At 71.3% G+C, this 110313-nt stretch carries 106 protein-coding genes (2 of these 106 only partly in view); 40 read left to right on the top strand and 66 right to left on the bottom strand.

The window, feature by feature from the left end; translation table 11 throughout:
• The 6 genes in view from ACVHNB_RS29845 to ACVHNB_RS29870 are tightly spaced (at most 57 nt apart) and all read right to left on the bottom strand, a layout consistent with a single transcriptional unit that may run on beyond the window.
• Positions 1-1090: the 5' portion of a cysteine desulfurase gene (locus ACVHNB_RS29845; RefSeq protein WP_456226289.1), read on the bottom strand. 167 nt of this gene lie to the left of the window's left edge; the window shows 1090 of its 1257 coding nt (coding positions 1-1090); the start codon lies at positions 1088-1090; its stop codon lies beyond the left edge, outside the window.
• Positions 1087-1851, bottom strand: coding sequence for a Fe-S cluster assembly ATPase SufC (gene sufC, locus ACVHNB_RS29850; protein WP_428955431.1), 765 nt, complete (start codon positions 1849-1851; stop codon positions 1087-1089). The genes ACVHNB_RS29845 and sufC overlap by 4 nt, the downstream gene beginning before the upstream one ends.
• Positions 1852-1858: 7 nt before the next feature.
• A complete protein-coding gene (locus tag ACVHNB_RS29855; protein WP_428955430.1) occupies positions 1859-2176 on the bottom strand; it encodes a non-heme iron oxygenase ferredoxin subunit in 318 nt (105 codons plus the stop codon).
• On the bottom strand, positions 2176-3357 hold the full coding sequence (gene sufD, locus ACVHNB_RS29860) for a Fe-S cluster assembly protein SufD (RefSeq protein ID WP_428955429.1): 1182 nt from the start codon (positions 3355-3357) through the stop codon (positions 2176-2178). The genes ACVHNB_RS29855 and sufD overlap by 1 nt, the downstream gene beginning before the upstream one ends.
• Positions 3358-3414: 57 nt before the next feature.
• Positions 3415-4839: a Fe-S cluster assembly protein SufB gene (gene sufB / locus ACVHNB_RS29865; RefSeq protein WP_428955428.1), complete on the bottom strand. Its 1425-nt coding sequence runs from the start codon at positions 4837-4839 to the stop codon at positions 3415-3417.
• Positions 4836-5600, bottom strand: a complete 765-nt coding sequence (locus tag ACVHNB_RS29870) for a helix-turn-helix transcriptional regulator (RefSeq protein WP_428955427.1) — start codon at positions 5598-5600, stop codon at positions 4836-4838. Before ACVHNB_RS29870 ends, sufB begins: the two co-directional genes overlap by 4 nt.
• 195 nt (positions 5601-5795) lie before the next feature.
• Between ACVHNB_RS29870 and ACVHNB_RS29875 the strand changes: the two genes are divergently transcribed.
• Positions 5796-6587, top strand: coding sequence for an aminoglycoside N(3)-acetyltransferase (locus ACVHNB_RS29875; RefSeq protein WP_456226290.1), 792 nt, complete (start codon positions 5796-5798; stop codon positions 6585-6587).
• Positions 6588-6638: 51 nt separating this feature from the next.
• Here ACVHNB_RS29875 and ACVHNB_RS29880 read toward each other — a convergent pair whose 3' ends face one another.
• Positions 6639-7418, bottom strand: a complete 780-nt coding sequence (locus tag ACVHNB_RS29880; protein ID WP_428955425.1) for a formate/nitrite transporter family protein — start codon at positions 7416-7418, stop codon at positions 6639-6641.
• A 112-nt stretch (positions 7419-7530) separates the two neighbouring features.
• Between ACVHNB_RS29880 and ACVHNB_RS29885 the strand changes: the two genes are divergently transcribed.
• From ACVHNB_RS29885 to ACVHNB_RS29895, 3 genes are all read left to right on the top strand, one after another.
• Positions 7531-8454: an ABC transporter ATP-binding protein gene (locus tag ACVHNB_RS29885; RefSeq protein WP_456226291.1), complete on the top strand. Its 924-nt coding sequence runs from the start codon at positions 7531-7533 to the stop codon at positions 8452-8454.
• Positions 8451-9218: an ABC transporter permease gene (locus tag ACVHNB_RS29890; RefSeq protein ID WP_456226292.1), complete on the top strand. Its 768-nt coding sequence runs from the start codon at positions 8451-8453 to the stop codon at positions 9216-9218. The genes ACVHNB_RS29885 and ACVHNB_RS29890 overlap by 4 nt, the downstream gene beginning before the upstream one ends.
• Positions 9219-9295: 77 nt before the next feature.
• Positions 9296-10300 (top strand): COX15/CtaA family protein, encoded by a 1005-nt coding sequence (locus ACVHNB_RS29895; protein WP_428955422.1) that lies wholly within the window; start codon positions 9296-9298, stop codon positions 10298-10300.
• A gap of 29 nt (positions 10301-10329) precedes the next feature.
• Here ACVHNB_RS29895 and ACVHNB_RS29900 read toward each other — a convergent pair whose 3' ends face one another.
• From ACVHNB_RS29900 to ACVHNB_RS29910, 3 genes are all read right to left on the bottom strand, one after another.
• Positions 10330-11469: an amidohydrolase family protein gene (locus ACVHNB_RS29900; protein ID WP_456226293.1), complete on the bottom strand. Its 1140-nt coding sequence runs from the start codon at positions 11467-11469 to the stop codon at positions 10330-10332.
• A gap of 112 nt (positions 11470-11581) precedes the next feature.
• A complete protein-coding gene (locus ACVHNB_RS29905; protein ID WP_428955420.1) occupies positions 11582-11917 on the bottom strand; it encodes a hypothetical protein in 336 nt (111 codons plus the stop codon).
• A 104-nt stretch (positions 11918-12021) separates the two neighbouring features.
• The gene (locus ACVHNB_RS29910; RefSeq protein ID WP_428955419.1) at positions 12022-12984 is read right to left on the bottom strand and encodes a heme o synthase; all 963 of its coding nucleotides are present in this window, start codon (positions 12982-12984) and stop codon (positions 12022-12024) included.
• 415 nt (positions 12985-13399) lie between these two features.
• Between ACVHNB_RS29910 and tkt the strand changes: the two genes are divergently transcribed.
• The 5 genes from tkt to pgl are packed head-to-tail and all read left to right on the top strand — an operon-like array spanning position 13400 to position 20011.
• Positions 13400-15487: a transketolase gene (gene tkt / locus ACVHNB_RS29915; protein ID WP_456226294.1), complete on the top strand. Its 2088-nt coding sequence runs from the start codon at positions 13400-13402 to the stop codon at positions 15485-15487.
• A 34-nt stretch (positions 15488-15521) separates the two neighbouring features.
• Positions 15522-16640, top strand: a complete 1119-nt coding sequence (gene tal / locus ACVHNB_RS29920) for a transaldolase (protein ID WP_428955417.1) — start codon at positions 15522-15524, stop codon at positions 16638-16640.
• A gap of 4 nt (positions 16641-16644) precedes the next feature.
• Positions 16645-18174 carry a glucose-6-phosphate dehydrogenase gene (gene zwf / locus ACVHNB_RS29925; RefSeq protein WP_456226295.1) on the top strand — a complete coding sequence of 510 codons (1530 nt, stop codon included), beginning with the start codon at positions 16645-16647 and terminating at the stop codon, positions 18172-18174.
• On the top strand, positions 18171-19235 hold the full coding sequence (gene opcA, locus ACVHNB_RS29930; RefSeq protein ID WP_456226296.1) for a glucose-6-phosphate dehydrogenase assembly protein OpcA: 1065 nt from the start codon (positions 18171-18173) through the stop codon (positions 19233-19235). Before zwf ends, opcA begins: the two co-directional genes overlap by 4 nt.
• A gap of 41 nt (positions 19236-19276) precedes the next feature.
• Positions 19277-20011 carry a 6-phosphogluconolactonase gene (gene pgl, locus ACVHNB_RS29935; protein ID WP_456228965.1) on the top strand — a complete coding sequence of 245 codons (735 nt, stop codon included), beginning with the start codon at positions 19277-19279 and terminating at the stop codon, positions 20009-20011.
• A gap of 44 nt (positions 20012-20055) precedes the next feature.
• Here pgl and ACVHNB_RS29940 read toward each other — a convergent pair whose 3' ends face one another.
• The 4 genes from ACVHNB_RS29940 to ACVHNB_RS29955 all read right to left on the bottom strand — a co-directional run bounded on the left by ACVHNB_RS29940 (position 20056) and on the right by ACVHNB_RS29955 (position 24239).
• Positions 20056-20538: a DUF2087 domain-containing protein gene (locus ACVHNB_RS29940; protein ID WP_428955413.1), complete on the bottom strand. Its 483-nt coding sequence runs from the start codon at positions 20536-20538 to the stop codon at positions 20056-20058.
• Positions 20539-20608: 70 nt separating this feature from the next.
• The gene (gene pgi, locus ACVHNB_RS29945) at positions 20609-22276 is read right to left on the bottom strand and encodes a glucose-6-phosphate isomerase (protein ID WP_428955412.1); all 1668 of its coding nucleotides are present in this window, start codon (positions 22274-22276) and stop codon (positions 20609-20611) included.
• 117 nt (positions 22277-22393) lie between these two features.
• Positions 22394-23158, bottom strand: coding sequence for a sugar isomerase domain-containing protein (locus ACVHNB_RS29950; RefSeq protein WP_456226297.1), 765 nt, complete (start codon positions 23156-23158; stop codon positions 22394-22396).
• 79 nt (positions 23159-23237) lie between these two features.
• Positions 23238-24239, bottom strand: a complete 1002-nt coding sequence (locus tag ACVHNB_RS29955) for an N-acetylglucosamine kinase (protein ID WP_428955409.1) — start codon at positions 24237-24239, stop codon at positions 23238-23240.
• An 88-nt stretch (positions 24240-24327) separates the two neighbouring features.
• Between ACVHNB_RS29955 and ACVHNB_RS29960 the strand changes: the two genes are divergently transcribed.
• On the top strand, positions 24328-25206 hold the full coding sequence (locus ACVHNB_RS29960; protein WP_428955408.1) for a MurR/RpiR family transcriptional regulator: 879 nt from the start codon (positions 24328-24330) through the stop codon (positions 25204-25206).
• A 58-nt stretch (positions 25207-25264) separates the two neighbouring features.
• On the opposite strand, the gene ACVHNB_RS29965 is transcribed toward ACVHNB_RS29960, so the two are convergent.
• From ACVHNB_RS29965 to ACVHNB_RS30020, 12 genes are all read right to left on the bottom strand, one after another.
• On the bottom strand, positions 25265-25552 hold the full coding sequence (locus ACVHNB_RS29965) for an RNA polymerase-binding protein RbpA (RefSeq protein WP_007448238.1): 288 nt from the start codon (positions 25550-25552) through the stop codon (positions 25265-25267).
• 279 nt (positions 25553-25831) lie between these two features.
• Complete coding sequence (gene secG / locus ACVHNB_RS29970) at positions 25832-26062, bottom strand: preprotein translocase subunit SecG (protein ID WP_018533286.1); 231 nt, start codon at positions 26060-26062, stop codon at positions 25832-25834.
• 130 nt (positions 26063-26192) lie between these two features.
• On the bottom strand, positions 26193-26969 hold the full coding sequence (gene tpiA, locus ACVHNB_RS29975; protein ID WP_428955407.1) for a triose-phosphate isomerase: 777 nt from the start codon (positions 26967-26969) through the stop codon (positions 26193-26195).
• 6 nt (positions 26970-26975) lie between these two features.
• Positions 26976-28187, bottom strand: a complete 1212-nt coding sequence (locus tag ACVHNB_RS29980; protein ID WP_428955406.1) for a phosphoglycerate kinase — start codon at positions 28185-28187, stop codon at positions 26976-26978.
• 115 nt (positions 28188-28302) lie between these two features.
• A complete protein-coding gene (gene gap / locus ACVHNB_RS29985; RefSeq protein ID WP_456226298.1) occupies positions 28303-29313 on the bottom strand; it encodes a type I glyceraldehyde-3-phosphate dehydrogenase in 1011 nt (336 codons plus the stop codon).
• A 189-nt stretch (positions 29314-29502) separates the two neighbouring features.
• Positions 29503-32421 carry a M14 family zinc carboxypeptidase gene (locus ACVHNB_RS29990; protein WP_456226299.1) on the bottom strand — a complete coding sequence of 973 codons (2919 nt, stop codon included), beginning with the start codon at positions 32419-32421 and terminating at the stop codon, positions 29503-29505.
• Positions 32422-32631: 210 nt separating this feature from the next.
• On the bottom strand, positions 32632-33645 hold the full coding sequence (gene whiA, locus ACVHNB_RS29995) for a DNA-binding protein WhiA (protein ID WP_428955403.1): 1014 nt from the start codon (positions 33643-33645) through the stop codon (positions 32632-32634).
• Complete coding sequence (locus ACVHNB_RS30000) at positions 33636-34673, bottom strand: gluconeogenesis factor YvcK family protein (protein WP_428955402.1); 1038 nt, start codon at positions 34671-34673, stop codon at positions 33636-33638. Before ACVHNB_RS30000 ends, whiA begins: the two co-directional genes overlap by 10 nt.
• Positions 34670-35659, bottom strand: coding sequence for an RNase adapter RapZ (gene rapZ, locus ACVHNB_RS30005; protein ID WP_428955401.1), 990 nt, complete (start codon positions 35657-35659; stop codon positions 34670-34672). The genes ACVHNB_RS30000 and rapZ overlap by 4 nt, the downstream gene beginning before the upstream one ends.
• A complete protein-coding gene (uvrC, locus tag ACVHNB_RS30010) occupies positions 35656-37731 on the bottom strand; it encodes an excinuclease ABC subunit UvrC (RefSeq protein WP_428955400.1) in 2076 nt (691 codons plus the stop codon). Before uvrC ends, rapZ begins: the two co-directional genes overlap by 4 nt.
• 81 nt (positions 37732-37812) lie before the next feature.
• Positions 37813-38601, bottom strand: coding sequence for a hypothetical protein (locus ACVHNB_RS30015; protein ID WP_456226300.1), 789 nt, complete (start codon positions 38599-38601; stop codon positions 37813-37815).
• Positions 38598-39212, bottom strand: a complete 615-nt coding sequence (locus ACVHNB_RS30020) for a papain-like cysteine protease family protein (protein ID WP_456226301.1) — start codon at positions 39210-39212, stop codon at positions 38598-38600. Before ACVHNB_RS30020 ends, ACVHNB_RS30015 begins: the two co-directional genes overlap by 4 nt.
• Positions 39213-39467: 255 nt before the next feature.
• On the opposite strand from ACVHNB_RS30020, the gene ACVHNB_RS30025 reads away from it, so the two are divergent.
• Positions 39468-40418: a hypothetical protein gene (locus ACVHNB_RS30025; RefSeq protein ID WP_428957702.1), complete on the top strand. Its 951-nt coding sequence runs from the start codon at positions 39468-39470 to the stop codon at positions 40416-40418.
• An 18-nt stretch (positions 40419-40436) separates the two neighbouring features.
• Here the strand turns inward: ACVHNB_RS30025 and ACVHNB_RS30030 are convergent, their stop codons facing one another.
• The gene (locus tag ACVHNB_RS30030; RefSeq protein WP_456226302.1) at positions 40437-40868 is read right to left on the bottom strand and encodes a Rieske (2Fe-2S) protein; all 432 of its coding nucleotides are present in this window, start codon (positions 40866-40868) and stop codon (positions 40437-40439) included.
• 295 nt (positions 40869-41163) lie between these two features.
• Between ACVHNB_RS30030 and ACVHNB_RS30035 the strand changes: the two genes are divergently transcribed.
• The gene (locus ACVHNB_RS30035) at positions 41164-42105 is read left to right on the top strand and encodes a carbohydrate kinase family protein (RefSeq protein WP_428955397.1); all 942 of its coding nucleotides are present in this window, start codon (positions 41164-41166) and stop codon (positions 42103-42105) included.
• A gap of 65 nt (positions 42106-42170) precedes the next feature.
• Here the strand turns inward: ACVHNB_RS30035 and ACVHNB_RS30040 are convergent, their stop codons facing one another.
• Positions 42171-43028 carry a helix-turn-helix domain-containing protein gene (locus tag ACVHNB_RS30040; protein WP_428955396.1) on the bottom strand — a complete coding sequence of 286 codons (858 nt, stop codon included), beginning with the start codon at positions 43026-43028 and terminating at the stop codon, positions 42171-42173.
• Between the two features lie 101 nt (positions 43029-43129).
• On the opposite strand from ACVHNB_RS30040, the gene ACVHNB_RS30045 reads away from it, so the two are divergent.
• Positions 43130-43714: a YceI family protein gene (locus ACVHNB_RS30045; protein ID WP_428955395.1), complete on the top strand. Its 585-nt coding sequence runs from the start codon at positions 43130-43132 to the stop codon at positions 43712-43714.
• A gap of 115 nt (positions 43715-43829) precedes the next feature.
• On the opposite strand, the gene uvrA is transcribed toward ACVHNB_RS30045, so the two are convergent.
• On the bottom strand, positions 43830-46925 hold the full coding sequence (gene uvrA, locus ACVHNB_RS30050) for an excinuclease ABC subunit UvrA (protein WP_456226303.1): 3096 nt from the start codon (positions 46923-46925) through the stop codon (positions 43830-43832).
• A gap of 277 nt (positions 46926-47202) precedes the next feature.
• Between uvrA and ACVHNB_RS30055 the strand changes: the two genes are divergently transcribed.
• The 5 genes from ACVHNB_RS30055 (at position 47203) to ACVHNB_RS30075 (ending at position 51223) form a co-directional block, all read left to right on the top strand.
• Positions 47203-47928 carry a maleylpyruvate isomerase family mycothiol-dependent enzyme gene (locus ACVHNB_RS30055; RefSeq protein ID WP_456226304.1) on the top strand — a complete coding sequence of 242 codons (726 nt, stop codon included), beginning with the start codon at positions 47203-47205 and terminating at the stop codon, positions 47926-47928.
• Positions 47929-47937: 9 nt separating this feature from the next.
• Positions 47938-48594: an MBL fold metallo-hydrolase gene (locus ACVHNB_RS30060; protein WP_428955392.1), complete on the top strand. Its 657-nt coding sequence runs from the start codon at positions 47938-47940 to the stop codon at positions 48592-48594.
• 132 nt (positions 48595-48726) lie between these two features.
• The gene (locus ACVHNB_RS30065; RefSeq protein ID WP_456226305.1) at positions 48727-49599 is read left to right on the top strand and encodes an ABC transporter substrate-binding protein; all 873 of its coding nucleotides are present in this window, start codon (positions 48727-48729) and stop codon (positions 49597-49599) included.
• Positions 49596-50477: an amino acid ABC transporter permease gene (locus ACVHNB_RS30070; RefSeq protein ID WP_428955390.1), complete on the top strand. Its 882-nt coding sequence runs from the start codon at positions 49596-49598 to the stop codon at positions 50475-50477. Before ACVHNB_RS30065 ends, ACVHNB_RS30070 begins: the two co-directional genes overlap by 4 nt.
• Positions 50474-51223, top strand: a complete 750-nt coding sequence (locus ACVHNB_RS30075; protein ID WP_428955389.1) for an amino acid ABC transporter ATP-binding protein — start codon at positions 50474-50476, stop codon at positions 51221-51223. The genes ACVHNB_RS30070 and ACVHNB_RS30075 overlap by 4 nt, the downstream gene beginning before the upstream one ends.
• Before the next feature lie 8 nt (positions 51224-51231).
• On the opposite strand, the gene aroQ is transcribed toward ACVHNB_RS30075, so the two are convergent.
• From aroQ to ACVHNB_RS30115, 8 genes are all read right to left on the bottom strand, one after another.
• Positions 51232-51705, bottom strand: a complete 474-nt coding sequence (aroQ, locus tag ACVHNB_RS30080; protein ID WP_456226306.1) for a type II 3-dehydroquinate dehydratase — start codon at positions 51703-51705, stop codon at positions 51232-51234.
• 128 nt (positions 51706-51833) lie between these two features.
• Positions 51834-52934, bottom strand: a complete 1101-nt coding sequence (locus ACVHNB_RS30085) for a calcium:proton antiporter (RefSeq protein ID WP_428955387.1) — start codon at positions 52932-52934, stop codon at positions 51834-51836.
• Positions 52935-53004: 70 nt separating this feature from the next.
• Positions 53005-53313, bottom strand: a complete 309-nt coding sequence (locus ACVHNB_RS30090) for a hypothetical protein (RefSeq protein WP_428955386.1) — start codon at positions 53311-53313, stop codon at positions 53005-53007.
• 131 nt (positions 53314-53444) lie between these two features.
• On the bottom strand, positions 53445-54434 hold the full coding sequence (locus ACVHNB_RS30095) for a TerC family protein (RefSeq protein ID WP_428955385.1): 990 nt from the start codon (positions 54432-54434) through the stop codon (positions 53445-53447).
• A gap of 231 nt (positions 54435-54665) precedes the next feature.
• On the bottom strand, positions 54666-56558 hold the full coding sequence (locus ACVHNB_RS30100; protein WP_456226307.1) for a TerD family protein: 1893 nt from the start codon (positions 56556-56558) through the stop codon (positions 54666-54668).
• 10 nt (positions 56559-56568) lie between these two features.
• Positions 56569-57138 (bottom strand): TerD family protein, encoded by a 570-nt coding sequence (locus tag ACVHNB_RS30105; RefSeq protein ID WP_428957701.1) that lies wholly within the window; start codon positions 57136-57138, stop codon positions 56569-56571.
• A 193-nt stretch (positions 57139-57331) separates the two neighbouring features.
• Positions 57332-59467 carry an excinuclease ABC subunit UvrB gene (uvrB, locus tag ACVHNB_RS30110; protein ID WP_456226308.1) on the bottom strand — a complete coding sequence of 712 codons (2136 nt, stop codon included), beginning with the start codon at positions 59465-59467 and terminating at the stop codon, positions 57332-57334.
• A gap of 60 nt (positions 59468-59527) precedes the next feature.
• The gene (locus tag ACVHNB_RS30115) at positions 59528-60382 is read right to left on the bottom strand and encodes an MHYT domain-containing protein (RefSeq protein WP_428955382.1); all 855 of its coding nucleotides are present in this window, start codon (positions 60380-60382) and stop codon (positions 59528-59530) included.
• A gap of 308 nt (positions 60383-60690) precedes the next feature.
• Between ACVHNB_RS30115 and ACVHNB_RS30120 the strand changes: the two genes are divergently transcribed.
• The 3 genes from ACVHNB_RS30120 to ACVHNB_RS30130 all read left to right on the top strand — a co-directional run bounded on the left by ACVHNB_RS30120 (position 60691) and on the right by ACVHNB_RS30130 (position 63516).
• A complete protein-coding gene (locus ACVHNB_RS30120; protein ID WP_456228966.1) occupies positions 60691-61530 on the top strand; it encodes a glycerophosphodiester phosphodiesterase in 840 nt (279 codons plus the stop codon).
• Positions 61531-61575: 45 nt separating this feature from the next.
• Positions 61576-62151 (top strand): methylated-DNA--[protein]-cysteine S-methyltransferase, encoded by a 576-nt coding sequence (locus ACVHNB_RS30125; protein ID WP_428955381.1) that lies wholly within the window; start codon positions 61576-61578, stop codon positions 62149-62151.
• A 126-nt stretch (positions 62152-62277) separates the two neighbouring features.
• Entirely contained in the window at positions 62278-63516 is a 1239-nt protein-coding gene (locus ACVHNB_RS30130) for an MFS transporter (protein WP_428957699.1), read from the top strand.
• Between the two features lie 13 nt (positions 63517-63529).
• Here ACVHNB_RS30130 and ACVHNB_RS30135 read toward each other — a convergent pair whose 3' ends face one another.
• Positions 63530-63931: a cupin domain-containing protein gene (locus ACVHNB_RS30135; protein WP_428955380.1), complete on the bottom strand. Its 402-nt coding sequence runs from the start codon at positions 63929-63931 to the stop codon at positions 63530-63532.
• Between the two features lie 146 nt (positions 63932-64077).
• On the opposite strand from ACVHNB_RS30135, the gene ACVHNB_RS30140 reads away from it, so the two are divergent.
• The 4 genes from ACVHNB_RS30140 (at position 64078) to ACVHNB_RS30155 (ending at position 67815) form a co-directional block, all read left to right on the top strand.
• Positions 64078-64341: a GlsB/YeaQ/YmgE family stress response membrane protein gene (locus ACVHNB_RS30140; protein ID WP_428955379.1), complete on the top strand. Its 264-nt coding sequence runs from the start codon at positions 64078-64080 to the stop codon at positions 64339-64341.
• A gap of 150 nt (positions 64342-64491) precedes the next feature.
• The gene (fdhA, locus tag ACVHNB_RS30145; RefSeq protein ID WP_428955378.1) at positions 64492-65718 is read left to right on the top strand and encodes a formaldehyde dehydrogenase, glutathione-independent; all 1227 of its coding nucleotides are present in this window, start codon (positions 64492-64494) and stop codon (positions 65716-65718) included.
• Positions 65719-65929: 211 nt separating this feature from the next.
• Positions 65930-66835 carry a pseudouridine-5'-phosphate glycosidase gene (locus tag ACVHNB_RS30150; RefSeq protein WP_456226309.1) on the top strand — a complete coding sequence of 302 codons (906 nt, stop codon included), beginning with the start codon at positions 65930-65932 and terminating at the stop codon, positions 66833-66835.
• A complete protein-coding gene (locus ACVHNB_RS30155) occupies positions 66832-67815 on the top strand; it encodes a carbohydrate kinase family protein (protein WP_456226310.1) in 984 nt (327 codons plus the stop codon). The genes ACVHNB_RS30150 and ACVHNB_RS30155 overlap by 4 nt, the downstream gene beginning before the upstream one ends.
• A 72-nt stretch (positions 67816-67887) precedes the next feature.
• Here the strand turns inward: ACVHNB_RS30155 and ACVHNB_RS30160 are convergent, their stop codons facing one another.
• Positions 67888-68688 carry a methyltransferase domain-containing protein gene (locus ACVHNB_RS30160; protein ID WP_428955375.1) on the bottom strand — a complete coding sequence of 267 codons (801 nt, stop codon included), beginning with the start codon at positions 68686-68688 and terminating at the stop codon, positions 67888-67890.
• A gap of 173 nt (positions 68689-68861) precedes the next feature.
• On the opposite strand from ACVHNB_RS30160, the gene ACVHNB_RS30165 reads away from it, so the two are divergent.
• The gene (locus ACVHNB_RS30165) at positions 68862-69989 is read left to right on the top strand and encodes a magnesium and cobalt transport protein CorA (RefSeq protein WP_428955374.1); all 1128 of its coding nucleotides are present in this window, start codon (positions 68862-68864) and stop codon (positions 69987-69989) included.
• Positions 69990-70008: 19 nt separating this feature from the next.
• On the opposite strand, the gene ACVHNB_RS30170 is transcribed toward ACVHNB_RS30165, so the two are convergent.
• Positions 70009-70428 (bottom strand): CBS domain-containing protein, encoded by a 420-nt coding sequence (locus ACVHNB_RS30170; protein WP_456226311.1) that lies wholly within the window; start codon positions 70426-70428, stop codon positions 70009-70011.
• Between the two features lie 75 nt (positions 70429-70503).
• On the bottom strand, positions 70504-71148 hold the full coding sequence (locus ACVHNB_RS30175) for a nucleoside/nucleotide kinase family protein (protein WP_428955372.1): 645 nt from the start codon (positions 71146-71148) through the stop codon (positions 70504-70506).
• Between the two features lie 45 nt (positions 71149-71193).
• Between ACVHNB_RS30175 and ACVHNB_RS30180 the strand changes: the two genes are divergently transcribed.
• The 3 genes from ACVHNB_RS30180 (at position 71194) to ACVHNB_RS30190 (ending at position 74068) form a co-directional block, all read left to right on the top strand.
• Positions 71194-71901, top strand: coding sequence for a DUF2293 domain-containing protein (locus ACVHNB_RS30180; RefSeq protein WP_428955371.1), 708 nt, complete (start codon positions 71194-71196; stop codon positions 71899-71901).
• A gap of 69 nt (positions 71902-71970) precedes the next feature.
• A complete protein-coding gene (locus ACVHNB_RS30185; protein ID WP_428955370.1) occupies positions 71971-72456 on the top strand; it encodes an anthrone oxygenase family protein in 486 nt (161 codons plus the stop codon).
• A gap of 121 nt (positions 72457-72577) precedes the next feature.
• Positions 72578-74068, top strand: a complete 1491-nt coding sequence (locus tag ACVHNB_RS30190) for a glutamate synthase subunit beta (RefSeq protein ID WP_456226312.1) — start codon at positions 72578-72580, stop codon at positions 74066-74068.
• Between the two features lie 33 nt (positions 74069-74101).
• Here ACVHNB_RS30190 and ACVHNB_RS30195 read toward each other — a convergent pair whose 3' ends face one another.
• Positions 74102-74599 (bottom strand): carboxymuconolactone decarboxylase family protein, encoded by a 498-nt coding sequence (locus ACVHNB_RS30195; protein WP_456226313.1) that lies wholly within the window; start codon positions 74597-74599, stop codon positions 74102-74104.
• Between the two features lie 47 nt (positions 74600-74646).
• Here ACVHNB_RS30195 and pdxR point away from each other — a divergent pair, with 47 nt between their 5' ends.
• Entirely contained in the window at positions 74647-76059 is a 1413-nt protein-coding gene (pdxR, locus tag ACVHNB_RS30200) for a MocR-like pyridoxine biosynthesis transcription factor PdxR (protein WP_428955367.1), read from the top strand.
• A gap of 117 nt (positions 76060-76176) precedes the next feature.
• Here the strand turns inward: pdxR and ACVHNB_RS30205 are convergent, their stop codons facing one another.
• Together ACVHNB_RS30205 and ACVHNB_RS30210 are read right to left on the bottom strand one after the other, a co-directional pair.
• Positions 76177-76449 (bottom strand): DUF397 domain-containing protein, encoded by a 273-nt coding sequence (locus ACVHNB_RS30205; RefSeq protein ID WP_428955366.1) that lies wholly within the window; start codon positions 76447-76449, stop codon positions 76177-76179.
• Positions 76450-77319: a helix-turn-helix domain-containing protein gene (locus ACVHNB_RS30210; protein ID WP_456226314.1), complete on the bottom strand. Its 870-nt coding sequence runs from the start codon at positions 77317-77319 to the stop codon at positions 76450-76452.
• Positions 77320-77620: 301 nt separating this feature from the next.
• Here ACVHNB_RS30210 and ACVHNB_RS30215 point away from each other — a divergent pair, with 301 nt between their 5' ends.
• The 3 genes from ACVHNB_RS30215 to ACVHNB_RS30225 all read left to right on the top strand — a co-directional run bounded on the left by ACVHNB_RS30215 (position 77621) and on the right by ACVHNB_RS30225 (position 80779).
• On the top strand, positions 77621-78079 hold the full coding sequence (locus tag ACVHNB_RS30215; RefSeq protein WP_428955364.1) for an ATP-binding protein: 459 nt from the start codon (positions 77621-77623) through the stop codon (positions 78077-78079).
• A 57-nt stretch (positions 78080-78136) separates the two neighbouring features.
• Positions 78137-78577, top strand: coding sequence for a hypothetical protein (locus ACVHNB_RS30220; RefSeq protein WP_428955363.1), 441 nt, complete (start codon positions 78137-78139; stop codon positions 78575-78577).
• A gap of 201 nt (positions 78578-78778) precedes the next feature.
• Positions 78779-80779: an ABC transporter ATP-binding protein gene (locus tag ACVHNB_RS30225; protein WP_428955362.1), complete on the top strand. Its 2001-nt coding sequence runs from the start codon at positions 78779-78781 to the stop codon at positions 80777-80779.
• Here ACVHNB_RS30225 and ACVHNB_RS30230 read toward each other — a convergent pair.
• The 3 genes from ACVHNB_RS30230 to ACVHNB_RS30240 all read right to left on the bottom strand — a co-directional run bounded on the left by ACVHNB_RS30230 (position 80712) and on the right by ACVHNB_RS30240 (position 83250).
• Entirely contained in the window at positions 80712-80894 is a 183-nt protein-coding gene (locus ACVHNB_RS30230; protein ID WP_456226315.1) for a hypothetical protein, read from the bottom strand. The genes ACVHNB_RS30225 and ACVHNB_RS30230 overlap by 68 nt on opposite strands.
• Positions 80895-81084: 190 nt before the next feature.
• Positions 81085-81774: a DUF899 domain-containing protein gene (locus ACVHNB_RS30235; protein WP_456226316.1), complete on the bottom strand. Its 690-nt coding sequence runs from the start codon at positions 81772-81774 to the stop codon at positions 81085-81087.
• Between the two features lie 90 nt (positions 81775-81864).
• Positions 81865-83250, bottom strand: coding sequence for an amidohydrolase (locus ACVHNB_RS30240; protein ID WP_456226317.1), 1386 nt, complete (start codon positions 83248-83250; stop codon positions 81865-81867).
• Positions 83251-83437: 187 nt separating this feature from the next.
• On the opposite strand from ACVHNB_RS30240, the gene ACVHNB_RS30245 reads away from it, so the two are divergent.
• Positions 83438-84280, top strand: coding sequence for a S1 family peptidase (locus ACVHNB_RS30245; RefSeq protein ID WP_456226318.1), 843 nt, complete (start codon positions 83438-83440; stop codon positions 84278-84280).
• Between the two features lie 93 nt (positions 84281-84373).
• Here ACVHNB_RS30245 and ACVHNB_RS30250 read toward each other — a convergent pair whose 3' ends face one another.
• A complete protein-coding gene (locus ACVHNB_RS30250) occupies positions 84374-86155 on the bottom strand; it encodes an FUSC family protein (protein ID WP_456228967.1) in 1782 nt (593 codons plus the stop codon).
• Between the two features lie 139 nt (positions 86156-86294).
• Between ACVHNB_RS30250 and ACVHNB_RS30255 the strand changes: the two genes are divergently transcribed.
• The gene (locus tag ACVHNB_RS30255) at positions 86295-86852 is read left to right on the top strand and encodes a 2'-5' RNA ligase family protein (RefSeq protein WP_428955357.1); all 558 of its coding nucleotides are present in this window, start codon (positions 86295-86297) and stop codon (positions 86850-86852) included.
• On the opposite strand, the gene ACVHNB_RS30260 is transcribed toward ACVHNB_RS30255, so the two are convergent.
• The 3 genes from ACVHNB_RS30260 to ACVHNB_RS30270 all read right to left on the bottom strand — a co-directional run bounded on the left by ACVHNB_RS30260 (position 86816) and on the right by ACVHNB_RS30270 (position 90178).
• Complete coding sequence (locus tag ACVHNB_RS30260; protein WP_456226319.1) at positions 86816-87622, bottom strand: nucleotidyltransferase domain-containing protein; 807 nt, start codon at positions 87620-87622, stop codon at positions 86816-86818. The two genes, ACVHNB_RS30255 and ACVHNB_RS30260, sit on opposite strands and share 37 nt — an antisense overlap.
• Positions 87623-87700: 78 nt before the next feature.
• The gene (locus ACVHNB_RS30265) at positions 87701-88651 is read right to left on the bottom strand and encodes a glycoside hydrolase family 6 protein (RefSeq protein WP_456226320.1); all 951 of its coding nucleotides are present in this window, start codon (positions 88649-88651) and stop codon (positions 87701-87703) included.
• Between the two features lie 51 nt (positions 88652-88702).
• On the bottom strand, positions 88703-90178 hold the full coding sequence (locus ACVHNB_RS30270) for an NCS1 family nucleobase:cation symporter-1 (RefSeq protein ID WP_456226321.1): 1476 nt from the start codon (positions 90176-90178) through the stop codon (positions 88703-88705).
• Positions 90179-90323: 145 nt separating this feature from the next.
• Here ACVHNB_RS30270 and ACVHNB_RS30275 point away from each other — a divergent pair, with 145 nt between their 5' ends.
• Positions 90324-90989 (top strand): GntR family transcriptional regulator, encoded by a 666-nt coding sequence (locus ACVHNB_RS30275; RefSeq protein WP_456226322.1) that lies wholly within the window; start codon positions 90324-90326, stop codon positions 90987-90989.
• Here ACVHNB_RS30275 and ACVHNB_RS30280 read toward each other — a convergent pair.
• The 3 genes from ACVHNB_RS30280 to ACVHNB_RS30290 form a co-directional block, all read right to left on the bottom strand.
• Entirely contained in the window at positions 90976-92175 is a 1200-nt protein-coding gene (locus ACVHNB_RS30280) for a nitrate/nitrite transporter (protein WP_428955352.1), read from the bottom strand. The genes ACVHNB_RS30275 and ACVHNB_RS30280 overlap by 14 nt on opposite strands.
• Before the next feature lie 146 nt (positions 92176-92321).
• Complete coding sequence (locus ACVHNB_RS30285; protein ID WP_428955351.1) at positions 92322-93854, bottom strand: YfcC family protein; 1533 nt, start codon at positions 93852-93854, stop codon at positions 92322-92324.
• The gene (locus tag ACVHNB_RS30290) at positions 93851-95257 is read right to left on the bottom strand and encodes a M20/M25/M40 family metallo-hydrolase (protein ID WP_456226323.1); all 1407 of its coding nucleotides are present in this window, start codon (positions 95255-95257) and stop codon (positions 93851-93853) included. Before ACVHNB_RS30290 ends, ACVHNB_RS30285 begins: the two co-directional genes overlap by 4 nt.
• A gap of 115 nt (positions 95258-95372) precedes the next feature.
• Between ACVHNB_RS30290 and ACVHNB_RS30295 the strand changes: the two genes are divergently transcribed.
• Positions 95373-95867 carry an RNA-binding S4 domain-containing protein gene (locus ACVHNB_RS30295; protein WP_456226324.1) on the top strand — a complete coding sequence of 165 codons (495 nt, stop codon included), beginning with the start codon at positions 95373-95375 and terminating at the stop codon, positions 95865-95867.
• A gap of 56 nt (positions 95868-95923) precedes the next feature.
• Here the strand turns inward: ACVHNB_RS30295 and ACVHNB_RS30300 are convergent, their stop codons facing one another.
• From ACVHNB_RS30300 to ACVHNB_RS30310, 3 genes are all read right to left on the bottom strand, one after another.
• Complete coding sequence (locus tag ACVHNB_RS30300) at positions 95924-96346, bottom strand: DoxX family protein (protein WP_456226325.1); 423 nt, start codon at positions 96344-96346, stop codon at positions 95924-95926.
• A gap of 149 nt (positions 96347-96495) precedes the next feature.
• The gene (locus ACVHNB_RS30305; RefSeq protein ID WP_456226326.1) at positions 96496-97185 is read right to left on the bottom strand and encodes a class I SAM-dependent methyltransferase; all 690 of its coding nucleotides are present in this window, start codon (positions 97183-97185) and stop codon (positions 96496-96498) included.
• Positions 97182-98252, bottom strand: a complete 1071-nt coding sequence (locus ACVHNB_RS30310) for an acyltransferase domain-containing protein (protein ID WP_456226327.1) — start codon at positions 98250-98252, stop codon at positions 97182-97184. Before ACVHNB_RS30310 ends, ACVHNB_RS30305 begins: the two co-directional genes overlap by 4 nt.
• Before the next feature lie 15 nt (positions 98253-98267).
• Between ACVHNB_RS30310 and ACVHNB_RS30315 the strand changes: the two genes are divergently transcribed.
• On the top strand, positions 98268-98540 hold the full coding sequence (locus ACVHNB_RS30315) for a DUF6343 family protein (RefSeq protein WP_456226328.1): 273 nt from the start codon (positions 98268-98270) through the stop codon (positions 98538-98540).
• Positions 98541-98571: 31 nt separating this feature from the next.
• Here ACVHNB_RS30315 and ACVHNB_RS30320 read toward each other — a convergent pair whose 3' ends face one another.
• The 6 genes from ACVHNB_RS30320 to rpsA all read right to left on the bottom strand — a co-directional run bounded on the left by ACVHNB_RS30320 (position 98572) and on the right by rpsA (position 104499).
• The gene (locus ACVHNB_RS30320; protein ID WP_428955344.1) at positions 98572-98934 is read right to left on the bottom strand and encodes a tetratricopeptide repeat protein; all 363 of its coding nucleotides are present in this window, start codon (positions 98932-98934) and stop codon (positions 98572-98574) included.
• A gap of 104 nt (positions 98935-99038) precedes the next feature.
• Positions 99039-99422 carry a hypothetical protein gene (locus tag ACVHNB_RS30325; RefSeq protein ID WP_456226329.1) on the bottom strand — a complete coding sequence of 128 codons (384 nt, stop codon included), beginning with the start codon at positions 99420-99422 and terminating at the stop codon, positions 99039-99041.
• Entirely contained in the window at positions 99419-100024 is a 606-nt protein-coding gene (gene coaE / locus ACVHNB_RS30330) for a dephospho-CoA kinase (RefSeq protein ID WP_428955341.1), read from the bottom strand. Before coaE ends, ACVHNB_RS30325 begins: the two co-directional genes overlap by 4 nt.
• 51 nt (positions 100025-100075) lie before the next feature.
• The gene (locus ACVHNB_RS30335) at positions 100076-101014 is read right to left on the bottom strand and encodes a PAC2 family protein (protein ID WP_428955340.1); all 939 of its coding nucleotides are present in this window, start codon (positions 101012-101014) and stop codon (positions 100076-100078) included.
• A 102-nt stretch (positions 101015-101116) separates the two neighbouring features.
• Complete coding sequence (locus tag ACVHNB_RS30340) at positions 101117-102643, bottom strand: flavin monoamine oxidase family protein (protein WP_456228968.1); 1527 nt, start codon at positions 102641-102643, stop codon at positions 101117-101119.
• A 353-nt stretch (positions 102644-102996) separates the two neighbouring features.
• On the bottom strand, positions 102997-104499 hold the full coding sequence (rpsA, locus tag ACVHNB_RS30345) for a 30S ribosomal protein S1 (RefSeq protein WP_428955339.1): 1503 nt from the start codon (positions 104497-104499) through the stop codon (positions 102997-102999).
• 378 nt (positions 104500-104877) lie between these two features.
• Here rpsA and ACVHNB_RS30350 point away from each other — a divergent pair, with 378 nt between their 5' ends.
• Positions 104878-105726 (top strand): class I SAM-dependent methyltransferase, encoded by an 849-nt coding sequence (locus ACVHNB_RS30350; protein ID WP_428957696.1) that lies wholly within the window; start codon positions 104878-104880, stop codon positions 105724-105726.
• Between the two features lie 4 nt (positions 105727-105730).
• The gene (hrpB, locus tag ACVHNB_RS30355) at positions 105731-108304 is read left to right on the top strand and encodes an ATP-dependent helicase HrpB (protein WP_456226330.1); all 2574 of its coding nucleotides are present in this window, start codon (positions 105731-105733) and stop codon (positions 108302-108304) included.
• Positions 108305-108322: 18 nt separating this feature from the next.
• Here hrpB and ACVHNB_RS30360 read toward each other — a convergent pair whose 3' ends face one another.
• The 3 genes from ACVHNB_RS30360 to ACVHNB_RS30370 all read right to left on the bottom strand — a co-directional run.
• Positions 108323-109315, bottom strand: coding sequence for a DUF3068 domain-containing protein (locus tag ACVHNB_RS30360; protein WP_428955337.1), 993 nt, complete (start codon positions 109313-109315; stop codon positions 108323-108325).
• 29 nt (positions 109316-109344) lie between these two features.
• Positions 109345-109479, bottom strand: coding sequence for an SPW_0924 family protein (locus ACVHNB_RS30365; RefSeq protein ID WP_428955336.1), 135 nt, complete (start codon positions 109477-109479; stop codon positions 109345-109347).
• Positions 109480-109636: 157 nt separating this feature from the next.
• A protein-coding gene (locus ACVHNB_RS30370) for a lytic transglycosylase domain-containing protein (RefSeq protein ID WP_456226331.1) crosses the window boundary here: on the bottom strand, positions 109637-110313 show its end. 1060 nt of this gene lie beyond the right edge of the window; the window shows 677 of its 1737 coding nt (coding positions 1061-1737); the start codon falls outside the window, past its right edge; its stop codon occupies positions 109637-109639.

Here is a 110313-nt window from a genome sequence, read left to right on the forward strand (position 1 = left end):
CGAGGACCTGGCCCACGTCGTGCGGGTGGATGTCGCCGAGCGTGAAGGAGATCGCGGCGCCCCGGTCCTCGGCCGTGGCCGGGCCGATGATCTTCAGGTCCGGGACTTCCTGGAGCCGCTTCACCGCGTACTCGGTGAGCACCTGCTCGTGCCGGTGGACGTTCTCCATGCCGATCGCGTTCAGGTAGTCGATCGCCGCCCCGAGGCCGATGGCCTGCGAGATCGGCGGCGTACCCGCCTCGAACTTGTGCGGCGCGGGAGCGTAGGTGGAGGAGTGCATCGAGACGGTCTCGATCATCTCGCCACCGCCGAGGAACGGCGGGAGGTCCTCCAGGAGCTCCTGCCGGCCCCACAGGACGCCGATGCCGGTCGGGCCGCACATCTTGTGGCCGGTGAAGGCCACGAAGTCGGCCTGCAGCGCCTGCACGTCGAGCGGCATGTGCGGGGCGGCCTGGGAGGCGTCGATCAGGACCAGGGCGCCGACCTCCTGGGCGCGGCGCACGATGGCCTCGACCGGGTTGTGGGTGCCCAGGATGTTCGACACCAGCACGAAGGAGACGATCTTCGTCTTCTCGGTGATGATCTCGTCGATGTTGCTCAGGTCGAGGCGGCCGTCGTCGGTCAGGCCGAACCACTTCAGCTTCGCGCCGGTGCGCTGCGACAGCAGCTGCCACGGAACGATGTTGGAGTGGTGCTCCATCTCCGTGATGACGATCTCGGTCTCGTGATCGACCTTGTACGGCTCGTCGGCCCAGCCCAGCATGTTGGCGACGAGGTTGAGCGACTCCGAGGCGTTCTTCGTGAAGATGACCTCGTCGCGGCTCGGCGCGTTGATGAACGCGGCGACCTTGTCGCGCGCGCCCTCGTACAGCGCCGTGGCCTCCTCGGCCAGCACGTGCACGCCGCGGTGGACGTTGGCGTTGTGCTGCTCGTAGTACTCACTGAGCACGTCGAGGACCTGGCGCGGCGTCTGCGAGGTCGCCGCGTTGTCCAGGTACACGAGCTTCTTGCCGTCGTGGAGCACCCGGTCGAGGATCGGGAAGTCCTTGCGGATCGCCTCGGTGTCGAGGAGGCCCGGCAGCTGTGTCACGCGGATGCGCCACCCTTCACGTACTTGTCGTAGCCCTCGGCCTCGAGCTGGTCGGCGAGCTCGGCGCCGCCGGACTCGACGATGCGGCCGCCCGCGAAGACGTGCACGTGGTCGGGCTTGATGTAGCGCAGGATGCGCGTGTAGTGGGTCACCAGGAGGGTGCCGACCTCGCCGTTCTCACGGACGCGGTTGATGCCCTCGGAGACAATGCGCAGCGCGTCGACGTCCAGGCCGGAGTCGGTCTCGTCGAGGATCGCGATCTTCGGCTTGAGGAGCTCCAGCTGGAGGATCTCGTGGCGCTTCTTCTCACCGCCGGAGAAGCCCTCGTTCACGTTGCGCTCGGCGAAGGACGGGTCCATGGAGAGCTTCTCCATGGCCTCCTTGACCTCCTTCACCCAGGTGCGCAGCTTGGGGGCCTCGCCGCGCACGGCCGTGGCCGAGGTGCGCAGGAAGTTCGACACGGAGACGCCGGGGACCTCGACCGGGTACTGCATGGCGAGGAAGAGGCCGGCGCGGGCGCGCTCGTCGACGGACATCTCCAGGACGTCCTCGCCGTCGAGCGTGACGGTGCCGGAGGTGATCGTGTACTTCGGGTGACCCGCGAGGGAGTAGGCGAGGGTCGACTTGCCGGAGCCGTTCGGGCCCATGATGGCGTGCGTCTCGCCCTGCTTCACGGTGAGGTCGACGCCCTTGAGGATCTCCTTCGTGGCGTTGTCGGCCTCGACGGTGACGTGCAGGTCTCGGATTTCAAGCGTTGCCATGGGTGCCTCAGGACTCCTGGGTGAGGGAGACGAGCACGTCGTCCCCTTCGATCTTTACGGGGTATACGGGGACGGGGCGCGTCGCGGGAAGGCCGGACGGCTTGCCGGTGCGGAGGTCGAACGCGGAGCCGTGCAGCCAGCACTCGATCTGGCAGTCCTCCACCTCGCCCTCGGAGAGCGAGACGTTCGCGTGCGAGCAGATGTCGTTGATCGCGAACACCTCCCCCTCGGTGCGGACGACCGAGACCGGCGTGCCGTCGAGTTCCACCCGCTTCGGGGTGTCCTCCTCCAGCTCGCCAAGGCCGCAGGCGCGTACGAAGGCCATCAGACCGTGGCCTCCAGCTCGGTCTCGATCCGGCCGATCAGGCGCTCCTCGATGTCCGGGACACCGATCTGCTGGACGAGCTCGGCGAAGAAGCCGCGCACGACGAGGCGGCGGGCCTCGTCCGCGGGGATGCCGCGGGCCATCAGGTAGAAGAGCTGCTCGTCGTCGAAGCGGCCGGTCGCGGAGGCGTGACCGGCGCCGACGATCTCGCCGGTCTCGATCTCCAGGTTCGGCACGGAGTCGACGCGCGCACCGTCGGTGAGCACGAGATTCCGGTTCATCTCGTAGGTGTCGGTGCCTTCGGCGGCGGCCTCGATGAGGACGTCGCCGATCCACACGGCGTGCGCGTCGTCGCCCTGGAGCGCGCCCTTGTAGACGACGTTCGACTTGCAGTGCGGGGCGGTGTGGTCGACCAGGAGGCGGTGCTCCTGGTGCTGGCCCGCGTCGGTGAAGTAGAGGCCGAACAGCTCGGCCTCGCCGCCGGTGGCCGCGTACTGCACGCGCGGGTGCAGGCGGACGACGTCACCGCCGAAGGTGACGACGACGGACTTGAAGGAGGCGTCGCGGCCGACGAGCGCGTTGTGCTGCGCCACGTGGACGGCCTTGTCGTCCCAGTCCTGCACCGACACGACGGTCAGCTTCGCGCCGTCGCCGAGCAGGTAGTCGACGTTGGCGGCGAGCACCGCGTCACCGGTGTGGTCGATGACGACGACGGCCTCGGCGAAGGCGCCCAGCTCGATGACCTGGTGGCCGTAGGCGACGCCGCCCTCGCCGTGCACGGCGATCCGGATCGGCTCGGTCAGCTGCGTCTCCTTGGGCACGGAGACGACGGACGCCTTCTCGAACGCCGAGTACGCCTGGGCGGCGACGCGGTCGACGGGCTTGCCCGCCTTGCCGATGCGGGCGTCGTCCCGGCCGACGGTCTCGACGGTGACGCCGGCCGGCGCCTCCACGTCGACCTTGACGCCGGTGCCGGTGGCGACGGCGGTGCCGTCGTGCAGGCCGCGCAGCCGCTCCAGCGGCGTGAACCGCCACTCCTCCTCGCGGCCGTGCGGGACCGGGAAGTCCTGCACGTCGAAGGACGGGGGCGCGCTCATGCGCGTGGCGACGGTCGACTCTGCGGCCACCGCGATGGTTCCGGCAGTGGTCGAACCGGCCGGGATGTTCTGAGCCTCAGCCATGGCTGTCGTAGCGCTCGCTTTCTTACGTAAGTGGCTTGATGGAGAAGGCGGTAGGGGTTAACCCACCGAGCCTTCCATCTGCAGCTCGATCAGCCGGTTGAGCTCGAGCGCGTACTCCATGGGCAGCTCCTTGGCGATCGGCTCGACGAAGCCGCGCACGATCATCGCCATGGCCTCGAACTCGGAGAGTCCGCGGCTCATCAGGTAGAAGAGCTGGTCCTCGGAGACCTTGGAGACGGTCGCCTCGTGGCCCATGGACACGTCGTCCTCGCGGACGTCGACGTACGGGTACGTGTCGGAGCGCGAGATGGTGTCGACGAGCAGCGCGTCGCACAGCACGTTCGACTTCGATCCGGCGGCGCCCTCGCCGATCTCGACGAGACCGCGGTAGGAGGTGCGGCCACCGCCGCGCGCCACGGACTTCGAGACGATGTTGGAGGACGTGTTCGGCGCCATGTGGACCATCTTGGAACCGGCGTCCTGGTGCTGGCCCTCGCCCGCGAAGGCGATGGACAGCGTCTCGCCCTTGGCGTGCTCGCCCATCAGGTAGACGGCCGGGTACTTCATGGTGACCTTGGAGCCGATGTTGCCGTCGATCCACTCCATGGTCGCGCCCTCGTACGCCACGGCGCGCTTGGTGACCAGGTTGTAGACGTTGTTCGACCAGTTCTGGATGGTCGTGTAGCGGCAGCGGGCGCCCTTCTTCACGATGATCTCGACCACCGCGGAGTGCAGGGAGTCCGACTTGTAGATCGGCGCGGTGCAGCCCTCGACGTAGTGGACGTAGGCGTCCTCGTCGACGATGATCAGCGTCCGCTCGAACTGGCCCATGTTCTCCGTGTTGATACGGAAGTAGGCCTGGAGCGGGATCTCGACGTGCACGCCCTTCGGCACGTAGATGAAGGAGCCGCCCGACCACACGGCGGTGTTCAGCGCGGCGAACTTGTTGTCGCCGGCCGGGATGACGGTCCCGAAGTACTCCTTGAAGAGCTCCGGGTGCTCCTTCAGGGCGGTGTCGGTGTCGAGGAAGATGACGCCCTGCTCCTCCAGGTCCTCGCGGATCTGGTGGTAGACGACCTCGGACTCGTACTGGGCCGCGACACCGGCGACGAGGCGCTGCTTCTCCGCCTCGGGGATGCCGAGCTTGTCGTACGTGTTCTTGATGTCCTCGGGCAGGTCCTCCCAGGACTCCGCCTGCTTCTCCGTGGAGCGCACGAAGTACTTGATGTTGTCGAAGTCGATGCCCGACAGGTCCGAGCCCCAGTTCGGCATGGGCTTCTTGCCGAAGAGCTTCAGGCCCTTGAGGCGGAGCTTGGTCATCCACTCCGGCTCGGACTTCTTGTCCGAGATGTCCTTGACGACGTCCTCGTTGATGCCGCGCTTGGCAGAGGCACCGGCCGCGTCGGAGTCTGCCCAGCCGTATTCGTACTTGCCCAGGCCCTCGAGCTCAGGGTGGGCAGTCTCCTCGATGGGGAGAGTCATGCGGGGTTCCTCCCGGCGGTGCTTGCAGATGCGTTGGTGATGGTCTTGGGGGTGTTCTTGGCGCCCTTGGGGATGAACGTCGTACAGACGCCGTCACCGTGGGCGATGGTGGCCAGCCGCTGCACGTGCGTGCCGAGGAGCTGCGAGAACATCTCCGTCTCGGCCTCGCACAGCTGCGGGAACTGCTCGGCGACGTGCGCGACCGGGCAGTGGTGCTGGCAGAGCTGCTCGCCCTGTTGCGGGAGGGGCGCGCTGCGCGCCGTAGCAGCGTACCCGTCCGCGCTCAGGGCCTTGGCCAGCGCTGCGGTCCGTCCGCCGGGCGGTGCCCCTTCCACCGCCTCGCGGTACGCCACGGCCTGCGCGGCGATCCGGGCCCGGGCGAAGGCGACGACTGCCTCGTCCCCGCCGGCCTGCTCCTGGATCCAGCGGAGCGCGTCCGCGGCGAGCTTGTCGTAGGACTGGTCGAAGGCGTCGCGGCCGCAGTCGGTGAGCGCGAACACCTTGGCGGGCCGGCCGCGCGTACGCGCCCCGTAGACCCGCTGTTCCCGTGCCTCCACGACGTCATCGGCTACGAGGGCGTCGAGGTGGCGGCGGACGGCGGCCTGGGTGAGGCCGAGGCGTCCGGCGAGATCGGCGACGGTGGACGGGCCGTGGTCCAGGATGGAGCGCGCGACCCGGTTGCGCGTCGATCGCTCCCCGGTCGCGAGCTCCTCGTGAGGGGCCCCCGTGGGTGCCTCCTGAGCCTCGCCGACGTTTTTCACAACGCCATTGTTGCGTAATTCCTCAGAGCCTGACAAGCGGGCTGGTGATCGCGCGGCGGTGCCGTGCATCACTTAGGTAGACCTAAGTAGATACGTGGCGTGACCTGCGGAAACGATCTTTGATCGATCAGAGTCGGGCGGCTCCGGCGCGTAAATGCGTGGCGCCGCAGCGGCCCCGCCGGGACACTGCCGACCATGCCCGCACCCCTCCCCACCGGCCCGCTCGTCACCCGGGCCTCGCTCGCGTGCGACCTTCGCGCGCTCGGTGTCGAGGCCGGCGAGATCCTGCTCGTGCACTCCTCCCTCAGCAGCCTCGGCTGGGTCAACGGCGGGCAGGCAGCCGTCGTCCAGGCCCTCCTCGACGCACTCGGCGACGACGGCACGCTGGTCGTGCCCGCGCACTCCGGCGACCTCACCGATCCGGCGCTCTGGAGCGACCCGCCGGTGCCGGCGGACTGGTGGGAGACGGTCCGGGCGACCATGCCCGGTTACGACCCGCGGACCACGCCCAGCCGCTCCGTCGGCGTGATCCCCGAGGCCGTACGCAGCTGGCCGGGCGCCCTGCGCAGCGCGCACCCCCAGACGTCGTTCGCCGCGCTCGGCCCGCGCGCCGCGGAGATCGTCGAGGGGCACGCGCCGGACTGCCGGCTCGGCGAGCGCAGTCCGCTGGCCCGTCTGGAGGAACGGGGCGCACGCGTGCTGATGCTCGGCGCGGGATACGGGGCGTGCACGGGCTTCCATCTGGCCGAGTACCGCGTCCCGCACCGCACGGAGGACGCCGGCCGACCGGGTCCCGCCGGCTGGGAGCACGTCGGCGAGGTGGCGATCAGCGCGGACCGCTTCGACGAGCTCGGCGCGGCCTTCGAACGGGACGTGCCGGTCGTGACCGGCCGGGTCGGTGCGGCGCAGACGCGTCTGTTCCCGCTGGCGGACGCGGTGGCCTACGCACAGAAGTGGCTCCCCGCGCACCGCCCGCCGCGGCCCTAGAGGCGACGGCCCCGGGGCCCAGGGCCTGTCCGGCGGATCGTGTCGCGGGCCCTAGAGATCCTCCTCGCGCTCGGGCCGCCCCATGAACCAGTACGAGCCCGCGACCAGCAGCCCGCCGCCCACGATGTTGCCCGGCACGGTGAACGCCAGGTTCCGCAGCAGATCGCCGAACCCCGCGCTCCCGTCCAGGATCGCCAGGCTGAACAGGGCCATGTTCGCCACGCAGTGCTCGAACCCGACGGCCACGAACACGAACACCGGGATCCACAGCACGAAGATCTTCGCCCCGTCGCCCTTGGCCCGGTAGAACATCCAGATCGCGAGGCACACGAGGAGATTGCACAGCACGGCCCGCCAGAACAGCTGGCCCCCGGCCAGGGCCTCCTTGCCGTGGACCATCTCCGCGAGCATGGCGCGGGCCGGCGTACCGGAGGCGACCCCGGACGCGTGCACCATCGCGCCGAACAGGAACGCTCCCACGCCGTTGCCCGCCAGCGACAGCGCCCAGCTGCCCGCCAGGTCCTTCGCCCCCGTCCGTCCGGTGAGCGCGCCGATGAGCATCACCATCACGTTGCTGGTGAACAGCTGCGCCCCGGCGAACATCACGATCGTCAAGGCGATCGGGAAGACCAGCCCCTCCAGCAGCCTGGTCGCCGCGGAACCCGCCTGGACGAACGGGGACACCGCGACGAGCAGCAGCACTTCGCCGACCCCGATGTACGCGCCCGCGAGCACGGCCGAGACGAAGTAGCGCGGTGTCCGTCGCAGATCGTGCGCCTTGTGGGCGGCCTGCTCGGACGTCTCCTCCACGTTCTGCGCGATGCTGGTCACATATCGACGCTAGGTCCGCCCCGGTCCGGTGCTGACCGGAAAAGGTCACCTGCGCCGGGACCTGCCGCCCCGCCCGCCCGGGACCTGCGACCCGTCCCTAGACTTGCCCACCATGCGAAGCGAGCCCGTCGTCCACCTCACCGCACTGGTGAAGCGGTACGGAAACAAGACCGCGGTCGACGGTCTCGACCTCACGGCAGCCCCCGGCATCACGGCGGTCCTCGGCCCCAACGGCGCGGGCAAGACCACCACGATCGAGACCTGCGAGGGCTACCGGCGGGCGGACTCGGGCACCGTCCGCGTCCTCGGCCTCGACCCGGTCGGGCAGGCCTCGGCGCTGCGCCCCCGCATCGGCGTGATGCTGCAGTCCGGCGGCGTCTACTCGGGCGCCCGCGCCGACGAGATGCTGCGCCACATCGCGAAGCTGCACGCCCACCCGCTCGATGTGGACGCCCTCATCGAGCGCCTGGGGCTCGGCAGTTGCGGCCGCACGACGTACCGCCGGCTGTCCGGCGGTCAGCAGCAGCGCCTCGCCCTCGCGATGGCCGTGGTCGGCCGCCCCGAGCTGGTCTTCCTCGACGAGCCGACGGCGGGTCTCGACCCGCAGGCCCGCCGCGCCACCTGGGACCTGGTCAGGGACCTGCGCGCCGACGGCGTCTCGGTCATCCTCACCACGCACCACATGGACGAGGCCGAGCAGCTCGCCGACGACGTGGCGATCGTCGACGCCGGCAAGGTCATCGCGCAGGGCTCCCCGGAGCAGCTGTGCCGCGGCGGCGCCGAGAACACCCTGCGCTTCACGGGCCGCCCCGGTCTGGACGTGGCCTCGCTCCTCAAGGCCCTGCCCGCCGACTCCGCGGCCGCCGAACTGACCCCCGGCTCCTACCGCGTGGCCGGCAAGGTCGACCCGCAGCTCCTGGCGACGGTCACTTCCTGGTGCGCCCAGCACGGCGTGATGCCGGACAAGATCTCCGTCGAGCGGCACACCCTCGAAGACGTCTTCCTCGAACTGACCGGCAAGGAGCTGCGCGGATGAGCGCCGGTACGTACACCCCCCGCCCCGGAGCGGCACCGCTGCCCCGCATGATCGCCACGCAGGCCGCGCTCGAGACGAAGATGCTGCTCCGCAACGGCGAGCAGCTCCTTCTCACCGTCGTCATCCCCACCCTCCTGCTGGTCCTGTTCTCGTCCGTCGACATCGTCGACACGGGCTCCGGCAAGGCCGTCGACTTCCTGGCCCCCGGGATCCTGGCGCTCGCCGTGATGTCGACGGCGTTCACCGGCCAGGCGATCGCGACGGGCTTCGAGCGCCGCTACGGCGTCCTCAAGCGGCTCGGCGCCTCACCGCTGCCCCGCTGGGGGCTGATGGCGGCCAAGACCCTCTCGGTCCTGGTCACCGAGATCCTCCAGGTCGTTCTCCTCACGGTCATCGCGTTCGCCCTGGGCTGGTCCCCACACGGCAATCCCTTCGCCGTGCTGCTGCTCCTGGTCCTCGGCACCGCCGCCTTCTCCGGTCTCGGCCTGCTCATGGCCGGCACGCTCAAGGCGGAGGCGACGCTCGCCGCGGCCAACCTGGTCTTCCTGCTCCTGCTGGTCGGCGGCGGCGTCATCGTGCCCCTCGACAAGTTCCCCGAAGCAGCCCGGTCGGTGCTCGGTCTGCTGCCCATCTCGGCGCTCTCCGACGGCCTGCGCGACGTCCTCCAGCACGGCGCCCCGATGCCCTGGGGCGACCTGGGCATCCTCGGTGTCTGGGCGGTCCTGGGGCTCGGCGCGGCGGGCCGTTTCTTCCGCTGGGAGTGACCGGCAGGGCGTAACGGGCGTCACAGATGGCCCACTTACGTCCCCCTCGTGAAGGCGTGCACAAGCGGCCCCCTACGATGGGACCCGTGCCAAACGTGACCCGCGCCGACGCCGTCCAGGCGATCCGCAGCCCGCTCGCCTTCATCGCCGAGCGCTGGACCCCCACGCAGCGGACCGTCCAGCGCGCGGCGCTGTCCGCCGTCGTCATGACGGTGGTGATCGTCGTGACCGGCGGCGCGGTGCGCCTGACCGGGTCGGGCCTCGGCTGCCCGACCTGGCCCAAGTGCACCGACCAGTCGCTGACCGCGACGAGCGAGATGGGCTTCCACGGAGCCATCGAGTTCGGCAATCGCATGCTCACGTACGTGCTGTGCGCCGCGGTCGGCTGGGCGATCATCGCCGCCCGCTCGCAGAAGCCGTGGCGGCGCTCGCTGACCCGGCTCGGCTGGACCCAGTTCTGGGTCGTCATGGGCAACGCGGTGCTCGGCGGCATCGTCGTGCTGGTCGGTCTCAACCCGTACACGGTCGCGGCCCACTTCATCCTGACCACCGCCCTCCTCACGGTCGCCGTGCTCATGTGGCAGCGCACCCGCGAGGGCGACACGGAGCCGCGCCCGCTGGTCGGCAAGTCGATCAAGCAGCTCGTCTGGTTCCTGATCCTGGCGTCGGGTCTCCTCATCGCGGTCGGCACGGTGGTCACCGGTGCCGGCCCGCACGCGGGTGACTCCAGCGACGTCCACCGCATGCCGCTCGACTGGGAGACGGTCAGCAAGGTGCACGCGGTCCTGGCCTGGATCGTGGTGACGCTGACCTTCGCCCTCTGGTTCGTCCTGAAGGCCGTCGACGCCCCCAAGGGCCCGCTGCACCGCACCCGCGACCTGTTCCTGATCCTGCTCGCCCAGGGGATCATCGGGTACGTCCAGTACTTCACGGACCTGCCCGAGGTCCTGGTCGGACTGCACATGCTGGGCTCGGCACTGGTGTGGATCGGCGTCCTGCGCGTCGCCCTGTCCCTGCGCGAGCGACCGGAGACGACGGTGGGCCTCCCGGCCCAGGCCGACCCGGAACTCTCGGCCGTCTGACCCGGGCCCGGGCCGCCTCGCCCGTCGCCTCACTCCGAAGTCGGCGAGCCGCCCGCGCTCCTGACGTCGAGCCCGTAGACCCGCCGGGCCGTCCCCGCCGCGATCATCGACGCCACCCGCTGCGCGTCCCCGAGGGACCACGACCCTTCGGCGACCCAGCCCCCGAGCACCCGGCCCAGCGCCTCACGGAACAGCCGGGCGCCCACCACGTGCAGCTCCGGGATGCCGTGGGCCCCGCTGGAGAACAGCAGCTTGCCGAACGGGGTCAGTTCGAGGATCTCCGCGAGGACCGCGGCGGCCCGGGCCCCGGTGCGGGCCAGTGCCGGACCAAGGTCGGCGTAGACATGGGGGAAGATCCCGGCCAGATGGGCGGCGTGCCGGTGGTACGGATAGCCGTGCAGCAGGATCAGGTCGGTGCCGAGGCCGGCCGTGGCCCGCGCGAAGTCCGTCAGCAGCACCGGGTCCGTGCGATCGATGCGCAGGCCCGGTTCACCGAGCCCGGCGTGCAGTTGGAGCGGCCGGCCCGACGCCACGGCGATCCACAGCACATGGCGCAGCAGGACCGGATCCGTCAGGGGCCCGCCCACCGTGCGCCCGGCGAGCCAGCGCCCCGCCGCGCCGCGCACCTCGCCCGGCCCCGGCGGCTGCGGCGCGAGGGCGAGGCCGTGGCGGACGCCCGCGACCGAGGTGAAGGCCACGGCGCTCGCGGCCGCGGCGTGCACCGACTCGGCGAGGTTCGCGAGGAAGGACTCGACGGTTCCGGAGGTGTCCGCGACCTGCTCGGCCAGTAATTCGAGGCGGACGATCTCGTGCGCCGCCGCCTCCCCGGCACGGGCCATCTCGGCGGGCCCGGTCAGGTCGCCGGGCAGCCCCGTGTCCACGAGGTACGTGGTGATGCCGCTGCCGCGCAGGAGCCGTCGGCCCGCTTCCATGACCCCGAGTTCGCGGCGCCTGGCCAGATAGCGGGCGGGCGGGCAGTGGGGTTCCAGACCGAGCAGCGGCGGGCACCAGCGGCGCACCGCGAAGCCGGTCTGGGTGTCGAAGAAGGTGGTGCCGGGGGCGGGCGGCCCCTCGCCCCGGCCGAGGTGGGCCTCGAACGTGCCGAGGCCCAGTTCCGTACGCAGCACCCCGTGGCAGTACTGATCCACCAGGGACGGCGTTTCGATCATCCGGGCTCCCGTAGATGGACCGTGCTCCTACAGTCCTAACGGGTGAACGGGCGCCTGGTGTTGCTCAACCGTGAGTCGTACACCTGCGCCCATGGCCACCGGAGGCCCGGCGTCAGCCGCCGAGCTGGATGCCCGCCATGCGCTTCCACTCGTACGGGCCGGTCTCCACCTTCGCGGCGAAGTCGCCGTCGAAGTCCTCGTGGACCGTGATGCCGGCCTTCTCGACCGCCTTCTGGGCGACCTCGTAGGTGGTGGCCACCAGGTCGCCCCAGCCGCCGTCCTCGCCGACGAGGACGATGCGGGTGCCGCGCTCGCCGATGTACGCCAGCTGTCCCTCGGCGCCGCCGTGCGCCTTGGCGAACGCGCCGATCTCCTTGGCCAGCCTGGCCGCCCGGCGCTCGTCCTTCGCCGCCCGACGGGGCGCCTCAACCGCTTGAGTCTCTGCCATGAACAGGATGCTACCGACGAGTAGCCAAACAAGCGATGGGTGGGGTGCGTGGCCTGGGCCACGCACCCCACCCATCGGGGAAGCTCGGGGACAAGCCCGGAACGTCAGCGCAGGAAGGGGTCCACCGCGACCGCGACGAAGAGCAGGGAGACGTAGGTGATCGACCAGTGGAACAGCCGCATCTCCTTGAGCTTCCCGCCCGTGATCTCGGCCTTGGCGCGGTTCTGCAGACCGTGCGCCTCCCACAGCCAGGCACCGCCCGCCACCAGGGCGACGGCCGTGTAGAACCAGCCCGTGTAGCCGAGCGGCGTCAGGAGGAGCGAGACACCGACCATCAGCCAGCTGTAGACGACGATCTGCCGCGCGACCACCTTGTTCGAGGCGATGACCGGAAGCATCGGCACGCCCACGCGCGCGTAGTCGTCCTTCACCTTCATCGACAGCGGCCAGTAGTGCGGCGGCGTCCAGAAGAACATGACCATGAAGAGGATGATCGGCGCCCACGACATGGAGTCGGTGACCGACGACCAGCCGATGAGGACGGGCAGGCAGCCCGCGATGCCGCCCCACACGATGTTCTGCGACGTGCGGCGCTTCAGGATCATCGTGTAGACGACCACATAGAAGAGCAGCGCCCCCAGCGACAGCCAGGCCGACAGCCAGTTGACCGCGAAGCCGAACAGCAGCGTGGAGATCACCGCGAGGGAGATGCCGAAGACCAGGCACTCGTTCGGGCTCACCATGCCGGTGACCAGCGGCCGCTGCGACGTGCGGTCCATGAGGGCGTCGATGTCGCGGTCGTACCACATGTTCAGCGCATTGGCGCCGCCCGCGGAGAGGTAGCCGCCGAGGCAGGTGATCAGCACCAGCTTCAGGTCCGGCACACCCTGCTCGGCGAGGAACATCACCGGCACCGTGGTGATGAGCAGAAGTTCGATGATCCGCGGCTTGGTCAGCGCCACGAACGCCTTCACACGGGCCCCGAACGGCCGCTGGCCCCGGCTGCTGCTCGTGCTGCTCGTCCCGAGCGCTCCCGGTGGACGGGATTCGACGGCCGTCACGCACACCCCTGACAAAGACTCCAGCGAGCCCCCAAGCAGTCCACTTGGATGTGAAGTCCCGGTAAAGGCTCGCGCGTACCACGCCACTGTAGACGTTGCCTATACCTCGCCCTTCGCGGGGGTGGGGTCGTGTTGGGCAGCATGCCGCGAAGGACGCAACGCGGACCCGCGGCGGCTTCCCCGAACCGGTCGCGCGCTTCCTCCAGATGAGCTTTCACGTCTCCGGATGAGCCCCCAGATGAGCGGCTCCGTATTCACGTGACGAACGGCGTCGATCCCTGTCAGGAGGCGGATTCGACGGAGTCCCGGCAGTCTGGAATGACTCGAAAAAATGCACGTCTCAGGACGGGTAGGCTCGACAACGGCCGGTGAGACCGACGTCACCGGTTATCAGACATGTGGAGAGGAGCCCTGACTCAGGGTGAGCACCAAGCCGACCACCACAGACCTCGAGTGGACCGATGTGGACCAGCGGGCCGTTGACACCGCTCGCGTCCTGGCCGCCGACGCCGTACAGAAGGTCGGCAACGGCCATCCCGGTACGGCGATGAGCCTGGCCCCGGCCGCGTACACCCTCTTCCAGAAGGTGATGCGACACGACCCGGCGGACGCCGACTGGGTCGGCCGGGACCGGTTCGTCCTGTCCGCGGGCCACTCGTCCCTGACCCTCTACATCCAGCTCTACCTGGCCGGGTTCGGCCTGGAGCTGGACGACCTGAAGGCGTTCCGGACGTGGGGTTCCAAGACCCCCGGCCACCCGGAGTACGGCCACACCACCGGCGTCGAGACCACCACGGGCCCGCTGGGCCAGGGTGTCGCCAATGCCGTGGGCATGGCGATGGCCGCCCGCTACGAGCGCGGTCTGTTCGACCCGGAGGCCGCCCCGGGCACCTCCCCGTTCGACCACTTCATCTACGCGATCGCCGGTGACGGCTGCCTCCAGGAGGGCATCTCCTCCGAGGCGTCCTCGCTCGCGGGCCACCAGCAGCTCGGCAACCTGATCCTGCTGTGGGACGACAACCACATCTCGATCGAGGGCGACACCGAGACCGCGGTCTCCGAGGACACCCTCAAGCGCTACGAGGCGTACGGCTGGCACGTCCAGCGCGTGGCCCCGAAGGCGGACGGCGACCTCGACCACGAGGCGATCTACGCCGCCGTCGAGGCGGCCAAGAAGGTCACGGACAAGCCGTCCTTCATCGCGATGCGCTCGATCATCGCCTGGCCCGCCCCGAACGCGCAGAACACCGAGGCCGCGCACGGCTCGGCGCTCGGCGACGACGAGGTGGCCGCCACCAAGCGCGTGCTGGGCTTCGACCCGGAGCAGACCTTCGAGGTCTCCGACGAGGTCATCGGCCACACCCGCAAGGCCCTCGACCGCGGCGCCCAGGCCAAGGCCGAGTGGGAGAAGTCGTTCCAGGAGTGGCGCACCGCCAACCCGGAGCGCGCCGCCGAGTTCGACCGCATCAACGCGGGCGAGCTGCCGGCCGGCTGGGAGGAGAAGCTCCCGGTCTTCGAGACCGGCAAGGGCGTCGCGACGCGTGCCGCGTCCGGCAAGGTCCTGCAGGCGCTCGGCCCGGTCGTCCCCGAGCTGTGGGGCGGCTCCGCCGACCTCGCGGGCTCGAACAACACGACCATCGACAAGACGTCGTCGTTCCTTCCGGCGGGCAACCCGCTGCCGGAGGCGAACCCGTACGGCCGCACCGTCCACTTCGGTATCCGCGAGCACTCCATGGCCGCGGAGATGAACGGCATCGCGCTGCACGGCCACACGCGCATCTACGGCGGCACCTTCCTGGTGTTCTCCGACTACATGCGCAACGCCGTGCGTCTGTCGGCCCTGATGCACCTGCCGGTGACGTACGTGTGGACGCACGACTCCATCGGTCTCGGTGAGGACGGCCCGACGCACCAGCCGGTCGAGCACCTCGCCTCGCTGCGCGCGATCCCCGGCCTCAACGTCGTCCGCCCGGCGGACGCCAACGAGACCGTCATCGCCTGGCGCGAGATCCTGCGCCGCGGCAAGAAGGACTACGGCACGAGCAAGCCGCACGGTCTGGCCCTGACCCGTCAGGGTGTGCCGACCTACGAGCCCAACGAGGACACCGTCAAGGGCGGTTACGTGCTCGTCGAGGCCTCCAAGGAGACCCCGGACCTGATCCTCATCGCCACCGGCTCCGAGGTGCAGCTCGCCGTCGAGGCGCGCGAGACGCTGGAGGCCGAGGGTGTCGCCACGCGCGTCGTGTCGATGCCGTCCGTCGAGTGGTTCGAGGAGCAGGACCAGGGGTACCGGGACAGCGTCCTGCCGCCGGCCGTCAAGGCGCGGGTGGCCGTCGAGGCCGGTATCGCTCTGACGTGGCACAAGTACGTCGGGGACGCCGGCCGCATCGTCTCGCTGGAGCACTTCGGTGCTTCGGCCGACGCCAAGGTCCTCTTCCGCGAGTTCGGGTTCACGCCCGAGAACGTGGTCGCGAAGGCCCGGGAATCCCTGGCCGCGGCTCAGCGCTGACGCCCGTACACGACACGTAGGAGATGCAATTTCCATGACAGACGCACTGAAGCGCCTCTCCGAGGAGGGCGTCGCGATCTGGCTGGACGACCTGTCGCGCAAGCGGATCACGTCCGGCAACCTCGCCGAACTGATCGACCAGCAGCACGTCGTGGGCGTCACCACCAACCCGTCGATCTTCCAGAAGGCGATCTCCAGCGGTGACGGGTACGAGCAGCAGGTCGCCGACCTCGCCGCCCGCAAGGTCACCGTCGAAGAGGCCATCCGCATGATCACGACGGCGGACGTCCGGGACGCCGCCGACATCCTGCGTCCGGTCTTCGACTCGACCGGTGGCCAGGACGGCCGCGTGTCGATCGAGGTCGACCCGCGCCTGGCCCACAACACGGCGGCCACGGTCGCCGAGGCCAAGCAGCTGGCCTGGCTCGTGGACCGCCCGAACACGCTCATCAAGATCCCGGCGACGAAGGCGGGCCTGCCCGCGATCACCGAGGTCATCGGCAAGGGCATCAGCGTCAACGTCACGCTGATCTTCTCGCTGGAGCGCTACCGCGAGGTCATGGACGCCTACCTCGCCGGTCTGGAGAAGGCCAAGGCCGCCGGCCTGGACCTGTCCAAGATCCACTCGGTCGCGTCCTTCTTCGTGTCCCGTGTGGACACCGAGATCGACAAGCGGCTCGACGCCCTGGGCACGGACGAGGCCAAGGCCGCGCGCGGCAAGGCCGCCGTCGCCAACGCCCGGCTGGCGTACGAGGCGTTCGAGGAGGTCTTCTCCTCCGACCGCTGGGCCGCGCTCGACAAGGCGCAGGCCAACAAGCAGCGTCCGCTGTGGGCCTCGACCGGCGTGAAGGACCCGGCCTACAAGCCGACCCTCTACGTCGACGACCTGGTCGCCCCGGGCACGGTGAACACCATGCCGGAGGCCACCCTGGACGCCGAGGCCGAGCACGGCGCGGTCACCGGCAACACCATCGCGGGCACGTACGACCAGGCCCGCGCGGAGATCGAGGCCGTCGAGAAGCTGGGGATCTCGTACGACGAGGTCGTGCAGCTGCTCGAGGACGAGGGCGTCGAGAAGTTCGAGGCGTCCTGGAACGACCTGCTCAAGTCGACCGAGGCGGAGCTCAAGCGCCTCGCCCCCTCGGAGGGCTGAAACCTTGACCGCACACGGAGCCAACCCGCTCCGTGACGCCGCAGACCGACGGCTCCCGCGCATCGCGGGGCCGTCGGGTCTGGTGATCTTCGGCGTTACGGGCGATTTGTCACGTAAAAAGCTGATGCCTGCCGTGTACGACCTCGCCAACCGGGGCCTGCTGCCCCCGGGTTTCTCGCTGATCGGGTTCGCCCGCCGCGAGTGGCAGGACGAGGACTTCGCGCAGGAGGTGCACGACGCGGTCAAGCAGCACGCGCGGACGCCGTTCCGTGAAGAGGTCTGGCAGCAGCTCATCCAGGGCATGCGCTTCGTCCAGGGCAACTTCGACGACGACGAGGCCTTCGAGACCCTGAAGTCCACGATCCAGGACCTCGACAAGTCGCAGGGGACGGGCGGGAACTTCGCGTTCTACCTCTCCGTACCCCCCAAGTTCTTCCCGCAGGTCGTGCAGCAGCTGAAGAAGCACGGCCTGGCGGACGCCCCGGAGGGCTCGTGGCGGCGCGCCGTCATCGAGAAGCCCTTCGGCCACGACCTCGCGTCGGCCAAGGAGCTGAACGCGATCGTGCACGAGGTGTTCGACCCGGACCAGGTGTTCCGGATCGACCACTACCTCGGCAAGGAGACGGTCCAGAACATTCTGGCGCTGCGTTTCGCGAACCAGATGTTCGAGCCGATCTGGAACCGGTCGTACGTCGACCACGTGCAGATCACGATGGCCGAGGACATCGGCATCGGCGGCCGTGCCGGCTACTACGACGGCATCGGCGCCGCCCGCGACGTCATCCAGAACCACCTGCTCCAGCTGATGGCGCTGACCGCCATGGAGGAGCCCGCCTCCTTCGACGCGGACGCGCTGGTCGCCGAGAAGGCCAAGGTGCTCGGCGCGATCAAGCTGCCGAAGGACCTCGGCAAGGACACCGTGCGCGGCCAGTACGCGGCCGGGTGGCAGGGCGGCGAGAAGGCCGTCGGCTACCTCCAGGAAGACGGCATCGACCCCAAGTCGAAGACCGACACGTACGCGGCCATCAAGCTGGAGGTGGACAACCGCCGTTGGGCGGGGGTGCCCTTCTACCTGCGTACGGGCAAGCGGCTCGGGCGACGCGTCACCGAGATCGCCGTCGTCTTCCAGCGCGCCCCGCACTCCCCCTTCGACCACACGGCGACGGAGGAGCTGGGCCAGAACGCGATCGTGATCCGCGTCCAGCCGGACGAGGGCATCACGGTCCGCTTCGGCTCGAAGGTGCCGGGCACGTCGATGGAGATCCGGGACGTGTCGATGGACTTCGCGTACGGCGAGTCCTTCACCGAGTCGAGCCCGGAGGCGTACGAACGGCTCATCCTGGACGTCCTGCTGGGCGACTCGAACCTCTTCCCGCGCACGGAGGAGGTCGAGCTGTCCTGGAACATCCTCGACCCGATCGAGGGCTACTGGGACACGCACGGCAAGCCCGCGCAGTACCCGTCCGGCACGTGGGGGCCCGCCGAGGCGGACGAAATGCTCGCACGAGACGGACGGAGCTGGCGTCGCCCATGAAGATCGACCTCACGGACACCACGTCCAGCAAGATCAACAAGGCGCTCGTCAAGGGCCGCCGCGCCATCGGCACCCCCGCCGTCGGCATGGTGCTCACCCTCGTCATCGTCACCGACGAGGAGAACGCCTACGACGCCCTGAGAGCGGCCAACGACGCGTCGCGCGAGCACCCCTCGCGCACGCTGGTCGTCATCAAGCGCGTCTCCCGCTCCCCGCGTGACCGCACCAAGTCGCGGCTCGACGCCGAGGTACGGGTCGGCGCCGAGGCGGGCACCGGCGAGACCGTCGTCCTGCGCCTGTACGGCGAGGTCGTCAACCACGCCCAGTCGGTCGTCCTGCCGCTGCTGCTGCCGGACGCCCCGACGGTCGTCTGGTGGCCCGTGGACGCGCCGCTGGACCCGGCGAACGACCCGCTGGGCGCGCTCGCCCAGCGCCGTGTCACGGACACGTACGCGGCCGAGCAGCCGGTGCACGAGCTGGAGGCCCGCGCGGCGTCCTACTCCCCCGGCGACACGGACCTGTCCTGGACCCGGATCACGCCGTGGCGCTCCATGCTGGCGGCCGCTCTGGACCAGGTGACGTGCGACGTCACGTCGGTCGAGGTCGAGGGCGAGGAGTTCAACCCGAGCTGCGAGCTGCTGGCGATGTGGCTCGCGGACCGGCTCGACGTGCCGGTGCGGCGCACGCTCTCGGCGGGTCCTGGGCTGACCGGCGTCCGCCTGGAGTCCACCTGCGGCCCGATCGTCCTCGACCGGGCCGACGGCACCCTGGCCACGCTCTCCATCCAGGGCCAGCCGGACCGCGCGGTCGCGCTCAAGCGCCGTGAGACGTCCGAGCTGATCGCGGAGGAGCTGCGGCGCCTCGACCCGGACGACACGTATGCGGCCTCCCTGAGGTTCGGTGTGGACCGGCTGGGTGAGCCCGCGGACCAGACGACGGTGCCGGACACAGGGTCCTCGGCGGCCTCGGCGGCGCCCGCCCAGAAGGCGGCAGCCAAGAAGGCACCGGCGAAGAAGGCCCCCGCGAAGAAGACACCGGCCAAGAAGGCGGCAGCGAAGTGAGTGCAGCACCCCAACTCGTCGTCCACCGCGACAAGGAGCTGATGGCGCAGGCGGCCGCGGCCCGGCTGATCACCAAGATCGTCGACGCCCAGGCCGCCCGCGGCTACGCCTCCGTCGTCCTCACGGGCGGCCGCAACGGGAACGGCCTGCTGGCCGCGCTCGCCGCGGCGCCCGCCCGGGACGCGGTCGACTGGAGCCGCCTCGACCTGTGGTGGGGCGACGAGCGGTTCCTGCCGGACGGCGACCCCGAGCGCAACTACACGCAGGCGAAGGAGGCCCTTCTCGACAGCGTGCCGCTCAACCCCGCGCGCGTGCACCCCATGCCCGCGTCGGACGGCCCGTACGAGCCGGACGCCGCGGCCGAGGTGTACGCGGCCGAACTGGCCACCGCGGCAGGCCCCGAGGACCACGGCCCCGTGCCGACCTTCGACGTCCTGATGCTCGGCGTCGGTCCGGACACGCACGTCGCGTCGCTCTTCCCGGAGCTCCCGGCGGTCCGCGAGACCGAGCGCACGGTGGTCGGTGTGCGGGGCGCCCCGAAGCCCCCGCCCACCCGCATCACGCTCACGCTCCCGGCGATCCGGGCCGCGCGCGAGGTGTGGCTGCTCGCCGCGGGCGAGGACAAGGCGAAGGCCGCCGCGATCGCCCTGTCGGGCGCGGGCGAGGTCCAGGCCCCGGCGGCGGGCGCGTACGGCCGCTCGCGCACGCTGTGGCTGCTGGACACCGCCGCGGCGTCGCAGCTGCCGCCGGAGCTGTACCCGCCGGCCGTCGCGTAACTCCCGCCATGCGTAAGGCCCCGCATCCTCAAGGACGCGGGGCCTTACGCATGCTGCGGGACCCGGTAGTCGGAGCCGTCCTTCTCCCGGACGAGCAGGCCGTCGATGACGCAGTAGCGGCGCAGGGCGGCGGTGTCGTCGTGGACGGTGCGCAGCGCCGCGTTGACCTCCCGCTCGCTGTACGTGCGGTCGGCGTCGAAGAGGGTGTCCGTGAGGTGGACGAGGAGTTCGTGGCGCACGGTGGGGCGGACCGGGATCGTGGTCAGCCGGCCGCGGGCGAAGAACCCGGTGAGATGGCGGGGAACTCCCGTGCTGGGCTCGGGAGTCCGGGCCCGGCGGAACACCTCGGGCCCGGCGCGCAGCGCGCCGTCGTCGAGCCGCTCGACGAGCCCCGCGGCGATGAGCTTGCCCAGGTGCTTGCGCGCGGTCGGGCCGTCGGCCTCGCGCGGCGGCAGTTCGTCCAGCACTATGCGCGCGTACAGCCTGAGTCGTTCGGGGTCGGCGAGGGCCGACATGAGCTGATCCACAGGGGTGCCTCCCGGCTGGTCACAGACCTGAAGTCTCACCCGCCGGGCCGCACCCCCGCACCCGATTAACTCAACGGCCGCGCAGCTCGCGGTACTTGGCGACGAGCGCCTTGGTCGACTCGTCGAGTCCCGGCACGTCCGCGCCTTCGGTCAGGGCCGGCTCGACGCGCTTGGCGAGGACCTTGCCGAGTTCGACGCCCCACTGGTCGAAGGAGTCGATGTTCCACACGGCGCCCTGCACGAACACCTTGTGCTCGTAGAGGGCGACCAGCTGACCGAGCACGGAGGGCGTCAGGGACTTCGCGAGGATCGTCGTCGTGGGGTGGTTGCCCTTGAACGTCTTGTGCGGCACCAGCTCCGGCGGCACACCCTCCGCGCGGACCTCGTCCGGCGTCTTGCCGAACGCGAGCGCCTGCGTCTGCGCGAAGAAGTTGGCCATCAGCAGATCGTGCTGGGCGACGAGCCCCGGCTGCAGATCGGCGACGGGTTCGGCGAAGCCGATGAAGTCCGCCGGGATCAGCTTCGTGCCCTGGTGGATGAGCTGGTAGTAGGCGTGCTGGCCGTTCGTGCCGGGCGTGCCCCACACGACGGGGCCGGTCTGCCAGCCGACCTCTTCGCCGTTGCGCTGCACGTACTTGCCGTTCGACTCCATGTCGAGCTGCTGCAAGTAGGCGGTGAACTTCGACAGGTAGTGGCTGTACGGCAGCACGGCGTGCGACTGGGCGTCGTGGAAGTTGCCGTACCAGATGCCCAGCAGGCCCATCAGGAGCGGCACGTTGGACTCGGCGGGTGCGGTGCGGAAGTGCTCGTCGACGAGGTGGAAGCCGTCGAGCATCTCGCGGAAGGCGTCGGGCCCGATGGCGATCATCAGGGACAGGCCGATGGCGGAGTCATACGAGTAACGTCCGCCGACCCAGTCCCAGAACTCGAACATGTTGGCCGTGTCGATGCCGAACTCGGAGACCTTCTCCTCGTTCGTCGACAGCGCCACGAAGTGCTTGGCGACTGCTTCCTGACCGGCCCTCAGCTCGGTGAGCAGCCAGTTACGGGCGGACGTCGCGTTGGTGATCGTCTCGATGGTCGTGAAGGTCTTCGAGGCGATGACGAACAGCGTCTCGGCCGGGTCGAGGTCGCGGACGGCCTCGTGCAGGTCGGCGCCGTCGACGTTCGACACGAAGCGGACGGTGAGATCGCGGTCGGTGAAGGAGCGCAGCACCTCGTAGGCCATCGCGGGGCCGAGGTCGGAGCCGCCGATGCCGATGTTGACGACGTTCTTGATGCGCTTGCCGGTGTGGCCGGTCCACTCGCCGGAGCGGACCTTGCCGGCGAACGCGGCCATCTTGTCGAGCACCGCGTGCACCCCGGGCACCACGTTCTCGCCGTCGACCTCGATCACCGCGTCGGCCGGGGCGCGCAGCGCCGTGTGCAGCACGGCCCGGTCCTCGGTCGTGTTGATCTTCTCGCCGCGGAACATGGCGTCCCGCAGGCCGAAGACGTCGGTCGCGGCGGCCAGCTCGCGCAGCAGACGCAGCGTCTCGTCGGTGATCAGGTGCTTGGAGTAGTCGATGTGGAGATCGCCGACCTCCAGCACCAGGCCCGAGCCGCGCGCCGGGTCGGCGGCAAACAGCTCGCGCAGCTGCACGTCGCCCAGCTGCTCCCGGTGCTTGGCCAGCGCCTGCCATTCGGCCGTCTGGGTGAGCCGCGCGCGGCCCTCTGCGCCTGCTTCGAACGCGTTCATCTCGGACTTCAGCTTTCTCTCGTACGTGCGTACGTGCCTTGCCCCGCTGCTCCGTCCAACCTAATCGATCAGCAGCCGGTATGAGCAGTCTGTCCGATGCGCGCGCGGCCGTGCGGGTCAGTGTCCGCCGCGGTGCAGGCGTCCCGCGTAGTGGTCCTCCAGGCGGCCGTTGCGCTCGAAGCCGCCGGGCAGGTTGGCGGAGACGTAGACGGGCGGCTCGTGGCCCTCGGCGAGCAGCAGGGCGACGGCCTCGGCCACGACCATCTGCACGAGGAGCGCCGAGGTGATGGTGGAGACACCGCAGAGCGTGCCGCCGTCGGGCAGCGGCAGGATCGCGTCGCCGGTGGGCGCGCAGTTGTCGAGGACGGCGTCGGCGTGGTCGGCGAGCCGGCTGCCGCTCGCGTGCAGGGCGGGGACGGAACGGGTGTGCTCCAGCGAGGTGAGGGCGACCAGCGGGTGGCCCTTCTCCTTGACCAGGAGCGCCATGTCGACGATGGAGTTGTTGACGCCCGAGTTGGAGATGATCACGAAGAGGTCCTGCGGGCGCGGGGTGCTCAGTTCGTAGAGGCGGGCGGCGAGCCCGGGGCGCCGCTCCAGGAGGGGGTCGGCGAGCACCGAGCGGTCCTCGCCGCCGCGCAGGACCAGATCGTGCAGGGCGATACGCGTGGTGGGGATGAGGCCGCCCGCGCGACCCGAGATCTCCAGGGCGGTGGCCTGCGAGTGCCCGGTGCCGAAGGCGTGCACGACGCCGTCGGCGGCGACGCAGTCCGCGATGAGCCGGGCCGTCGCGGCGACGCCCTCTTTGTTGGTGGCGACGGCGCGCTCGACGTGCTCGCGCACCTGGTCCGCCAACTCGTCCGCCCCGAGCCGCTGTTCCGTCATGACCCCGACCACCTCGATTGGTTCACTGATTCAGTTCATGCCTTACGAGATGAAAGATTGAACCAGCCGAGGAGAGGCGTCAAGACGTCCCCGGCGATTCGGCGGCGAGTCGCCGGGCCAGTTCCACCGCGCCGCCGACACCGTCCGGCACGGACGAGCACCGCAGCCCCCACGGCTCCACGGCGGCGCGCAGCCGATCCCCCAACGGGCCCTCGGGGCCGAGGAGTCCGCCCGTGATGACCAGCGACTCGCCGGGGACGGGCCCCAATGCGCCTACAGAGCTCGCGAGTTGCCGGGCCGCCTCGTCGAGCAGGAACCGCGCCCGCTCGTCGCCGAGCTCCGCGGCGGTCACCACGAGGGGACTCAACTCGGCCAGCACGACCGGCCGCTGCCGGTACGCCCAGCCCGCGATCGTCTGCTTGAGGCGGTGCCGACCGGCCCAGTCGAGCGCGGGATCGGCGCTCCCCGGCGCGACACGGTCGAGCACCAGCGTCACCAGCGGGCCCCACTCCTCCCGGCCGTCCACCGCCCGCAGCGCGCCGCGCAACGCCTGCTGCCCGAGCCAGAAGCCGCTGCCGGTGTCGCCGAGCAGCCAGCCGTCGCCGTCCACGACGCGCACCGTGCGCCGCCCGGCCACCCGCGCCGCGGCCGCGCCGGTCCCCGCGATGAGCACGAGCCCGTCGGCCGGAGCCCCGGGCCCGGAGGCGCAGGCCACCTCCACGTCGCCGTGGACCCGCAGCGCCGCAGCGCCGAGCCCCAGGCGGGCCAGCGCCTCGGCCAGACATTCCTCGGCGACACTGCACCCGCGCACCGAGCCGCCGCCCTCCCCCGCGCCGGCGAACCCGCCGACGACCGCGGCGACCGCTCCGCGCAGCGCCGCGGGCACGGCTGCCGCCAGCGCATGCTCCAAGTTCCTTACGAGAGTGGGCCGTTCGACACTCAGCGCGTTGCCGGGCCCGCCGTGTCCGACGCCCACGAGCCGGCCGTCCGCGTCGACACAGCGCGCCCGGACCCGGGTGCCTCCGGCGTCGATCCCGACGGCGAGCGGAGCGACGTATTGATCGATGGATTCAGTGAGCACACCGCATGATGATTGATAGATTCAGTCCGGGACAACACCCTCACCATCAGTACGACCTGACGGCGCCGTCACCGACCGAGAGACCCTCATGATCACAGCCCGGATCCGCTCCGAACTGCCCACGCTCAGCGGCTCGTTGCGCAAGGTCGGCGCGTACGTGCTGGCCGACCCCGCCGCCGTCGCGGAGACCTCTGCGGCCGACCTGGGGCGCCGTACGGGCACCTCGCAGGCCACCGTCACCCGCTTCTGCCAGGCCCTCGGGCTGGAGACCTACCAGCGGCTGCTGCTCGAACTGGCCAAGGAGCAGGGCGAGAAGGACACCCGGGACGTCGGGGACCAGGAGCGCCCCCTGGGTCCCGACATCGGCCCGGACGACGACCTGGAGCACCTGATCTCCGTCGTCGCGCACGCGGACCTCCAGGCGCTGCGCAGCACCCGCGACCAACTGGACCGCACCGCCCTGGAAGCGGCCGCCCAGGCACTCGCCAAGGCCCGTCGCATCGATGTCTACGGCGTCGGCGGCTCGGGCATCCTGGCGCGCGAGACGGAGGCCCGGCTGTTCGGCATCGGGATGCCGGCCCGCGGCTGGACCGAGGTGCACGCCGCGGAGACCTCGGCGGCCCTGCTGACGCCCGCGGACGCGGCCGTGGCGCTGTCGCACTCGGGGCGCACCCGGGAGGTCCTGGGTCCGCTGCGGCTGGCCGCGGAGCGCGGCGCCACGACCGTCGCGGTCACCGGTGACCCGCGCTCCCCCGTCGCCCAGGCGGCCGCGGTGCACCTGACGTGGACGGCGGCCGAGACGAGCTTCCGGCGCGGCAGCTTCGGCGCGCGCCATTCGGCGCTGCTGATCCTGGACTGCCTCTACGCGCGCGTGGCGCAGCTGACCTACGAGCGGGCGACCGCGTCGATCGCGCTGACGGCCCACATCTCCGAGGAGCACGCGGCCCGTCCGCGCCGCCGTTCGTGACCGCGCCGGAGCAGAACCGGCCGGGCGCCCTCATGGGCACCCGGCCGGTTCCGAACTCCTAGATCTCGCCCCGCAGTTTCGCGAGCGCCTCGGCGAGGATCGCCTCGCCGTCCGCGTCGCTGCGCCGCTCCCGCACGTACGCGAGGTGCGTCTTGTACGGCTCGGTACGCGGCGGGTCCGGCGGATTGTCCCGGTCCTGCCCGGCCGGGAAGCCGCAGCGCGGACAGTCCCAGGTCTCCGGCACCTGCGCGTCGGAGGCGAAGCTCGGCTGCGTCTCGTGCCCGTTCGAGCACCAGAAGGAGATGCGCAGGCGTGGTGCGGACTCGCCGCGCTCGGCCTCACCCATCGGCCCCGCCCCGACCCGACTTCCTCGGATCGCGTTGCCACTTGCCACGGTCGTAACTCCCTGCGTGATGGTGCCGCGAAGCGTGTCGGCGTCTCGCTTCGCCGCGGAGCGCCTCAGTCTACGTAAGGCCCAACGCGCGTCCAGTGATTGGAGTTACATCCCCGCCCCTAGACGCAAGCCCCATGATAGGCCGCGCCGTTGGGCGCGTACCGGACATGGGGCCTTACGTGAGCTCTGTGCAGTTGTGACGGGTCGAACCGAAGGCTCGGCTTCAGAAGATCAGTTGTTGATCTTCATGAGAATGCCGAGCACGACGATGCACGCGAACCAGAGCAGACCGATGACGATCGTGATCCGGTCCAGATTCCGCTCGGCGACCGAGGAGCCACCGACGGAGGACTGCATGCCGCCACCGAACATGTCGGAGAGGCCGCCACCCTTTCCCTTGTGCATCAGCACAAGGAGCATCAGCAGCAGGCTGAAGACGATCAGGGCGATCGAGAACCCCATAACCACGGCTGGACCAACTTCCTCGGACTTATTCGGACGACGGGGCCGAAGCTCCTTCATAGAGCCTCGGCCCCGCAAGGGTACGACGTATCGCCGCTAGCGCATACTCACAGGTCGCGCCACGCGCGAATCACTGCTCGTGGAATCGAACGATCTTGACGAACTCGTCGGTGTCCAGGGAAGCGCCACCGATGAGGGCACCGTCGATGTCCGGCTTGCCCATGATCTCCGCGACGTTGCCGGACTTCACGGAACCGCCGTACTGGATGCGGATCTTGTCGGCGACGTCCTGGGAGTACAGCTCGGCGAGCTTGCCGCGGATGGCCGCGCAGACCTCCTGCGCGTCGTCGGCGCCGCACACCTTGCCGGTGCCGATGGCCCACACCGGCTCGTAGGCGACGACGACGGTCTCGGCCTGCTCGGCGGGCAGGTCCTTGAGACCGCCCTCGACCTGGCTGAGGGTGTGCGTGACGTGGTTGCCCGCCTCACGCACGTCCAGCTCCTCGCCGACGCACAGGATCGGGGTCAGGCCGTGCTTGTAGGCGGCCTTCACCTTGGCGTTGACGACCTCGTCGGTCTCGTCGTGGTACTGCCGGCGCTCGGAGTGGCCGATCGCGACGTACGTGCACTTGAGCTTGGCGAGCATCGGGCCGGAGATCTCGCCCGTGTACGCGCCGGAGTCGTGCGCCGAGAGGTCCTGGGCACCGTACTTGATCTTGAGCTTGTCGCCGTCGACCAGCGTCTGGACGGAGCGCAGGTCGGTGAAGGGCGGCAGGACGGCGACCTCGACGGCCTCGTAGTCCTTGTCCGCGAGGGCGAAGGCGAGCTTCTGGACGTGCGCGATGGCCTCGAGGTGGTTGAGGTTCATCTTCCAGTTGCCCGCCATCAGCGGCGTACGCGTGGTCATACGGGGTCAGTCCTCCAGTGCGGCGAGACCGGGCAGCGTCTTGCCCTCGAGGTACTCGAGGGAGGCGCCGCCGCCGGTCGAGATGTGGCCGAATGCCTTCTCGTCGAAGCCCAGGGTACGGACGGCCGCGGCGGAGTCGCCGCCGCCCACCACGGTGAAGCCCGGGGAGTCGAGGAGGGCCTGGGCGACCGCCTTGGTGCCCTCGGCGTAGTCGGGGTGCTCGAAGACGCCCATCGGACCGTTCCAGAAGACGGTCTGCGCGTCGGCGAGCTTCGAGGCGTACAGCTTGCGGGTCTCCGGGCCGATGTCCAGGCCCTCCTGGTCGGCCGGGATGGCGTCCGCGGCGACCGTGCTGGGGTTGGCCGGGGTCTTCCCCTTGAGGTCGGGGAACTCCGTCGAGACCAGGACGTCGACCGGCAGGACGATCTCCACGCCGTTCTTCTCGGCGCGCTCCAGGTACTCCGTGACGGCCGGGATCTGGTCCTCCTGGAGGAGTGAGATGCCGACCTCGTGGCCCTTGGCCTTGAGGAACGTGTACGCCATGCCGCCGCCGATGAGCAGACGGTCGGCCTTGCCGAGCAGCTGGTCGATGACGGCGAGCTTGTCGGAGACCTTGGCGCCGCCGAGCGCGACCACATAGGGGCGCTTGACGTCGTCGGTGAGCTTCTTCAGGACGCCGACCTCGGTGGCGATGAGGAAGCCGGCGTAGTGCGGCAGCCGCGCCGGAAGGTCGTACACGGAGGCGTGCTTGCGGTGCACGGCACCGAAACCGTCGCCTACGTAGACGTCGGCCAGCGCCGCGAGCCGGTCGGCGAACTCGCCGCGCTCGGTGTCGTCCTTGCTCGTCTCGCCCGCGTTGAAGCGCAGGTTCTCGATGACGGCGACCTGGCCCGGCTCCAGGCCGTCGACGGCCTCGTGCGCGGCGGGGCCGACCGTGTCCTGGGCGAACGCGACCGGCTTGCCGAGCAGCTCGGCGAGGCGCTCGGCGGCGGGCAGCAGCGAGAACTGCGGGTCCGGGGCGCCCTTGGGACGGCCCAGGTGGGAGGCGACGATCACCTTGGCGCCCGCGTCGGCCAGGGCCTTGACGGTGGGCAGGACGGCGCGGATGCGGCCGTCGTCGGTGATCAGGCCGTCGGCCAGCGGCACGTTGAGGTCGGCGCGGACGAACACCCGCTTGCCGTCGACCCCTTCGGCGAGAAGTTCCTCAATGGTCTTCATGACTCGGCTCCTTGTGAGGCTGTGAGGCTGACGCGCGAAGGGCCCGGACCGACGCGCGGCGTCGCGCGGGTCCGGACCCTTCGCTCACATCGAGATGCCTTGCTGCTCTAGAACTTTAGAGCTGACCACCGACGAAGACCGTCAGGTCCACGAGGCGGTTCGAGTAGCCCCACTCGTTGTCGTACCAGCCGAGGATCTTCACCGTCTTGCCTTCCTGAACCATCGTCAGGGAGGAGTCGAAGGTGCAGGACGCCGGGTCGCTGACGATGTCCGAGGACACGATCGGGTCCTCGGTGTAGAACAGGATGCCCTTGAGGGCGCCGTCGTCGGCGGCCTTCTTGAACGCGGCGTTGACCTCGTCCTTGGTGACCTCGCGCTGCAGGTCGACGACCAGGTCGGTGGCCGAGCCGGTCGGGACCGGGACGCGCATCGCGATGCCGTCGAGCTTGCCCTTGAGCTGCGGCAGGACCAGGGCGGTGGCCTTGGCGGCACCGGTCGTGGTCGGGATGATGTTCTCGGCGGCGGCGCGGGCGCGGCGCAGGTCCGAGTGCGGGAAGTCCAGGATGCGCTGGTCGTTCGTGTACGCGTGGACCGTCGTCATCAGGCCCTTGACGATGCCGAAGTTCTCGTCGAGAACCTTGGCCATCGGCGCCACACAGTTGGTGGTGCAGGACGCGTTCGAGATGACGTGGTGGTTCGCCGGGTCGTACTTGTCCTGGTTGACGCCCATCACGATCGTGATGTCCTCGTCCTTGGCCGGAGCCGAGATGAGGACCTTCTTGGCGCCACCGGCGATGTGCTTCTCGGCGTCGGCCTTCTTGGTGAAGATGCCGGTCGACTCGATGACGATGTCGACACCCAGCTGACCCCACGGGATGTCGGCGGGGTTGCGCTCGGACAGCACCTTGATGGTGTGGCCGTCGACGGTGATGGTGTCCTCGGTGTGCGACACCTCGGCCTTGAGGCGGCCCAGGATGGTGTCGTACTTCAGGAGGTGCGCGGTGGTCGCGGTGTCACCCAGGTCGTTGACAGCCACGATCTCAATGTCCGCACCCTGCTCCAGCAGCGCGCGGAAGTAGTTACGACCGATGCGGCCAAAGCCGTTGATGCCTACGCGGATCGTCACGAACCGATCTCCTCGTTGGTACGCCGGATTCGACGCCGGCGAGATGTATTGGGATGTCCCCGACCGCCTCCGACCCTACCCCCCATAAGGGCTTGAGGTGACATCGAGCGCCTCTATGCAGGGCACAGCGGCCCGTACTCGTCAGTAACGTACGGGCCGCCGCATATTTCCCGGGTATTTCGGAGCCGATCAGTCGCTAATTGAGCGCAGTGCCTTTCTGATGAGCGCATTTCGATCAGCGGCCGTGGTGACATGTTCCAGACCGAATCCGAGGAGAACGGTGTCCGGGGTGCTGATCGCCCCGTACGTCGTGAACAGGTCCACGGCGCGCGCCCAGTCCTTGACCGCGGCCGGGCTGCCCTCGGGCGGCCCCGAGACCTGCCAGACGCCCAGGGACTCCTCGAAGTCCTCGTTCTGGGTGACCTGTCCCCCGACGACGACGGACGCGTTGTCGGCGCGCACACCCTCACCGCCGGTGCCCGGGTCGGACACGTAGCTGAGCGACACCTCGACGGACCTGCCCGCGTAGGCGCTCAGGTCGTACGTGACGGTCTTCCAGTCGTCCGAGGAGCCCGTGAGGCTGTTCCAGGCCCCGGAGGTGCCGGTGTTCTTGCAAGCGGCACCGTCGGGCGTCAGATAGCGCTCGAGGGCCGGGTGCTCCTCGATCAGGAATCCGGCCTCGCACTCGGTGGGCACGGCGTTCGTGGTGAGACCCGCGGTGTCCGGCAGAGTCGTCCAGTCCGTTGCGCCGACCGTGTGAGCCTCCAGGAGTACGTGGTCGTAGCCGGCCTCGGTGTCCCACAGCAGCTGCGTCCGCAGGGCCGGCCGGTCCGCGGCGGTGACACCCGTGAGGTCGATGGTGCGGGTCAGGCGCTTGTAGGCGTCGTCCGTGTGCACGGCGGCGGCCATGCCCGCGCCTTCGTACTGGCCGGCTCCGGCGCTCTCGAACTGCGGCAGGGTGGCCGACGTGGCCTCGTACAGACCGGCGCCGTCGAGCGGGTTGCCGGGAGCGTCGCCGAGGGTCGCGGACGTCCCGGCCAGCTCGCCGGATCCGTCGAAGCGGGTGGCGACCGGAGCCGCGGTGCGCGAGTAGGCGCCCAGGTAGTACTGGCTGAAGTCGTTCGTGGTGGTGTCACCGATGGCGACGGAGCCGCCCGCCTTCTCACCGGCCTCGATCAGCTTGCCGCCCTCGTTGAGGTAGTCGCGCAGAGTGAGCTGGGTGGCGAGGCCGGGGCGGTCGGCACCCGTGTAGTGGACGACCGTGTCGAAGTGGTCCAGGACCCCGAGGGCGTCGGGCACGCCCTGCGTGGCGACGTTCCAGACGGCCGCCTTGCGACCGTCGGCCTTGAGGGCATCCACGTAGGCGGCCGTCTGTCGCCCTGGGGCGTCGTTTTCCGCGACGACAAGAGTGTCCGCCTTCGGACGTTCGGCAACGGTGTACGTGAAGGGGGCGCTGGACGTGCGCTTTCCGGATTTCGTACGCCCCGTGAACCACACCTCTACCTTGTCGCCGACATCGGCGTCCTCGATCTTCGCCCTATAGGCGTCGAAGTGGAGATTGTCGTCGCCTCCGTAGGTCTCTCCTCCCTTCCAAGCGCGCAATTCCTCGTCGTGCGAACGGCCGCCATTGATGCGGTAGTTCAGCTCCTTGTCGCGTACGGACTTACGGGCGATCACGGAGACTTCCTGGTCACCGCCGCGCGCGTACGACGTCGAGAACGTGGCCGGGGTGAAGTCGGGCGCGTCCAGGCCGACCGAGGACGACGGCTGGTCCGGGTGGGAGGCGGTCTCCGCGACGGACAGCGCGAAGGGGATGTTCTTCGCGAACTCGTCCTGGATGAGCTTCTCGTCGTCCGGGAACGTGAAGACCGACGCGCAGTCCTGGGGCCGCCAGGCGTCGTTCGGGTCGACGTTCGAGGCGGTCTGGCAGGTGCTCATCTCGGGGGTGAACATCGAGACGCCGTTGACGTTGCCGGCGTGGCCGTCCGCCTCGCCGTTCGTCGTGTACAGCTCGGAGGAGACCTGCGGGTGGTAGCCGGGGATCGCGGAGTTGTCCGGGGTGCCGGCGAGCGCCTTGTAGAGCACGTCGTCCGGTGTGGGCGTGGCGACCTGCCAGCCCACTCCGTAGAGCAGCAGCTCGGCGGCGGAGTGGTAGTTGATGGCGTAGTCGAAGCCGACGCGCTTCTCGAAGGCGTCGAGGGCCTTGGTCTCGGGCTCGGAGTTCGGGCTCGCGCCGCGGTAGGTCTGACTGGCGGGGCTCGGGGACGATCCCTCGTCGTCGTAGCCCCACTTGTAGGCGAAGTTGCGGTTGAGGTCGACGCCGTCGCCGGTGGTGTACTTCCCGTCACCGTTGATGTCGCGCATGTTCTTGCGCCACTGGCGGTTGCTGTCGGACCGGAACGTCCAGTCGTAGCCGTCGGGATTGGCCGAGAGGACGAACCACAGCTCCGTGGAGTCGACGATCTTCTTGATGCGCCGGTCCTTGGCGTAGTTGTCCACGTAGTGGTGCATCAGGCGGCGGGTCATCTCCGGGGTGATCCACTCGCGCGCGTGCTGGTTGGACATGTAGAGGACCGACGGCTTGGCGCCGTCCTTGGTCTTCTTGGCGCCCTTGCTGACCTTCAGCGCGAGGATGTCCTGGCCCTGGAGCGTCTTTCCGATGGAGACGACCTTGGTGAGGCCGGGGTGCTCCTGGCCGGTGCGGACGATCTCCTCCTGGAGATTTCCCTTGCCGCTGTACGGGCGGAAGACACCGTCGCCCGCGGCCGCGACGCGGGCCTCGGCCTTGGCCGTCAGCTTGCGCTCGGTGAGCTTCACGCCCTGGTCGCGCAGCGTCTCGGCCTGCCGGTCGGTGAGGTAGACCTCGACCTCCGCGGTGCCCTTGTCGGGCGCCTGCTCGCCGAGTTCATGGCCGTCCTGGCCCGCCTGGAGGAGCAGGGGTATCTGTTCCTTCGACACGTCCGCGCGGAACACCTTGACGGCGTCCGCGCCGGGGTCGCCGCTCGCTGAACTTCCGCTCTCCGCCTGGGCGACGGGCGTGAGGACCGCCCCTCCCAGTCCCAGGACAAGTGCTCCGACAGCGAGGATCGATCTCGCTCTTCGTCTCATGAGCCCCCCTTGCAGTTGTCTGCCGCGGTCGTGGCGCAGTGCCACAGAAGCGAACAGCCGCCAGACTCATGACAGTTCATGGTCAAGTCAAGGGGGCATCAAGTCCCCTTCAGAGACGGCAAAAAGCCGGTGATGACGCCCCTCCTGGGCGCCGCCACCGGCTTGTTGACATAGGGAGAACGCAGGGAGCCGTAAGAGGCTTTCGGCGGATCAGCCCGCCAGGTTGTCCGCCATCTCCTCGGCCATCTCCTCGGCCAGGTCCTCCGTGAGGTTCGACTCCGTGCCCGGGATGCCGAGGTCCTGGGCCCGCTTGTCCGCCATGGCGAGCAGGCGCCTGATGCGGCCCGCGACGGCGTCCTTGGTCAGCGGCGGGTCGGCGAGCGCGCCCAGCTCCTCCAGGGAGGCCTGCTTGTGCTCCATGCGCAGCCGCCCGGCGGCCGCGAGGTGCTCGGGCACCTCGTCGGCGAGGATCTCCAGAGCGCGCTGCACACGGGCCCCGGCGGCGACGGCCGCGCGGGCCGAGCGGCGCAGGTTCGCGTCGTCGAAGTTGGCCAGGCGGTTCGCGGTGGCGCGGACCTCGCGGCGCATCCGCCGCTCCTCCCAGGCGAGCACCGACTCGTGTGCACCCATCCGGGTGAGCAGGGCGCCGATCGCGTCCCCGTCACGGACCACGACGCGGTCCACGCCACGCACCTCGCGCGCCTTCGCGGCGATCGAGAGGCGGCGGGCGGCGCCGACGAGCGCGAGCGCGGCCTCGGGCCCGGGGCAGGTCACCTCCAGCGAGCTGGAGCGCCCCGGCTCGGTCAGCGAGCCGTGCGCCAGGAACGCCCCGCGCCAGGCCGCCTCGGCGTCGCAGGTGGCCCCCGAGACCACCTGCGGCGGAAGCCCCCGGATCGGGCGGCCACGGCCGTCCACGAGCCCCGTCTGGCGGGCCAGCTGGTCGCCGCCCGCGACGACGCGTACGACAAAACGCGAGCCGCGGCGCAGCCCGCCGGGCGCCATCACGATCAGCTCCGAGCCGTGCCCGAAGATCTCGAGAATGTCCCGCTTGAGCCGCCGTGCGGCCATCGCGGTGTCCAGCTCCGCCTCGATCACGATGCGGCCGCTCACCAGGTGAAGGCCGCCCGCGAACCGCAGAATCGCCGAGACCTCGGCCTTTCTGCAGCACGTCCGGGTGACGGGAAGCCGGGAGATCTCGTCCTTCACCGCTGCCGTCATCGCCATGGGCCGATCCTTCCATGCATCCGAAAAATACGGTCGTACGCGGCGGCCAACAGCTCCGGATCGTGCCTCGGAGTCCCGTCGGGCCTGGCCACCGGCGCCAGCTCGACCGCGGCCCCGAAACGCTCCTTGGCGGAGTCGACGAGCTCGTCGCGGTCGGGCACGGCGGCCTCGTCGGCCAGCACCACGTCCAGGGCGAGTTTAGGGGCGTGTCGTCCCAAAACCTCCAAATGACGCTGCGGTGAGAACCCATCGGTTTCACCGGGTTGCGGAGCGAGGTTGAGCGAGAGGACCCGACGGGCCTTCGTCTCGACGAGCGCGTCCAGCAGTTCCGGTACGAGCAGATGCGGGATCACGGACGAGAACCAGGAGCCGGGGCCGAGCACCACCCAGTCCGCGTCGAGCACCGCGGCGACGGCCTCGGGGACGGCCGGCGGGTCGTGCGGCACCAGGTGCACGGACTGGACCTCGCCCGGCGTGAGGGCGACGGTGGCCTGCCCGCGCACGGTGTCCACGTCGTCCGGCCGGGCCGGGTCGTGGCCCTTGACCAGGGCCTGCAGCTCCAGCGGGACCGCGGACATGGGCAGCACGCGCCCGTGCGCGCCGAGGAGCTTGCCGACCAGGTCCAGGGCCTGGACGTGGTCGCCGAGCTGCTCCCACAGGGCGACGATCAGCAGGTTGCCGACCGCGTGCCCATTCATCTCGCCCGGCGACTGGAAGCGGTGCTGGATCACGCGGGACCAGGTCTGGCCCCAGTCGTCGTCGCCGCACAGCGCGGCGAGGGCCTTGCGCAGGTCACCGGGCGGCAGGACGCCCAGCTCGTCGCGGAGCCGGCCGCTGGAGCCGCCGTCGTCGGCGACGGTGACGACGGCGGTGAGGTCACCGGTGATGCGGCGCAGCGCGGCCAGCGACGCCGACAGGCCCATGCCGCCACCGAGCGCGACGACCTTGGGGGTCGTCCCCCTGCGACGGCTCGACGGCGCGCTGCGGCTGCGCAGCCGGCTGGTGAGCCGGAGCGTGCGCCCCGTCATTCCCGGCCCATGTCCCGGTGGACGACCACGGTCTCCACGCCCTGTGCGGCGAGCCGGGCCGCGAGCTTCTCCGACGTGGCGACGGAGCGGTGCTTGCCGCCGGTACAGCCGACGGCGATGGTCACGTAGCGCTTGCCCTCGCGGCGGTAGCCGGCCGCGATCAGCTGGAGCAGCTCGGTGTAGCGGTCGAGGAACTCCTTGGCGCCGGGCTGCGCGAAGACGTAGTTCGACACCTCTTCGTTGAGGCCGGTGAAGGGGCGCAGCTCCGGGACCCAGTGCGGGTTCGGCAGGAAGCGCATGTCGACCACGAGATCGGCGTCGACGGGCAGGCCGTACTTGAAGCCGAACGACATGACGGTGGCCCGCAGCTCCGGCTCCTCCTCGCCGGCGAACTGGGCGTCCATCTTGGCGCGCAGCTCGTGCACGTTCAGGCTGGAGGTGTCGATGACCAGGTCGGCGTCGCCGCGCAGCTCGCGCAGCAGCTCGCGCTCGGCGTCGATGCCGTCGACGATGCGGCCGTCGCCCTGCAGGGGGTGCGGGCGGCGCACCGACTCGAAGCGGCGCACCAGGGCATCGTCGGAGGACTCCAGGAAGACGATGCGCCGTGTGACGTGCTTGGACTCCAGGTCCGCGAGGGACTCCCGGAGGTTGTCGAAGAAGCGCCGTCCGCGTACGTCGACGACGACCGCGATCCGCGCGACGTTGCCCTGCGAGCGGGCGCCGAGCTCCACCATGGTGGGGATCAGGGCGGGCGGCAGGTTGTCGACGACGAACCAGCCGAGGTCCTCCAGGCACTTCGCGGCGGTGGAGCGGCCCGCGCCGGACATGCCGGAGATGATCACCAGTTCGGGGATGGCGGCGTCCGGGACGCCGGGGGTGTCGCTGGTCGCGCCTGTGCCGGTACTCACTTGTGCTCCGTGCTCCGGTTGTGCGGGGCTGTCCGCCGTGCCGCGGGTGTCACTGCTTTCGTGGTCCTGCTCGCTCATGGCTCCTGCCCCCGTCGTTCCTCCGAGGCTCCCGTGCTGACGGGCTCCTCGTCGGAGCGCGCGTCCGTCGCGTGCTCCGTGGTGTCCTCTTCGTCTTCCATGATCTCTCCGGTGGCCGTGTTCACCGCGGGCGCCGCCGGTGCCGCCTGCGCGAAGGCCACCACGATCGTCTCGGCGGTCTTGCGGCCTATGCCGGGAACCTCGCAGATCTGGTCGATTGTGGCGGACCGGAGCCGCTTCACCGAACCGAAGTGCTTGATGAGCGCCTGTTTGCGCGCGTCGCCGAGGCCCGGTACGTCGTCCAGGGGGCCCGCCCTGAAGCGCTTGGCCCGCTTGGTGCGCTGGTAGGTGATCGCGAAGCGGTGGGCCTCGTCGCGGACGCGCTGGAGGAGGTAGAGACCCTCACTGGTGCGGGGCAGGACGACCGGGTCGTCCTCGTCGGGCACCCAGACCTCTTCGAGGCGCTTGGCGAGGCCGCACACCGCGATGTCGTCGATGCCCAGCTCGTCGAGGGCCCGCTTGGCGGCCGCGACCTGCGGCTGTCCGCCGTCGACCACGACGAGCTGCGGCGGGTAGGCGAACTTCTTGGGGCGACCGTCGTCCTCGGTGAGGCCGGACTCGATCGGGCCGTCGTCCTCCGTCGGCTCGGCGTCGCTCCACTCCCCCGATTTCTCCTGCGCGGCGAGGTAGCGCTTGAAGCGGCGGGTGATCACCTCGTGCATGGAGCGGACGTCGTCCTGGCCCTCGAAGCCCTTGATCTGGAAGCGGCGGTATTCGCTCTTACGGGCGAGGCCGTCCTCGAAGACCACCATGGAGGCGACGACGTCGTCGCCCTGGAGGTGCGAGATGTCGTAGCACTCGATCCGCAGCGGAGCGCCGTCCAGGTCGAGGGCCTCGGCGATCTCCTCCAGGGCGCGGGAGCGCGTGGTGAGGTCGGAGGCGCGCTTCGTCTTGTGCAGGGCGAGCGCCTGGAGCGCGTTCCTGTGCACCGTCTCCATGAGCGCCTTCTTGTCGCCCCGCTGCGGGATGCGCAGCGACACGGCCGACCCGCGGCGCTCGGTGAGCCAGGCCTGGACGGGCTCCAGGGGGTCGGGCAGCGCCGGGACGAGGACTTCCTTGGGGACGGCGTCGCCGCTCTCCTCCCCGTAGAGCTGCTGCAGCGCGTGCTCCACCAAGTCGCCGCTGGTGACCGCCTCGACCTTGTCGGTGACCCAGCCGCGCTGGCCGCGGACGCGCCCGCCCCGGACGTGGAAGATCTGGACGGCGGCCTCCAGCTCGTCCTCCGCGAGGGCGATGAGGTCGGCGTCGGTGGCGTCGGCGAGGACGACGGCGCTCTTCTCCATGGCCTTCTTCAGGGCCTCGATGTCGTCCCGAAGGCGGGCCGCGCGCTCGTACTCCATCTCCTCGGCGGCCGCCGCCATGTCCTTCTCCAGGCGGCGGATGTACGTGCCGGTGCGGCCCGTCATGAAGTCGCAGAAGTCCTCGGCCAGTTCACGGTGCTCCTCGGGGGTGACGCGGCTCACACAGGGGGCCGCGCACTTGCCGATGTAGCCGAGGAGGCAGGGGCGGCCGGTGCGTGTCGCGTTCTTGAACACGCCCGCGGAGCAGGTGCGGACCGGGAAGACGCGCAGCAGGAGGTCCACGGTGTCGCGGATCGCCCAGGCGTGCCCGTACGGCCCGAAGTAGCGCACGCCCTTCTTCTTCTGACCGCGCATCACCTGGACGCGCGGGAACTGCTCGTTCATCGTGACCGCGAGGTACGGGTAGCTCTTGTCGTCGCGGTACTTGACGTTGAACCGGGGGTCGTACTCCTTGATCCAGGAGTACTCCAGCTGCAGCGCCTCGACCTCCGTGGCCACCACCGTCCACTCCACGGAGGCGGCCGTGGTGACCATGGTGCGGGTGCGGGGGTGCAGGTTCGCCAGGTCCTGGAAATAGTTCGCCAGGCGCTGGCGCAGGCTCTTCGCCTTTCCGACGTAGATCACCCGGCGGTGCTCGTCGCGGAACCTGTACACCCCTGGGGAGTCGGGAATCTGTCCCGGCTTGGGGCGGTAGCTGGAGGGGTCGGCCATGTCAGACACCCTACTGGCGGGGTGTGACAGTTCGGGGTGCCCGGCGCCGGTGGGGCCGGGCACCTTGCGGCCGCGCGGCGATCAGTCCGGTCGGCGTGATCGCGCCCGGTACACGGCGAGCCCGCTCAGCCCCAGGGCCACCGCGGCCCCGGCGCCCGCCACGGTCGGGGCGACGGTGACGGGGCCTCGCGTCCCGGCGGACGGCGGACCGTAGCCACCGGCCGCGCCCTTCTCGGCGTAGACGGAGCCCGGCAGCTTGTCGCCGTAGGCCCGGGCGACCCGCGCCCGGTAGGCGGCGAGCGGGACCCCGTCGCGGCCGACGGCCCGCGCCGCGTCCGCGTCGAGCGGCACCACGCGCGCGTGCCCGGCGACGTACCAGGCGTCGATCTGCGGCTCGCGGAAGACGGTGCCGCCCGGCATCTTTCGCTGCCCGAGCGTCGCGTACCGGATCTCGTCGTCCCCGGAGGCGATGTTGACCACCTTCCAGGAACCCCGCCGCTCGACGGTCCACACCGAGGCCTTCTGACCATCGGAGGACACCGCTTTGGAGGCGAGGAATTGCAGCTCGGCGATGTCCGCGCCCTTCTTGCCGGCAACGAAATCGCGCGACAAGTAGGAGACCGGCACGGCGTCGGTCCCTTCTATGCGGGGCGCGGCGGCCGACGCGGTGACCGCGCCATCGCGTGCGAAGAAGCGGGAGAGGGTGTTCAGCGTCTGTGGCGACGTCGCCGCTTCGTGGGCCGCCTCGCGCGCGTGGGCGTCGACGGGGGTGGGCGCCGCGCTCGCGTGCGGGGCCGCGAGGCCGAGCAGGAGGACCGCGCCGGTGCCGGCGAGGACGGGGGCCATGATCCGTCGTCCCATCGCGCTCACGCCCCGATCCGGTACAGCGAGTGGGTCCAGGAGAAGGAGCTGTTGCTGATGTACCAGTCGTGGGAGGCCCAGTTGTAGCGGTCGTCCGAGGGCCAGGGGTCGCCCCAGTAGACCCAGCTGTTCGTGTCGTCGTATCCGTAGAGGACGTGCATGTGGCCGCCGCCGCTGGACCATTGGATGCGGGTCTCGACTGGCCGGTTCGCGTCGATCTCGGCCTGTACCGTCGAGTAACGCAGCCATCCGGTCACGTACGAGCCGGGGTTGATGCCCGCCCAGGACAGGCCGTTCTGCACATTGCCCAGCGTGGCCTGGTAGTTGGGGCAGACGCCGCCCTGGGCGCGTCCGAAGGCGGCGTTGCAGAACTGGTTCTGCGAGGACGTCCGGCCGAACCAGGTCGCGATGGTGTTGCCGCTCGCGGCCCAGCACCAGTTCGTCTTCTGCTGCGCCTGCATGGTGATGTTCAGGCGCTTGGCCGCGAGGGCCGAGGTGTCGGCGTATGCGGTGGTCATCGGCAGGGTGACGGCGACCGCCGCGGTGGCCGCTAGGGCGGCGGCGCGGAGCCGTCTGCGGCGCGTGGCGCCTGTTCGTGGGCGAGTCTTCGTGGTGCGCATCGCGGTCCTCCCGAAGCGGGGTGAGGGGTGGAGGAGCGCGTCCGGACGCAATGACGAGCATTGAACCTTGTCGAGTGCAGGTCAACACGCTTCAATGCCGGGTGACTTGGGGCGGTGAATGAGGTCGTACGGATGTGAACGACTTACGTACGCCGACCAGCCGCCCCGCTCCGACCGGCGCCGATGCCCGGGCCCGCCGCTGTGGATGTTCACAGCGGCGGGCCCAGGCGGAGCGCGGAGATGCGGGAGGCCCTGATGCGGCTCGGCGAACGGCACAAGGAAGCGGCACCGACCCCGACCCTGGAGGCGGCCCTGCGCGCCGGCCCGTTCCACCTCGCGCTGCGGGCCGCGATCGCCGCCCGGCGGCTGCCGCTGCACCGGGTCCAGCACCATCTGTCGCGCCAGGGCATCAAGGTCGGCGTGACGAGCCTGAGTTACTGGCAGCAGGGTGCGCGGCGCCCGCAGCGTCCCGAGTCGATGCGGGCCGTGCGCGCCCTGGAGGAGATCCTCGACCTGCCCGAGGAGTCACTGATCCGGCTGCTCGGCCCGACCGGGAACGCCGACGCGCCGCAGCGCCCCGCGGCCCGCTCGTACCGCTCGCTCGTCGAGGCGTCCGGGGTCCTCGAAGGGCTGCTCGCGGAACTGGAGTCGCCGCTGGACGGCGGGCTGCACACCGTCGGGCACCATGAGCGGGTCCGGATCGGCGGCGGCAGAGAGATGCTCGGCAGGGAGTCCCAGCACATAGTGCGGGCCCACCGGGACGGAGTGGACCGCTATCTGGCCATTCACCACGGTGATCCGGGGTGTTCGCCGGGCGACGTGGTGGTGCAGGCCATGGAGAACTGCCGTACGGGGCGGGTGCGGTGGGACGGCCGGACGGGGGTCCTGGTGGCGGAGCTGCTCTTCGACGCGCGGCTGCGGGCCGGTGACACCCATCTGTTCCGCTACGGCTTCGAGGACGGCACGGCCGGCGTCTCGACCGAGTACGTCCGCGGCTTCAGCTTCGCCGGCGGGCAGTACGCGCTCCAGGTCCAATTCACCGACGACGCGCTGCCCGTGCGCTGCCACCGCTTCGCCCAGCAGTCGGCCGCGGCACCGCGCGGCGGCCGTCAGGAGCTGACACTGAGCGGCCGCCATCGGTCGGTGCACGTGGTGGAGTCACAGGTGCGGGCGGGGCGCCTGGGGATCGGCTGGGACTGGGAGTGAGCCGCTCCCGGCCCGCGGCTACTGCTGCGGGCCCGCGACGATCTTGCCGCCCTCGACCTTCACCGACAGCTCCTTCAGCGGTACGGTCGCCGGATCGTGCAGCACCTTGCCGGTCGTGGCGTCGAACTTGCTGCCGTGGCAGTTGCACGTCAGCTCCGTCCCCTTCAGCATCCCGATCGGGCAGCCCGCGTGGGTGCAGATCGTGCTGAACGCCTTGTACCGGCCGTCCTCGGTGCGGCTGACCACGACGTGCTCGTCCTTGTAGAGCTTCGCCCCGCCCTCGGGCACCTCGTCGGCCCGGCCCAGGTCGACCGGCGCGGTGGGCGCCGCGGCCGCGCCGCCGCCGGATCCGGTGGAACAGGCGGTCAGGCCGAGGCCGGCCGTCCCCGCGACGGCGGCGCCGCGCAGAGCGGTGCGGCGGGAGATGCGGGAGGGGGTCGTGCCGGGCATCGGGACTCCACGAGGGGCGCTGTTCCGGTGAACAGGAGCGGGACAGGGGTTACAGAGGGGAGCAAGGGGGTGAGCAGGGGTGACAGATCAGACGATACCGGCGAGGAATCGGGCACCTCGTGGGGCCCCCGCGCCTCCGGGCACGCTGCCCGGTCCCACCCGTGGCGTGCCCGAATCAGCGGCAGCCGTGCCCGTATCGGGGACGCGTGGCGACTCGCGGGCCGGGAAGCTCTAGCCTGCCTTCGGCAGCCGCCCTGAACACCCGCACCGCACGCCCCGTCCGAGAGGAACCATCGTGATCGTCGTCGCCGGAGAGGCCCTGATCGACCTCGTCCCGCAGGCCGCGGACACCGGCGACGGTGCGGCCCCGGGCCCCGCCGCGCTGCGCCCTCTCGCGCCCCGGCTCGGCGGCGGGCCGTACAACACGGCGGTTGCGCTGGGCCGGCTCGGCTCCCCGGTGGCCTTCTGCTCGCGCGTCTCCCGGGACGCGTTCGGCGAGGCGCTGCTCGGCGGGCTGCGGACGGCCGGCGTGGACGTGTCCCCGGTGCAGCGCGGCGATGAGCCGACGACGCTGGCCGTCGCGTCCATCGGTGAGGACGGCTCGGCCGGCTACTCCTTCTACGTGGAAGGCACCGCCGACCGGCTCTTCGCGGTGCCGGACGCGCTTGCGCAGGGCACGCGCGCGGTGTCGTTCGGGACCTGCTCGCTGGTGCTGGAGCCGGGGGCGACGGCCTACGAGGAGCTGATGCGGTCGGCCGCCGCCCAGGGCGTGTTCACCGCGCTCGATCCGAACATCCGGGCCGGTCTGATCCCCGACGCGGACGCCTACCGGGCGCGCTTCAAGAGCTGGCTGCCGTCCACCACCGTCCTCAAGCTCTCCGAGGAGGACGCGCAGTGGCTCGGCGGCACGCCCCGGGAATGGCTCGCCGCCGGCCCCGCGGCCGTGGTGGTCACCCGTGGCGGAGACGGGCTCACCGTCTTCACCCAGGGCGGCGGCGAGCACTCCGTGCCGGGCGAGCGGGTCGACGTCGTGGACACGATCGGCGCCGGTGACACGGTCAACGCGGCGCTGCTGCACGGCCTCTGTCTGCAGGACGCCCTGTCCCCCGCGTCGGTCGCGGACCTGAGCGGCGACGACTGGGCACGGCTGTTGCGGTTCGCGGCACGCGCGGCGGCGGTCACCTGCTCACGGGCGGGCGCGGAGCCTCCGTACGCCTCCGAGGTCGACCCCCTGTAGGCACCCCTCCCTCGCAGGTACGCCACCCGGCACGTGCGGGCGGCGCCCCGTGCGTCCGGGTCGGCTCACCCGTTGACCGCGCGAAGCGCTCCCGGGGTCCGGCCGTTGAGGCGGTCCAGGGCGACCGCGGTGGAGTCGTCGGCGGGGAGGTGCACCAGGATCGTCTGGGCGTCGGCGTCCGGCAGGGCCAGCGCCTCGTACGACAGCCGCAGCGGGCCGACCTCGGGGTGGGCCACGAGGTCGTGTCCGGCGCGTCGGGGCAGGGTGGGGGCGGCGGCCATCCGGTCGGCGAAGGGAGCGCCGGCGGTGACCGTCAACTCGTCGACGAGCGCCGTGACGTGGGGGTCGGCGAGTGGCGCCCCCTGACGGAACCGGGCCATCTGGTCGTCGGCGACCCGGTCCCAGTCGGGATAGACGGCGCGGGCCCGCTCGTCGGTGAACAGGTACCGCACGACGTTCGGCTGATCGCCGTCCAGGATGCCGAGGGGGGCCGCGAACCGGGCGTACCCGGCGGTGTGGGCAAGGATGTCGCCGACCCAGTTGACCAGGACCGCCGGGGTGGGTTCCAGGCGGTCGAGGAGTGCGCGGACCGTGGGCCGGACGGTGTGCGAGGGGGCCGTGGCGCCCGAGCAGAACACGGCGTCGTCCCCGCCCGCCTTGGCGAGGCGGCGCAGCAGCAGCCGCTCGTCCGTGTCGAGCCGCAGCGCGTCGGCCAGTGCGCCGAGGACCGAGGGCGAGGGGTTGCGGTCGCGGCCCTGTTCGAGCCGGGTGAGGTACTCGGCGCTGATGTCGGCGAGCGTGGCCAGCTCTGAGCGGCGCAGACCGGGGGTGCGGCGGCGCGACCCGGCGGGCAGGCCCACCTCGGCAGGCGTGACCGCTTCCCGGCAGGTGCGCAGGAACGTTCCCAACTCGTTGTCACCCACTCCCTGAACGTATCAATGGGTCGCGTGGTGGATCGTGGCCCTGTCACTACCAGTCTTGGCTCGGTCTCCCTACGCTGCTGCCGGGGGCACAGGCTGGGCGCATGACGGACAACAACACTGTGGCCACGACGACTTCGACCGCCCCTCTGCCGCTCGCGCCCGGCGCCTGGACGCTGGATCCGCTGCACTCCGCGGTGAACTTCACGATCCGGCACCTGGGCATCGCGAAGGTGCGCGGCCGCTTCGCCGAGGTGGAGGCGGACCTGTGGGTGGGCGAGACCTTGGCCGATGTGCGGGTGTCGGCCACGATCGCGCTCGCCTCGATCGACACGGGCAATGCCGATCGTGACGCTCACACCCGCTCGGCGGACCTGCTGGACGTGGAGCGGCGTCCGACGATGACCTTCCGCTCGACGGAGGTGAGCGGCGCGGACGAGGACTGGTCCATGGCGGGCGAGTTGACCATTGGGGACGTGACTCGTCCGGTGACGCTCGACGTGGAGTTCGGCGGGGTCGTCGATGTGCCGGTGGACGGGAGCCGGCATGCCGGGTTCGAGGCGACGGGGGAGATCCGGCGCAGCGATTTCGGGCTCGATTTCGGCGGCGGTCTGCTCGGTGATGTTGTCAAGCTTCAACTGGACATGCAGTTCGTGGAGCCTCGTGAACCGCAGGACCAGGCCGGCTGACCATGGAACGGACGGCGCCCCGCGGGGAGTTCCCGCGGGGCGCCTGAGTTTTTACGGAGCGTGACCAACTGGATCCGGCCGGCGCAGCGGCCGGGGTCGGGCCGCTCCGCTTCCGTCAGGCCTTGCGGGCCCGGGTGGTCGTCTTCTTGGCGGCGGGCTTCGTCGCCGCGGTCTTGGCCGTCTTGCCGGTCTTGGCCGTCGGCTTGGCGGGCGTCGCCTTCTTCGCGGCCGAAGTCGCCTTGCTTCCGGTCGACTTGGCGGCCGTCTTCGCCGTGGCCGTCTTCTTGGCCGGGGCCTTGGTGGCCGCCACGGTCTTCTTCGCCGCGCTCTTGCGGGTCCGGGCAGCGGGCACACTCGCGTCGCTGACCCGGTCGGCGCCGAGGATGTCGCGCAGGAACTTGCCGGTGTGGCTGGCCGGTTCGGACGCGACCTGCTCCGGGGTGCCCTCGGCGACGACGAGGCCGCCGCCGCTGCCGCCCTCGGGGCCCATGTCGACGACCCAGTCCGCGGTCTTGATCACGTCGAGGTTGTGCTCGATGACGATCACCGAGTTGCCCTTGTCGACAAGGCCGGAGAGCACCGTGATCAGCTTGCTGATGTCCTCGAAGTGCAGACCGGTGGTCGGCTCGTCGAGCACGTAGACCGTGCGCCCCGTGGAGCGCTTCTGCAGCTCGCTGGCGAGCTTCACGCGCTGGGCCTCGCCGCCGGAGAGGGTCGGCGCGGACTGGCCGAGGCGGACGTAGCCGAGGCCCACGTCGTTCAGCGTCCTGAGGTGGCGGGCGATCGCGGGAACGGCCTCGAAGAAGTCGAGGGCCTCCTCGATCGGCATGTCCAGCACCTCGGCGATGGACTTGCCCTTGTAGTGGACCTCCAGGGTCTCCCGGTTGTAGCGCGCACCGTGGCAGACCTCGCACGGGACGTACACGTCCGGCAGGAAGTTCATCTCGATCTTGATGGTGCCGTCACCGGAGCAGTTCTCGCAGCGGCCGCCCTTGACGTTGAAGGAGAAGCGACCGGGCAGATAGCCGCGGACCTTCGCCTCGGTGGTCTCGGCGAACAGCTTGCGGACGTGGTCGAAGACTCCGGTGTACGTCGCCGGGTTCGACCGCGGCGTGCGGCCGATGGGCGACTGGTCGACGTGGACGACCTTGTCGACGAGGTCGTCGCCGTCCACGCGCGTGTGCCGGCCGGGGACGGACCGCGCCCCGTTCAGCTCCCGCGCCAGGTGCGTGTACAGGATGTCGTTGACCAGCGTGGACTTTCCGGAGCCGGAGACACCGGTGACGGCCGTGAGGACACCGAGCGGGAAGGAGACGTCGATGTCCCGCAGGTTGTTCTCCTTGGCGCCGTGCACGGTGAGGCGGCGCGCGGGGTCCACGGGGCGGCGGATGTCCGGCACCGGGATGGCCTTCTTGCCCGACAGGTACTTGCCGGTCATCGACTCGGCGTTGCTCAGGAGCTCCTTCAACGGACCGCTGTGCACGACCTTGCCGCCGTGCTCGCCCGCGCCGGGGCCGATGTCGACGACCCAGTCGGCGACCTTGATGGTGTCCTCGTCGTGCTCGACCACGATGAGCGTGTTGCCCATGTCGCGCAGGCGGACGAGCGTCTCGATGAGGCGGTGGTTGTCGCGCTGGTGGAGACCGATGGACGGCTCGTCGAGGACGTACAGGACGCCGACGAGTCCGGAGCCGATCTGGGTGGCGAGCCGGATGCGCTGGGCCTCGCCACCGGAGAGCGTGCCCGCCGCCCGGTTCAGCGACAGGTAGTCGAGGCCCACGTCGACGAGGAAGCGGAGCCGCTCGTTGACCTCCTTCAGGACGCGCTCGGCGATCTTCTTGTCGCGCGCGTTCAGCGTGAGCTTGCTCAGGAAGTCGGCGCAGTCGCTGATGGACATCGCCGAGACCTCGGCGATCGACTTCTCCATGACCGTGACGGCGAGGACGATCGGCTTGAGGCGGGTGCCCTCACAGGTGGGGCAGGGCACCTCGCGCATGTAGCCCTCGAAGCGCTCGCGGCTCGCGTCCGACTCGGCCTCGCTGTGGCGGCGCTTCACGAACGGCACGGCGCCCTCGAAGGGGGTTGTGTACACGCGCTCCCGGCCGTACCGGTTGCGGTAGCGGACCTCGATCTGCGTCTTGTGGCCGTAGATGAGCGCCTTCTTGGCGCGCTGCGGCAGCCCGGCGAACGGGATGTCCGTACGGAATCCGAGGGCGTCGGCGAGCGCTCCGATGAGGCGGCCGAAGTAGTCCTTGGTGTGGCCGTGCGACCACGGGTGGATGGCTCCCTCGTCGAGCGACTTGTCCTCGTCGGGGACGATCAGCTCGGGGTCGACCTCCATGCGCGTGCCGATACCCGTGCAGTCGGGGCAGGCGCCGAAGGGCGAGTTGAAGGAGAAGGAGCGCGGCTCCAGCTCTTCGAAGGACAGGTCGTCGTGCGGGCAGTACAGGTGCTCCGAGTACATGCGCTCGCGCTCGGGGTCGTCCTCGGGGAGGTCGACGAAGTCGAGCACGACCATGCCGCCGGACAGGCCGAGCGCGGTCTCCACGGAGTCCGTCAGACGGCGCTTGGCGGAGTCCTTCACGGTGAGGCGGTCGACGACCACCTCGATGGTGTGCTTCTCCTGCTTCTTCAGGGTGGGCGGCTCGGACAGCTGGATCGTCGCGCCGTCCACGCGCGCGCGGGAGTAGCCCTTGGTCTGCAGGTCGCTGAAGAGGTCGACGAACTCGCCCTTGCGCTCGCGCACCAGCGGCGACAGCACCTGGAAGCGGCTGCCCTCGGGCAGCTCCAGGACCTTGTCGACGATGGCCTGCGGCGACTGGCGCGCGATGGGGCGGCCGCACTCGGGGCAGTGCGGCTTGCCGATGCGCGCGAAGAGCAGACGCAGATAGTCGTAGACCTCGGTGATGGTGCCGACCGTGGAGCGCGGGTTGCGCGAGGTCGACTTCTGGTCGATCGAGACGGCCGGCGAGAGGCCTTCGATGAAGTCGACGTCCGGCTTGTCCATCTGGCCGAGGAACTGGCGGGCGTACGAGGACAGCGACTCGACGTAGCGCCGCTGCCCCTCGGCGAAGATCGTGTCGAACGCGAGCGAGGACTTGCCGGAGCCGGACAGACCGGTGAAGACGATGAGGGAGTCGCGCGGGAGGTCGAGCGAGACATTCCGGAGATTGTGCTCGCGCGCGCCACGGACGATGAGACGGTCGGCCACGCCGGTCCGCACCTTTCTGGAGAGAGGGGTGACAGGGGCGGGGCCCCCGTCTCGCGAGGTCTGACTCTCGAGGACGACCTGGAGAAGTCCCGAGAAGACTGTCGTTTCGAAGACTAGGGGGAGCCACTGACAGCGCCGGTTGGTTTCCCTGGTTCATAACAAACCCGGACCACCAAGAATGCCCGATGCCGCGGTCGACCTTATAGCACGTACATTCGATTTCCGCGCCAGGTCGGCCACCTTCACCCGAACGTGTGGCAGGGATATCGTCGGCGCCATGAGCGATCATGTGCGCGACCTGGTGTCTGTACGCGAAGCGACCGACCGGCTGCTCACTGCGGTCGACTCCCTGGACAACGCCGCCGTGGCCGAGTCGTCACGGCTTCCGGGCTGGAGCCGTGGTCATGTGCTCGCCCATCTCGCCCGGAACGCGGACGCGCTCGTCAACGTGCTGGCCGGCCGGCCCATGTACGTGAGCGCCCAGGCGCGCGACGCCGACATCGAGCGGGACGCCCCGCGGGAGCTGCGCGCCCAGGTCGACGATCTCCGGGAGAGCGCGGAGCGCTTCCGGGGCGTGGGGGCCGAGGACGCGGACTGGTCACGCACCGTGGAGCTGCGCAACGGCGTCAAGGACACCGCCTCCAATGTGCCGTTCCGGCGCTGGATCGAGGTCGAGCTGCACCATGTGGACCTCGGCATCGGCTACGAGCTGGAGGACCTTTCGCCGGAGTTCACCCAGCGGGAGATCAACTTCCTCGCGAAGCGTTTCCGCGATCACTCGGGGCTGCCGCCGCTGCTGATCAAGCAGGACGACGGCCGCATGATCTCGACGGGCGCCGTACAGGCCCTCTCCGTGGAGGAGATCGAGGACGGCGCGGTCCCGCCGCTCGGGATCGTCGTCCGGGGCCGCCAGGCGGACCTGCTGGGGTGGCTGTCGGGGCGCAGGGACGGCGCCGCCCTCTCCGTCGACCGGGGCTCCCTGCCCGCGTTGCCCCCGCTATAGGCTGAGCCCATGACGTACAGCGGAACGGTGAAGGTCGGCGGCCCGGCGGACGTGCACGAGCTGCAGGACCTGATGATCTCCAAGGTCGCGGTCGGGCCCATGGACAACAACGCCTATCTGCTGCGGTGCCGCGCGACCGACCAGCAGCTCCTGATCGACGCGGCGAACGAGCCGGCGACGCTGCTCCGCCTCATCGGTGACGACGGCATCGCGGCCGTCGTCACCACGCACCGGCACGGCGACCACTGGCAGGCCCTCGCGGAGGTCGTGGAAGCCACTGGCGCGCGCACGTACGCGGGGCGCGAGGACGCCGAGGGCATTCCGGTGCCGACGGCCGTCGCCGTCGCCGACGGGGACACCATCGAGTTCGGCCGGATCTCGCTCACGGCCCGCCACCTGGTCGGCCACACGCCGGGCTCCATCGCCCTGGTCTACGACGACCCGCACGGGCACCCGCACGTCTTCACCGGGGACTGCCTCTTCCCGGGCGGCGTCGGCAACACGTGGAAGGACCCCGAGGCCTTCGCGAGTCTCATCGACGACGTGGAGACGAAGATCTTCGCGCGGCTCCCGGACGAGACCTGGGTCTACCCGGGGCACGGGAACGACACGACCCTGGGGGCCGAGCGGCCGCACCTTCAGGAGTGGCGCGCGCGGGGCTGGTGACATGTAGGCGCCTGTGGGCCAAAACCGGCTCTGCGGACGACTGTTCACAAGAATGCAACGCCCGCTCCCAGTATGCGGACAGTTGTCGAGCTGACCTCGACATACGGGGTTGTGCGCTGTCAGTCTCCCGCCATGTCTCTCGCCCACCGCGCCACGCGCCTTGCCGTCTGCTCCGCCGTCGTTCTCGTCGCCGTCGCGGCCTGCGCCCCCGAGCCCGACGAGAAGGCCGCGGGCAAGCCCGCCACGGCCGCCTCCTGCTCCCCCGGCAAGCTCTCCACGGTGGCGTCCGGGAAGCTCACCGTGGGCACCGACAAGCCCGCCTACGCTCCCTGGTTCCAGGACGACGACCCGTCCAACGGCAAGGGCTTCGAGTCGGCGGTCGCGTACGCCGTGGCGAAGCGGCTCGGCTACGACAAGGGCCAGGTGACATGGCAGACCGTGCCGTTCAACAGTTCCTTCGCGCCGGGTGCGAAGAAGTTCGACTTCGACATCAATCAGGTGTCGATCAGTGACGCCCGCAAGAAAGCCGTGGCGTTCTCGTCGGGCTACTACGACGTGCGGCAGGCCGTCGTCGCCCTGAAGTCGTCGAAGGCCGCGAAGGCGAGGACCGTCGCCGACCTGAAGGACGTGAAGCTGGGCGCCCAAGTGGGCACCACCAGCCTGGACTTCGTCAACGACCTCGTGAAGCCGTCCCAGAAGCCCGCCGTCTACCAGAAGAACGACTTCGCCAAGTCCGCCCTCAAGAACGGCCAGGTGGACGCCATCGTCGTCGACCTGCCGACCGCCTTCTACATCACGGGCGCCGAGGTGACCGACGCCGAGGTCGTGGGGCAGTTCGAGAACTCGGCCGGCTCTCCGGAGCAGTTCGGCCTCGTTCTCGACAAGGAGAGCGAGCTGACGTCGTGCGTGACGGGTGCCGTGGACGCCCTCCGCAAGGACGGCACCCTCGCCTCCTTGGAGAAGAAGTGGCTGTCGGACGCCGTCGACGCGCCGGTGCTCAAGTGACCGTCGTGAAGCAGGTGTCCGTCCCCGAGGACGCGTACATACCCTCCGAGCGGCGTCTGGCGCGCGAGCGCTACAAGCGGACCCGTGCGCGCCGGGCGACCGCCCTGGCGGCGCTCAGCACTCTGGTGACCGGCGCCGTCCTGTTCGCCGTCATCGTCAACTCCCCGGGCTGGGCGCGCACGAAGGAGACCTTCTTCAGTGCGCACTACGCGCGCGTGGCGCTGCCGCAGGTCCTGGAAGGCCTGTGGCTGAACGTGCGCCTGCTGTTGGTGTGCGGTGCGTGCGTGCTCGTCCTCGGGCTGCTGCTCGCCCTCGCGCGCACGCTGCGCGGGCCCGTGTTCTTCCCGGTGCGCGCTCTGGCGACGGCCTACACGGACTTCTTCCGTGGGTTGCCCCTCATCATCTGCCTGTTGATGGTCATCTTCGGGGTTCCCGCCCTGCGTCTCCAGGGTGTGACCACCGACCCGGTGATCCTGGGCGGCGCCGCGCTGGTCCTGACCTATTCGGCCTACGTCGCCGAGGTGTTCCGCGCGGGAATCGAATCGGTCCACCCCTCGCAACGGGCCGCCGCGCGTTCCCTCGGGCTCAACAACCGCCAGACGCTGCGCTATGTAGTGCTGCCTCAAGCGGTACGCCGTGTGGTGCCGCCCTTGCTGAACGATCTGGTGTCGCTCCAGAAGGACACCGGTCTCGTGTCCATCGGCGGTGCGGTGGATGCCGTGTACGCGGCGCAGATCATCGCCGGCAAGGACTTCAACTACACGCCCTATGTGGTCGCGGGCCTGGTCTTCGTCGCTCTCACCATCCCCATGACCCGCTTCACCGACTGGGTGACGGCCCGTATGGACCGGCGCCGGGCACAAGGAGGTCCCGTATGACCGAGCCCGTGCTGCGGATGGAGTCCGTGCGCAAGACGTTCGGCGACTCGGTCGTACTGCGCGATGTCGACCTGGAGGTCGCGCCGCACACCGTGACCGCGCTGATCGGTGCGTCGGGTTCGGGCAAGTCGACGCTGCTGCGCTGCGCCAACCTCCTGGAGGAGATCGACGACGGGGCGATCTGGCTGGACGGCGAGGAGATCACCGATCCGCGTGCGGACGCGGACGCCGTGCGGCGGCGGATCGGCGTGGTCTTCCAGGCCTACAACCTGTTCCCGCACATGACGGTCCTGGAGAACGTCACGCTCGCGCCGCGCCGGGTGCACGGCCTCGCGCGGCAGGAGGCCGAGGAGCGGGCCAGGGGGCTGCTGGAGCGCCTCGGGCTCGGGGCGAAGGCCCAGGAGTACCCGGACCGGCTCAGCGGCGGCCAGCAGCAGCGCGCGGCGATCGTCCGGGCCCTCGCCGTGCGTCCCCGGCTGCTGCTCCTCGACGAGATCACGGCGGCTCTCGACCCGGAGCTCGTGGGTGAGGTCCTCGACGTCGTACGCGACTTGAAGGACGAGGGCATGACCATGGTGCTGGCCACTCATGAGATGAGCTTCGCCCGTGAGGTGGCCGACCAGGTGTGCTTCCTGGAGGGCGGGGTGGTGCTGGAACGCGGCGCCCCGGAAGCCGTGTTCGGGGATCCGCGGCAGGAACGTACGCGACAGTTCCTGCGGCGGATCGTGGACGCCGGCCGCCTCTAGGTGGTGTTCTACGCCTGTGCGGTGCCCGGTGCGGCCAGGGCCGCCACCCGCTCCACGCCGAACGCGTAGCCCTGCACGCCGCATCCGGCGATCACGCCGTCGGCGCGCAGGGACACGTAGGAGTGGTGCCGGAACTCCTCGCGCTGGTGGATGTTGGAGATGTGGACCTCCACCACGGGCAGGCCGTCACAGGTGTTGAGCGCGTCCAGGATCGCGACCGAGGTGTGCGAGTAGGCGGCAGGGTTGATGACGATGCCGACGTGGTTCTCGCGTGCCTCGTGGATCCAGTCGACCAGCTCGCCCTCGTGGTTGGACTGCCGGAAGTCCACCGTGGCGCCGTGGGCGGCGGCCGCCTTGACGCAGAGGGCCTCGACGTCGGCGAGGGTGTCGCGACCGTAGATCTCCGGCTGGCGCTTGCCGAGGACATTCAGGTTCGGGCCGTTCAGGACCATGATCGGCGCGGTGGCGAGGGTGTGCGGCACAAGGGTCTCCGTACGTCGGGCGGATGCTCCTTGAGGGTCTATCACGGAGGCTTCGAGCGGCCGGGACCTGCCTCTTGGCTTCCGGGATCAGCACCCTCACGCATACGGGGACGTGCCGGCGGTCCGCCTCACGGAGTGACGGCGAGTTCTACATATGCGGCGAGGATCACCAGATGCACGCCACCTTGTAGTGGCGTGGCACGGCCGGGGACGACGGTCAGGGTGCTGACCACCATGGTGAGTGCGAGCAGCACCATGTGGGTGGCGCCGAGCCCGAGGACGAGCGGTCCCGTCAGCCAGAACGAGGCGATGGCGACGGCCGGCACCGTCAGTCCGATGCTGGCCATCGCGGAGCCGAGCGCGAGGTTGAGGCTGGTCTGCACGCGGTCGCGGCGGGCCGCCCGCAGCGCCGCGATGGTCTCCGGCAGCAGCACCAGCAACGCGATGATCACGCCGACGACGGCCTGCGGCATGCCCGCGGCTTCCACGCCGTGCTCGATCGTCTTCGAGACGCCCTTGGCGAGTCCGACGACGGCGATCAGCGCGAGAGCGAGCATGCCGAGGCTCATCAGGGCGGTGCGCGTGGTCGGCACGTCCGCGTGGTCGTCGGCGTCGATGACCTCGCCGTGCTTGGTGATCGGCAGGAAGTAGTCGCGGTGGCGCACGGTCTGGGTCGCGACGAAGAGTCCGTACAGGACGACCGCGGCGACGGCCGAGAAGACCAGTTGGGAGGTGGAGAACTCCGGGCCGAGCTTGCTGGTCGTGAAGGTCGGCAGGACCAGGCAGAGGGTCGCGAGCGTGGCCACGGTGGCCAGGGCTCCGCCGGTTCCCTCGGACTGGAAGATCGCCACGCGGTGGCGCAGCGAGCCCGCGAGCAGGCTGAGGCCGACGATGCCGTTGCAGGTGATCATGACGGCGGCGAACACCGTGTCGCGGGCGAGCGTGGAGCTCTTGGCGCCGCCGTCGGCCATCAGGGTGACGATGAGCGCCACCTCGATGATCGTGACGGCGACGGCGAGCACGAGCGAGCCGAACGGTTCGCCGACCCGGTGGGCGACGACCTCCGCGTGGTGCACCGCCGCGAGGACGGACCCCGCGAGCACGACGGAGACGACGGCGACCAGCACGCCCGGCAGGTCGCGCCCCCACGTGACCGCGAGCAGCACGACCGCCAGTACCGGGACGGCGACGGTCCACCGTGTGGCCAGTTCCCGGAGTCTGGTGATCATGCCTTCGATGGTGCCCGGGGTGGGGCGGGGGCGCGACTTCGGCGAGAGGCCGGTACCCGTTCAGCGGACCTCACTTCAGCTCGCGCACGTCCTTGACGTCGCAGTTGGTGAAGGCCGGCGGGCGCGTGCACAGCGCCGTCAGCTGCTCGTTGAACCGGGCGACCTCGGGTCGTGCGTTGCTGCGCATCGCGTCGTCGTAGGACTCGAACTCGACGATCGCGAGATAGCGGCCGGACTGTTCGCGGTCCTGGAGCATGATGCGGTGCGTGGGGCCGCCGCTCGTGCCCGACATCTGCTGCTCGAACCGGTCGAGCAGCTCGCGCAGCTCGTCGATGCGCCGGGTCTCGAAGTCGATGATCTGGGCGAACTTCTCGCTCATGGGGTCCTCCCCCGTCGTGCCGTCGTGCCCCGGGCCGGGACACCTACACGGCACAAGCAAGCACCGGGTGGTTCCCGCGGCAATGAGCCGCGGGAACCACCCGGTGCTGGTAATTCCTACGTCCGACGCCGTCAGGCCTCGATGCTGTCCTTCTGAGCCGCTTCGGCCGCTTCGCGCTCCGCCTGCTTCTTCGAGGCGATGAGGCTGGTGATCGTCGTGATGATCAGGACGCCGCAGATGACGGCGAGCGAGACCGGGATCGAGATCTCCGGCACGTGCACACCGGACTCGTGCAGCGCGTGCAGGACCAGCTTCACGCCGATGAATCCGAGGATCACCGACAGGCCGTAGCTGAGGTGGACCAGCTTCTTGAGCAGGCCACCGATGAGGAAGTACAGCTGGCGCAGGCCCATCAGGGCGAACGCGTTGGCCGTGAAGACGATGTACGGGTCCTGGGTCAGGCCGAAGATCGCGGGGATCGAGTCCATCGCGAACAGCACATCGGTCATGCCGATGGCGAGCATGACGACGAGCAGCGGCGTCATGATCTTCTTGCCGTGCTCCCGGATGAAGAGCTTCGTGCCGTGGTACCGGTCGGCGACGCCGAACTTCTTCTCGATGGACTTCAGGAGGCGGTTCTCGTCCCACTCCTCCTCGTCGTCGTCCGACATCGCCTCCTGGATGAGCTTCCAGGCGGTGTAGATCAGGAACGCGCCGAAGATGTAGAAGACCCACGAGAAGTTGGCGATGACCGCCGCGCCCGCCGCGATGAAGATCGCCCGCAGTACGAGGGCGATGAGCACGCCGAACAGCAGCACGCGCTGCTGGAGGTGGGTGGGCACCGAGAACTTCGCCATGATCAGGATGAAGACGAAGAGGTTGTCGACGCTGAGCGACTTCTCCGTGATGAAGCCCGCGAAGAACTCGCCGCCGGCCTGGCTGCTGCCCCAGATCGTCACGCCGATGCCGAAGAGCACGGCGAGCGCGATCCAGACGACGGTCCAGATCCCGGCTTCCTTGATGGATACGTCGTGGGGCTTGCGCCCGATGAAGAAGTCGACCGCGATCAGGGCACACAGACCAAGAATGGTCAGCACCCACAGGGTCATCGATACGTCCACTGCGCCTCCGGCGTCGTACGGCTACTGATCAGCGTCGTCGCTGCCGGAGGTCTCTTCCACCCGGGCAGCTGATGCGCCTCGGGCCGACGCCCCGGGATCGACGGCCATCGGGCCGGGTCGTCCGTACTGACGGGAACGCCGCGTGGGAGTACTCCCCTCCGCGTCAAGAAGACTACTCGAAAGACCCATGAAAGGTAAAGGTTTAGGTAAAGAGGTCCTCAAGCGTGCAGGTCAAAGGCCTCTTTCCCGACGGGCCCTGGACACTTCCGCGAGCACCTGCCGCAGGACGGCGCTGCCCTGCGGGACGGTCGGCGGCCCGTACGTCCACGCATGTCCGACCCAGGGGTCGGCCAGGTGATCGTCGGGAATCGGCGTCAGACGCAGCAGCGCGCGCCACAGGGGGTCCAGGAGCGGCCCGTACTCGGCGGCGTCCGCCCGGTCGGCCACCAGCATCAGGTGGACCCCGACCTGCGGTCCTTCGTCCGCGAGGTAGCGCAGCCGGGTCACGGCGCGGTCGTCGAAGCCGTGCGGGAAGTCGTGCACGATCAGCAGCTGCTCGGCGACGTCCAGATCGGCCGGCAGCGCGTCGACCGCACCGCTCCTGACGGCCATCTGGACGAGGTCGACGCGCTCGGTCAGCCGGGTCAGCGTCTCGGCGACGCCCGCCGCGCCCCGGGCGACGGGACCGGCGAGCACCCCGGCGTCGACGAGCGGGGCGAGCGCGCCCGACGCCGTGCCCGCGGGGTCGATCACGTGCACGCTGAACTCGCCCGCCGGGTAGATCGCGAGCAGCCGCGCCGCGTGCACCAGCGCGGTGTGCGCGGCCCGGGCCCGCAGCTCGTCGGCGTCCGTGAGGGCGTCGGCGGCGGAGGCACCCGAGTCGATCCAGAGGCCGCGCTCCAGCGGCAGCCGTACGAGCATCGGGACGCGCAGGCCGGCGCTCTCGCTCTCGGGCAGCCGCAGATCGCCGACGCGGACGGCCATGGGCAGCTCCATGGGGCTGCGGTAGGCGTGCCAGCACGGGTTGTCCCAGTCCGCGTACGCCGCCGGGAGCGCCGGTTCGACGACCTCGGACTCGGCGACGAGCTGTGCCATGTCCCGGTCGAGGGCCTCCCGCGCACGGTCGACCAGGGCGCCGTGCCGGGCGCCTGCGGCCTCGCGCGCGGCGTCCGCCTGGCCGCCGATGCGGCCGCGCGGGTCGGACAGGACCCGATCGAGTTCCTGTTCCTGGCGGGAGTCGGCGAAGTCGACGGCGCTGCGGTAGGCGGCCGTGGTGCGGGCCAGGTCCTCGAACATGCCCCACACCTGGTTGTAGAGCCGCTCCTCCATGCTCCAGCCGGTGGCGTCGCCCGCGACGGGGACGGCGGGCCGTCCCGGTTCGGCGGGGTGTGCGGCGGGCGGGGGCGGGGGTGCCTGGCGGCCCGGGTGCGTGTAGTCGATGGGGCCGTCGGAACCGCTGCCGCGACCGGCGGGGGCGGCCGGCGGCAGGGCGCCCGAGGCGTGTCCCGCGGTGGCCGCCGCGCGGACCTGGGCCTCGTCGGCCGGGCGCGGTGGGGGCGTCACCGCGCGGGCCAGGCCCTGGGCGACGGCGGCGTGGATGGTGCCCGCCAGCGCGTGGGCGTCGGGCACACCCTGGTCGGCGAAGAGGGCGGCGAGTCCGTCCGCGTACCCCTGGCCGATGGCGCGGACCTTCCAGGCGCCCTGCCTGCGGTACAGCTCGAGGGCGGTGACAGCCGACTCGGTGTCGAGGTCGGTGATGGTGTAGCTGGCCTCTTCGACGCCGTCGAGTCCGGTGACCGCGACGAACGGGGCCGCCACGGCACCGAACCGGGTGGGCCCGCCGGCGGTGACCGGCAGGGCGAGCAGCACGGTGACGCGGTGCACGTCCGCCGGCATCGCGTCGAGGTCGACGGCGAGACGGTGGTCGGCCGCGGCCTGGCGCGGGACTTCGAGACCGGGCAGCGCGGGCGCGCCGGGGTGGGCGACGCGCCCGGTGCCGTGCACGGTGCCCCGGTCGTCGGCGAGCGTGGCGCCCGCGACGACCGGCCGGCCGGCCGACACCCGGATCTCCAGACGGGTCTGGGTGAGGGGGTGGTTCTGCCCCCTCACCAGTTCGGCCGCCATCGTGGACCCGCTACAGGCCGGGCAGGATCGCGGGCATCAGGTCCTGGAACGTACGGCCGTTGGCCGCCGTGCCCAGGGCCGTCATCTTCCAGCCGCCCGCGTCGTCCCGGTGCACCTTGGCCATGATCTGCGCCGTGTACTGGCCGCCGCCGTCCAGCGTGTAGCGCGCGAGCTCCTGGCCGGTCGTCTCGTCGACCAGGCGGCAGAACGCGTTCTGCACTTCCTGGAAGGTCTGGCCCGTGAAGGAGTTGACCGTGAAGACGATCTGGTCGATGTGGACGGGCACGCGCGCGAGGTCGACGAGGATCGCCTCGTCGTCGCCGCCCTGGCCGACACCGCCGACCAGGTTGTCACCGGTGTGCCGCACGGAGCCGTCGTCGCTGACGAGGTGGCGGAAGAACACCACGTCCACGGGCTGCTTGCCGGCGAAGAGGACCGCGGACGCGTCGAGGTCGATCTCGCGGGTCCGGGTGCCGAACAGGCCGCGCCGCGGTGCGGCCTGCCAGCCGAGGCCCATGCGCACGGCGGTGAGGGTGCCGCCGCCCTTCTTCTCCAGGCTGATCGCCTGGCCCTTGGTCAAACTGACGCCGGGTCCCTTGGAAAAACCGGCAGAATCGGCCGTCACGCGCTGTCCCCTCTCGAACCGTCCCCTGTTGCCGCGCGGTCCACGCGGTTGGTCCAAACCCTAGAGGGCGGCGCTGACAACGCGGCCACCGCGGGCGGGATTTTGTGGCGGTCCTGCAACACACCGCCCCTCCCGCCCGCGGGGCAGGTCAGGCGATGCCCGCCTCCTTCATCTGCCGCAGCTCCTTCTTCATCTCGGACACCTCGTCGCGCAGGCGTGCCGCGATCTCGAACTGGAGGTCCGCCGCGGCGGCCCGCATCCGCTCGGTCATCTCCTCGATCTGCTCGGAGAGTTCGGCCGCCGGGCGGTCGGTGGGAACGGTCTCCGCGGCCTTGCCACGCTTCTTCTTGCCCGTGTCCGCCTTGCCGAGCGAGGGGACGGGGGCCTTGGCGCCCCTTCCGTCCTTGCCGCCCTTGCGGTAGCCGGTCCCGAGCAGTTCCTCGGTGTCGACGTCCTCGCGCGCGATGGACGCCACGATGTCGTTGATCTTCTTGCGGAGGGGCTGGGGGTCGATACCGTTCGCCTCGTTGTACGCGATCTGCTTCTCGCGGCGGCGATTGGTCTCGTCGATGGCCTTCTCCATCGCCGGGGTGATCTTGTCGGCGTACATGTGGACCTGGCCCGACACGTTACGAGCGGCGCGGCCGATGGTCTGGATCAGGGACGTGCCGGAGCGCAGGAAGCCCTCCTTGTCGGCGTCGAGGATCGCCACCAGGGAGACCTCGGGCAGGTCGAGGCCCTCCCGCAGCAGGTTGATGCCGACCAGGACGTCGTACTCGCCCGCGCGCAGCTCGCGCAGCAGCTCGACGCGGCGCAGGGTGTCGACGTCGCTGTGCAGGTAGCGCACCTGGATGCCGAGCTCCAGGAAGTAGTCCGTGAGGTCCTCGGCCATCTTCTTGGTGAGCGTGGTGACCAGGACGCGCTCGTCCTTCTCGGTGCGCGTGCGGATCTCGTGCACCAGGTCGTCGATCTGCCCCTCGGTGGGCTTGACGACGACCTCCGGGTCGACGAGGCCGGTGGGGCGGATGATCTGCTCGACGAAGCCGTCGCCGCGCGAGAGTTCGTAGTTCCCGGGCGTCGCCGACAGGTAGACGGTCTGGCCGATGCGCTCCTGGAACTCCTCCCACTTCAGGGGGCGGTTGTCGAGTGCGGACGGCAGCCGGAAGCCGTGGTCCACGAGCGTGCGCTTGCGGGACGCGTCGCCCTCGTACATGGCGCCGATCTGCGGCACGGTGACGTGCGACTCGTCGATGACCAGGAGGAAGTCGTCCGGGAAGTAGTCGAGCAGCGTGTTCGGCGGGGAGCCGGGCTCGCGGCCGTCGAAGTGCATCGAGTAGTTCTCCACGCCGGAACAGGAGCCGATCTGGCGGAGCATCTCGAGGTCGTACGTGGTCCGCATGCGAAGACGCTGGGCTTCGAGCATCTTGCCCTGCTTCTCGAGCTCGGCGAGGCGCTCCCCCAGTTCCTTCTCGATGTCGTTGGCCGCGCGCTCCAGGCGCTCGGGGCCCGCCACGTAGTGGGTCGCCGGGAAGACGTACAGCGAGTCGTCCTCGCTGATGACCTCGCCGGTGAGGGGGTGGAGGGTGGAGAGCGACTCGATCTCGTCGCCGAACATCTCGATGCGGACCGCGAGCTCTTCGTAGACGGGGAAGATCTCGATGGTGTCGCCGCGCACCCGGAAGGTGCCGCGCTGGAACGCCAGGTCGTTGCGCGTGTACTGGATGTCGACGAAGCGGCGCAACAGGTCGTCCCGGTCGATCTCGGCGCCGACCTTCAGGGGGACCATGCGGTCCACGTACTCCTGCGGCGTGCCGAGGCCGTAGATGCACGAGACGGAGGCGACGACCACGACGTCGCGGCGGGTCAGCAGCGAGTTCGTCGCGGAGTGGCGCAGGCGCTCCACCTCCTCGTTGATCGAGGAGTCCTTCTCGATGTAGGTGTCCGACTGCGGGACGTACGCCTCGGGCTGGTAGTAGTCGTAGTACGAGACGAAGTACTCGACCGCGTTGTTCGGCAGCAGCTCGCGGAACTCGTTGGCCAGCTGGGCGGCCAGCGTCTTGTTCGGTGCCATCACCAGGGTGGGGCGCTGGAGCTTCTCGATCATCCACGCCGTGGTGGCGGACTTTCCGGTGCCGGTCGCGCCGAGCAGGACGACGTCCTTCTCACCTGCGCGGACGCGCTTGTCCAGCTCGGCGATGGCCGCGGGCTGGTCACCGCTGGGCTGGTACGGGCTGACGACCTCGAAGGGCGCCACCGTGCGTTCGATCTTGGATACGGGCCGCATGGAATCCACCGTACGACCCACCACTGACAACCGGGCCCGATCCGCCCTCGGGGCCGCGGGTCACCAGCCCTGCGGGGTGCGCGGGGCCTGCCGGTCCGGGGTGCGGCGCGGGCGCGGGACGGGCCGGCGCTGCGGACGGCCCTCCAGCTCCGCCGCCTCCCGGGCGTCGCGCCAGTCGGGGCGGCCCATGACCATCAGCGGGTCGAACATGACGACCACGCCGGCCAGCAGCAGGAAGCACAGGGGGCCGATCATCATCGGGGCGAGGATCCCGGCGGCCGAGTCCCCTCCGGGGGATCCGGTGGCGGAACCGTGGGTATGGACGCTGACGGCGGCCATGCCCATGTAGTGCATGCCGGAGACGGCGAGCCCCATGACGAGACTCGCGCCGAGGCTCCACAGGATGCCGCGGACCTGGACGGCGGCCCAGAGTGCGGCGGTGGCGGCCACCATGGCGATCACCACGGAGGCGCCCACGAGGAAGGTGTTGTACTCGATCGTCCCGTGAAGCCGCATTCCGGCCATTCCCAGGTAGTGCATCGACGCGACCCCCAGGCCGGTGATCGTGCCTCCTGTGAACAGGGCGGGGCCGGTCGCTCCTCGGTAGCCGACGATGAAGACGCCGATGCCGACCATGACGATGGCGACGCCGAGGCTCGCGAACGTGAGGGCCTTGTCGTAGTGGATCGGCACGTCCTCGACGCTGAAGCCCATCATCGCGATGAAGTGCATCGTCCAGATGCCCGAGCCGATCGCCGCGGAACCGAGCGCGAGCCAGCCGGCCCGCCAGGTGTTGGCGACGAGGAGCGATCTGGTGGTGCATCGAAGGCCGAGAGCGCCTCCGAGGCAGGCCATGAAGTACGCCACCAGTGGCGTGACCAGTCCGTAACTGAAGCCGTCGACCGTCCCCTGCATGTCCCGCAGCCCTTCCGCCCATGCTTTTGCCCGAGATGTCCCGCTCGTTCCTCTGAACTACGGCCATGGGGCGACCGCGATCGAGGCTGAGATTAAAGCTCACACGAGAACGTCCGAACGATTTTCCGGCAAAGAATCCCGGCAGTGGACGCGGGGTCGGTCGCAGTTGGATAACTCCGTTCAACCTCTGACCATCCTTCGCCTGTCTTCCGTTGCCTGAGGACTGTCAGTCTCGTTGCGGTCCGTGACCTCACGACGCACGAGGAGCAGACGTGTACCCACGACGCGCAGCAGCCGCACTGGCCTCGATGACAGGCTCCGTCGTCATCGGTGTCCTGGTCCTGCCCACTGCCTCACAAGCCGCCACCGGACACGACAGGCCCGAGATCGTCGCTCACCGCGGCGCCTCCGCCTACGCCCCCGAGAACACCCTGGCAGCCATCGACAAGGCCGACGACCTCGGCTTCAGCTGGGTCGAGAACGACGTGCAGCGCACCAAGGACGGCGCACTCGTCGTCATCCACGACACGACCCTGGCACGCACCACGAACGCCGAGGAGGTGTTCCCCGACCGCGCCCCGTGGAACGTGGCCGACTTCACCGCCGCGGAGATCGCCAAGCTCGACGCGGGCAGCTGGAAGGGCTCCGAGTTCGCCGGCGCGCGGATCCCGACGCTGCACCAGTACCTGAAGCGGGTCACGCACAACCACCAGAAGCTGCTCATGGAGATCAAGGCACCCGAGCTGTACCCGGGCATCGAGGACCAGATTCTGCGCCAGCTGCGCAGGGACGGCTGGCTGAACCGCTGGCACGTCAAGCACCGCCTGGTCATCCAGAGCTTCAGCGCGGACAGCGTGCGGACCGTGCACGAGCGGCGCCCGGACATCACGACCGGGTTCCTCGGCACGCCCGCCGTCGCCGACCTGCCCGCGTACGCGGCGTTCGCCGACCAGATCAACCCGTCCCACACGACGATCTCCGCGGACTACGTGACCGCCGTCCACGCCCTCAAGGGCCCGCACGGCAAGCCGCTCGACGTCTCCACCTGGACCGTCAACGACACCGCGAACGCCCGGCGCGCGGCCGGGCTCGGCGTCGACGGGATCATCACCAACAACCCGGACGTGGTGCGCGCGGCCCTCGACTGACCCGGGGCCGGGGCGTTGTCAGTGCCGCGCCGTAGCGTGGTCGGCATGGACGCCACTGGGCAGAACGAGCAGGGCACGCCAGCCGCGGCGCGGCGGGTCGTGTGGGCCGTCGTGGGCAGCGGCATCGGGCCGCTGCTGCTCGCCGCGACGGACGAGGGTCTGGTGAACGTGGTCTTCCACGCCACCGACGCGGTGCGGGACGAGGCGCTGGACCGGCTCGGCTCCCGATTCGGGGCCGAGCCGGTCGAGGCGCCGGACTCACCGCTGCTCGCCGAGGCGAGAAGCCAGCTGGCGGACTACTTCGCGGGGCGCCGACGCGACTTCGAGCTGCCGCTCGACTGGTCGCTGATCGCCGGGTTCAACCGCGAGGTGCTGCGCGAGCTGGCGGCCGGGGTGCCCTTCGGGGCGGTCGTGGGGTACGGGGATCTGGCCCACCGCGTCGGGCAGCCCGGCGCCGCGCAGGCCGTGGGCGCGGCGATGGGGGCGAATCCGTTGCCGGTGGTGGTGCCGTGCCATCGGGTGGTGGAGCGCGACGGCGGGATCGGCGGGTTCGGGGGCGGGCTCGAGACGAAGCGGCAGTTGCTCGCGCTGGAAGGGGTGTTGCCCGAGCCGCTGTTCTGAGAGGGTCCCGGGGGCCGAGGGGTTCTGCGTCACGTCGGGGTGGGGGTTGTTTCGTTGGGTGCGGGTGGGGAGCGGTTCTGTCGCGTCGAGGGCTCGTCCCCGGACGCCGGGCGGGCGGCCGAGGCCGTGGACGGCGTCGAGGGCGCGCGTGCGCTGCAGCGGCGTACGCAGCGGGTGCTGGTCGCCTCGCAGATACTCGGCGGACTCGGGACGGCCACCGGGATCGCGCTGGCCACCGTGCTCGCCAAGAAGGTCAGCGGGGACGAGGCGCTGTCGGGGCTCGCGTCGACGGCGAGCGTCGCCGGGAGCGCGGTCCTCTCGGTTCCGCTGGCCGCGCTCATGAACGCGCGGGGGCGGCGGGTCGGGCTCGTCCTCGCCTATCTGATCGGCGCCTGCGGTGCCGCGCTGACCGTGGTCGCCGCCAGGGCCGGGAGCTTTCCGCTGCTCCTCGTGGGGCTCGCGGGCTTCGGTGCCGCGTCGTCCGCCAATCTGCAGGCCCGGTACGCGGCCGCCGACCTGGCCGATCCCGGCCGGCGGGCCCGGGCGATCTCGACCGTCGTGTGGGCCACCACCATCGGTGCCGTCCTGGGGCCGAACATAGCGGCGCCGGCGGGCCGCAGCGTCGCCGGGCTCGGCATACCCGAGGAGGCGGGGCCCTTCGTGTGGGCCGCCGGGGTGTTCCTCCTGTCCGCGGCGCTGGTGCACGTCCTGCTGCGGCCCGATCCGCTGCTGACCGCGCGGGCGCTGGCCCCCGCGGAGGAGCAGACGCGCGAGGCGCGCTCGCTGCGCGCGGGGTTCGCCGCCGTGTCCGTGTCGCCGCGCGCCCGGCTCGCGCTGGTGACGGTCGCCGTGTCGCACACCGTGATGGTGTCGGTCATGTCGATGACGCCGGTGGACCTCGAACACCACGGCGCCGCCATCGAGTTGATCGGGCTCGTCATCAGCGGGCACATCGCCGGGATGTACGCGTTCTCCCCGGTGATGGGGCGGCTCGCCGACCGGTTCGGGCGGCCGGCGGTGATCGGGCTCGCGGTCGGGCTGCTCGCGTGCGCGGCGCTGCTCGCCGGGACGGCGGGCGACAGCCATGCGCAGAGCGCCGCGGGACTGTTCGTGCTGGGGCTCGGCTGGTCGGCGGGGCTCGTCGCGGGTTCCGCGCTGCTCACCGACTCCGTGCCCCAGGCCGCGCGGGCCGCCGCGCAGGGCCTGTCCGACCTGACGACGAGCCTGTCGGCGGGCATCGGCAGTGTGACGGCGGGCCTCGTGGTGGCGACGGCGAGCTACGCGTGGCTGAACCTGGCCGCGGCGTGCCTGCTGGTACCGCTCGCCGCCTTCGCCCTGTTCACGCGACGGACCCAGGTGTCCTAGCGGGAGCGGGAGTTCAGCCCGTCGTGAGGTGGTAGGCCTTGCGCAGCGTCTCGTGGACCGTCCATGTCGTGCGGTCGCCCTCGCGGAGCACGGCGGCGGTGCCGGGGCCGAGTTCCAGGACGGCTCCGCCCTCGACCTCGACGGTGGCGCGGCCGCTGACGACCACGAACAGTTCGTCGGCCTCGGTGTCGGTGACGACGCCGGGCGTGATCTGCCAGATACCGCGCACCTGCTTGCCGTCGGCGGACTCCCACAGCACCGCGCCGGTGACGACCGGGTCGCCCGAGACGATCTGCGCGGGGTCGAGCGGCTCCGGCTCCAGCGGGACGTCCGGGACGCGGACGGCGAAGGAAGCGGTCGGCGCGACGGACGGGAAGGCGGCGGACGGGGAAGAAGGCTGATCGTTCGTGGTCATGGGCGGTCACCCTAGACGGCGTGCGCCTCTCCTCTCACTGGACGGCTCGTAGCGTGTGCGGGGCGGCGACTGGACGGCCCGTCGAGGGGAAGACGTTCGACAGACAAGCAAAGCGATGTGGCGACATGTCCCCCAGGAGGCAGAGCATGGAGATCTCCGGCATTCTCAGCGCGATAGTGATCGGCATCATCATCGGCGTGCTCGGCCGTCTGGCGCTGCCCGGCCGCCAGCGCATCGGCATCCTCGCGACGGTCGCCGTCGGCATCGTGGCGGCCCTGCTCGGCTCGGCGATCGCCGCGGGCTTCGACGTCGCCGACACCAAGGGCGTGGACTGGGTCGAGTGGCTGATCCAGATCGGCCTGGCGGCGCTCGGTGTCGCACTCCTCGACCGCGGTTCGCGCCGCCGCTGAGCCAGGCGCCCTTTTCTCCGGACCCGTTCTTCGACAGCCTGGTCCGCCAGGACTCCTCAGAACGCCGATTCGGTAGCAGACTCCGCCGTGCGCACAGCCGGAACATCCGCCGTACGACGAGTCACGGAGCCGAAGGGACGGCGATCAGGCATGAGCGGAAACAGGGCAGTCGCGTACCTCAAGCCGGGGGCGGTGGAGGTCAGGACCATCGACCACCCCACGCTCGAGCTGAAGGACGGTCCGGGGGTGGCGCCCGCGAATGTCGGCCGGACGTGCCGGCACGGCGTCATCCTCAAGGTGCTGGCCACCAACATCTGCGGCAGCGACCAGCACATGGTGCGCGGCCGCACCACCGCGCCCGAGGGCCTGGTCCTCGGCCACGAGATCACCGGCGAGATCGTCGAGAAGGGCCCCGACGTCGAGTTCCTGAACGTCGGGGACGTCGTCTCGGTGCCGTTCAACATCGCGTGCGGACGGTGCCGCAACTGCAAGGAGCGCAAGACCGGCATCTGCCTGAACGTCAACCCCGCACGTCCCGGGGCGGCTTACGGCTATGTCGACATGGGCGGCTGGGTCGGCGGGCAGGCCGAGTACGTCATGGTCCCGTACGCGGACTTCAACGCGCTGCGCTTCCCCGACCCGGAGCAGGCGCGCGAGAAGCTGCTCGATCTGACGATGCTGTCGGACATCTTCCCGACCGGCTTCCACGGGGCGGTGACCGCGGGCGCCGGGGTCGGCTCGACGGTGTACGTCGCCGGGGCCGGGCCCGTCGGGCTCGCGGCGGCCGCCTCCGCGCAGCTGCTGGGCGCGGCCGTGGTGATCGTCGGTGACCTGAACTCCGAACGGCTGGCGCAGGCGCGGAGTTTCGGCTGCGAGACCGTCGATCTGACGCGCGGCACGGTCGAGGAGCAGGTGGCCGGGATCCTCGGCGTTCCCGAGGTGGACGCGGCCGTGGACGCGGTCGGCTTCGAGGCCCGCGCGCACGGCCCGGAGTCCCCCGAGGCCCCCGCGACCGTCCTCAACTCGCTGATGGGCGTCACGGCGGCCGGGGGCGCGCTCGGTATCCCCGGACTGTACGTCACCGACGACCCGGGCGGCATCGACCAGGACGCGCGCACCGGGACGCTGAAGGTGCGGCTCGGGCTCGGCTGGGCGAAGAGTCACCGGCTGACGACCGGGCAGTGCCCCGTCATGAAGTACCACCGGGCTCTGATGATGGCGATCCTGCACGAGCGTGTGCACATCGCCAAGGCCGTCAACGCGACGGTGATCGGGCTGGACGACGCGCCGCGCGGCTACGCCGAGTTCGACCAGGGTGCGAGCCGGAAGTACGTCCTCGATCCGCACGGCGCGCTGAGCGGCGTACGGGCGGTGTGAGATCCGAGGAGCGTCCGCAGGGACGGCCCGGGGGAAGCGGGCTGCACGCGCGCGTGGAGCCCGCTTCCCGTCCGCCGCCCGCCCCCGAGCGGCATGACGTCCCGCACGCCTGTGGCGATGTGTCGAGTCGTCGACGTATCGATGTGTTTGAGGGTGCGGCGCGCCCGCCAGTGATGACAGAGACGGATTCCAACTGGCGGGAGGCGAGCGCGTGTTGGTCGTGTCGGACGAGGTACGGGACGCGGTCGGGGCGGGGCGTCCGGTGGTGGCGCTGGAGTCGACGATCATCGCGCACGGGCTGCCGCGGCCCCGCAATCTGCGGGTCGCCGTGGAGCTGGAGCGGGCCGTACGGGACGAGGGCGCGGTGCCCGCGACGATCGCCGTGCTGGACGGGCGGCCCCATGTCGGCCTGGACAAGCAGCAGTTGGAGCGGATCGCGAGCCGGGACGGGATCCGGAAGCTGAGCCACCGCGATCTGCCGCTGGCCGTCGCGGCCCGCGCGAGCGGTGCGACGACCGTCTCGGCGACGGCGCTGCTCGCGGCGCGCGCCGGCCTCCGCGTCTTCGCGACGGGCGGGCTCGGCGGGGTGCACCGGGGGTGGACGCAGACGCAGGACGAGTCGGCGGATCTGGGACTGCTCGCGCGGACGCGGATCACCGTGGTGTGCGCGGGGGTGAAGTCGATCCTGGACGTGCCCGCCACGTTGCAGCGGCTGGAGACGCTCGGGGTGCCGGTGGTGGGGTTCGGGACCGGCCGTTTCCCCGGCTTCTATCTGGCCGACTCGGGTGAACCGGTGGACTGGACGCTCCGCACGCCGGACGAGGTGGCACAGGTGATGCGGGCGCAGGACGCGCTGGGCGGGGGCGAGTCGGCACTGATCGTCGCCAACCCCGTGCCGGAAGCCGAGCAGCTCGATCCGGCGCTGCACGCGCGCGTGCTGGAGGACGGGCTGCGGGCGTGCGACGAGCGGGGCTTCAGCGGCCAGGCCGTGACGCCGTTCCTGCTGGACTACGTGGCGCGGCACACCGACGGCGCCTCGCTGGAGGCCAACCTGGCGGCCGTGCGCGGGAACGTGCGGCTCGCCGGGCGGATCGCGGGCGCCTGGGCCGGGGCGTGACCCGGGCGGCCGGCGGGGCGCTGCTCGTGGTCGGCGACGTCGTCACGGATGTCGTCGCACGGCATCGCGGGCCCCTGGCCGCGGGGACGGACACGGCGGCCGCGATCCGTACGGTGCCCGGCGGCGCGGGCGCCAACGTGGCCTGCTGGGCGGCACATCGGGGCTGCCGGGACGTGGCCCTGCTCGGGCGGGTCGGGGCGGAGTCGGCGCGGTGGCACGAGGACGCGCTGCTGCGCGCCGGGGTGCGGCCCCGGCTGGTGGTGGACGCGGAGGCGGCGACCGGGGCGGTGATCTGTCTCGTCGACGCGGAGAACGGGGCCGAGCGGACGTTCCTGACGGACAGCGGGGCGAGTCTGCGGATCGGGCCCGGGGACTGGTCGGCCTCATACCTCGACGCCGTCGGCTGGCTGCACCTGTCCGGCTATCTGTTCTTCTCGGCCACGGGGCGGGAGTTGGTGGCGGTCGCGTTGCGCGATGCCCGCGCGCGTGGGGTGCCGGTGAGTGTGGACCCCGCGTCGGCCGGGTTCCTGCGCGGCTTGGGGGCCGGACGGTTTCTGGCTCTGGCCGACGGGGTGGACGTCCTCGTGCCGAGCCGGGACGAGGCCGTGCTGCTCGGCGGGGCGGACGGCGCGAGCGCGAGGGACGAGGTGGAGGACGCGGCGGCGAAGCTGAGCGGGCGGTTTCCGGTGGTGGTCGTGAAGGCCGGGGTGGCCGGCGCTGTCGTGGCGCGGGGCGGCGTGGTGCGGGAGCGGGCCGCGCCGGTCCCGGGTGTGGTGGTGCGGGACTCGACGGGCGCCGGGGACGCGTTCACCGGGGCGCTCGTCGCCGCGCGGCTGCGGGGGGACGCATGGCGGGAGGCCGCGGCGGAGGGGTGCCTGGCCGGAGCGGAGGCTGTGGGATTGGTGGGCGGGCGGCCGGGTGGGGAGACGAGGCGACGGGGTGACGGGGTGACGGGGTCTCGGACGTCTGCGGGCGCTTGAGGCCGAGGTCTCGGGGCCTTCGCCCCGGTCCCCGGTCCCCGGTCCCCGCTCCTCAAGCGCCGGAGGGCTTGATTACGCCTTCCTCCCCCACGCCGAGATCAGCGGTGCGGTCGCGAGGTCCATCGAGCCCTCGGCCACGTTGGCCAGGTGCTGGTCGATGTCCTGGTCGGTGGCGAGGCCCGCCTCGACCAGGGAGCCGCGGATCTGCTGGACGGTCGCTGTCTCCAGGGCCGTGCAGGCGGGGGACGTCAGGGGGAAGTAGGCGTCCGCCTCGACCTGGCGCAGGCCCGCCTCGCGCAGCAGGCGCGGGAGTTTGCGGCCGTACGAGAGGTCGGCGCCGCGTTCCGCGAGCAGGGACCGGAAGCCGTGGCGCAGGCGGTTGGCCAACTCCTGCTCGGGGCCGTGCTCGTCGGGGCAGAGCAGCGGCTGGAGCGCGGGGTCGGCGTCTTCCAGAAGGAGGCGGCCGCCGGGGCGCAGGGCGCGGATCATCGACTGCAACGCCCGCTCCCGGTCCGGGACATGGACCAGGACGAGCCGGGCGTGCACCAGGTCGAAGCCCTCGGCGGGCGGCTCGTCGGCTCCGACGTCGTGCCGCCGCACCTCGACGGGGGTGCGCGGCGCGGCGGTCTGCCAGGACGTGTCGATGTCGGTGGCGAGGACCCGGCCGGTCGGGCCGACCTTCCGTGCCAGCCAGGACACCACCGAGGTGCCGCCGGCGCCGACTTCCCAGCAGCGCCAGCCGGAACCGATGCCGAGCCGCTCGATGTGCCGGAACGTCGTGGGGTCGAACAGGGTCGAGAAGGCGTCGAAGCGCCGCCCCGCCTCGGGCTGCTGGTTGTCGAGGAGGTACGCGTGGCCACCGGATCGCATCATGGGCCGATCATCCCAGCCTCCTCGCCCGATACCGCTTATTTGCCCTGTTTGATGCCTGTACAGGGCCTGCCGTGGTGTCGGTGACGGCTGGCAGACTGGCTGGCCGAGTCGCCCTCGCGGCAGGGCGGTGGCCAGGTACGAGTGGGTACAGGAACGGGCGCAAGGAGCCGAGCATGTCGATGGCGGGCAACCTGCGGAAGGTCAGCGGCCTGCGCGGGGTGGGCGGGCTGCGGAAGGTCGCACGGCTGGCGCGGCGCCGGCCCCGGGTCGATCTGAGCCACCCGGCGCGCTCCCCGCTCGGATCGGCGGTGGTGAACTGCGTGACGTACCGCGACGGGGTGCGCGAGCGGGGCGGCCGCGATCTGGTCGAGGCGGTGCGCGCGGTGCGGAAGTCGGACGACGGGTTCGTCTGGCTCGGTCTGCACGAGCCCTCCGAGCTGGAGTTCGCGGACATCGCCGAGCTGTTCGACCTGCATCCGCTGGCGGTGGAGGACGCGGTCCACGCGCATCAGCGGCCGAAGGTCGAGCGGTACGGGCAGACGCTGTTCGCCGTGCTGAAGACGGTCTGTTACGTCGAGCACGCGGAGCTCACCGCGACCAGCGAGATCGTCGACACCGGCGAGATCATGGTGTTCGTCGGGCGGGAGTTCGTGATCACGGTGCGGCACGGCCGGCACGGTTCGCTCGGGCCGGTGCGGGAGAGCCTGGAGGCGGCTCCGGAGCAGCTCGCCAAGGGGCCGGCCGCGGTGCTGCACGCCATCGCGGACGGTGTGGTCGACGACTATCTGACGGTGATCGACGAGGTGCAGTCGGACATCGACGAGGTCGAGGCGGACGTGTTCGCGCAGAACGGGGCGCGGGCCGATCCGGGCCGCATCTACCAGCTCAAGCGCGAACTGCTGGAACTGAAGCGGGCGGTGGTGCCGCTGGCCCGCCCGATACAGGAGCTGGCGGGCCGCCGGTTCCCCGTCGTGCCGCCCGAGATACAGGCGTACTTCCGTGACGTGTCGGACCATCTGCTGCGCGCGGCGGAGCAGATCGCGGCCTTCGACGAACTGCTGAACTCGATCCTGCAGGCCCATCTCGCGCAGGTGACGGTCGCGCAGAACGAGGACATGCGCAAGATCACGGCGTGGGCGGCGATCGTCGCCGTCCCGACGATGGGCTGCGGGATCTACGGCATGAACTTCGACCACATGCCGGAGCTGCACTGGCGCTACGGCTATCCGCTCATGCTGTCCGTCATCGCCGCGATCTGTGTCGGCGTCTACCGGGGCTTCAAGCGCAACGGCTGGCTCTGAGAGCCTGCGCGTCGGACCGTCAGCCCTTGGCGTAGACGCTCTCCACCCACGACGCGATCTGGTCCTCGGACAGGTGGGTGGCCAGGTCGGCCTCGCTGATCATGCCGACCAGACGCTTGTTCTCGATGACCGGCAGGCGGCGGATCTGGTGGTCCTGCATCTCGTGGAGGACCTCGTCGACGTCGGCGCCCGCGTCGACCCAGCGGGGTGTGCCCTTGGCCATGTCACCCGCGGTGACCTGGGCGGGGTCGTGGCCCATGGCGACGCAGCCGACGACGATGTCGCGGTCGGTGAGGATGCCGCACAGCCGCTCGTTCTCGTCGCTGATGGGCAGCGCGCCGACGTTCAGTTCGCGCATCAGTTGGGCGGCGCGGTCCAGGGTCTCGTGGGCGGGGATCCAGCGCGCACCGGGGTGCATGATGTCCGCGGCGGTGGTCATGGTCGTACCTCCCGGTGCCGGGGTGGGGGTCCGGCGCCGTCCCTCATTCTCGCCGCGCCCGGTACGGGCCGCATGTCATCGCTGTGACCAGGCGGGATGCCGCGGATCGTCGGCGCGTACGACGACGTCGGCGGTGGCGGCCGGGTCGGTCTCGGTGTCGTAGCGGGCGAAGGCCGGCAGGGTCCACCGGGCGTCCTCGGGCGTGCGCCGCCGCAGCGCGCCCGGGGTCAGACTCACGTGGACCGTCAGGTCGAAGGGGAACCAGTGGTTCAGCAGGAAGGGGCCGTGCAGCAACAGCGCTCCGCCGGGCGGGAGTTCGGCGTAGGGGGTGCGGGTGGCGCGGTCGGTGGCCGGGTCCCACAGGTCGGGCAGGACGCGGCCCGTGCCGTCCGGTTCGAGGGGGCCGAACACCTCGCGCCACAGCGCGCCCGTGTCGAACCAGCCGCTGTAGTACGACTCCTCGTCCTCGCGACCGAACTCGTAGCGCAGCGAGGCCGGGCGCAGGAAGCCCTCGGTGCCGATCGCCACGGACGTGCGGCCGCGCACCCGCAGGGCTTCGGCGACGCGGGCTGCGAGGTCGCCGGGGCGGGCGGCCGGTGCCCCGTCGAACGCGACCTTCGGCCAGGGGCCGCCGTCGGCCGGCTTCAGGTCGAGCAGCCGCTCGGCGAGGGCGTCGCCGAGCCGTTCCCAGGTGATCGCTTCGAGTCGCACACGCTCCATGATGCCGCGCGGTGACGGAGCCTCTCCGGCGGGCATGAACCTCGTATGAGCAGCACAGTCCCGGATTCGGCGCGCGGCCCGCTCGTCTTCCGGCCGGTCAGGCGCAGACGGTGCGGCGCCTGCCACGTCGGGCCGCTCGCCCTGCTGGCCCTGGAGGAGGGGCAGCCGCGCTGTCTGGACTGCGCCGACCTGGGGCATCTGGTGTATCTGCCGCGCGGCGACACCGCGTTGACCCGGCGGGCCCGTGAGGAGAGCGGTCTGTCGGCGGTCGTGGTGCGGTTCCACCGGCGGCGCGGGCGGTACGAGCGCCAGGGCGTGCTCGTCGAAGAGGCGGCGCTCGTGCGGGCCGAGGCGCGCTGTCTGGCGGACGCCGAGGCGCGGGCCCGGCGACGGGAGCGGGACGCGGCGCGGCGGGCGGCGCACGACGTGCGGTTCGTGGCGTCGTTCGCGGCGGAGATCCGGCGCCTGTACCCCGGTTGTCCGGCCGAGCGGGCGGCGGCGATCGCCGGGCACGCGGGGTTGCGGGGCAGCGGGCGGGTGGGGCGCAGCGCGGCGGGGCGGGCGCTGTCGGAAGGGGCGGTCGGCGCCGCGGTGCGGGCCGCGGTCCGGCACGTGGACACGCCGTACGACCGGCTGTTGATGGACGGGGTGCCCCGCAGGGAGGCACGGACGCGGGTGACCGGGACCGTCGAGGCCGTGCTGGACGCCTGGCGGGCGGGCCGGGCCGGGAGCGGGCACATGCCCGGAGCATGAGGAAATCGCTGCCCATGACCGGGCGTGTGCGGCATGATCCCTGCACGGACCTAGCGGGTTGGGGTGGGGATGATCGAGGGACCGTATTTCGTGCTCGTGGCGCTCGGGGCGTTGTGGTGCGGGGTGACGGCGGGGGTGTTCGTCGCGTTCTCCACGTTCGTGATGCGCGGCCTCGGGGCGCTGCCTCCCGCGCGCGGGATCGCGGCGATGAACGCGATCAACACGGCGGCGGTGAACCCGGCCTTCATGGTCGTCTTCCTCGGCGCGGCCGTGCTGTGCGCGGTGATCGCTGTCGTCACGTTCGTGCTGTGGCCCGACGAGGGCACCACGGAACTGCTGATCGGCTGCGTCCTGTACCTGGTGGGCGCGTTCGGCGTGACGGTCGTGGCGAACATTCCGCGCAACGAGGCCCTCGCCCGGCTGGCGGGTGACGAGGAGTCCGAGAGCGGCGCCGCGTACTGGCGCACGTACCTGCGCGAGTGGGTCATGTGGAACCACGTCCGGGGCGGTGCCTCGCTCGCCGCGGCGGCGTCGTTCGTGCTGGCCCTGACCTGAGACACGGCCCGCCGGCGCGCACGGCCGGCCGCCGATGCGGACGGCCCGTCCGCTGAGCGCGCACCCCGGGGCCACTCCGACGTATCGTGACGAAAAGAGCCACGTTCGTAGGGAGACGGCCATGGCCGACCCCAAGGGCTTTCTCACCACGCCTCGACAGGAGGCGCCGCGCCGCCCCGTCGGCGAGCGGGTCCGCGACTGGGACGAGGTGTACGTCCCCGGCGGGCTGCTGCCCATCGTCTCCGCGCAGGCCGACCGCTGCATGGACTGCGGGATCCCGTTCTGCCACGAGGCGTGTCCGCTGGGGAATCTGATCCCGGAGTGGAACGAGCTGGTGGCGCGGGACGACTGGCGGGCGGCGAGCGAGCGGCTGCACGCCACGAACAACTTCCCCGAGTTCACCGGGCGGCTGTGCCCCGCGCCCTGCGAGGCGGGGTGTGTGCTGGCGATCAACCAGCCGGCGGTGACGATCAAGAACGTCGAGGTGGCCATCGCCGACCGCGCCTGGCAGGACGGGCTCGTGGCCGCCCGGCCGCCGGACCGGCTGAGCGGGCGGACGGTCGCCGTGGTCGGTTCGGGGCCCGCGGGCCTCGCGGCGGCACAGCAGCTGACCCGGGCCGGGCACACCGTGGCCGTGTACGAACGGGACGACCGGCCGGGCGGGCTGCTGCGCTACGGCATCCCGGCGTTCAAGATGGAGAAGTCCCATCTGGAGCGCAGGCTCGGCCAGTTGCGGCAGGAAGGGGTGCGCTTCCGTACGTCGGTGGAGATCGGCCGGGACATCCCGGCCGCGGAGCTGCGGGCCAGGTACGACGCCGTGGTGCTCGCCACGGGAGCCACCGCATGGCGTGAACTGGACGTGCCGGGCAGGGAGTTGGCCGGAGTGCATCAGGCGATGGAGTATCTGCCGCTGGCCAACCGGGTGTGCGAGGGCGACCTCGACTCGTCACCCCTGAGCGCGGCCGGGCGGCACGTCGTCATCGTCGGCGGCGGCGACACGGGCGCCGACTGTCTGGGGACGGCGGTGCGGGAAGGGGCGCTATCCGTCACGCAGTTGGACATCTACGGCAAGCCCGACGACGTGCGCGACGAGGTGGCCGAGCCCTGGCCGACGTACCCGAAGCTGTACCGGCTCTCGGCCGCGCACGAGGAGGCGGGCGAACTGAGGACGGCACCGGCCGCCGACGCGGACGCCCGGCTCTTCGCGGCGTCCACGCTGCGCTTCACCGGGGACGCGCAGGGGCACGTGCGGGAACTGCACGTGGTCGAGGTGGACGCGGCGCGGCGGCCGCGCGCGGGCACGGACCGGGCGCTGCCCGCCGATCTGGTGCTGCTGGCGCTCGGCTTCCACGGTCCCGAGCGCGGAGCGGGCGGGGTCGTGGACCAGTTGGGGCTCGATGTCACCGCGCGGGGCGGGCTCGCGCGGGACGCCGCCTTCGGCACCGGGGTGCCGGGGGTGTTCGTCGCCGGGGACGCCGGGCGGGGGCAGTCGCTCGTGGTGTGGGCGATCGCGGAGGGGCGGGCCGCCGCGGCGGCCGTGGACCGGTGGCTGACGGGGGCCACGCGGCTCCCGGCGCCGATCGCGGCGCACGACCGCCCCATGACCACGTGAGCCCCCGTCTCCCCCGCCCCGCTGCCGCCGGGCTCAGCGCTCGTCGGTGCCCGCCCGCTTCGCCGTCGCCAGGGCCACCCTGTTCCAGGTGTTGATGGTGCAGATCAGGGCGATGACCTGGGCGAGTTCGGCCTCGTCGAAGTGGGCCGCGGCCTCCGCGTAGACGGCGTCGGGGACCCCGGCGTCGGCCACTTCGGTCACGGCCTCGGTGAGTGCCAGCGCCGCCTGCTCCTTCGGCGTGAAGAAATGCCGCGCCTCGCGCCACACCGCGACCAGGTGCAGCCGGTCCTCGCTCTCGCCGGCCTTGCGGGCGTCGTTCGTGTGCATGTGGAGGCAGTACGCGCAGTTGTTGATCAGCGAGGAACGGATCTGGATCAGTTCCACCAGGGCCGGGTCGAGACCCGCGCGGGCGGCGGCGTCGAAGCCGATGAGGGCGCGGAACGCCTTGGGGGCGGACTTGGCGAAGTCGGTCCGCACGACCGCCGCGACCTGCGTGTCCGTCGTCGTGTTGCTCGTCGTGTTCGTCGTCATGACAGGAAATCTACGGCCCCGAGAGACCCGCTGTAGGGTGCATTTCCATGGCGGAATCGTGGGTCAATTCGGCGGAGCGGATCGGGGTCGATCTGCATCTGGAGCTGTCCGGGTCGGGCAGCCGGCGGGGCGCGCTCGCCGCCGCGCTGCGCGACGCCGTCCGGTCCGGTCGGCTCTCCCCCGGCACCCGGCTGCCGCCGTACCGGGCGCTCGCCGCCGACCTGGGCGTCGCCCGGAACACCGTCGCCGACGCCTACGCCGAACTCGTCGCCGAGGGCTGGCTCACCGCCCGGCAGGGGTCGGGGACCCGGGTCGCGGAGCGGGCGAAGCCGCCGGGCCGGCCGGAGCGGGTGCCGAAGGCGGTGCCGCGGCGCCGGGAGGGCCCGGCGCACGATCTGCGGCAGGGCACGCCGGACGCCTCGGCGTTCCCGCGGGCGGCGTGGGCGACGGCGTACCGGCGCGCCCTGACCGACGCGCCGGCCGCGGCGTTCGGGCCCGGCGACCCCCAGGGCCGCGTCGAGCTGCGCACCGCGCTCGCGGAGTATCTGGCGCGGGCGCGCGGGGTGCGCGCCGAGCCCGAACGCATCGTGATCTGCTCGGGGTTCGCCCATGCGCTGCGGCTGCTGTACGGGGAGCGGGTGCTGCGGGGCCCGTTGGCCGTGGAGTCGTACGGGCTCGGGTTCCACCGGTCGCTGCTGGACCGCGCGGGGGTGCGGACCCTGCCGCTGACGCTCGATCAGGACGGTGCCCGCATCGATGAGTTGACCGGCATGAGCCGGGTGCGCGGGGTGCTGCTGACGCCCGCGCACCAGTTCCCGACGGGCGGTCCGCTGCATCCGGAGCGGCGGGCGGCCGTCGTGGACTGGGCGCGGACGCACGGCGGTGTGGTCGTGGAGGACGACTACGACGGGGAGTTCCGCTACGACCGCAAGCCGGTCGGGGCGGTGCAGGGGCTGGATCCGGAGCGGGTCGTGTACGTGGGCTCCGTGAGCAAGAGCCTGTCCCCCGCGCTGCGGCTGGGGTGGATGGTGCTGCCCCGGCATCTGGTGGGCGGCGTGCTGGCGGCCAAGGGCGAGCGGGAGGCGTGGGCGGGCGTCCTCGACCAGTTGGCGCTCGCCGAGTTCCTGCGCTCGGGGGCGTACGACCGGCACGTACGGAGGATGCGCCAGCGCTACCGGCTCCGCCGGGACCGTCTGGTGGGCGCGCTGGCCGAGCGGGCGCCGCACATCGAGGTGACCGGGATCGCGGCGGGTCTGCACGCGGTGCTGCGGCTGCCCGCGGGCAGTGAGCGGGCGGTGCTGAAGGCCGCGGCCTGGCGGGGGATCGCACTGGAGGGCCTGGCGGAGTTCCGGCATCCGCAGGCGTCGCAGCCTGCGGTGGACGGACTGGTCGTGGGATACGCGGCGGCTGCCGAGCGGGCCTACGGGGCGGCGGTCGACGCGTTGTGCGCGGTGCTCTGACGGGGGTGGCCCGCGGCGCCCCATTCGGGGCGCTCCCCCGCCGTCAGGATCCTGCTGCCACAAGCGGTGTCACCAGAGGTGTCACGACTGGTGTCACGACTGGTGTCACGAGAGGTCTCACGAGAGGAGGAAGTCCGCGGCCCCCGCCTTCGCTCCCTCGATGAACGCGTTGATCTCGGCCGGGGTGTAGATCAGGGCGGGCCCGTCCGGGTCCGAGGACTGACGCACGGCGACCCGGCCGTCGGCCAGCTTCATGGCTTCGAGGCAGTTGCCTCCGTTGCCGCCGCTCCACGGCTTGTGCCAGCCCTCGGTGCCGAGTTCACGCGCGGGCATGCCGTTGTAGATCGGCTCGCCGTCGACGCCTCGTATCCGGTCCTTGATCCGGTCCATTCACAGCTCCTTGCGGAGATCGCGGAGGATCTCCTTTGTGCGTTGTGCCGTCGCGGCATGCGCCGCCATGCGGTCCATGACCTCCAGGTGAGTGGCCACCTCGGGTCGCGCGTCCAGGTAGACCGCGCCGGTCAGGTACTCGCTGTACACCATGTCCGGCAGTTCTGACATGGCAAATCGGAACAGGACGAAGGGGCCGTAGGTGCCCGGGTGCGGGCCCCTCGCGAACTCCGCGACCTGAAGCGTCACGTTCGGCTGCTCCATCGCTTCGAGCAGCCGGTCGATCTGGCCGCGCATCACGTCCGGGTCGCCGACGGGACGGCGCAGGGCGGTCTCGTCCATGACCACCCACAGACGGGGCGCGTCCTCACGGGTGAGCAGATTCTGGCGTTGCATGCGCAGGGCGACGTGCCGTTCGACGACCTCGGGGTCGTCGGCGAGCTCACGGCCTATGGCCCCGGATCGGAGCACCCCGCGCGCGTAGTCCTCGGTCTGCAGCAGGCCCGGCACGAAGTGCGGCTCGTACGACCTGATGAGGGCGGCCGCGCCCTCCAGGCTCACGTACATCGAGAACCAGCCGGGCAGGATGTCGTGGAACCGCTGCCACCAGCCCGGCTTGTTCGCGTCCTCCGCGAGCTGCACGAACGCGTCGGACTCGTCCCCGGCGACACCGTAGGACTTCAGGAGGAGCTGGAGGTACGGGATCTTGAGCGCGACCTCCGCGGTCTCCATGCGGCGGATCGTCGCGGCGGTCACGCGGAGTACTCGCGCGGCCTCCTCGCGCTTGAGTCCGGCGCTCTCGCGGAGGTCCTGGAGGCGCCGGCCCAGGACGACCTGGCCGACCGTCGGCGCGGACCGCGGTTCGCTCACGCCCCTTACCTCCCAGTAGTTCACGTGTCTGGATCCAGCCGCGGAAGAAGGTCCGGAGAGGGTGGTTCACCGGCCGTTTCCCCGCGGTTCGCCCCCAATGGGCGCCGCGCGACGAGCTGTTGCGAGCAGTGTGCCATGCCCGCTCCGCGCGGCACACTGCACTCTGCACTTTTCAGAGTGGCTCTTGCCAAGTGTTCACGACGGGGAGATAGTGGCAAGCGTGACTCCGTCCGCGCCCTTAGGAACAGAAGTCGGCGAAGCTACGCTCAGTGACCGTTCGGCCACCCCGGTGGGGTCCGCGGTGCGGCGCAGCAGCTTCGAACTGGCTCCCCACCCGGGCTCCGCCGCACAGGCCCGGCGCATGACGCGCACCCATCTCAGCCGATGGGGAGCGTGCGAGGACACCTGTGACGCGGCCGCCCTCGTCGTGTCCGAGCTGGTCACGAACGCGATCGTGCACACGGCCAGCCGCCGCATCCACTGCGAGCTGCGCGAACTGCGCGACGACGCGGGTGAGCGGGTGCGGATAGCGGTGCGCGACGAAGGCTGCATCTCTGGTGACACCCGCCCCGCGGGCCGGATCGCGCCCGAGGAGGAGCACGGCAGGGGGCTCCTTCTGGTGGCCGCCGTGTCCACCGCGTGGGGCGCCCAGGAGACCGGGCCCGGACTGCTCGTCTGGGCGGAGCTGCCGCGGGACGCCGAGGCGGTGACGGGTCCCGGGCCCGTGCCGGTCCCCGACGGCACCGGCTGGGCCTGGTGAGCGACGCCCGCCCCGACCAGGCGGACGAAGAACGACGATCGTGCTGAACGGGAACGGATGGGCGTGGTGACGACGCGGACGATGCAGTTGGACTCCCTGGTCGGACTCGCCCGGCGGCGACGCGCCCCGCACCCGGCCGAACCGGTGCGCCTGAGCGTGCCGGACGGCATGACCGCGCCGCTGGGCTGCGACGCGGTGGCGGTCCCCGAGGTCTTCGCCCGCGCGATGACGCGCCGGCTGCCGCGGATGGGCTGCGTGTACGCGGACGGGGCGCACTGGTGGTGGCTCGTGCCGTCGGACTCGGACGTGGCGCTTGAGTGGCCGGCGCCCGCGCGCTACACCACCGGGATCGTGGTGCCCGACGCCCGGCAGGCCCCCGACCTCATCCACTGCCCGGACGGCAAGGTGCCGTACACCCCGCCCATTCCGCTGTACCTGGCGCTGTGCCGGGTGACCGGGACGACTCCGGCGTGGTCCCGGTCGGTGGGCGCTCCCTGACCCAGGGGCCCCACGCCTTTCCTCACCACCCCTCGCCGGGGACGCCGCCGGTGGCCGGAAGTGTCCGGAGCGTACCGGTCGTGGAACAACTCCCTTGCCAGTGCGGGCACTTCGGGCCCTTCTTGTACTCGGCACATGGCACTGCGGGGTGAGGCACCCGGCATCGCTTGCCCGGGGCCGCGACGGGGACGGGGTGGTTCGATGAGCACGACCGCATCGGCGGGCAGGGCGGACGGTGCCGAGCCCGACGAACCGGTGACCTCGGAGTCGGAGGCGCTCCTGTTCGGCGGTCCGCTGCGCTACGACATCGGCTGGTCGGCGCACGAGGACGCCTTTCTCCAGCTGAACTTCCGGGCGATGCTGACGCGGCTGCCCGCGCTGCTCGCGTCCAGTTTCCGGCTGGCGCGGGACGCGGACCGGCGCGCGGCGGGCGTCGTGCTGGCCGCGGAGTCGGGCCGCGGGATCGCGCAGGCGGTGAGCCTGCTCGCGGTGAACAGCGTGCTGGCGCGGCTCTTCGCGGGCGGCCCGATGGCGGACCGGCTGCGCGGCGCGGCGCCCGCGCTGATCGCCATGGCGGCCGTACTGCTGGTGGCGGCGCTGCTGCGCGCCGCGTCGACGTACGCGACGGGCCGTCTGGAGCCGAAGGTCGAACGCCTGGCCACGGAGCGGTACTTGGAGCGTGCGGCGGCCGTGGAGCTGGCGGCGATCGAGGACGACGCGTTCCACAAGCTGCTCGACACCGCGCAGTACGGGGCGTCGTCGGCGCGCCGGATGATCTCCATCGCGACCCGCGTGGTGAACGCGCTGATCTCACTGATCGCGGCGGCGAGCGTCCTGACGGTGCTGCATCCGGTGCTGCTGCCGCTCCTCGTGACGATGACGCTGCCGAGCGCGTGGAGCGCCCTGACGATCGCGCGGCGCCGCTACCGCTCGTTCCACGTGTGGGTGCAGCACGCGCGGGCGGGCCGGCTGATCAGCAGCCTGCTCATCGACACGGCGGCGGCGCCGGAGATCCGGGTGCACGGGGTGGGTCCGTTCCTGCTGCGCCACTTCCGCTCGATGTCGGAAACGCAGGAGGCGGAACAGGCGCGGCTCGCCCGGCTCGCGGCGCGTACCGGGCTGGTCGCGGCGGCCTGGACGGGCCTCGCGACGACGGCGACGTACGCGACGCTCGGTCTGCTCCTGCTGACCGGTGCGATGGCGCTGTCGGTGGCGGGAACGGCGGTGATCGCGATCCGTACCGGTTCGCAGAGCCTGGACACGCTCGTCCTGGAGATCAACTCCCTGCACGAGGACGCCCTGTTCGTCGGTGACCTGGAGCGGCTGTACGTGGAGGCGGCCCGCCGGGCGATCCCGCGCGGCGGCTGTCAGCTTCCGGCGGAGCCGGCGGAGATCAGGTTCGAGAACGTGACCTTCGCCTATCCCGGCAGCGCGGCCCGCCCCGCCCTCGACGACGTGACGCTGTCGGTGCCGACGGGCCGCATCGTCGCGCTCGTCGGGGAGAACGGCTCCGGCAAGACGACCCTGGTGAAGCTGCTCGCCGGGCTCTACACCCCGCAGAGCGGCCGGATCCGGTGGGACGGGGTCGACGCGGCGGACGCGGACCGGGTCCAGCTCGCCGAGCGCGTCGCGATGGTGGCGCAGGACTTCAAGCGCTGGCCGTTCACCGCGCGCGTCAACGTCGGCATCGGCCGCGCGTCGTACGAGCCGACCGAGGAGCGGGTCGGCGACGCCGTGGCGCAGGCGGGCGCGGGTGAGGTCGTACGGGACCTGCCGCGCGGCATCGACACCCTCCTCGCGCGTGCGTTCAGCGGCGGGCACGAGCTGTCGGGCGGGCAGTGGCAGCGGCTCGGCATCGCGCGGGCCGCGTTCCGCAAGGGCCGGATCCTCATCGTCGACGAGCCGACGGCCGCGCTGGACGCGCGGGCCGAGCTGGAGGTCTTCGAGAAGATCAGGGCGCTGGCGGGCACGGGCCAGACGGTCATCCTGATCACGCACCGCCTCGCGTCCGTCCGCCACGCCGACCTGGTCCACGTCCTGGAGCAGGGCCGTCTGGTCGAATCGGGCTCGCCCGACGAGCTGTTGGCGGCGGGCGGGGTCTACGCCGAGCTGTACCGGCTCCAGGCGGACCAGTTCACGCGACGGGCTCCGGGGCCGCCTCCCGCACGATCACCAGAAACGCATCCGTCGCCAAGTCCATGACCACCTCGGCCGGCTGGCCCTCCAGGCGGCGCAGGCGCGCGAACTCCTCCGCGGGCCAGGAGCCGCGGGGCCCGCCGGCCGGGAAGCGTCGCAGTACCACTCGTCCGTTGATCATCGTTCGTCCCTGCCCCCGTGATCGTGCCGAAAGTACCGGCGCCGGTCCGTCCCGGCGCCTTATGAGGGAGAACGCTGACAGGGGGCGTAAGGACTCGCAACGTGACGATAATGACACCGAGTTGGGACGCGTTCCGCTCGGGAGGCAGAGGGTGGGACGGGAGGGGCGGGGACGGGCTCGCGGTGTCCGCTCAGTCGAGGTACTCGTCGTGGTACCGGATCCGCGCGCTGCCCGCGGGCGCGCCGAGGGCCGAGGCGCGGCCCTGTGGCTGTTCCCATTCCTCCTGCCGGCCGAGCGCGGTGAGGTCGAGGAGGTTGGTGGTGAACCCGATGTTGTCGAGGCCGCGGTCGAACGCCGAGTAGGTATGGAAGATCCGCTCGCCGTCGCGCAGGAAGCAGCTGAGCGCGGGCCGCTCCTGGAGGCCGTCGTCGGTCTCGACCGTGGCGCCGAAGTCCTGGTTGAAGTCGCTGAGGTTCGACGAGTACCAGGGCGTCGTCCAGCCCATCCGGGCCTTGAACGGGAGGATCTTGGTGAAGGGCGCGCGGGAGACCGCCGCGAAGGCCGTGCCGCGGGCGCGCAGGTGGGCCAGGTGCCCGATCTGGTCGAGGAACCCCGAGCAGCTGCGGCAGCCCGCGTCCCACTCGGGCGCGAACATGAAGTGGTAGACCACGAGTTGGGAGCGCCCCTCGAAGAGGTCGAACAGTTCGGCCTTGCCGTCGGCGCCCTCGAGGACGTACGGCTTGTCCATCTCGACCATGGGCAGCTCGCGCCGCCGGGTGTTCAACGCGTCGCGCGCCCGGGTCGCCGTCTTCTCCAGGGCGAGCAGCTCCTCGCGGGCCGCGCGCCACTCCTCGCGGGTGACCACCTTCGGCAGCCCCATGGTTCCTCCTCGGGTCGGGGTCTCTCGAAGGGGTGACCGCGGGTGTCGGCGGAACTCATCGGCTCCGGGGAAACTTTCTCGCGCGCCGTCTCAGGTGTCGTACTCCTGGATGCGCCGGCCGTGTCCGCGCTCGACGAGCGCGGGCAGCAGTTCACTCAACTCCCGTGCCACGGAAGGCACATCGATCGTGGTCAGGCGCCCGTCGCGCATCAGGACCCGGCCGTCGACGATGGTGGTGCGCACGTCGCCGGAGCGGGCACTGTGCACGAGGGTCGCGGCGAGATCGTGCACGGGCTGCGTGTGCGGGCCGCTCAGGTCGACGAGGACGAGGTCGGCGCGGCGGCCCGGCGCGAGGGAGCCGATGCTCGCGCCGAGGCCGATCGCGCGGGCGCTGTCGAGGGTGGCGTGACGCAGCGCCTGACGGGCGGTCAGCCAGCGCGGGTCGCGCTCGGTCCGCTTCTGCACGAGGGCGGTGAGCGTCATCGCCTCCCAGACGTCGAGGGTGTTGTTGGAGGCGGCGCCGTCGGTGGCGAGGCCGACGTGCGCACCGGCCTCGACGAGTGCGCGGACCGGTGTCGTGTCCCAGCCGAACTTCAGGTAGCCGCGGGGTGCGCTGGCCACGCCGACGCGTCCGGTGGCGGACCGCAATGCGGGCAGGTCGCGGTCCAGGATGCCGGTGCCGTGGGCGATGAGGACATCGACGTCGAGCAGGCCGGTGTCCTTGAGAATGTCGATGGGGGTGCGGCCGTGGCGGTCGAGGCTGGTGTCGGTCTGGGCGCGGTTCTCGGCGGCGTGCAGATGCACCAACAGGCCGTGTTCGTGCGCGAGTTCAGCGGTGGCGGCGAGGTCGGCCTCGTCGACGGTGTACGGGGCGTGGGGCGCGAGGGAGGTGGTGATGCGGCCGTCGGCACCGCCTCGGTGGCGCAGGGCGAAGTCGAGGGAGCGTTCCCGCCCCTCGGGCCCCTGGGAGGAGAAGAAGGCCTCGCCGAGATTGGCGCGCAGTCCGGTTCCGGCGACGACCTCGGCGATGGTGTCCATGGCGAAGTAGTGGTCGGCGAAGCAGGTGACGCCGCCGCCGATCAGCTCGGCGCAGGCGAGCCGGGCGCCGAGTTCCACGACGCGCGGGGTGAGGTTCGACTCGATGGGCCAGATCCAGTCGTTGAACCACTCCTGCTCGGGCAGGTCCTCCACGAGTCCGCGCAGGGCCACCATCGGGCTGTGCGTATGGCAGTTGACGAGTCCGGGCAGGGCGACGAGTCCGCGGGCGTCGATCCGTTCGGCGCTCTCCAGGCCGGCCACGGCGGCGCTGTCGGTGACGTCGACGACGACTCCGTCCCGTACGACGAGAGCGGTGTCGGGCCTGAAGTGGATCCCTTCGGCGGCGAGTTGGGGATCGGGTTCGTCCGGGTCGGCGTGCAGCAGGGCGGTGCATCCGGTGACGATCAGGTCGGCGGTGGGGGCGGTGGCGGCGTCCATGGGGGCACGGTAGCGAGCGGCGGGGTCCGCGCGGCCCGCCGTGGCCTGTTCGCTGAGTAGGCACTGTTGTCCGCTGAGCCGTACGCCATCACAATGCTCATGCCAAGCACGGGCGTGCGCCCTTCATGACGCACGCCCGTCCCCCCACACGGTGCACCACTCTCAGCACGGGAGAGGAACCCCCCACATGAAGAAGTCTCTCGTCGGCGCGTTCTCCGCCGCTCTGCTCCTGGGAACGGCGGCGGTCCCCGCCACGGCACTTGACGCGTCCGGCGCGTCGGCGGCGCCCAGAGCCAAGGCCGTGGACTTCGCCGGAACGGTCGCGCTCAGCAACTGTTCCGGTTCCGTCGTCCGCGTACCGGACTCCCAGCCGACGGACCCGGCCCTGGTCCTGTCCAACGGCCACTGCCTGGAGTCCGGCTTCCCCGGTCCCGGCGAGGTCGTCGTCGACCAGCCCTCGTCGCGCACCTTCACCCTGCTCGACTCCTCGGCCGGCGATGTCGCGACGCTGCGGGCGAGCAAGATCGCGTACGGCACGATGACGGACACCGACGTCTCGCTCTACGAACTCACCAGCACCTACGAGCAGATCGAGAGCTCGTACGGCATCAAGGCCCTGGAACTGTCGGCGGACCACCCGACCCAGGGCACGGCGATCAGCGTGGTCTCCGGCTACTGGAAGAAGACGTACAACTGCTCGGTCGACGGCTTCGCCTACAACCTCAAGGAGGGCGAGTGGACCTGGAAGGACTCGGTCCGCTACACCTCCGACTGCCAGACGATCGGCGGCACGTCCGGCTCCCCGGTGCTCGACCGGGCGACCGGGAAGGTCGTCGCGGTCAACAACACCGGTAACGAGGACGGGGGGCGCTGCACGGACAACAATCCGTGCGAGGTGGACGAGAGCGGCAACGTGACGGTGCGCGAGGGCATCAACTACGCGCAGCAGACGTACGGGATCGTGCCGTGCGTCGGCACCGGCAACAAGATCGACCTGTCGGCACCGGGGTGTGCACTGCCCAAGCCGTGACGCTCCGGGGCGCAGGTGGTCCGCCTGCGCCCCGCCAGGGGCGCGGCACGGCGCCGAGCCGCTCGGCACCGCCGACCCGGCCCCCGCGAAGCGCTACGCCGCGAGCTCCGCCAGCAGCACCTCGATCCGCTCGGCGTCCCGCACAGGCACCCGCCCCGTGTCATCGACCTGCACCGCACACGCGGTGGTCGCGTCGACGAGCCGTTCCAGCACCACCGTGACCCGGCGCGATCCGTGCGAGTGCCGGGCCAGGAAGGGCAGTTCGGCGGCGGCCAGCTCGACGGCCGCCCTCGCCTCGGCCAGCGTCCGGTAGGCCTCCCGCCGCAGCGCCCAGCGGCCGGCCCGGTCCTCGTCACCGCTCAGCACGTGCCGTACGTACGACTGGGCGGCCTCGCGCGCGACGGCGATCCGCACCCGTACCCCGCCGCCCCGGTGCGCGCCGGGCCACGGCAGATGCCCGGCGATCAGCACGATGGCGCAGGCGAGCAGCGTCTCGGTGATCCGGCTCCAGGAGGCCCCCGGCTCACCGCCGGCCATCACGAGGGACAGGACGAGCACGGTGACGACGGCGGTCTGCGCGGCGAAGTGCCGGGTGGCGACGGGGATCAGCGCCCCGCACACGCCCACCAGCGCGACCAGTCCGAGAGGGCGCGGCAGGAGGGCGGCGAGCCCGGCGAACAGCAGCGCTCCGGCGACCGTCCCGGCGGCCCGGCAGAGCACGCGCGAGACCAGCGGCCCGAGATCGGGCTTGACGAGGAAGACGGCGGTGGCGGGCAGCCAGTACCAGTGCACCGGCTGCAGGGCCTGGGCGACGGCCGCGCCGGCCCCGAAGGAGAGCCCGACGCGCAGGCCGTACTCCCGCCCGGCGGGCCCAGCCGCCCGGCGCACGGCGGCGGTCGGCGAGACGCGGCGACGCACGGCGCCCTCGCTCCCGCTCCCCCGGTCGAACGCCTCGGCGGCCCGCAGCAGCGCCTCGTCCAGCGCCCGCAGTCCGGCATCGGAGCGGGCGGGCGCGGGCAGCGCACCGACCGGCGCACCGGTCCGCACGGCGGCGGCGAGCCGCAGCGGCCCCTCGGCGGCGCGGTCCGGCACGGGCTCCCCGGTCCAGGCCAGCGCGGTGGCGGCCTCGGCGAGCGGCAGCGCGGCGCCGAACTGCGCCCGCAGCCGCCGCGTCGCGGCCCCGCCCCCGCGCAGGGCGTCCTGCGCCTGGTCGAGCGCGGCGGTCAGGGCGGCGCGGCGGGCGCGGGCGTCCGGCCCGCCGGCGGCGCCGAGCAGCGCGGCGACGGCGTCGTACACCCCGGCGACGGCGGCGCGCTCCCCGTCGTACAGATAGCCGAGCCCCTTCGTGCGCACCGGCGACGGCAGTGCGACCCGCAGTGTCACCAGCCACCCGGCGCCGCCGGCGAACAGCAGCGCCCGCTGCCATCCGGCCTCCGGCAGCGGCATCCCCGCCCCCACGGCGACGGTCACGAGCAACTGCGTCCCGGCGGCCGAGGCGACGGGCCCGACGGCGCTGAACGCCCCGCCGATCAGGCCGAGTCCGGCGAAGGCGGCGACGATGACGAGGCCGCTCCCGGCGAACCCCGCGAGTGCACTGCCGATGAGCATGCCCAGGGCACCGGCGAGCGCGGGCCCGCCCAGCCTCGATACGGCGGCGAGCCGGGTCCCGGGCCGGTCGTTGACCCCGGCGAGCATGGCGCCGAGGGCGAGCAGCACCCCGCTGGACGGCCGCCCGGCGAGCACGCCGGTCAGGAGCAGCGGCCCGGCGGCGAGCGCCCCGCGCACGACGGCGGGCCACGGCACGGGGGCACGCTGGGCGCGGAGGGCGTGGGCGAGCCACGGAGGGAGGGAGTACGGGGGCTGCGGGCGAACCATGGTGAAGCGCAGGCTCCTGTCGTGGGAGGACGCGGTGGCGCCGGACGACATCGGCCAGCCGGTAACTGGTCCCTCCACCGTAAGGGACGTTGTGGAAGGGGAGGGAACGCCCGCATTTCCGCAATGTGACACTTGGCCCATGCCCTCCGACGAGAACGCCCGGCGCCGGTCCGCGGACGCGGGCTGGCCGGACGCCCCGGGCGACACGGCCCTGACGATCCATGTCCCCGAGGCGGACCCGCTGGTCCGCACTCCGGCGCGGGCGCACGTGACCGTCCTGTACCCCTTCCTGCCGCGGGAGCGTCTGGACGCGGCGACGGAGGCGGAACTGCGGGCGGTCATCGCGGCGGCGTCCCCGTTCACCCTCGCGTTCCGGGAGCTCCGTCGCTGGCCGGGGGTCCTCTATCTGCACCCGTCCCCCGCCGACCCGGTCCGCGCCTTGACGAAGGCGCTGCGGGAGCGCTGGCCTCAGGCGGTCCCGTACCGCGGCGTCTTCGGCGGCGAGGGCCTGGATCCCCATCTGACGCTCGCCGCCGGCGAGGGCACGGACGATCTCCCGGACACGGACTTCACCCCGCGCCTGCCCGTCCGCTCCGAGATCCGCGCGGTCCGCCTGATCGTGACGGACGGCCCGGGCACGGGCTGGCGCGATGTCGCCGACTATCCCTTGCTGGGCGCGGGCCGCTCCGCTTCCTGACGGGCGGCGCTCACCGCGGCTTCCAGCAACTCCTGTGCCTGGTCGACGAGTTCACCGAGCCCGAGCGAACGGTCTGCCAGCAGGGCGTCGATCCCGCGCAGTCCGGCGCGCTCCAGCAGCCGCTTCTCGTTGGTCACCCACTGCCCGCGGGCGGCGAGCACGGCGTGTCCGGCCTGCATGGCGGCGACGGCGACGGCCCCCACGACCTCGGTGCGGCCACCCAGCGGCACGTTCCCCGCGCGGGCGTAGTGCAGGGTGAGTCCGGCCCTCCCCCACCACTGCTCGGCGGCGGACGTGCGCAGGGCGGCGGGGTATCTGTCGGGCCGGGGCGCCTCCCCTCGCAGGACGCGGTTGACGGCGAGTTCGGCGACGACGAGATAGGAGGGGATGCCGGCGAGATGGAAGAGCAGGGGTTCGACGCGGAACCGCCCGGCGACGGCCTCCGCGAGCTCGTGCTCGACGCTGTCGAGATCCCGGTAGTGGACATCGACGCGCCGTCCGTCGACGACCAGCCATCCGCCCCCGTTGAAGACGCCCCCGCCCCAGCCGCCGATCTCGGTGACCTCGCCCTCCCATCCGATCTCCCGCAGATGGCGCGGCGCGAACAGCCCCTCGCCGCCCCGGTAGTAGACGGCGGTGTCCCAGTCGCTCGCCTCGCTGTGCGTGCCCTGCGCCCGCGACCCGCCGAGCGAGACGGCGCGGACGCCGGGGAGGGCGGCCAGGCGGTCGGCGAGGTGGTCGAGGAAGGCGGTGTCGGTGAGTTCGGGCATGGCGGCCACCGTAGTCACTTCACGCCCGGCTCTCCTGTCGATTGTTCCGCGCCCGAGCCCGCCCGCCACGCCGAGCAGCTACCCCTTCGCGTTCCGCGCCAGCTCCAGCGCCCGCGCCGCGAACCACTGCCCCGCTCCCGGCCCGCCCCGGCACGTCCCGTCCGACTCTCCCGGGCGTTTCACCCACAGGTACGCGTCCAGCGCCGCGTCCCCCGTGGCGGTCGTCGGCGGGACGCCGAGGGCACGGCCCGGTGGATTGCACCAGGCGTCGGCGCCCGCGTAGGGGCCGTTGCCGTTGCGGCTGGTGTCGATCACGAAGTGCTTGTCGCCGCCCAGGGCGGCGATCAGGCGGTGCCCGTACGCCGACGTCTCCTTGTTCGTGCGGTAGTTGGAGACGTTCAGGGCCACCCCGGCCGCCCGGCCGACGCCCGCCGCCCGCAGCGGGGCGACCAGGCGCTGTACGTCCGGGATCCAGCTCGCGTTGCCCGCGTCCAGGTAGACGCGGGTGTTCGGGCGGGCGGCGATGCGCTGGACCGCGTACGCGAGCAGGGCGTACCGCTCCTTGGCGTTCGCGCCGGCGCAGCCCGCCACCGTCGACGCCACCGCGTCCGGTTCCACGATGACGTACGCGCCGCGGGAGCCCAGGCCCGCGGCGAAGGAGTCGACGTAGGCGCGGTAGGCCGCCGCGTCGCCCGCGCCGCCGGCCGAGTGCAGACCGCAGTCGCGGTGCGGGATGTGGTAGGTGACGAGCACCGTGGTGCGGTGGGCGCGCGCCGCCGCCGTGGTGACCGCGCGGACGGTGGGGCCGGGGTTGGGGTCGTTCAGCCAGGTCGCCTGGGGGCGGGTGGCGATGCGGTCGACGAGCCGGGCGTCCGCCCAGCGGTGCTGCGCGCGGAGCGCCGCCGACTGGCGCGCCGCCGTCGTGTTCGGGTCCACCCAGAAGGACGTGGTGGGCCCGGACCCGGACGGTGCGAGCGTCAGGAACGCCGCCAGCAGGGCGCCCAGGACGGGGCGTGGGGACAAGGACATGCCCGGATGATGCGGGGTGCTCCCGCGCGCGGGAGCGGTGACCGGTCGGGGTTACCCGGGGGTGCACTCGTTCGGCCCCGCCGCGGCGGCCGCGCGTTCCCCGCGGCAGATCAGTCCGTACAGCCCCGCCGCCCCGGCCGTCCCGATGAACCACGAGTACGCGGCCACGGAATCGAAGGCGGGCACCAGGGCCAGGACCACGGCCAGGGCGGCCGACGGGACGAACGCCGCGAGGGCCTTGGGGTTCACGCCGCCGCGGTAGTGGTAGCGCGAGCCGGGCCGCGCGTCGAAGAGGGCCGCGGCGTCGATGCGGCCCCGCTTCACCCAGAAGTAGTCGAGCATGATGATCCCGAAGAGGGGCCCGAGGAAGGCGCCGAGGCCGCCCAGGAAGTAGTTCACCACGTTCGGGTTCGAGTACAGGTTCCACGGGGTCACGACCAGCGCCGCCACCGTCGAGATCGCCCCGCCGACCTTGAACGTGATCTTCTGCGGCCAGACGTTCGCCAGGTCGTAGGCCGGGGAGACGAAGTTGGCGACGATGTTGACGCCCATCGTGGCGACGGCGAAGGTCAGTGCGCCGAAGACGAGGACCCAGGTGTTGCCGATGCGGGCGACGAGCAGGGCCGGGTCGGTGATCGCCTCTCCGAACACCTCCAGGCTGCCGGCCGTGACGACCACCGAGAGGACCACGAACGCGGTCGAGTTGACGGGCAGGCCCCAGAAGTTGCCGCGCCGCACGGTCCGGTAGTCGGGGGCGAAGCGGGAGAAGTCGCAGAAGTTCAGCATCAGCGTGCCGTACGTCGCCAGGATCAGGCCTATGGCGCCGAACCACTGGCGGAACTGCTCCCCCGTGGAGACCGGGTGGACGGTCGTCGTCAGCGAGATCGTCCAGCCCGCCTTCGCCCAGATCCAGACGGCCAGCGCGAGCATGACGACCCAGATCGCCGGGCCGCAGAAGTCCTGGAACTTCCTTACGGATTCCATGCCCTGAGTGATGATCAGGGACTGGACCAGCCAGAGCGCGAGGAACGACGCCCAGCCGAGCGCGTGCAGGCCGAGGAACGAGTGCCGCGTCCAGGACTCCACGCCCGGGAACGCGGCGAGCACCATCACGTTCACCGCCACCGACGCCAGGTACGTCTGGATGCCGTACCACATGATGGCGATCACGGCCCGGACGAGCGCGGGGATGTTCGCTCCCCAGACCCCGAAGCTGATGCGGCTGACGACCGGGAACGGGACACCGTGGCGCTGGCCGATGCGGCCCATCGCGTTGCAGCCGGCGTAGATCAGGACGAAGCCGATGAGCAGGGCCGTGAAGATCTGCCAGGCGTTGAGGCCGAGCACCAACAGGCCTGCGGCGAAGGTGTAGTTGCCGAGGTTGTGGACGTCGGACATCCACAGGGCGAAGAGGTCGAAGACCTTCCACGTGCGTTCGCCCGCGGGGGCGAGGTCCTCGTTGACCAGGCGCGGGTCGGGGGTGAAGTCGCTGCTGTTCCGCGTGTGCACCGGTTCGGCCACGGACATGGGAGCCTCCCAAGGGCTGCCGCGTTGGTATACCAAAGCGGCGTCATGGTCCCGCTCCCCACGACACCCCGCAATGTCCACGCGGTTAAGGCTCGGTAAAAGACCCCGGGCCGGGCCGGCACCCCGCATCGGCGAAGATGGAGGCATGACGACGGTGGAACCCCTGGGCGCGGTGCGCGAACGTGTGCTCGCCACGCTGCGGCAGGACATCATCGGCGGCCGCCTACGACCCGGCGACCGCCTGGTCGAGCGGGAGCTCGCCGAGCGCTTCGGGGTGTCCCGCGTCCCGGTGCGCGAGGCGATCCGGGCGCTGCTCGCCGAAGGATTCGTGACGTTCGAGACCCCGCGCCGGGCCGTGGTGCGCACCCTCACGCACACCGATGTCACCGAACTGTACGAACTGCGCGAGGCGTTGGAGGTCTACGCGGCCGGTCTCGCCGCCGAGCGGGCGCAGCGGGACGATCTGGCGCAGCTGGAGGAACTCCTCGAACTCGCCGCGCGGGCCACGCGGGAGGGCGACGACGAGACGATCGCCGACATCAACAGCCGCTTCCACGACCGGCTCCTGGCCATGGCGGGCAACGGACTGCTGATCGGCGTGATGCAGCCCGTCGACGGGCGCCTTCGCTGGCTGACCCGGCGCAACGAGGCCTGGTCCAAACAGCTCGACGAGCACCGGCAGCTGTACGACGCCGTGGCCGCCGGCGACCCGGAGCGGGCGCGGGCGGTGGCGCTGGGCCACGTGCGGGCCAACTACCGCTCCACCGTGCGGCACCTCTTCGGCGACGACGGCCGGCCTACTGCGCCCTGACGTTCCGCATCCGCCCGTACGCGTACACGCACCCGGCGAGGGCCAGGTCCGACAGGAGCATGAAGCCGATGGAGTACGAGTCCTTGGCGCTGTAGATCGCGCCCATGACCAGCGGCGGGACGAAGCCGCCGAGGCCGCCCATCGCACCGACGATGCCGGTCACCGAGCCGACCTGGGGCTGCGGGGTGACCTGGGAGACGAGCGCGAAGACGGAGCCGCTCGCGGTGCCGAGGCCCGCCGCCATCAGCAGGAAGCAGATCGTACCCATGGGGTTCAGGGCCGGGTCGAAGGCCTGGACGATGGCGAACAGGGCGACCAGGGCGAGCGCGCACGCGGTGACGAGCGCCGGGTGGATCCGGTCGGAGAGCCAGCCGCCGATGGGGCGGAAGATCACCGTGACGAGGGCGAAGCCCGCCGCTTTGGTGCCGGCGTCCGTGGGGCTCAGTTCGTACCAGGTCTTCAGGTACGTGGGCAGGTAGACGCCGAAGGCGACGATGCCGCCGAAGCCGATCGCGTACAGCGCCGACAGTTCCCAGGTGACGCGGAGCTTGCCGGCCGCGCCGAGCCGCTTGCCCAGCGACGTCGTGGGGATCTTGCGGTCGGGGTGGTCGGTGATCAGGACGGCCGCGAGGACCGCGTACACGGCGAGCGCGATGGCGACGACGACGAACGGCAGGTTCTCGCCGTGCTTGGCCATGCGCGGCGTGAAGTAGCCGGACAGGGCGACGCCGCCCATGCCCATGCCGAAGATGCCGAGCGCGAGGCCGCGGTGCGCGGGCGGGAACCAGGAGTTCACCAGCGGGATGCCGATGGCGAAGGTGGTGCCGCCGAGGCCGAGCAGGAAGCCCACGGCGATCATCGCGCCGAAGTTGTGCCGGGCCGGGATCACCAGCAGCACGGGGATGATGGTGAGCGCCGAGATCAGCGGGAACAGCAGCTTGGCACCGTAGCGGTCGGTGAGCGCGCCGACCGGGATGCGGCCGAGCGAGCCCACGAGCACGGGCACCGCGACGAGGAACGACTGGGCGAACGAGCTGAGCTTCAGGTCCGAGCCGAAGACGCCGGCGAGCGGCGCGATCAGGTTCCAGGCCCAGAAGGTGAGCGCGAAACCCACCGTGGCCACGACGAGGTTGCGGTAGGCCGCGGCCGGGGGCTTGAGGTGCTGCGCTGTCTCCGTTGGCGTCACCCCTTCACGCTAGGAAGGGTCACCTGTCCGTTCCTGATCTGCTGCTCCGTTCGGCTGACACCGGCGGGCCCGCTCCCGTGGCCGCGGCGCTGAGCATCTCCACGGGCGAAGGCCGGGCGGGGCCGCGGCACCGCCCGGCCACAGGGCTACGTGAACGCGGCCCCCAGCGCGACGAAGGCGCAGATGAGGAGGAACAGCAGCGCCAGCAGGGGCCAGACGAACCGCAGGTACCTGTCGTAGCCGACCTTGGCGAGGGCCACGCCGCCGATGGTGACGGCGGTGGTCGGCACCCACAGGTTCATCCAGCCGCTGGCCGCCTGCCACGCGGTGACGACGACCGCGCGCGAGACGCCGGCGAAGTCGGCGAGCGGCGCGAGGATCGGCATGGCGAGCGTGGCGTGCCCGGACGTGGACGGGATGAGGAAGGCCAGCGGCAGGTTCACGACGAAGACGATGATCGCGAAGATGCCGGACGAGGTGCCCTTCACGACGCCCTCGATGGCGTGCAGCACCGTGTCCGTGATCTTGGAGTTGTTCATGATCACGGTGACGCCGCGGGCCAGCAGGATGACGAGCGCCGGGGAGACGAAGTCGGCGGCGCCCTGGATGATCGTCGAGCTGAGCTTCTGCTCCCCCATGCGCGCGACGAGCCCGACGAGCACGGCCGCGCACAGGAACAGCGCAGCCAACTGCGGGAAGGACCAGCCGAGTTCGAAGCCGTACGGAGTCGCGTCGGCCTTGCCGGTCAGGGCGCTCGCCCAGGGCACCACCGAGAAGATCATGAAGGCGAAGACCAGGGCCGTGACGACCAGGACCGCCTTGTGCAGCGTGGTCAGTTCGGGTACCTCGGCCGCGTCGGACGCCGCCTTGTCGCGGTCCTTGTCGCCCGGCAGGAACCCGGACAGCGAGCGGTCCGGGTTCTTCCGGACGCGCTGGGCGTAGCGGATGACGTACGCGACCGTGACCGCGGTCAGCACGAACCACATCACGAAGCGGAGCGCGATGCCGTCGCCGAGGGAGATGTCCGCGGCGGACGAGGCGACGCCGGTGGCGAAGGGGTTGACCGTGGAGCACAGGACGCCGACGCCCGCGCCGAGGATGATCGCGCCGACCGCCGTCATCCGGTCGTAGCCGAGCGCGAGCATGAGCGGCACGATCAGGCCGTAGAACCCGAGGGTCTCCTCGGCGAAGCCCTCGACCGTGCCGAGCACCGAGAAGACGACCATGACACCCGCGATGAGCAGGGCCCCGCGGTCGCGCAGCCGGTGGGCGAGGCGGCCGATGCCTCGGTCGAGGGCGCCGGTGGCGAAGACGACGGTGATGAAGGCGCCGATGGCGAGCACGAAGAGGAAGACGCCCGCGCTGCCGTACAGGTCACCGGAGTTGTCCGGGCCGACCAGGGACGTCTTGAGGTCCTGGATGCCGTACAGGCCGTTGACCGGGGAGAGGAAGAGGTCGTTGAGCCGGTCGACGAACGACTGGCCGGAATCGACGCGGTGGTAGGTGCCCTCGACCGGGGCACCGTCACCGCCCCGGTCGTACTGGCCGGAGGGGATGAGGAAGGCGAGGATCCAGACCGCGAGGGTGACGACGGCGAGGACGGTCAGGGCGCTGGGGAAGGTGAACTTCTTCTTCGCCGGCGGCTGTTGCCGCTCGGGCGTCTCCGTCTGCGTGCTCATGACGCGGCCCCGCCCTTGAGGTCCCCTTTGAAGTGCGCGGCGTACTCCCGGACGAACGCGCACATCGCGACGACCGTGGCGCGCAGCTCGGAGAAGAGGACGCGTTCGTTCGGGGCGTGCAGGTTGCACATGCTGTCCTGGGCGCCGAAGAGCAGGACCTCGGCGTTCGGCGCGGCCTGGGCGAGGCCGTTGACCAGGGGGATGGAGCCGCCGGTCGCGACGTACGAGGCGTCGGTGCCCCAGGCCTGCTTGAGCGCGGCGCGGGCGGCGCGGTAGGCGGGGCCGCCGGTCGCCGCCTCGTAGCCGGGTCCGGTGTCGCCGGGGGTGACGGTCAGCGGGATGCCGAACGGCTTGAGGGCGGCGAGGTGGTCGACGAGCCTGGCCTGCGCCTCGTGCGGGTCCTGGAGCGGGTGGAAGCGCAGGTTCAGCTTGGCGCGGGCGTACGGGACGACGGCCGACGCGGCGTGCTCCACGCTCGGGGCGTCCAGGCCGATGACGGTGATCGCGGGGCCGCTCCACAGGCGTTCGCCGAGGGTGCCGCTGCCGATGAGCGGGAGGCCCGCCTCGACGCCCGCGAGGTCGCGGAACTCGTCCTCGGTGTAGCTGGTGCCGGTCCACTCGTCGCGGCGCAGGCCCTCGACGGCGACGTCGCCGTGCACGTCGTGGAGCGTGGACAGGGCCTTGAGGAGGACGAGCAGCGCGTCGGGTGCCGCGCCGCCGAACTCGCCGCTGTGGCGCGGCTCCTGGAGGGTGCGGACCTCGACGGTGACCTCGGCGGCACCGCGCAGCCCGGTGGTGAGGGTGGGGGTGCCCGGCCGCAGGTTCCCCAGGTCGGCGATGACCATGGCGTCGCAGGCGAACCGCTCGGGGTCGGTGGGCGGATAGCCGTCGAAGGGGCTGCCGTACTCCTCCTGCCCCTCGAAGACGATCTTGACGCCGACGGGCGGACGGCCGCCGAAGACGCGGAGCATGCCTAGGTGGGCGATGACGTTCGACTTGTCGTCGGCGATGCCGCGGGCCCGCAGGCCGCCCTCGCCGGCCTCCTCGACGGGCGTCGGCTCGAACGGCGGCGACCGCCACAGGCTCTCGTCGCCCGGGGGCTGCACGTCGTAGTGGGAGTAGAGCAGCACGGTCGGGGCGTCCGGGGTCGGCGGCGGGATCTCGCCGAAGATCACCGGTGCCGTGTCGGGCAGGTCGATGCGCTCCACGTGCTCCACGCCCGCGTCGTGCAGCAGGCCGACGAGCAGGTCGTGGGCCTCCTGCACCGGTTCGGCCGGGAAGCCGGGGAAGGCGATCGACGGGATGGCGGCGAGCCGCTCCAGATCGGAGCGCAGTCCCTCCATCAACTGGTCGACCTCGGCCTGCAGGTCCTGCCGGTCGTCGTCCGGGTCCATCACGGCCATGACGGGGCGCCCCTCACTGTCGACTACATGCGGTTTGCCCGGATTATCCGGTCTGGGCGGGGGTGGTCCGTCCAGGGCTCGCCGACGGGGGCGAGGACGGTACTAGGGTCGACGCATGGCAGCGCAGAAGGAGACATCAGGGACGTCGAAGGCGCCGGACCCGGTGAGTGCCGTGCGGGCGGCGGCTCCGGCCGGCGGCGAGAGCGTGCGGGTGGACAGCTGGATCTGGGCCGTGCGCCTGGTCAAGACGCGCTCGGCGGGCGCCGCGGCCTGCAAGGGCGGCCACGTCAAGGTCAACGGGACGAGCGTGAAGCCCGCGTACGCGCTGCGCGTCGGCGACGAGGTCCGGCTGCGCCAGCCGGGCGGGCGGGAGCGCCTGGTGGTGGTCAAGCGGCTGATCCGCAAGCGGGTCGGCGCGCCGGTGGCCGTCGAGGCCTACGTCGACAACTCCCCGCCGCCCCCGCCGCGCGAGGTCGTCGCCCCGGTCGGGGTCCGCGACCGCGGCACGGGCCGCCCGACGAAGCGGGACCGCCGGGAACTGGAGCGGCTGCGCGGGATCTTCGGGCAGGGTCCCGGACCGGACGCCGAGCCCGACACCGGGCAGCACTGAGCCGGGGCCCACCGCGGTGGGCCCCGGCTCGCGGGGCGCTCAGGGGCCCCGCACGCTCAGGCGCCGCGCCTCAGCAGCAGCGCCGCCAGCTCCCGGTTGCGGTCCCGGTGCGCCCGGGCCAGGACGACGAGCGGGATCATCAGGATCAGCGGTGTCGCCGCGTTCTCCCCGTCGAAGGCGACGATCTGCGTGACGCAGGCGCCGACCATGAGCGCGCTCAGCGCGATCGGCGTCACCCCGGCCAGCACCGGCACCAACAGGCCGATGGCACCGGCGAGTTCGAGCACGCCGATCGCGTACATCCCCGCCGCTCCCCAGCCGATCGTGTGGAACGCGTCGGCCGCGGCGGGCAGCGCGAGCAGCTTGGGCAGGGCGCTGGCGATGCCGAAGAACGCCGCGAGCACGATCGCGGTCGTGCGCAGCGCGATCCGGGCACGACGGGAGCGGACGGGGGCGGCAGCGGCGGCGAGGTGCGTCATGGCGGTCTCCTGTGCGGTGAGGGCGAGCGGTCGGTCACTGTCACCGGATAAGACCGGAGCCGCCGCCGGAACTCATCGCACCGCCGAAAGCCCGCCGAACACCTGCCGCGGGTCCACCGGTCCGCCCGGCGCCCGACGGCCCGCCGACGTCACACGGGCACCACCCGCACCCATGAGCTGTCCTGCGTCAGATAGCAGTCGGCCTTCAAGTCGGCCTCCGCGAGGGCCTGTTCGAACTCCTCGACCGTCATCGGGCGGATCCGGTACGTCTGGGTCCACACGGCGTCCGGGAACACGTACTCGACCTTCACCGAGCGCACCCCGTCGCCGACGGGCACCGAGGACTGCTTGGTGATGACGGGGCCGCCCGGCACGACGTGCTCGCGCGGCAGGTTCTCGTGCGCCCCGTCGCGCTCGCGCTGGATCAGCACGCACCCGTCGTCGGCGACGTGGCGCCGGCACGCGTCGAGCATCCCGCGCCGGACCGCCGGGTCCCCGGTGTTCACCAGGATCGACGCGAGCATCACCACGTCGAACTTCTCCCCGAGGTCGAGACCCTCGATGGTGCTGCGCACGGTGCGCGCGCCCCGCACCCGCTCCAGCATCTCCGCCGACTCGTCCACCGCCGTCACGGTGAACCCGTGCTCCACCAGTGAGTGCGTCACCCGGCCCACCCCGCAGCCGAGTTCGAGCAGCGTGGCGGCCGCGGGCACGGCGCCCGCGATGATCTCCGTCTCGCCTTCCTCGGGCAGTCGTGAGTACAGCTCGACCGCACAGCCGTCGGGCGTGATCGCGCCCGGCCCCGTCCCCTCGTACCCCTTGCGCATCTCAAGGCTCATGCACCGGGAACGAACGGCCGCCCGGCACCGTTCCGCTCCAGCGCGAACCAGCCGTGCCCCGGGTACCAGTGCCCGCCCGCGTCGAGATGTCCGAGGACGGCCCGCTGCACGCCGGTGCGGCGCGGCAGCAGGTCGCGCGGGGTCTCGGTGCCGCCGAAGACGAACGCGACCGGGGTGTCGTCCTCCGGTTCCTCGGCCGCGTGCACGATGTCGAACCGGTCCTGGAAGCGGATGATGTTGGAGTCGGCCGGGAGGTACTGCCTCAACTGCCGGTCCAGAAGCCAGGAATGGCAGACGGCATGCCGTGGGGGCTCCTCGGGGAAATGCCGCGCGAAGAACCGCCGGGCCCGTGCGATCGAGTCGTCGCACGCCTCGGGCGACATGGGTCCGCGGAAGTCCGGGATGTGCACGCTGAGCGCCGCGTCGCCGGGGCCGGCCACCACGCCCGCTGCCGCGAGCCGTTCCGCCGTACGCCGCCCCAGGCGCACCCGCTCGAACTGCAGCCGCCCCAACTGGTAGAGCTCGCCCCGGAAGTGCCGGGTCGGCCACCACGGCACGAGCAGGCCCGTCGTACCGAACCGCCTGCGGTGCACGGCGAGATTGCGGCCGAGGTCGGCCAGGGCGCGCCGGGACACGTCGTCGGGGATGCCGCGCTCGCGGTGGTGGGCCCGTGTGTGCGGCAGCGCGGCGATGAACACGAACACGGCGAAGCAGCGGCCCATGGCCCCGGCCGCCGCAGGGAAGTCCGGCAGGCCCGTCCCCCGCCCCGGCTCGTCCGTGCGCCACAGCAGTCCGCTGACCGCCCGCCCGAGCAGCGCCCGCAGTTCCGGCGACGCCAGCAACTCGGCGCGCAGGCGCAGCAGTTCGTTGATGTCCTCGTGGGGTACGGCCAGGTCGAGGAGTACGTCGGGCAGGTCGAGCGCGCCGGGCAGCTCGGCGGTCAGGGCGGGTATCGCCGGGTCGTCCAGGGCCGCCAGCCAGTCGGCGCACGCCTCGTCGCCCTTGAGTACGTCCAGCACGCCCGCTCCTTCGATCGTGGCACCCTGGAAGGGGAGCCTCTTCGTCATGAGGGGATGGTGACCATGCGTCTGGCGCATCCGGTGCGTACGGGTGACGAGCCGGTCACCGCACGCAGCCCCCTGCGGCTGCGGCTCGGCCTGGCCCTGTTCGGCCTGGTCTGGACGGTCTTCGGCACCGTCGCCTTCCTGCTGGCGCACCGCCCGTGGTGGGCGCTGGCCTGCGGCGTCCTGTGGCTGGTCACGACGGTCGACCTGTTCATGATCCTGCGCCACATCCGCCAGGGACCGCACTACCAGCCCGGCCGCGACGTCCCACCGTACCGAAGGGCGCCCTGACCGGATCGAGAGGCGCCGCCGCCCTGGGCGCTCAGTCGTCGAAGCGGGCCGCGGCCAGGTACTCCGGCTGCGGGTCGAGGGCGGCGGCGAGGCGGAAGTGCCGGCGGGCCTGCTGCGGGCGCGCCCACCGCTCGTACGTGCGGGCCAGGGCGAAGTGCGCGAACGCGTTGTCCGGCTCGCGCTCCAGGACGATCGAGAACTCCAGCTCGGCGGCGCGCAGTTGGGCCGCGGCGAAGAAGGCACGGGCCCTGAGCAGCCGGGCCGCCGTGTTCTCCGGGTGGGCCGCGATCACGTCGTCCAGAAGCTTCACCGCGCCACGCGGATCACGCGCGGCCAGCAGCTGCTCGGCTGCGCGGTAGTCGATGACGTGCGTCTCCGGGGTGGCGTCGGGCACGGTGAACTCCCTTCTGGTGTCGACCTGTCGATCACGTCAACACCGCGGACCGTAAGGGCTATTCCTGCCCGGGGACCACGCTCCGGACACCCGCCCCGGCGCCCTCAGCTCAGAGCCACCGCGAGCACCATGCCCGTGAGCACCAGCGCTGCCCCGGCGATCATGAATCCGCGGTCGACGCCGGGCCGTTCCCTGCCGAGCACCACGGTCTCGCGGGGGTCCTCGGTGTCGTAGGCCAGGCCGACGACACCCCCCGGGGGCAGCGGACGCCCCTTGCCGGGCGCCACCGGCGAGACGACCTCTATGACCCGCCCGTCCCGGGTCTCGAACTGCAGCAGCGGCCGGTCCGTGCCCGGCTGCGGCGGCTTGACCAGGGCCTGCACGACATTGCCCGAGGTCCGGATCCGGCGGGTGTGCCGGAGCCCGTACGCCCCGGCGATCAGCGCGACGAGACCGCCGATGGCGGTGAGCGCGGCGAGGACGATCACGTGGTGGCGCGGGCCCGGCGCAGCAGGTCCGCCCAGACCGCGTCGACCTGCTCCGTCAGCCGCTCCAGGGGGACGTCGTTGTCGATCACGACGTCGGCGATCTCGCGGCGCTGCTCGCGGGTGGCCTGCGCGGCCATCCGGGCCCGCGCGTCCTCCTCGGTCATGCCGCGCAGCCGGGTCAGCCGGTCGAGCTGGGTCGCGGGGCTCGTGTCGACGACGATCACCAGGTCGTAGAAGGGGGCGAGCCCGTTCTCGGTGAGCAGCGGCACGTCGTGGATCACCACGGAGCCGGGGCCCGCGGTGCCCTCCAGTTCGGCGGACCGGGCGCCGACCAGCGGGTGCACGATCTTGTTGAGGACGGCGAGCCGGTCCGGATCGGCGAAGACGATCGAGCCGAGCTTCGGCCGGTCGAGGCTGCCGTCCGGGGTGAGCACCTCGTCGCCGAACGCCTCGACGACGGCCGCGAGCCCCGGCGTGCCGGGCTCGACGACCTCGCGCGCGATCCGGTCGGCGTCGATCAGGACGGCACCGCGCTCCACGAGCAGCCGGGACACCTCGCTCTTCCCGGCGCCGATGCCGCCGGTCAACCCCACCTTCAACATGAGCGGAAGCTTAGGGCCTGCCCGGCGCATCAGCTGCCCCAGGGGCCGCGCTCAGGCATCGCCTTCCCGCTCGGCCAGGAACTTCTCGAATTCCTGTCCGATCTCGTCGGCGGACGGGATGTCCATCGGCTCGGCCAGCATGTTGCCCCGGGACTCGGCGCCGGCGGCCGCGTCGTACTGGTGCTCGAGGCCCTGCACGAGCGAGACCAGCTCCTCGTCGCCCTCCTGGATCTGCCGGTCGATCTCCGTCTGCGTACGGTGCGCGTCCGTGCGCAGACCGTGCGCGATGCCCGGGAGCACGAGCCCGGTCGCGGCGGTGATCGCCTCCAGGACGGTGAGCGCGGCGTCCGGGTACGCGGAGCGCGCGATGTAGTGCGGCACGTGCGCGGCGACGCCGAGGACGTCGAACCCGGCCTCCATCAGCCGGTACTCGACCAGCGCCTCGGCGCTGCCCGGCACCTGCGCCTCGTCGAACGGGCTGCGGTGCCCGGGGACCAGCTCCGTGCGGTTGCCGTGCGGGGTGAGACCGACCGGGCGGGTGTGCGGGACGCCCATCGGGATCCCGTGGAAGTTCACCGCGAGGCGCACCCCGAGCCGCTCCACGATCTGCTGGACGGCCGCCGCGAACCGCTCCCACTCGACGTCCGGCTCGGGGCCGGACAGCAGCAGGAAGGGGGCGCCGGTGGCGTCCTGGACGAGCCGCACCTCGATCGAGGGCACCTCGTACTCGGTCCATCGGTCGCGCCGGAAGGTGAGCAACGGGCGTCGGGCCCGGTAGTCCACCAGGCGGTCGTGGTCGAAACGCGCCACGAGCTGGTGGGGCAGTGAGTCGAGGAGCCGCTCGACGATCTGGTCGCCGGTCTCCCCCGCGTCGATGTATCCGTCGAAGTGATAAAGCATGACAAGGCCGGCGGACTCCTGGGCGAGCGCCATGTCCACCACGGCGAGGCCCTTCGGCTCCCATGTGTACAGATCCTGCGCATCAAGCACTGTGACCGCTCCTCCTCGTGTTCATCCGAAGAACGCGTGAGGAGGGCGCGGGCATTCCCGCCCGCGCCCATTCTCAGCAGCCTCTTACGTGACTCCCGGCACTCAGCCGGCCATCACGCGCGCGTGCAGCTTGCTCACGGCCCGCCGCGCGGACGTGAACGCGCCGTGCTGCCAGGCGTCGGTGTAGCTCAGCCAGTCCCCGGCGAAGTAGACGCGCCCGCTCGGCTCGTTGAGCGGCTTGTAGCGCGGGTCGTCGGGGCCGCCGGGGGTGTTGTGCCAGGCGCCCTCCAGGTGCGGGGTCTGCCGCCAGTGGTGCGAGAACGACGTGGCGAGTTCCGTGCGGTACTTCTCGCCGTAGATCTTCACGCCCTGCGCGACGGCGCGCGTCTCCCGGGCCTTCGGCGTCAGCTTCGCGTAGGCGTCCGCGTCGGCGCCGTAGTTGTAGTAGCCGATCATGACGCCGCGTTCGCCGTGGAATCCGTACGACGGGTGCCAGATGTGGCTGAGGTCCATGTCGGTCTCGGTGATGCCGCCGTAGATCCGGTGATCCAGCTCCCACCAGCGGGACTTGTACTCCAGGCCGATCTTGCCGGCGGACTGCGGCGTGATGGCCTCCAGGGCGCTCTGCACGCCGGAGCCGAGGTTGTGCGGGATCTTGGCCAGGATGTTGGGCGGCAGCGCGCCGACGCAGAAGTCGGCCTCCAGGGAGCGGGTGCGCCCGCCCTGCGTGTAGGTGACCCGCACGCCGTCGCCCGTGTCGGTGATCCTTCTGACGACGGCGCCGGTGCGCACCTTGTGCCCGCCGATGGCCTCGGTCAGCGCTCTCGGTATCCGGTCCATGCCGCCGACCGGCTGGAACATCAACATGGCCTGGTCGAAGCCGAATTCGAAGGAGAAGTAGCGCCCGACCCCGCTGGCGAACACCTCGGACGCGGACGGTACGCCGCCGAGCAGCACGCCCGGGGTGCCGGTGGCGGCCGGCACGGTGGTGTAGCCCCGCCGGTCCCCGCCCTCGTACGTGAGCTTGTCCCCCAGCTCACCGAAGTCCTTCAGGAACTCGACCAGCCGGTCCTGGTCGGAGGCGGTCAGCTCCTTGTCGAGGGCTCCCTTGTCGGACGCCTTGGCGAGGAGCTCCGACACATAGCCGTAGACGTCGGCCTTGGCGGTGCGGTAGCGCACCGGCTCGGTCATGCCCGCGGACTCGTTGAAGAGATAGGCGTCGGCGTTCGTGTTCGTGAACACCTCGATGGGGACGCCGAGTTCGCGACAGTAGTCGAGGGTCACCATCCACTGCGGCAGCCGGGCCGGGCCCGCGTTCATGTACTGCCCGTCGCTGAAGCGCGCGGTCTGCTTGTTGCCGTACAGGTCGACGGTCGAATCGCCGCCCCGCACGGTGAAGTTGCGGCCTCCGGTGCGGTCCCTGGCCTCCAGGACCGTACAGTCGTAGCCCGCCTTGCCCAGTTCGTAGGCGGTGGCGAGCCCGGCGATGCCGCCGCCCACGATCACCACCTTCGCGGCGCCCCGCCCGGTCAGCGTGAAGTCCCCGGGGCGCGGTGCGCGGTAAGGGAGTTCACGCTGCGCGGCCTGCGCCGTGGGGGCGAGCCCCAGGGCGCCCATCGTGGCGAACATGGCGCCCGCGCCGCCGGTCAGACCGACGTTGCGGAGGAAGGCCCGCCGACTGGCCCCCGTACCTGCCGTCTGCTGTGTTCCTGCCATTTGTGCCGGCTCCCCTCGAGATCTGAGCGATCTTCTTGACCCGGGGATGGTGGCAAGGCTCTGTTACGCACCAACGGCAACTGTTGTATCGGCCAAGTTTCGCTGCGCCCGAAAGGGGCGCGGGGAACGGCGCGAACAGCCACGCACGGCGGAGACGCCCGCGACCGCCGAAGAAGCCCCGCGGCGCGCAGGCGGAACAGCACGACAGTGGGCCCGCACCAAAAGGTGCGGGCCCACTGTTCAACTACCTGCTAGCGCAGAGCGATTCAGCTCTGGCCGCCGGCCAGCTTCTCGCGCAGAGCGGCGAGCGCCTCGTCCGACGCCAGGGCGCCGGAGTTGTCGTCCGACTCCGAGGAGTACGAACCGCCACCGGAGGCGGCCGGAGCCGCACCGGCGCCGGCGACGGCACCCTCGGCCTCGGCCTGGGCGTCGGCCTCGCGGGACTTGATGACCTGGGCCTGGTGCTGCTCGAAGCGCTGCTGCGCCTCGGCGTACTGCGTCTCCCAGACCTCGCGCTGGGTCTCGAAGCCCTCGAGCCAGTCGTTGGTCTCGGGGTCGAAGCCCTCGGGGTAGATGTAGTTGCCCTGGTCGTCGTAGGACGCGGCCATGCCGTACAGGGTCGGGTCGAACTCGACGACCGACGGGTCGGCGCCGAAGGCCTCGTTGGCCTGCTTCAGCGAGAGGCTGATGCGGCGACGCTCGAGGTCGATGTCGATGACCTTGACGAAGATCTCGTCGTTGACCTGGACGACCTGCTCCGGGATCTCCACGTGGCGCTCGGCCAGCTCGGAGATGTGGACCAGACCCTCGATGCCCTCGTCCACGCGGACGAACGCACCGAACGGAACCAGCTTCGTGACCTTACCCGGGACGACCTGGCCGATCTGGTGGGTACGGGCGAACTGCTGCCACGGGTCCTCCTGCGTCGCCTTCAGCGACAGGGAGACACGCTCGCGGTCCATGTCCACGTCGAGGACCTCGACGGTGACTTCCTGGCCGACCTCGACAACCTCGGACGGGTGGTCGATGTGCTTCCAGGACAGCTCGGAGACGTGCACCAGACCGTCGACGCCACCCAGGTCCACGAAGGCACCGAAGTTGACGATGGAGGACACGACGCCGGAGCGGACCTGACCCTTCTGGAGGGTCGTGAGGAACGTCTGGCGGACCTCGGACTGGGTCTGCTCGAGCCAGGCACGGCGGGACAGGACCACGTTGTTGCGGTTCTTGTCCAGCTCGATGATCTTCGCCTCGAGCTCCTTGCCCACGTACGGCTGGAGGTCGCGAACGCGGCGCATCTCGACGAGGGAGGCCGGCAGGAAGCCACGGAGGCCGATGTCGAGGATGAGACCACCCTTGACGACCTCGATGACGGTACCGGTGACGATGCCGTCTTCTTCCTTGATCTTCTCGATCGTGCCCCAGGCACGCTCGTACTGAGCGCGCTTCTTGGACAGGATCAGACGGCCTTCCTTGTCCTCCTTCTGGAGAACCAGGGCCTCGATCTCGTCACCGACCGCGACGACCTCGTTCGGGTCGACGTCGTGCTTGATCGAGAGCTCGCGGCTCGGGATGACACCTTCGGTCTTGTAACCGATGTCGAGGAGGACCTCGTCCCGGTCAACCTTGACGATGACGCCGTCGACGATGTCGCCATCGTTGAAGTACTTGATCGTCTCGTCGATGGCGGCGAGGAAAGCTTCCTCGTTACCGATGTCGTTGACCGCAACCTGCGGGGTGGTGGCGGTGGTCTCGGTGCTGCTCGTCATGTGGGAAAGGGCTCCGGCGGACATTGAAAGTCGGTGGGTACTGCTACGCCGGGACCTGTTTCGCACCGAAGAAGCCGGACAGCCTAGGAGGCGCCGAACCCGTGGTCACGATCTCCACGACCATGGGGGCGCCTCGACAACCGAGGGGACATGCAACAGATGCGAGCACAGCCTGCTATGTCTGAGGTGCGCAGGCCCGCAGCGCAACTTGTAGCATACGGGGGCTGCCGGGCAGGGTCAATGCGCGAAGGCGCACACCCGGGGCGGATCGCCGCATACCCGGCACAAAACCTGTCGCACGAGGCTACGAGGGCCGCAGCGCCCGCTGTGGACAGCCTCCCGTGACGGGTTGGACGGAAGAGTACGACGAGGGAGCCGATCATCCAAGAGTCCGGACCAATCGAAGCGCACGAGCCGGACGCGTCGGTGGACGACGAGTCGACGGCGACCCGGCGTGACGCCGGCACCACGGAGAGTGCGCGGGCCAACCGCGGCTGGTGGGACCGCAACGCGGACGAGTACCAGATCGAGCACGGCACGTTCCTCGGCGACGACCGCTTCGTCTGGGGCCCCGACGGGCTCGACGAGGTGGAGGCCGAGCTGCTCGGCCCGGTCGAGGACTTGGCCGGCAAGGACATCCTGGAGATCGGCGCCGGCGCCGCGCAGTGCTCGCGCTGGCTGGCCGCCCAGGGCGCGCGGCCCGTCGCCCTCGACCTCTCGCACCGCCAGCTGCAGCACGCGCTGCGCATCGACGGCGGGAAGGTGCCGCTGGTGGAGGCGGACGCCGGGGCGCTCCCCTTCCTCGACGGCTCCTTCGACCTGGCCTGCTCCGCGTACGGGGCGCTGCCCTTCATCGCCGACCAGGTGCGGGTGATGCGCGAGGTGCACCGGGTGCTGCGCCCGGGCGGCCGTTTCGTCTTCTCGGTGACGCACCCGATCCGCTGGGCGTTCCCCGACGAGCCGGGGCCGGAGGGGCTGAGCGTCTCCGCCTCCTACTTCGACCGCACTCCTTATGTAGAGCAGGACGACGAGGGGCGGGCCCTGTACGTCGAGCACCACCGCACGGTCGGGGACCGGGTGCGGGACGTGGTGGCGGGCGGTTTCCGCCTCGTGGACCTCGTGGAGCCCGAGTGGCCCGCATGGAACACGCAGGAGTGGGGCGGCTGGTCGCCGCTGCGCGGAAGCCTGATCCCGGGCACGGCGATCTTCGTGTGCGTACGAGACTGAGGGCGTGACCTCCCCTTCCTTCCCTCCCCCTCCTTCCTCACCCCCCTCTCCGCGCTGCGGGGCTCTGGACGCGCTTCCCGTCCGCTCCGCGCTCCCCGCGCTGCGGGCCGCGCTCGACGCGGGCGGGGCCGCGGTGCTCGTGGCCCCGCCGGGCACCGGCAAGACGACCCTCGTCCCGCTGGTGCTCGCCGGGCTGCTGGACGACGGGGCGCCCGTACGCCGGGTGATCGTCGCGGAGCCCCGGCGGATCGCGGCGCGGGCGGCCGCGCGGCGGATGGCGTGGCTGCTCGGCGAGAAGGTCGGGGAGCGGGTCGGCTACACGGTGCGCGGCGAGCGGACGGTCGGGCCGCGCACGTGCGTGGAGGTCGTCACGACGGGTGTGCTGTTGCAACGACTGCAACGGGACCAGGAGTTGGCCGGTGTCGACGCCGTCATGCTCGACGAGGTGCACGAGCGGCATCTGGACGCGGACACCGTGGCGGCCTTCCTGTGCGACGTACGGGAAGCACTGCGGCCGGAGCTGAAGCTGGTCGCGGCGTCGGCGACGACGGACGCCGAGGGGTGGGCGGGGCTGCTCGGGGGCGCGCCGGTGGTCGAGGCGGCGGGTGTCTCGTACCCCGTCGACGTGGTCTGGGCGCCGCCGGCGCGGCCGGTGCGGCCGCCGCACGGGATGCGGGTGGACCCGGCGTTGCTGTCGCACGTGGCGGCGACGGTGCGGCGGGCGCTCACCGAGCGCGCCGGGGACGTGCTGTGTTTTCTGCCGGGCGTCGGGGAGATCGCCCGGGTCGCGGGGCAGTTGGGGGAGCTCGGCGACGTCGATGTGCTGCAGGTGCACGGGCGGGCTCCGGCCGCCGTGCAGGACGCGGTGCTGTCGGCGGGGACGCGGCGGCGGGTGGTGCTCGCCACGGCCGTCGCGGAGTCGTCGCTGACGGTGCCCGGGGTGCGGGTCGTGGTGGATTCGGGGCTGGCCCGGGAGCCGCGGGTGGACCATGCGCGGGGGCTCAGCGCGCTGACGACCGTACGGGCCTCGCGGGCTGCCGGGGCGCAGCGGGCGGGCCGGGCCGGGCGTGAGGCGCCGGGTGTGGTGTACCGGTGCTGGGACGAGGCGGAGGACGGGCGGCTCACCCGGTTCCCCGCGCCGGAGATCAAGGTGGCGGACCTGACGGCGTTCGCGCTGCAGGTGGCGTGCTGGGGCGATCCGGAGGCGGCGGGCCTCGCGCTGCTGGACGCGCCGCCAGGCGGGGCGATGGCTGCGGCGCGGTCCGTGCTGACGGCGGTCGGCGCGGTGGACGCCGCGTCGGGGCGGGTGACGGACCGCGGGGTGCGGCTGGCGCGGCTCGGGCTGCATCCGCGACTGGGGCGTGCGCTGCTCGACGCGGCGCCGGCCGTGGGGGCGCGGCGGGCGGCGGAGGTCGTGGCGCTGCTGAGCGAGGAGCCGCCGCGGGAGTACGGGGACGATCTGGGCGCGGCACTGCGCAGTGCCCGGCGCGGGGGTGACGCGTACTCCGGCCGGTGGCGGCAGGAGGTCCGGCGGCTGTCGGGGCCGGCCGGTGAGAGCGTTACTGCGGGCCGGGAGGAGGGCGGGCCGCACGCCGGGCCCGCCGCGACCGGCGACGACCAGGTGGCCGGCCTGGTCGCCGCGCTCGCCTTCCCCGAGCGGATCGCCCGGGCGTCCGGCGGCTCGTACCTGATGGTGTCGGGCACGCGGGCGGACATCGGGGACGGGTCCGCCCTGCGCCAGGCCGGCTGGATCGCGGTCGCCGTCGCCGACCGGCCCGTCGGGGCCGGGCACGCGCGCGTGCGGCTCGGTGCGGTCGTGGACGAGGAGGTGGCCCGCCGGGCGGCCGCCTCGCTGTATGCCGAGGGCGATGAAGTGGCGTGGGCCGATGGGGAGTTGGTGGCGCGGAACGTGACCCGGCTCGGTGCCGTGGAGCTCGCCGTGCGCCCGCTCAAGGACCCCGCCCCCGGTCTCGTACGCGACGCGCTGCTGGCGGGGCTGCGGCGGGAGGGGCTCGGGCTGCTGCGGTGGGACCGGGACGCCGGGGCGCTGCGGCAGCGGCTCGCCTTCGTGCGGCGGCACGTCGGGGAGCCCTGGCCCGATGTGAGCGACGACGGGCTGTACGCGCGCGTGGACGACTGGCTGGAGCCCGAGCTGAGCCGGGCGCGGCGGCGGGCGGATCTGGGGCGGATCGACGCGGGGCAGGCGCTGAAGCGGCTGCTGCCGTGGGCGAGCGGCGCCGCGGCGCGGTTCGACGAACTGGCGCCGGAGCGGATCGAGGTGCCCAGCGGGTCACGGATCCGGCTCGACTACTCCGACCCCGAGCAGCCCGTGCTCGCGGTGAAGCTGCAGGAGATGTTCGGGCTGGACGAGACGCCGCGGGTGGCCGGGGTGCCGGTGCTCGTGCATCTCCTCTCCCCCGCCGGGCGGCCCGCCGCCGTCACGGCGGACCTGGTGTCCTTCTGGCGTGACGGCTACCGCGCGGTGCGGGCCGATCTGCGGGGCCGCTACCCGAAGCACCCGTGGCCGGAGGACCCGGCCACGGCGACGGCGACCAAGCGGACCAACCCCCGGCGCTGATAAGGCTGTTGGCGGGGGTCAGACGCCGGCCGGCTCCGGCTCCTGCGCGGGCCGGGGTTCCGGCTCGCCCGGCCGGCGGCCGCGGGCCTCCAGCCACAGGGCGAGGGCGAGCAGCAGCACGCCGAGGACCAGGAAGCCCCACGGCAGGTACGAGGTGAGCAGCAGGACGAGCGTGCGCTGGGACGTGACCAGGTCGACGGTCGACTTGATGAAGTCCTCGCGCATCTTCACGTCGCCGGCGAACGCGGTGACCTTGTCGCGGCCGCCGAGCAGCGTGCCGCCGCGCATCTCCTCCTTGTGCTGCTCCTCGCCGTAGACGGGGGCGCCGGTCGTCGGATCGACCAGGAAGGTGCGGACCGTGGTGTACCACATCTGGGTGCCGGTCTTGGCGATCGATTCCGCGGTGATGCCCTGCACCGGGAGCTTCTTGGGGAAGGGGACCTTCGTCCAGGGGATGGTCTGCTCGAAGCGGTAGACCGTGACGCCGCGGAAGTCCTCGGTGCCCTTGTAGTGGATGGGGCGGGTGATGCGGGCGCGCGCGTCGAAGTACTCGTAGTCCCGCTTCTCCGTCAGGAACGGCCACTTGAACTCGATGCCCTCGCGCGTGACCTGGTCGCCGTCGACGGACTCACCGGTGGCGTGCACGGGCTCCTGGCTGTGCGCGTCGAAGATGTAGCGCTCGGGGATCTGGGAGACGAACGTGCCGTCGGGGCCCACGATGTAGCTCAGGCCGTCCCAGACGACGACGTCCCGCCCGGCGCTCTTCTCGATCTTGTCCGACTCCTCGACGTTGCCCTTGAGGGTCTGGACGACGGTGAGCTTGGGGACCTTCTTCGCCTGCATGGAGCCGTAGTCGATGAGGGTCGCGTTCTTCGCCTCCAGGACCATCGTCTGGTACTGGCTGGGCGGGATCTTCGCCAGGCGCGGGAAGGCGTACCAGCGCATCAGCGGGGACAGCGCCGTGAAGAACACGGCGAAGGCGAGCAGGATCAGGCTGGCCTTGCGGCGCATCTCGGCGGCCCTCCTCAACTTCGGTCGCGCTACGGGTGTTCGGGGACGGTGGTCAGCAGCGGCTTCGGGGACGTCTCGCCCGGTGGCGAGCCGATCGCCGAGATGGTGAGGACGAGGGCGAAGGCGGCGGCGAGTCCGATCGCCGCGGCGACGAGGGCGCGCATGTCCGACCTCCCTGAACCGTGCGACACACGGGATCTGATGAGGCGTCAGGCCTCTGAGTCGGTGCACCGTAGCAATGCCGGGCCCAGATGAGAACACGTTGCACACACGACGAAGCCCTCCGGCCCGCTGGGGTCGGAGGGCTGTGCGCGCCGGGCGTTACGCGGAGGGGCTCGCGGACTCGGACGGCGTCCCGGAGGCGCCGTCGGACGGGGCCGCGGTCACCTTCAGCTCGACGGTGAGCGTGCCGCCGCCGGTCGTGTCGATCCGCAGCAGGAACGTGCCGGCCGTGTCGTCCGCGTACAGCTTCGGCAGCTTGAGCACTCCGTCGGCGTCGGTCTTCAGGTCCTTCAGGGTGCGGACCGTCTTGCCGTCCGCGTCCTTGAAGTACGGGCCCTTGTCCGCCTCGGCCGGGTCGTCGGCCGACGTGATGAGCGTGGCGGTCGCGGCGACACCGTCGGCCACGGCGCCCTTGTACGTCGCCTTCACCTCGACGGCGTCCGCGAACGCCTCGCCGGCGACGCAGGTGAGCTCCTTGTCGCTGGTGCGGGCCAGCTTGTCGGCGGCCCGGGCGGTGACGGTCGCCGTGTAGTCGAGACCGGGCAGGGAGCGGCCCACGACGGTGGCACGGACCGTGAACCCGCCGGTCTTCTCGCCCGCGGTGATCTTGGGCGCGGTGGCCACGCCCGAGCTGTTCGTGGTGACGACGGCGCTCGCGGCGCCGCCCGCGAACTTCGCGTCCGTCCCGCCGATGATCGCGAACCGCACCTTGACCTTGGCGACGCCCTTGCCCTTGGCGTTCTGCGGGCGCACCGCGACCTGCTCGCCGAAGGTGT

It is taken from the genome of Streptomyces sp. YJ-C3, assembly GCF_053891275.1.

Excerpts from the sequence above, each read along its gene's own strand:
- sufC (WP_428955431.1), bottom strand. The coding sequence starts at position 1,851 with ATGGCAACGCTTGAAATCCGAGACCTGCACGTCACCGTCGAGGCCGAC.
- ACVHNB_RS29855 (WP_428955430.1), bottom strand. The coding sequence starts at position 2,176 with ATGGCCTTCGTACGCGCCTGCGGCCTTGGCGAGCTGGAGGAGGACACC.
- sufD (WP_428955429.1), bottom strand. The coding sequence starts at position 3,357 with ATGGCTGAGGCTCAGAACATCCCGGCCGGTTCGACCACTGCCGGAACC.
- sufB (WP_428955428.1), bottom strand. The coding sequence starts at position 4,839 with ATGACTCTCCCCATCGAGGAGACTGCCCACCCTGAGCTCGAGGGCCTG.
- ACVHNB_RS29875 (WP_456226290.1), top strand. The coding sequence starts at position 5,796 with ATGCCCGCACCCCTCCCCACCGGCCCGCTCGTCACCCGGGCCTCGCTC.
- ACVHNB_RS29885 (WP_456226291.1), top strand. The coding sequence starts at position 7,531 with ATGCGAAGCGAGCCCGTCGTCCACCTCACCGCACTGGTGAAGCGGTAC.
- ACVHNB_RS29890 (WP_456226292.1), top strand. The coding sequence starts at position 8,451 with ATGAGCGCCGGTACGTACACCCCCCGCCCCGGAGCGGCACCGCTGCCC.
- ACVHNB_RS29895 (WP_428955422.1), top strand. The coding sequence starts at position 9,296 with ATGGGACCCGTGCCAAACGTGACCCGCGCCGACGCCGTCCAGGCGATC.
- ACVHNB_RS29900 (WP_456226293.1), bottom strand. The coding sequence starts at position 11,469 with ATGATCGAAACGCCGTCCCTGGTGGATCAGTACTGCCACGGGGTGCTG.
- ACVHNB_RS29905 (WP_428955420.1), bottom strand. The coding sequence starts at position 11,917 with ATGGCAGAGACTCAAGCGGTTGAGGCGCCCCGTCGGGCGGCGAAGGAC.
- tal (WP_428955417.1), top strand. The coding sequence starts at position 15,522 with ATGACAGACGCACTGAAGCGCCTCTCCGAGGAGGGCGTCGCGATCTGG.
- opcA (WP_456226296.1), top strand. The coding sequence starts at position 18,171 with ATGAAGATCGACCTCACGGACACCACGTCCAGCAAGATCAACAAGGCG.
- pgl (WP_456228965.1), top strand. The coding sequence starts at position 19,277 with ATGGCGCAGGCGGCCGCGGCCCGGCTGATCACCAAGATCGTCGACGCC.
- pgi (WP_428955412.1), bottom strand. The coding sequence starts at position 22,276 with ATGAACGCGTTCGAAGCAGGCGCAGAGGGCCGCGCGCGGCTCACCCAG.
- ACVHNB_RS29950 (WP_456226297.1), bottom strand. The coding sequence starts at position 23,158 with ATGACGGAACAGCGGCTCGGGGCGGACGAGTTGGCGGACCAGGTGCGC.
- ACVHNB_RS29960 (WP_428955408.1), top strand. The coding sequence starts at position 24,328 with ATGATCACAGCCCGGATCCGCTCCGAACTGCCCACGCTCAGCGGCTCG.
- ACVHNB_RS29965 (WP_007448238.1), bottom strand. The coding sequence starts at position 25,552 with ATGGGTGAGGCCGAGCGCGGCGAGTCCGCACCACGCCTGCGCATCTCC.
- secG (WP_018533286.1), bottom strand. The coding sequence starts at position 26,062 with ATGGGGTTCTCGATCGCCCTGATCGTCTTCAGCCTGCTGCTGATGCTC.
- tpiA (WP_428955407.1), bottom strand. The coding sequence starts at position 26,969 with ATGACCACGCGTACGCCGCTGATGGCGGGCAACTGGAAGATGAACCTC.
- ACVHNB_RS29980 (WP_428955406.1), bottom strand. The coding sequence starts at position 28,187 with ATGAAGACCATTGAGGAACTTCTCGCCGAAGGGGTCGACGGCAAGCGG.
- ACVHNB_RS29990 (WP_456226299.1), bottom strand. The coding sequence starts at position 32,421 with ATGAGACGAAGAGCGAGATCGATCCTCGCTGTCGGAGCACTTGTCCTG.
- whiA (WP_428955403.1), bottom strand. The coding sequence starts at position 33,645 with ATGGCGATGACGGCAGCGGTGAAGGACGAGATCTCCCGGCTTCCCGTC.
- ACVHNB_RS30000 (WP_428955402.1), bottom strand. The coding sequence starts at position 34,673 with ATGACGGGGCGCACGCTCCGGCTCACCAGCCGGCTGCGCAGCCGCAGC.
- rapZ (WP_428955401.1), bottom strand. The coding sequence starts at position 35,659 with ATGAGCGAGCAGGACCACGAAAGCAGTGACACCCGCGGCACGGCGGAC.
- uvrC (WP_428955400.1), bottom strand. The coding sequence starts at position 37,731 with ATGGCCGACCCCTCCAGCTACCGCCCCAAGCCGGGACAGATTCCCGAC.
- ACVHNB_RS30020 (WP_456226301.1), bottom strand. The coding sequence starts at position 39,212 with ATGCGCACCACGAAGACTCGCCCACGAACAGGCGCCACGCGCCGCAGA.
- ACVHNB_RS30025 (WP_428957702.1), top strand. The coding sequence starts at position 39,468 with ATGCGGCTCGGCGAACGGCACAAGGAAGCGGCACCGACCCCGACCCTG.
- ACVHNB_RS30030 (WP_456226302.1), bottom strand. The coding sequence starts at position 40,868 with ATGCCCGGCACGACCCCCTCCCGCATCTCCCGCCGCACCGCTCTGCGC.
- ACVHNB_RS30045 (WP_428955395.1), top strand. The coding sequence starts at position 43,130 with ATGACGGACAACAACACTGTGGCCACGACGACTTCGACCGCCCCTCTG.
- ACVHNB_RS30055 (WP_456226304.1), top strand. The coding sequence starts at position 47,203 with ATGAGCGATCATGTGCGCGACCTGGTGTCTGTACGCGAAGCGACCGAC.
- ACVHNB_RS30060 (WP_428955392.1), top strand. The coding sequence starts at position 47,938 with ATGACGTACAGCGGAACGGTGAAGGTCGGCGGCCCGGCGGACGTGCAC.
- ACVHNB_RS30065 (WP_456226305.1), top strand. The coding sequence starts at position 48,727 with ATGTCTCTCGCCCACCGCGCCACGCGCCTTGCCGTCTGCTCCGCCGTC.
- ACVHNB_RS30075 (WP_428955389.1), top strand. The coding sequence starts at position 50,474 with ATGACCGAGCCCGTGCTGCGGATGGAGTCCGTGCGCAAGACGTTCGGC.
- ACVHNB_RS30085 (WP_428955387.1), bottom strand. The coding sequence starts at position 52,934 with ATGATCACCAGACTCCGGGAACTGGCCACACGGTGGACCGTCGCCGTC.
- ACVHNB_RS30090 (WP_428955386.1), bottom strand. The coding sequence starts at position 53,313 with ATGAGCGAGAAGTTCGCCCAGATCATCGACTTCGAGACCCGGCGCATC.
- ACVHNB_RS30100 (WP_456226307.1), bottom strand. The coding sequence starts at position 56,558 with ATGGCGGCCGAACTGGTGAGGGGGCAGAACCACCCCCTCACCCAGACC.
- uvrB (WP_456226308.1), bottom strand. The coding sequence starts at position 59,467 with ATGCGGCCCGTATCCAAGATCGAACGCACGGTGGCGCCCTTCGAGGTC.
- ACVHNB_RS30115 (WP_428955382.1), bottom strand. The coding sequence starts at position 60,382 with ATGCAGGGGACGGTCGACGGCTTCAGTTACGGACTGGTCACGCCACTG.
- ACVHNB_RS30120 (WP_456228966.1), top strand. The coding sequence starts at position 60,691 with ATGACAGGCTCCGTCGTCATCGGTGTCCTGGTCCTGCCCACTGCCTCA.
- ACVHNB_RS30125 (WP_428955381.1), top strand. The coding sequence starts at position 61,576 with ATGGACGCCACTGGGCAGAACGAGCAGGGCACGCCAGCCGCGGCGCGG.
- ACVHNB_RS30135 (WP_428955380.1), bottom strand. The coding sequence starts at position 63,931 with ATGACCACGAACGATCAGCCTTCTTCCCCGTCCGCCGCCTTCCCGTCC.
- ACVHNB_RS30140 (WP_428955379.1), top strand. The coding sequence starts at position 64,078 with ATGGAGATCTCCGGCATTCTCAGCGCGATAGTGATCGGCATCATCATC.
- fdhA (WP_428955378.1), top strand. The coding sequence starts at position 64,492 with ATGAGCGGAAACAGGGCAGTCGCGTACCTCAAGCCGGGGGCGGTGGAG.
- ACVHNB_RS30160 (WP_428955375.1), bottom strand. The coding sequence starts at position 68,688 with ATGATGCGATCCGGTGGCCACGCGTACCTCCTCGACAACCAGCAGCCC.
- ACVHNB_RS30165 (WP_428955374.1), top strand. The coding sequence starts at position 68,862 with ATGTCGATGGCGGGCAACCTGCGGAAGGTCAGCGGCCTGCGCGGGGTG.
- ACVHNB_RS30170 (WP_456226311.1), bottom strand. The coding sequence starts at position 70,428 with ATGACCACCGCCGCGGACATCATGCACCCCGGTGCGCGCTGGATCCCC.
- ACVHNB_RS30175 (WP_428955372.1), bottom strand. The coding sequence starts at position 71,148 with ATGGAGCGTGTGCGACTCGAAGCGATCACCTGGGAACGGCTCGGCGAC.
- ACVHNB_RS30180 (WP_428955371.1), top strand. The coding sequence starts at position 71,194 with ATGAGCAGCACAGTCCCGGATTCGGCGCGCGGCCCGCTCGTCTTCCGG.
- ACVHNB_RS30185 (WP_428955370.1), top strand. The coding sequence starts at position 71,971 with ATGATCGAGGGACCGTATTTCGTGCTCGTGGCGCTCGGGGCGTTGTGG.
- ACVHNB_RS30190 (WP_456226312.1), top strand. The coding sequence starts at position 72,578 with ATGGCCGACCCCAAGGGCTTTCTCACCACGCCTCGACAGGAGGCGCCG.
- ACVHNB_RS30195 (WP_456226313.1), bottom strand. The coding sequence starts at position 74,599 with ATGACGACGAACACGACGAGCAACACGACGACGGACACGCAGGTCGCG.
- pdxR (WP_428955367.1), top strand. The coding sequence starts at position 74,647 with ATGGCGGAATCGTGGGTCAATTCGGCGGAGCGGATCGGGGTCGATCTG.
- ACVHNB_RS30205 (WP_428955366.1), bottom strand. The coding sequence starts at position 76,449 with ATGGACCGGATCAAGGACCGGATACGAGGCGTCGACGGCGAGCCGATC.
- ACVHNB_RS30220 (WP_428955363.1), top strand. The coding sequence starts at position 78,137 with ATGGGCGTGGTGACGACGCGGACGATGCAGTTGGACTCCCTGGTCGGA.
- ACVHNB_RS30225 (WP_428955362.1), top strand. The coding sequence starts at position 78,779 with ATGAGCACGACCGCATCGGCGGGCAGGGCGGACGGTGCCGAGCCCGAC.
- ACVHNB_RS30230 (WP_456226315.1), bottom strand. The coding sequence starts at position 80,894 with ATGATCAACGGACGAGTGGTACTGCGACGCTTCCCGGCCGGCGGGCCC.
- ACVHNB_RS30235 (WP_456226316.1), bottom strand. The coding sequence starts at position 81,774 with ATGGGGCTGCCGAAGGTGGTCACCCGCGAGGAGTGGCGCGCGGCCCGC.
- ACVHNB_RS30240 (WP_456226317.1), bottom strand. The coding sequence starts at position 83,250 with ATGGACGCCGCCACCGCCCCCACCGCCGACCTGATCGTCACCGGATGC.
- ACVHNB_RS30245 (WP_456226318.1), top strand. The coding sequence starts at position 83,438 with ATGAAGAAGTCTCTCGTCGGCGCGTTCTCCGCCGCTCTGCTCCTGGGA.
- ACVHNB_RS30250 (WP_456228967.1), bottom strand. The coding sequence starts at position 86,155 with ATGGTTCGCCCGCAGCCCCCGTACTCCCTCCCTCCGTGGCTCGCCCAC.
- ACVHNB_RS30255 (WP_428955357.1), top strand. The coding sequence starts at position 86,295 with ATGCCCTCCGACGAGAACGCCCGGCGCCGGTCCGCGGACGCGGGCTGG.
- ACVHNB_RS30260 (WP_456226319.1), bottom strand. The coding sequence starts at position 87,622 with ATGCCCGAACTCACCGACACCGCCTTCCTCGACCACCTCGCCGACCGC.
- ACVHNB_RS30265 (WP_456226320.1), bottom strand. The coding sequence starts at position 88,651 with ATGTCCTTGTCCCCACGCCCCGTCCTGGGCGCCCTGCTGGCGGCGTTC.
- ACVHNB_RS30270 (WP_456226321.1), bottom strand. The coding sequence starts at position 90,178 with ATGTCCGTGGCCGAACCGGTGCACACGCGGAACAGCAGCGACTTCACC.
- ACVHNB_RS30275 (WP_456226322.1), top strand. The coding sequence starts at position 90,324 with ATGACGACGGTGGAACCCCTGGGCGCGGTGCGCGAACGTGTGCTCGCC.
- ACVHNB_RS30285 (WP_428955351.1), bottom strand. The coding sequence starts at position 93,854 with ATGAGCACGCAGACGGAGACGCCCGAGCGGCAACAGCCGCCGGCGAAG.
- ACVHNB_RS30290 (WP_456226323.1), bottom strand. The coding sequence starts at position 95,257 with ATGGCCGTGATGGACCCGGACGACGACCGGCAGGACCTGCAGGCCGAG.
- ACVHNB_RS30295 (WP_456226324.1), top strand. The coding sequence starts at position 95,373 with ATGGCAGCGCAGAAGGAGACATCAGGGACGTCGAAGGCGCCGGACCCG.
- ACVHNB_RS30300 (WP_456226325.1), bottom strand. The coding sequence starts at position 96,346 with ATGACGCACCTCGCCGCCGCTGCCGCCCCCGTCCGCTCCCGTCGTGCC.
- ACVHNB_RS30305 (WP_456226326.1), bottom strand. The coding sequence starts at position 97,185 with ATGAGCCTTGAGATGCGCAAGGGGTACGAGGGGACGGGGCCGGGCGCG.
- ACVHNB_RS30310 (WP_456226327.1), bottom strand. The coding sequence starts at position 98,252 with ATGACGAAGAGGCTCCCCTTCCAGGGTGCCACGATCGAAGGAGCGGGC.
- ACVHNB_RS30315 (WP_456226328.1), top strand. The coding sequence starts at position 98,268 with ATGCGTCTGGCGCATCCGGTGCGTACGGGTGACGAGCCGGTCACCGCA.
- coaE (WP_428955341.1), bottom strand. The coding sequence starts at position 100,024 with ATGTTGAAGGTGGGGTTGACCGGCGGCATCGGCGCCGGGAAGAGCGAG.
- ACVHNB_RS30340 (WP_456228968.1), bottom strand. The coding sequence starts at position 102,643 with ATGTTCGCCACGATGGGCGCCCTGGGGCTCGCCCCCACGGCGCAGGCC.
- rpsA (WP_428955339.1), bottom strand. The coding sequence starts at position 104,499 with ATGACGAGCAGCACCGAGACCACCGCCACCACCCCGCAGGTTGCGGTC.
- ACVHNB_RS30360 (WP_428955337.1), bottom strand. The coding sequence starts at position 109,315 with ATGCGCCGCAAGGCCAGCCTGATCCTGCTCGCCTTCGCCGTGTTCTTC.
- ACVHNB_RS30365 (WP_428955336.1), bottom strand. The coding sequence starts at position 109,479 with ATGCGCGCCCTCGTCGCCGCGGCGATCGGACTCGCCGCCGCCTTCGCC.